This is a genomic window from Acrocarpospora pleiomorpha, assembly GCF_009687885.1.
GTDB classification, from domain to species: domain Bacteria; phylum Actinomycetota; class Actinomycetes; order Streptosporangiales; family Streptosporangiaceae; genus Acrocarpospora; species Acrocarpospora pleiomorpha.
The window spans coordinates 2,565-98,216 of the sequence record NZ_BLAF01000047.1; the positions used below are offsets into that span (position 1 = coordinate 2,565).

99 protein-coding genes and 4 pseudogenes are annotated in these 95,652 nt (G+C 71.0%); 29 read left to right on the forward strand and 74 right to left on the reverse strand.

The window, feature by feature from the left end; translation table 11 throughout:
- The coding region (locus Aple_RS53720; RefSeq protein ID WP_218038629.1) for a hypothetical protein at positions 1-240 on the reverse strand (240 nt) is incomplete at its 3' end.
- Positions 241-282: 42 nt separating this feature from the next.
- Here Aple_RS53720 and Aple_RS33935 point away from each other — a divergent pair.
- Complete coding sequence (locus Aple_RS33935; RefSeq protein WP_155348827.1) at positions 283-513, forward strand: hypothetical protein; 231 nt, start codon at positions 283-285, stop codon at positions 511-513.
- A gap of 12 nt (positions 514-525) precedes the next feature.
- Entirely contained in the window at positions 526-1,443 is a 918-nt protein-coding gene (locus Aple_RS33940) for a hypothetical protein (protein WP_155348828.1), read from the forward strand.
- Positions 1,444-1,477: 34 nt separating this feature from the next.
- On the opposite strand, the gene Aple_RS33945 is transcribed toward Aple_RS33940, so the two are convergent.
- Together Aple_RS33945 and Aple_RS33950 are read right to left on the reverse strand one after the other, a co-directional pair.
- A complete protein-coding gene (locus Aple_RS33945; RefSeq protein ID WP_155348829.1) occupies positions 1,478-1,747 on the reverse strand; it encodes a hypothetical protein in 270 nt (89 codons plus the stop codon).
- Positions 1,747-2,172, reverse strand: a complete 426-nt coding sequence (locus tag Aple_RS33950) for a MarR family winged helix-turn-helix transcriptional regulator (RefSeq protein WP_218038630.1) — start codon at positions 2,170-2,172, stop codon at positions 1,747-1,749. Before Aple_RS33950 ends, Aple_RS33945 begins: the two co-directional genes overlap by 1 nt.
- A gap of 60 nt (positions 2,173-2,232) precedes the next feature.
- Between Aple_RS33950 and Aple_RS33955 the strand changes: the two genes are divergently transcribed.
- Complete coding sequence (locus Aple_RS33955) at positions 2,233-2,868, forward strand: maleylpyruvate isomerase family mycothiol-dependent enzyme (protein ID WP_155348830.1); 636 nt, start codon at positions 2,233-2,235, stop codon at positions 2,866-2,868.
- Between the two features lie 2 nt (positions 2,869-2,870).
- Here the strand turns inward: Aple_RS33955 and Aple_RS33960 are convergent, their stop codons facing one another.
- Together Aple_RS33960 and Aple_RS33965 are read right to left on the reverse strand one after the other, a co-directional pair.
- The gene (locus Aple_RS33960) at positions 2,871-3,686 is read right to left on the reverse strand and encodes an ion transporter (protein WP_155348831.1); all 816 of its coding nucleotides are present in this window, start codon (positions 3,684-3,686) and stop codon (positions 2,871-2,873) included.
- Between the two features lie 96 nt (positions 3,687-3,782).
- Complete coding sequence (locus Aple_RS33965; protein WP_155348832.1) at positions 3,783-5,192, reverse strand: hypothetical protein; 1,410 nt, start codon at positions 5,190-5,192, stop codon at positions 3,783-3,785.
- 175 nt (positions 5,193-5,367) lie between these two features.
- Here Aple_RS33965 and Aple_RS33970 point away from each other — a divergent pair, with 175 nt between their 5' ends.
- Positions 5,368-6,492 carry a glycerophosphodiester phosphodiesterase gene (locus Aple_RS33970; protein WP_155348833.1) on the forward strand — a complete coding sequence of 375 codons (1,125 nt, stop codon included), beginning with the start codon at positions 5,368-5,370 and terminating at the stop codon, positions 6,490-6,492.
- 37 nt (positions 6,493-6,529) lie between these two features.
- Here Aple_RS33970 and Aple_RS33975 read toward each other — a convergent pair whose 3' ends face one another.
- Positions 6,530-7,309 carry an alpha/beta fold hydrolase gene (locus tag Aple_RS33975; protein WP_155348834.1) on the reverse strand — a complete coding sequence of 260 codons (780 nt, stop codon included), beginning with the start codon at positions 7,307-7,309 and terminating at the stop codon, positions 6,530-6,532.
- Positions 7,310-7,414: 105 nt separating this feature from the next.
- On the opposite strand from Aple_RS33975, the gene Aple_RS53015 reads away from it, so the two are divergent.
- A complete protein-coding gene (locus Aple_RS53015) occupies positions 7,415-8,017 on the forward strand; it encodes a collagen-like protein (protein ID WP_155348835.1) in 603 nt (200 codons plus the stop codon).
- A gap of 96 nt (positions 8,018-8,113) precedes the next feature.
- Here the strand turns inward: Aple_RS53015 and Aple_RS33985 are convergent, their stop codons facing one another.
- The 5 genes and pseudogenes from Aple_RS33985 to Aple_RS33995 all read right to left on the reverse strand — a co-directional run bounded on the left by Aple_RS33985 (position 8,114) and on the right by Aple_RS33995 (position 10,409).
- Entirely contained in the window at positions 8,114-9,025 is a 912-nt protein-coding gene (locus Aple_RS33985; protein WP_155348906.1) for an NADP-dependent oxidoreductase, read from the reverse strand.
- A gap of 110 nt (positions 9,026-9,135) precedes the next feature.
- Entirely contained in the window at positions 9,136-9,372 is a 237-nt protein-coding gene (locus tag Aple_RS52365; protein WP_170321788.1) for a hypothetical protein, read from the reverse strand.
- A pseudogene (locus tag Aple_RS56070) lies at positions 9,371-9,577 on the reverse strand (RNA polymerase sigma factor); the annotation flags it as partial. The gene Aple_RS52365 and the pseudogene Aple_RS56070, both read right to left, overlap by 2 nt.
- Positions 9,578-9,657: 80 nt before the next feature.
- Positions 9,658-9,822 (reverse strand): RNA polymerase sigma factor, encoded by a 165-nt coding sequence (locus Aple_RS56075; protein WP_308805530.1) that lies wholly within the window; start codon positions 9,820-9,822, stop codon positions 9,658-9,660.
- Between the two features lie 80 nt (positions 9,823-9,902).
- A complete protein-coding gene (locus Aple_RS33995; protein ID WP_218038631.1) occupies positions 9,903-10,409 on the reverse strand; it encodes an NUDIX hydrolase in 507 nt (168 codons plus the stop codon).
- 120 nt (positions 10,410-10,529) lie between these two features.
- Between Aple_RS33995 and Aple_RS34000 the strand changes: the two genes are divergently transcribed.
- Positions 10,530-11,849: a phytase gene (locus Aple_RS34000; RefSeq protein ID WP_155348836.1), complete on the forward strand. Its 1,320-nt coding sequence runs from the start codon at positions 10,530-10,532 to the stop codon at positions 11,847-11,849.
- Between the two features lie 39 nt (positions 11,850-11,888).
- On the opposite strand, the gene Aple_RS34005 is transcribed toward Aple_RS34000, so the two are convergent.
- Positions 11,889-12,716, reverse strand: a complete 828-nt coding sequence (locus tag Aple_RS34005) for an SAM-dependent methyltransferase (RefSeq protein ID WP_174889914.1) — start codon at positions 12,714-12,716, stop codon at positions 11,889-11,891.
- Positions 12,717-12,823: 107 nt separating this feature from the next.
- Between Aple_RS34005 and Aple_RS34010 the strand changes: the two genes are divergently transcribed.
- Positions 12,824-13,192, forward strand: a complete 369-nt coding sequence (locus Aple_RS34010) for a DUF1761 domain-containing protein (protein WP_155348837.1) — start codon at positions 12,824-12,826, stop codon at positions 13,190-13,192.
- 5 nt (positions 13,193-13,197) lie between these two features.
- On the opposite strand, the gene Aple_RS34015 is transcribed toward Aple_RS34010, so the two are convergent.
- Together Aple_RS34015 and Aple_RS34020 are read right to left on the reverse strand one after the other, a co-directional pair.
- Entirely contained in the window at positions 13,198-14,145 is a 948-nt protein-coding gene (locus Aple_RS34015) for a hypothetical protein (RefSeq protein ID WP_155348838.1), read from the reverse strand.
- A complete protein-coding gene (locus Aple_RS34020; protein WP_155348839.1) occupies positions 14,135-14,485 on the reverse strand; it encodes a PadR family transcriptional regulator in 351 nt (116 codons plus the stop codon). Before Aple_RS34020 ends, Aple_RS34015 begins: the two co-directional genes overlap by 11 nt.
- A gap of 117 nt (positions 14,486-14,602) precedes the next feature.
- Between Aple_RS34020 and Aple_RS34025 the strand changes: the two genes are divergently transcribed.
- Positions 14,603-15,118 (forward strand): SigE family RNA polymerase sigma factor, encoded by a 516-nt coding sequence (locus Aple_RS34025; protein WP_155348840.1) that lies wholly within the window; start codon positions 14,603-14,605, stop codon positions 15,116-15,118.
- Entirely contained in the window at positions 15,115-16,083 is a 969-nt protein-coding gene (locus Aple_RS34030) for a hypothetical protein (protein WP_155348841.1), read from the forward strand. Before Aple_RS34025 ends, Aple_RS34030 begins: the two co-directional genes overlap by 4 nt.
- Before the next feature lies 1 nt (position 16,084).
- Here Aple_RS34030 and Aple_RS34035 read toward each other — a convergent pair whose 3' ends face one another.
- A complete protein-coding gene (locus Aple_RS34035) occupies positions 16,085-16,729 on the reverse strand; it encodes a hypothetical protein (protein WP_155348842.1) in 645 nt (214 codons plus the stop codon).
- 348 nt (positions 16,730-17,077) lie between these two features.
- Between Aple_RS34035 and aspS the strand changes: the two genes are divergently transcribed.
- Positions 17,078-18,382, forward strand: coding sequence for an aspartate--tRNA(Asn) ligase (gene aspS, locus Aple_RS34040; RefSeq protein WP_155348843.1), 1,305 nt, complete (start codon positions 17,078-17,080; stop codon positions 18,380-18,382).
- A gap of 3 nt (positions 18,383-18,385) precedes the next feature.
- Here the strand turns inward: aspS and Aple_RS34045 are convergent, their stop codons facing one another.
- Positions 18,386-19,189, reverse strand: coding sequence for an SDR family oxidoreductase (locus Aple_RS34045; RefSeq protein ID WP_155348844.1), 804 nt, complete (start codon positions 19,187-19,189; stop codon positions 18,386-18,388).
- A gap of 145 nt (positions 19,190-19,334) precedes the next feature.
- On the opposite strand from Aple_RS34045, the gene Aple_RS34050 reads away from it, so the two are divergent.
- Positions 19,335-19,628 carry a sigma-70 family RNA polymerase sigma factor family protein gene (locus tag Aple_RS34050; RefSeq protein ID WP_174889915.1) on the forward strand — a complete coding sequence of 98 codons (294 nt, stop codon included), beginning with the start codon at positions 19,335-19,337 and terminating at the stop codon, positions 19,626-19,628.
- Between the two features lie 14 nt (positions 19,629-19,642).
- Here Aple_RS34050 and Aple_RS34055 read toward each other — a convergent pair whose 3' ends face one another.
- On the reverse strand, positions 19,643-20,446 hold the full coding sequence (locus tag Aple_RS34055; protein ID WP_155348845.1) for an NAD(P)H-binding protein: 804 nt from the start codon (positions 20,444-20,446) through the stop codon (positions 19,643-19,645).
- Between the two features lie 72 nt (positions 20,447-20,518).
- On the opposite strand from Aple_RS34055, the gene Aple_RS34060 reads away from it, so the two are divergent.
- Complete coding sequence (locus Aple_RS34060; RefSeq protein ID WP_155348846.1) at positions 20,519-21,442, forward strand: AraC family transcriptional regulator; 924 nt, start codon at positions 20,519-20,521, stop codon at positions 21,440-21,442.
- Positions 21,443-21,618: 176 nt separating this feature from the next.
- The gene (locus tag Aple_RS34065; RefSeq protein ID WP_155348847.1) at positions 21,619-22,929 is read left to right on the forward strand and encodes a sensor histidine kinase; all 1,311 of its coding nucleotides are present in this window, start codon (positions 21,619-21,621) and stop codon (positions 22,927-22,929) included.
- Between the two features lies 1 nt (position 22,930).
- On the opposite strand, the gene Aple_RS34070 is transcribed toward Aple_RS34065, so the two are convergent.
- Both Aple_RS34070 and Aple_RS34075 read right to left on the reverse strand, forming a co-directional pair.
- On the reverse strand, positions 22,931-23,566 hold the full coding sequence (locus Aple_RS34070; protein ID WP_155348848.1) for a class I SAM-dependent methyltransferase: 636 nt from the start codon (positions 23,564-23,566) through the stop codon (positions 22,931-22,933).
- Positions 23,567-23,606: 40 nt separating this feature from the next.
- Entirely contained in the window at positions 23,607-23,951 is a 345-nt protein-coding gene (locus Aple_RS34075; RefSeq protein WP_155348849.1) for a winged helix-turn-helix transcriptional regulator, read from the reverse strand.
- Between the two features lie 92 nt (positions 23,952-24,043).
- Here Aple_RS34075 and Aple_RS34080 point away from each other — a divergent pair, with 92 nt between their 5' ends.
- Entirely contained in the window at positions 24,044-25,138 is a 1,095-nt protein-coding gene (locus Aple_RS34080) for an NAD(P)/FAD-dependent oxidoreductase (protein WP_155348850.1), read from the forward strand.
- Here Aple_RS34080 and Aple_RS34085 read toward each other — a convergent pair.
- The 6 genes from Aple_RS34085 to Aple_RS34110 all read right to left on the reverse strand — a co-directional run bounded on the left by Aple_RS34085 (position 25,039) and on the right by Aple_RS34110 (position 29,396).
- Positions 25,039-25,638 (reverse strand): creatininase family protein, encoded by a 600-nt coding sequence (locus Aple_RS34085; protein ID WP_155348851.1) that lies wholly within the window; start codon positions 25,636-25,638, stop codon positions 25,039-25,041. The two genes, Aple_RS34080 and Aple_RS34085, sit on opposite strands and share 100 nt — an antisense overlap.
- Positions 25,639-25,912: 274 nt before the next feature.
- Positions 25,913-26,581, reverse strand: a complete 669-nt coding sequence (locus Aple_RS34090) for a TetR/AcrR family transcriptional regulator (RefSeq protein WP_155348852.1) — start codon at positions 26,579-26,581, stop codon at positions 25,913-25,915.
- Positions 26,578-27,018, reverse strand: coding sequence for an ester cyclase (locus tag Aple_RS34095; RefSeq protein WP_155348853.1), 441 nt, complete (start codon positions 27,016-27,018; stop codon positions 26,578-26,580). The genes Aple_RS34090 and Aple_RS34095 overlap by 4 nt, the downstream gene beginning before the upstream one ends.
- A gap of 128 nt (positions 27,019-27,146) precedes the next feature.
- Complete coding sequence (locus Aple_RS34100; RefSeq protein WP_155348854.1) at positions 27,147-27,578, reverse strand: SRPBCC family protein; 432 nt, start codon at positions 27,576-27,578, stop codon at positions 27,147-27,149.
- A 45-nt stretch (positions 27,579-27,623) separates the two neighbouring features.
- Positions 27,624-28,451, reverse strand: a complete 828-nt coding sequence (locus Aple_RS34105; RefSeq protein ID WP_155348855.1) for a helix-turn-helix domain-containing protein — start codon at positions 28,449-28,451, stop codon at positions 27,624-27,626.
- Between the two features lie 105 nt (positions 28,452-28,556).
- Entirely contained in the window at positions 28,557-29,396 is an 840-nt protein-coding gene (locus Aple_RS34110; RefSeq protein WP_155348856.1) for a TIGR02452 family protein, read from the reverse strand.
- A 144-nt stretch (positions 29,397-29,540) separates the two neighbouring features.
- Here Aple_RS34110 and Aple_RS34115 point away from each other — a divergent pair, with 144 nt between their 5' ends.
- A complete protein-coding gene (locus Aple_RS34115) occupies positions 29,541-30,797 on the forward strand; it encodes an MFS transporter (RefSeq protein WP_218038632.1) in 1,257 nt (418 codons plus the stop codon).
- Positions 30,798-30,810: 13 nt separating this feature from the next.
- Here Aple_RS34115 and Aple_RS34120 read toward each other — a convergent pair whose 3' ends face one another.
- Genes Aple_RS34120 through glnT form a run of 6 tightly spaced genes read right to left on the reverse strand, consistent with a single transcriptional unit; the run spans position 30,811 to position 36,406 of the window.
- Entirely contained in the window at positions 30,811-31,380 is a 570-nt protein-coding gene (locus Aple_RS34120; RefSeq protein ID WP_155348857.1) for a helix-turn-helix domain-containing protein, read from the reverse strand.
- Positions 31,377-32,525, reverse strand: coding sequence for an NAD(P)/FAD-dependent oxidoreductase (locus tag Aple_RS34125; protein WP_218038633.1), 1,149 nt, complete (start codon positions 32,523-32,525; stop codon positions 31,377-31,379). Before Aple_RS34125 ends, Aple_RS34120 begins: the two co-directional genes overlap by 4 nt.
- On the reverse strand, positions 32,522-33,787 hold the full coding sequence (locus tag Aple_RS34130) for an FMN-binding glutamate synthase family protein (protein WP_155348859.1): 1,266 nt from the start codon (positions 33,785-33,787) through the stop codon (positions 32,522-32,524). The genes Aple_RS34125 and Aple_RS34130 overlap by 4 nt, the downstream gene beginning before the upstream one ends.
- A complete protein-coding gene (locus Aple_RS34135) occupies positions 33,784-34,443 on the reverse strand; it encodes a GltB/FmdC/FwdC-like GXGXG domain-containing protein (protein ID WP_218038634.1) in 660 nt (219 codons plus the stop codon). Before Aple_RS34135 ends, Aple_RS34130 begins: the two co-directional genes overlap by 4 nt.
- Positions 34,428-35,138, reverse strand: a complete 711-nt coding sequence (locus Aple_RS34140) for a class II glutamine amidotransferase domain-containing protein (protein ID WP_218038635.1) — start codon at positions 35,136-35,138, stop codon at positions 34,428-34,430. Before Aple_RS34140 ends, Aple_RS34135 begins: the two co-directional genes overlap by 16 nt.
- Complete coding sequence (gene glnT / locus Aple_RS34145) at positions 35,105-36,406, reverse strand: type III glutamate--ammonia ligase (protein WP_155348861.1); 1,302 nt, start codon at positions 36,404-36,406, stop codon at positions 35,105-35,107. Before glnT ends, Aple_RS34140 begins: the two co-directional genes overlap by 34 nt.
- Before the next feature lie 137 nt (positions 36,407-36,543).
- Here glnT and Aple_RS34150 point away from each other — a divergent pair, with 137 nt between their 5' ends.
- Genes Aple_RS34150 through Aple_RS34160 form a run of 3 tightly spaced genes read left to right on the forward strand, consistent with a single transcriptional unit; the run spans position 36,544 to position 38,622 of the window.
- On the forward strand, positions 36,544-37,152 hold the full coding sequence (locus Aple_RS34150; protein WP_155348862.1) for a TetR family transcriptional regulator: 609 nt from the start codon (positions 36,544-36,546) through the stop codon (positions 37,150-37,152).
- Complete coding sequence (locus Aple_RS34155; protein ID WP_155348863.1) at positions 37,149-37,349, forward strand: ferredoxin; 201 nt, start codon at positions 37,149-37,151, stop codon at positions 37,347-37,349. Before Aple_RS34150 ends, Aple_RS34155 begins: the two co-directional genes overlap by 4 nt.
- A gap of 1 nt (position 37,350) precedes the next feature.
- Positions 37,351-38,622, forward strand: a complete 1,272-nt coding sequence (locus tag Aple_RS34160; RefSeq protein WP_155348864.1) for a cytochrome P450 — start codon at positions 37,351-37,353, stop codon at positions 38,620-38,622.
- A gap of 6 nt (positions 38,623-38,628) precedes the next feature.
- Here Aple_RS34160 and Aple_RS34165 read toward each other — a convergent pair whose 3' ends face one another.
- Positions 38,629-40,005: an aldehyde dehydrogenase family protein gene (locus Aple_RS34165; protein ID WP_155348865.1), complete on the reverse strand. Its 1,377-nt coding sequence runs from the start codon at positions 40,003-40,005 to the stop codon at positions 38,629-38,631.
- Positions 40,006-40,184: 179 nt separating this feature from the next.
- On the opposite strand from Aple_RS34165, the gene Aple_RS34170 reads away from it, so the two are divergent.
- A complete protein-coding gene (locus Aple_RS34170; RefSeq protein WP_170321789.1) occupies positions 40,185-41,006 on the forward strand; it encodes a helix-turn-helix transcriptional regulator in 822 nt (273 codons plus the stop codon).
- 5 nt (positions 41,007-41,011) lie between these two features.
- Here Aple_RS34170 and Aple_RS34175 read toward each other — a convergent pair whose 3' ends face one another.
- From Aple_RS34175 to Aple_RS34205, 7 genes are all read right to left on the reverse strand, one after another.
- Positions 41,012-44,707, reverse strand: a complete 3,696-nt coding sequence (locus Aple_RS34175; RefSeq protein WP_170321790.1) for a CHAT domain-containing protein — start codon at positions 44,705-44,707, stop codon at positions 41,012-41,014.
- Between the two features lie 67 nt (positions 44,708-44,774).
- A complete protein-coding gene (locus tag Aple_RS34180) occupies positions 44,775-45,038 on the reverse strand; it encodes a MarR family winged helix-turn-helix transcriptional regulator (RefSeq protein WP_155348868.1) in 264 nt (87 codons plus the stop codon).
- A 76-nt stretch (positions 45,039-45,114) separates the two neighbouring features.
- Positions 45,115-46,572: an MFS transporter gene (locus Aple_RS34185; RefSeq protein ID WP_155348869.1), complete on the reverse strand. Its 1,458-nt coding sequence runs from the start codon at positions 46,570-46,572 to the stop codon at positions 45,115-45,117.
- Positions 46,573-46,646: 74 nt separating this feature from the next.
- A complete protein-coding gene (locus tag Aple_RS34190; RefSeq protein WP_155348870.1) occupies positions 46,647-47,135 on the reverse strand; it encodes a MarR family winged helix-turn-helix transcriptional regulator in 489 nt (162 codons plus the stop codon).
- A 16-nt stretch (positions 47,136-47,151) separates the two neighbouring features.
- A complete protein-coding gene (locus Aple_RS34195; RefSeq protein WP_155348871.1) occupies positions 47,152-47,958 on the reverse strand; it encodes an SGNH/GDSL hydrolase family protein in 807 nt (268 codons plus the stop codon).
- Positions 47,959-48,032: 74 nt separating this feature from the next.
- Positions 48,033-48,692 carry a response regulator transcription factor gene (locus Aple_RS34200; protein WP_155348872.1) on the reverse strand — a complete coding sequence of 220 codons (660 nt, stop codon included), beginning with the start codon at positions 48,690-48,692 and terminating at the stop codon, positions 48,033-48,035.
- On the reverse strand, positions 48,671-49,927 hold the full coding sequence (locus Aple_RS34205; protein WP_218038636.1) for a sensor histidine kinase: 1,257 nt from the start codon (positions 49,925-49,927) through the stop codon (positions 48,671-48,673). The genes Aple_RS34200 and Aple_RS34205 overlap by 22 nt, the downstream gene beginning before the upstream one ends.
- A 110-nt stretch (positions 49,928-50,037) precedes the next feature.
- On the opposite strand from Aple_RS34205, the gene Aple_RS34210 reads away from it, so the two are divergent.
- From Aple_RS34210 to Aple_RS34220, 3 genes and pseudogenes are all read left to right on the forward strand, one after another.
- Entirely contained in the window at positions 50,038-50,784 is a 747-nt protein-coding gene (locus tag Aple_RS34210) for an ABC transporter ATP-binding protein (RefSeq protein WP_218038637.1), read from the forward strand.
- 200 nt (positions 50,785-50,984) lie between these two features.
- Positions 50,985-51,305 (forward strand): annotated as a pseudogene (locus tag Aple_RS56430) (FtsX-like permease family protein); the annotation flags it as partial.
- Between the two features lie 691 nt (positions 51,306-51,996).
- Positions 51,997-52,752 (forward strand): FtsX-like permease family protein, encoded by a 756-nt coding sequence (locus Aple_RS34220; protein ID WP_155348874.1) that lies wholly within the window; start codon positions 51,997-51,999, stop codon positions 52,750-52,752.
- On the opposite strand, the pseudogene Aple_RS34225 reads toward Aple_RS34220, so the two are convergent.
- From Aple_RS34225 to Aple_RS34240, 4 genes and pseudogenes are all read right to left on the reverse strand, one after another.
- A pseudogene (locus Aple_RS34225) lies at positions 52,728-53,349 on the reverse strand (response regulator). The gene Aple_RS34220 and the pseudogene Aple_RS34225 sit on opposite strands and share 25 nt — an antisense overlap.
- Positions 53,342-53,653 (reverse strand): ATP-binding protein, encoded by a 312-nt coding sequence (locus tag Aple_RS53725; RefSeq protein ID WP_308805531.1) that lies wholly within the window; start codon positions 53,651-53,653, stop codon positions 53,342-53,344. Before Aple_RS53725 ends, Aple_RS34225 begins: the two are co-directional and overlap by 8 nt.
- Positions 53,654-53,694: 41 nt before the next feature.
- A pseudogene (locus Aple_RS53730) lies at positions 53,695-53,906 on the reverse strand (ATP-binding cassette domain-containing protein); the annotation flags it as partial.
- 93 nt (positions 53,907-53,999) lie between these two features.
- Complete coding sequence (locus Aple_RS34240; protein ID WP_246264975.1) at positions 54,000-55,394, reverse strand: SGNH/GDSL hydrolase family protein; 1,395 nt, start codon at positions 55,392-55,394, stop codon at positions 54,000-54,002.
- Positions 55,395-55,787: 393 nt separating this feature from the next.
- Between Aple_RS34240 and Aple_RS34245 the strand changes: the two genes are divergently transcribed.
- The gene (locus Aple_RS34245; protein ID WP_155348875.1) at positions 55,788-57,980 is read left to right on the forward strand and encodes a catalase; all 2,193 of its coding nucleotides are present in this window, start codon (positions 55,788-55,790) and stop codon (positions 57,978-57,980) included.
- Positions 57,981-57,983: 3 nt separating this feature from the next.
- Here Aple_RS34245 and Aple_RS34250 read toward each other — a convergent pair whose 3' ends face one another.
- From Aple_RS34250 to Aple_RS34260, 3 genes are read right to left on the reverse strand one after another with little or no spacing between them, the layout of a single operon-like run.
- Entirely contained in the window at positions 57,984-58,706 is a 723-nt protein-coding gene (locus tag Aple_RS34250; protein ID WP_155348876.1) for an SRPBCC family protein, read from the reverse strand.
- Positions 58,703-59,290, reverse strand: coding sequence for an ArsR/SmtB family transcription factor (locus tag Aple_RS34255; protein WP_174889916.1), 588 nt, complete (start codon positions 59,288-59,290; stop codon positions 58,703-58,705). Before Aple_RS34255 ends, Aple_RS34250 begins: the two co-directional genes overlap by 4 nt.
- A gap of 42 nt (positions 59,291-59,332) precedes the next feature.
- Complete coding sequence (locus Aple_RS34260; protein WP_218038639.1) at positions 59,333-60,001, reverse strand: TetR/AcrR family transcriptional regulator; 669 nt, start codon at positions 59,999-60,001, stop codon at positions 59,333-59,335.
- An 87-nt stretch (positions 60,002-60,088) separates the two neighbouring features.
- Between Aple_RS34260 and Aple_RS34265 the strand changes: the two genes are divergently transcribed.
- Together Aple_RS34265 and Aple_RS34270 are read left to right on the forward strand one after the other, a co-directional pair.
- A complete protein-coding gene (locus Aple_RS34265) occupies positions 60,089-61,015 on the forward strand; it encodes an NADP-dependent oxidoreductase (protein WP_155348877.1) in 927 nt (308 codons plus the stop codon).
- A gap of 40 nt (positions 61,016-61,055) precedes the next feature.
- Positions 61,056-63,635 (forward strand): helix-turn-helix transcriptional regulator, encoded by a 2,580-nt coding sequence (locus Aple_RS34270; RefSeq protein ID WP_155348878.1) that lies wholly within the window; start codon positions 61,056-61,058, stop codon positions 63,633-63,635.
- A 20-nt stretch (positions 63,636-63,655) separates the two neighbouring features.
- Here Aple_RS34270 and Aple_RS34275 read toward each other — a convergent pair whose 3' ends face one another.
- From Aple_RS34275 to Aple_RS34320, 10 genes are read right to left on the reverse strand one after another with little or no spacing between them, the layout of a single operon-like run.
- Entirely contained in the window at positions 63,656-64,585 is a 930-nt protein-coding gene (locus Aple_RS34275) for an ACP S-malonyltransferase (RefSeq protein WP_170321791.1), read from the reverse strand.
- Entirely contained in the window at positions 64,570-65,157 is a 588-nt protein-coding gene (locus tag Aple_RS34280; protein ID WP_155348880.1) for a malonate decarboxylase holo-ACP synthase, read from the reverse strand. The genes Aple_RS34275 and Aple_RS34280 overlap by 16 nt, the downstream gene beginning before the upstream one ends.
- The gene (mdcE, locus tag Aple_RS34285; protein ID WP_155348881.1) at positions 65,148-65,942 is read right to left on the reverse strand and encodes a biotin-independent malonate decarboxylase subunit gamma; all 795 of its coding nucleotides are present in this window, start codon (positions 65,940-65,942) and stop codon (positions 65,148-65,150) included. Before mdcE ends, Aple_RS34280 begins: the two co-directional genes overlap by 10 nt.
- Entirely contained in the window at positions 65,939-66,760 is an 822-nt protein-coding gene (mdcD, locus tag Aple_RS34290) for a biotin-independent malonate decarboxylase subunit beta (protein WP_155348882.1), read from the reverse strand. Before mdcD ends, mdcE begins: the two co-directional genes overlap by 4 nt.
- On the reverse strand, positions 66,757-67,062 hold the full coding sequence (locus Aple_RS34295; RefSeq protein WP_155348883.1) for a malonate decarboxylase subunit delta: 306 nt from the start codon (positions 67,060-67,062) through the stop codon (positions 66,757-66,759). The genes mdcD and Aple_RS34295 overlap by 4 nt, the downstream gene beginning before the upstream one ends.
- Entirely contained in the window at positions 67,050-67,922 is an 873-nt protein-coding gene (locus Aple_RS34300) for a triphosphoribosyl-dephospho-CoA synthase (protein ID WP_155348884.1), read from the reverse strand. Before Aple_RS34300 ends, Aple_RS34295 begins: the two co-directional genes overlap by 13 nt.
- Positions 67,891-69,546, reverse strand: a complete 1,656-nt coding sequence (mdcA, locus tag Aple_RS34305; protein ID WP_155348885.1) for a malonate decarboxylase subunit alpha — start codon at positions 69,544-69,546, stop codon at positions 67,891-67,893. Before mdcA ends, Aple_RS34300 begins: the two co-directional genes overlap by 32 nt.
- Positions 69,547-69,591: 45 nt before the next feature.
- Entirely contained in the window at positions 69,592-70,347 is a 756-nt protein-coding gene (locus tag Aple_RS34310) for a GNAT family N-acetyltransferase (RefSeq protein ID WP_155348886.1), read from the reverse strand.
- 22 nt (positions 70,348-70,369) lie between these two features.
- On the reverse strand, positions 70,370-72,142 hold the full coding sequence (locus tag Aple_RS34315) for an acetyl/propionyl/methylcrotonyl-CoA carboxylase subunit alpha (protein ID WP_155348915.1): 1,773 nt from the start codon (positions 72,140-72,142) through the stop codon (positions 70,370-70,372).
- A 26-nt stretch (positions 72,143-72,168) separates the two neighbouring features.
- A complete protein-coding gene (locus tag Aple_RS34320; protein ID WP_155348887.1) occupies positions 72,169-73,698 on the reverse strand; it encodes an acyl-CoA carboxylase subunit beta in 1,530 nt (509 codons plus the stop codon).
- 92 nt (positions 73,699-73,790) lie between these two features.
- Between Aple_RS34320 and Aple_RS34325 the strand changes: the two genes are divergently transcribed.
- The gene (locus tag Aple_RS34325; protein ID WP_218038640.1) at positions 73,791-74,459 is read left to right on the forward strand and encodes a TetR family transcriptional regulator; all 669 of its coding nucleotides are present in this window, start codon (positions 73,791-73,793) and stop codon (positions 74,457-74,459) included.
- On the opposite strand, the gene Aple_RS34330 is transcribed toward Aple_RS34325, so the two are convergent.
- The 15 genes from Aple_RS34330 to Aple_RS34400 all read right to left on the reverse strand — a co-directional run bounded on the left by Aple_RS34330 (position 74,437) and on the right by Aple_RS34400 (position 91,813).
- The gene (locus Aple_RS34330; protein WP_155348889.1) at positions 74,437-75,435 is read right to left on the reverse strand and encodes a zinc-dependent alcohol dehydrogenase; all 999 of its coding nucleotides are present in this window, start codon (positions 75,433-75,435) and stop codon (positions 74,437-74,439) included. The genes Aple_RS34325 and Aple_RS34330 overlap by 23 nt on opposite strands.
- A complete protein-coding gene (locus Aple_RS34335; RefSeq protein WP_155348890.1) occupies positions 75,432-75,779 on the reverse strand; it encodes a hypothetical protein in 348 nt (115 codons plus the stop codon). Before Aple_RS34335 ends, Aple_RS34330 begins: the two co-directional genes overlap by 4 nt.
- Positions 75,776-76,792 (reverse strand): phosphotransferase family protein, encoded by a 1,017-nt coding sequence (locus Aple_RS34340; protein WP_155348891.1) that lies wholly within the window; start codon positions 76,790-76,792, stop codon positions 75,776-75,778. Before Aple_RS34340 ends, Aple_RS34335 begins: the two co-directional genes overlap by 4 nt.
- 14 nt (positions 76,793-76,806) lie before the next feature.
- Entirely contained in the window at positions 76,807-78,759 is a 1,953-nt protein-coding gene (locus Aple_RS34345) for an alpha-ketoacid dehydrogenase subunit alpha/beta (protein ID WP_218038641.1), read from the reverse strand.
- Positions 78,756-79,925, reverse strand: a complete 1,170-nt coding sequence (locus tag Aple_RS34350; protein ID WP_155348917.1) for a CaiB/BaiF CoA transferase family protein — start codon at positions 79,923-79,925, stop codon at positions 78,756-78,758. The genes Aple_RS34345 and Aple_RS34350 overlap by 4 nt, the downstream gene beginning before the upstream one ends.
- An 8-nt stretch (positions 79,926-79,933) precedes the next feature.
- The gene (locus tag Aple_RS34355; protein ID WP_218038642.1) at positions 79,934-80,614 is read right to left on the reverse strand and encodes an SDR family NAD(P)-dependent oxidoreductase; all 681 of its coding nucleotides are present in this window, start codon (positions 80,612-80,614) and stop codon (positions 79,934-79,936) included.
- Positions 80,615-80,640: 26 nt separating this feature from the next.
- Positions 80,641-81,225: a TetR/AcrR family transcriptional regulator gene (locus Aple_RS34360; protein ID WP_170321792.1), complete on the reverse strand. Its 585-nt coding sequence runs from the start codon at positions 81,223-81,225 to the stop codon at positions 80,641-80,643.
- A 32-nt stretch (positions 81,226-81,257) separates the two neighbouring features.
- Entirely contained in the window at positions 81,258-82,454 is a 1,197-nt protein-coding gene (locus Aple_RS34365; protein ID WP_155348894.1) for an acyl-CoA dehydrogenase family protein, read from the reverse strand.
- A complete protein-coding gene (locus tag Aple_RS34370) occupies positions 82,441-83,967 on the reverse strand; it encodes a class I adenylate-forming enzyme family protein (protein WP_155348895.1) in 1,527 nt (508 codons plus the stop codon). Before Aple_RS34370 ends, Aple_RS34365 begins: the two co-directional genes overlap by 14 nt.
- Positions 83,968-83,977: 10 nt before the next feature.
- Positions 83,978-85,465: a sugar ABC transporter ATP-binding protein gene (locus tag Aple_RS34375; protein WP_155348896.1), complete on the reverse strand. Its 1,488-nt coding sequence runs from the start codon at positions 85,463-85,465 to the stop codon at positions 83,978-83,980.
- Positions 85,462-86,562 carry an SMP-30/gluconolactonase/LRE family protein gene (locus tag Aple_RS34380; RefSeq protein ID WP_155348897.1) on the reverse strand — a complete coding sequence of 367 codons (1,101 nt, stop codon included), beginning with the start codon at positions 86,560-86,562 and terminating at the stop codon, positions 85,462-85,464. The genes Aple_RS34375 and Aple_RS34380 overlap by 4 nt, the downstream gene beginning before the upstream one ends.
- Complete coding sequence (locus tag Aple_RS34385) at positions 86,559-88,685, reverse strand: ABC transporter permease (RefSeq protein WP_155348898.1); 2,127 nt, start codon at positions 88,683-88,685, stop codon at positions 86,559-86,561. The genes Aple_RS34380 and Aple_RS34385 overlap by 4 nt, the downstream gene beginning before the upstream one ends.
- A 15-nt stretch (positions 88,686-88,700) precedes the next feature.
- Entirely contained in the window at positions 88,701-89,771 is a 1,071-nt protein-coding gene (locus Aple_RS34390) for a sugar ABC transporter substrate-binding protein (protein ID WP_170321793.1), read from the reverse strand.
- A gap of 31 nt (positions 89,772-89,802) precedes the next feature.
- Complete coding sequence (locus Aple_RS34395) at positions 89,803-90,822, reverse strand: ABC transporter permease (protein WP_170321794.1); 1,020 nt, start codon at positions 90,820-90,822, stop codon at positions 89,803-89,805.
- A gap of 163 nt (positions 90,823-90,985) precedes the next feature.
- On the reverse strand, positions 90,986-91,813 hold the full coding sequence (locus tag Aple_RS34400; RefSeq protein ID WP_155348901.1) for an SDR family NAD(P)-dependent oxidoreductase: 828 nt from the start codon (positions 91,811-91,813) through the stop codon (positions 90,986-90,988).
- A gap of 95 nt (positions 91,814-91,908) precedes the next feature.
- Between Aple_RS34400 and Aple_RS34405 the strand changes: the two genes are divergently transcribed.
- Positions 91,909-92,517 carry a TetR/AcrR family transcriptional regulator gene (locus Aple_RS34405; protein WP_246264980.1) on the forward strand — a complete coding sequence of 203 codons (609 nt, stop codon included), beginning with the start codon at positions 91,909-91,911 and terminating at the stop codon, positions 92,515-92,517.
- 54 nt (positions 92,518-92,571) lie between these two features.
- On the opposite strand, the gene Aple_RS34410 is transcribed toward Aple_RS34405, so the two are convergent.
- A complete protein-coding gene (locus tag Aple_RS34410; RefSeq protein WP_155348902.1) occupies positions 92,572-93,150 on the reverse strand; it encodes an RICIN domain-containing protein in 579 nt (192 codons plus the stop codon).
- A gap of 167 nt (positions 93,151-93,317) precedes the next feature.
- Positions 93,318-93,953 carry an HD domain-containing protein gene (locus Aple_RS34415; protein ID WP_155348903.1) on the reverse strand — a complete coding sequence of 212 codons (636 nt, stop codon included), beginning with the start codon at positions 93,951-93,953 and terminating at the stop codon, positions 93,318-93,320.
- A gap of 161 nt (positions 93,954-94,114) precedes the next feature.
- Between Aple_RS34415 and Aple_RS34420 the strand changes: the two genes are divergently transcribed.
- Positions 94,115-94,306, forward strand: a complete 192-nt coding sequence (locus tag Aple_RS34420) for a GNAT family N-acetyltransferase (protein ID WP_246264976.1) — start codon at positions 94,115-94,117, stop codon at positions 94,304-94,306.
- Between the two features lie 3 nt (positions 94,307-94,309).
- Here Aple_RS34420 and Aple_RS34425 read toward each other — a convergent pair whose 3' ends face one another.
- Positions 94,310-94,894 carry a TetR/AcrR family transcriptional regulator gene (locus Aple_RS34425; protein WP_155348904.1) on the reverse strand — a complete coding sequence of 195 codons (585 nt, stop codon included), beginning with the start codon at positions 94,892-94,894 and terminating at the stop codon, positions 94,310-94,312.
- Positions 94,895-95,089: 195 nt separating this feature from the next.
- On the opposite strand from Aple_RS34425, the gene Aple_RS34430 reads away from it, so the two are divergent.
- Positions 95,090-95,652 (forward strand): TCP-1/cpn60 chaperonin family protein (locus tag Aple_RS34430; protein WP_281361635.1); only part of this gene is annotated, 563 nt, incomplete at its 3' end.

Here is a 95,652-nt window from a genome sequence, read left to right on the forward strand (position 1 = left end):
CAACACCATCGCATCCCGAAACCGCCCCGCCTGCACCCCCAACCGCGCCAGCCTCGCCCGATAAGGCTCCACCCCGGCATCGACCCAAGCCCCCGCGGTCACCTCCCGCCACCGCCGCCGCAACCCCACAAACGACCTATCCGGCGTATACGCGGGCTCGGCCGGAACCACCGCCCCCAGTACCCCCGCAGCGGCAACAACCCCGCCCTGCAAGAACACCCGCCTGGAATACCCCTTCACGCCAGAATTATCGCCCCCGCCTCGAACCAGGGTCGCGCGTTCATGCACGGCCGCTGGTGGGCGAACGACGCCGACTGCCTGATCGTTGGCCCGGATGTCGAGCGGCGCAAGGAGTGGGCGACGCACGTCCGGGCGTATACGGGCCTCAGAGGATCGAGCGATCGACTCCTCGGTCTCGACGACTGGGGTGTGGAGACCACGCGTCAGCTGCTGAGCCATCCGGCGCCGGCCGTGCTCGTCAACGGTGTCGGCGAACCGATCGGGCGGGAGTGACGTCTTAACGGTGTGAAGCGCTCCCTGATGGCCGGGCTCACGTTGACGGCGGTCGCGTTGTGTTCCGTGGCGGTGCTGAGTTCGGCGTCGGTGTCCGAATCGCCGACCGTGCGGTCGGCGTGTCCGCAGGAGTACGGCGGGGGTGGGGCCGGGGGATGGGTTCCGGCGGCGGCGGACATCGACGGGGCCGATGATGTGCTGGTGCCGGGGCAGCCGGTCTCCGCGACGATCTGCGCCTACCCGGGGACCAATATGAAGATGGGCCGGGAACGGCTGGCCGGATCCCGGGTCGTGACGGATGACGTGCTGCCTATGGCCCGGGACTTGTCGTATCTCCCCGTTACTGGGGTCGATAGTTGGTCGTGCACGCAAATGGGTGGAAAGATGATCAACTATCTCATTCGGTTTGACTATCCCGGTGGTGAGGCCTTGTGGGTGGGCAGCGCTGAGGAAGTCAATTCCTGCGTGGTGACGACCAATGGCACCGTGAGTTCACGATCGTATGTCGGAAAGGCCATCACCGCCGCCCATCGCACGGGGAAATGGAAGGTGGAACCGCCGGAGGATCCCTGCCTGGGGGAAGGCGGGCGCCGAGGTCAAGATCAGTTGATGGTTCCCGAAGCGCCTGTCTCGGTGCTGGTATGCAGGAGGGCCCTGGGCGACAGGAGACACGCCCGCGCGCAGCATGGCCCGCAGGAGGCGCGCTCCCTGGCGGCTGCCTTGAATTCCCTCGACCACTGGGCGACTGATGGCACCTGCCGGGGAGGCTCAGGCGTCTCCTTACGCCTCATGTTCGGCTACTCCGAAGGTCCGCGCGCGAGCGTTCACATCACGGAACGATGCGACCCGCCGGTCTCCAGCCCCGAACTCCAGGCAAACCTCGACGACTCCGTCAACGACCTGCTGGCACGGCTCGCGCCGACGAACTAGAAGGTGTTTCCCAGCGGCATTCTCACGATGGGGATCAGTCGTCTGGGCTGATGATGCGGAAGTTGGGGATTTCCGCGGCGGACACGACGGTCGCGTTCTCGGGCATCGTGAAACCGCAGAAGAAAATGCCGGTCAGGCAGCTCCCGCACCAGAAGCGGGGAACGCCCCTCTCCGGGTTCCAGGTGTCCTGGACGAATGCCAGGCGCAGTTCCCGGGCGCCGCAGTCGGGGCATTCCGCGATGTTCGTGGACGGTGGATCCTCGTATGACCGGTCGTATATGGCCAGCCAGTCCGCGTACGCCATCAGAATTCGGTCCGGATGCGGTTCAGGGCGGTTCGCAGGGCTTCGAAACCGTCGTCGCCGAGGAGGGCCGCGAGGCGGTGTTCGACGGCGTCGATGGCGGAGTAGCCGATCAGGAGGGCCTTGTCGCCGAGTTCGGTGAAGACGATGAGCTTGGCGCGGCGGTCGGCGGGGTCGGGGATGCGGCGCAGGCAGCCCATCTCCTCGAGCTGGTCGACGAGTTCGCCCATCGCCTGCGGGGTCATCTGCGCCTTCTCGGCGAGCCTGCTCAACCGGATGCCCTCGTGCTCCATGTGGAAGAACACCGCCGAGTGAGCGGGCCGGAGGCGGACGTCGAACCTCTTGCCGGCTTCGAAGACGACGTCGGAGAGGCGGAGGTAGGCCTCGTACAGCTGGGCGACGACGTGCGGCGGATGGGTCTCGGCCAAAAGGGCTTCTCCAATTGCTAAGGAAGCATTATATTCAGGCTACCTTACTAAGGGGGAGTGATGGACCAGCGAGAGATCTGGGCGGCCATCGAGGCCGAGCGGCACAGCCTAGCCGACATGCTCGACGCGCTGCCCCAGGGCGGCGACTGGGATCAGCCGTCGTTGTGCGAGGGATGGCGTATCCGGGACGTGGCCGCGCACCTCGCGGTCGCCACCCAGCTCGGCAACGCGGCGGCACTGATCGAATTCATCAGGGCGCGCGGCAGCTTCAACCGGATGATCCGCGATTCCGCCATCCGGTATGCCGAACGGCCGATCGGCGGAATCATCGAGCAGATCCGCGAGTCGGCGTATTCGCGCCGCCTCGCGCCTACCACGAAACCGCTCGACCCGCTCTTCGACGCCCTGGTGCACGGCCAGGACATCGCCGTGCCCCTGGGCATCGAGCGCCCCATGCCGCTGGAACCGGCACGCGCCGCCGCGACCCACATCTGGGAGCGCGGTTTCCCCTTCTACCCACAGCGCAAGTTCCGGGGGCTGCGACTGGTCGCCACCGACGTCGACTGGACGGTCGGCGAGGGAGAAGTGGTGGAGGGCCCCATCCAAGCGCTGCTGTTGCTGATCAGCGGCCGCCCCGCCGCGCTTCCGAGCCTGACCGGGGTGGGTACGGCAGTGCTCGGCTCGCGGTTGGGGTGAGCCTAGTCCGCGTGGGAGCGGCCGTTGACACGGACCTGCGTGGTGTGGGAAAGGAGCTGGTCGAGTTTGGCGTTCATGGCCGCCAGATCCTGTTTGAGAGCTTCGATGTCCTGCTGTGCCCGGGTTTCCGCGGGGGAGGGCTCGGCATCGTTCATGGCGTTGACCACGACGGCGATGAACAGGTTCAGGGCGACGAAGGTGGAGATCAGGATATAGGCGATGAAGAAGATCCACGCCCATGGCTTCTGCTCCATCACCTCCTGGGCGACGTTCCCCCAGTCGTCACCGGTCATGATCTGGAACAAGGTGAACAGTGAGCTGGGGAGGGCGTCGAATCGTTCAGGGACGATGTCGCCGAACAGCTTGGTCGCGATCACCGCCGCGATGTAGATCATGAGCACGAGCAGGCCGATGATGGAGGCCATGCCGGGCACCGCGGTCAGCAGCGCGCCGACCACACGCCGCATGCTCGGCACCGCCGAGACCAGGCGAAGGGCCCGCAGGATGCGCAGCGCCCGCAGCACCGAGGCGGGTCCTGACGCGGGAACCAGCGCGATGCCCACGATGATCGCGTCGAACCAGTTCCACGGGTCGGACCAGAAGGCCCGCCCGTACGCGTAGAGGCGGGCGCCTAATTCGGCGATGAAGACGCCCAGCGCGATCCGGTCGATGGCGTGCAGCACGCCCCCGGCCCGATCCATCAGATAGGTGCTGGTCTCGCACCCGATGGTGATCGCGTTGATCACGATGACGGCGATGATGGCCCGCTGCGCGAGCCGGTGTTCCAGGACCTGACGAACACGCTGCCTAGTCGGCACGCAACCGCTCCCCGGGGGTGAAGGGACACCAATCTCTTGATCATCTTACGCGTTGTCCACCCGGCAGTGTGGACCATGACGATGACCTGCGTCATCTCACTTTAAGTGGATGTTTCCGTACTCAAAGTGAAACACTGTGAGAAGGCCCGCGGCGGCTGTGGCGCACCCCAGGACGACCGACCAGCCGACCGCCACGCCGTGGCGGTCGAAAAAGCCCGTGCTCCACAGGTAGATCGGCGTCATGGCCGCGAAGTAGGTGACGGCGGTGGTCGCCGCGCCGATCGCCCAGACGCGGAACGGGATTCTGCCCTGCATGCCGGTTACGATCATGCTGCCGATTCCGGCGGGCACCATGCCCAGGCCCAGGAGCAGTGGGAACACGTGGGACAGCGGGTCTGTCCGCGCCGAGAGCAACAGCCAGATCCCCACCCACGTCAGCGACGAGGCCGCGCCGAAGTCGAGCCGCCGCGCCCCGAAGACGAGCGCCGCCATCCCCGCCGCCAGAGCCACCAGGAGCGCCATCGTCGAAACGGAGTCGTCATATTTTCCCGGCGCGGACTGGGCCACCGCCGCCGCGGCGTCGAAGCCGTGCGCCGTCCAGCCCAGCCGGCGCCAGGCGCCGGAGACGTCCCGCAGGGCGATCCCGTCCGCGCCGTTGGCGACGACCACGACGTGCCCGTTCGCACGCTGCTGGACCGCGATCGCCAGGGACTCGGCCACCTCGGGGGAGCCGGGTGCGTAGGCGCGTGCCAGCCGGTCCTGGTCGCCGGGAGAGATCTCCCACGAGGTCACCCACCGGCCGTCCGCGGACTCCTCGACCTTGAGCCTGCCGGGCACGATCCGGTAGCAGCGCTCCGCGACGCAGGCCGACGTCTGGGGATTGAGCGTCAGCGGCGTGGACTGGCCGTACCACGTTCTCCCGCCGTCGCCGGAGACGTAGCCCGCCTTGGGATACGCGTCGGACGAGCTGTAGCCGCGGATCGCGACCACGATCTTGTCGCCCGTCACCTCGACCGCATAGGCGCTGTACGGCCGGTAGCGCTCCGACTGGCCGGTCGAGTGCTCCGACTGGCCGGTCGCCGACACGGCCAGTACGGCGACGGGAATCACGACCACCGCCCTGGCCAGCCGCTCCGCCCCGGGGTCGGGGTGGTTCCAGATCCACCAGGCGGCGTACAGGGCGGGCAGGGCGAACAGGTCGGTGGGATCGGCCAGGACCACGGACGGACCCCACCCGAGAGTCCACGCCTGGGAAGCGAGGTACGCCCCCGTGGCGGTGGTCTTGACCAGCGTGAACACCGCGCCGGTAAGGACGACGGACAGCCACGGGCGGCGGATGAGCAGGTTGACCAGCGCCGGAGCGGCGATCAACCCCACGAGGTCGCTGAGCTTCCCGGTCACCACGCCGGGCCACAGCCCTTTGAAAAGGTGATCGTTGAGCAGCAGGACCACAACGGCGGCGACGGTCAGCGGGTGACCGATCCAGGCCAGGGCCGATTTCCTCATGCCTGGAGAGATGCGCACGCGTCACGCGGAGTTCGCGCCGATCCGCATTCGTGATCGACCCGCCGCCGGGCGTACATCTGACCGCGCGTGCCCACTGATCGTTAACTGCCTCGACATTCCCGGGACAGGTGGCGTCGCTAGCGTGCCCGCGAGTTCTACAGACAAGGGATGTGTCATGGTGAAAAGCAGATTGCTGGCCGGTGCGCTGGCTGTTCTCGCGGGAGGGGCGCTGGTGTCGGTTCTGGCGCCGGGCAACGCCACCGCGGACCGTTTCGGAGCCGAACGCCACGGTGACGACAAGCCGCTCATCATCGGGCATCGCGGCGCTCCCGCTTTCCGGCCCGAGCACACGCTGCTGTCGTACGAGGCGGCCGCGAAGATGGGGGCCGACTACATCGAACCCGATCTGGTCTCCACGAAGGACCACATCCTGGTGGCCCGGCACGAGAACGAGATTTCCGGCACCACGGACGTGGAGAACCATCCCGAGTTCGCCACCCGCCGCGTCACCAAGACGATCGACGGCCTGCAGATCACCGGCTGGTTCACCGAGGACTTCACCCTGGCCGAGCTGCGCACCCTCAGGGCCGAGGAGCGCATCCCCGACCTGCGGCCGGACAACACCGCCTACAACGGGCTCGCGCAGATCCCGACCTTCGACGAGGTCATCCAGCTGGCCAAGCGGTACGGCGTGGGCGTCTACCCCGAGACCAAGCACCCGACGTACTTCGACTCGATCGGCCTGTCCCTGGAGGAGCCGCTGCTGGAGGTGCTCAACCGGCACGGCTGGCGTGACAAGCGCTCGCCGGTGTTCATCCAGTCCTTCGAGACCACCAACCTGAAGGAGCTGCGCGCCAAGACGCGGCTGCCCATCGTCCAGCTCATCAACGGCTCGGGCGCGCCGTACGACCTGGTGGCCGCCGGCGACCCGCGCACCTATGACAACCTGATCACCCCCGACGGCCTGCGCGACATCGCCAAGTACGCCGACGGCATCGGCCCCGCGACGACCAGGATCGTCCCCGTCGACGCCACCGGCAAGCTGGGCCAGCCGACCAGCCTCATCCGCGACGCGCACCGCAAGGGCCTGAAGGTCCACCCGTTCACTATCCGCGACGAGAACGCGCAGCTCCCGCTGGACTACCGGCTCGGCAACCCGGCCAGCCCGGCGTTCCCGCGCGCGACCGGCGACGTGATGGGCTGGGTCGAGCGCCTCTTCGAACTGGGCGTCGATGGCGTCTTCGCCGACGACCCGGGCCTCGCCCGCGCCACCCGCGACCGCCTCTTCGACCGGTCCTGAACGACGGGCGCCCGGGCGGTCTCCCCGCCCGGGCCGCTCATGCCGCCAGGAAGAAACGGGCGAGCACGGGCGCGAGGATCGTCGGATCGGGCACGTGCCCTGGCACGTCGACGGTCCCGCGTTCTGCGCCGGGGACACACGCGGCCACCGCGTCGGCGGCCTCGACGAAGAACGGGGGAGCGTGCGCGCCGGTGGTCACCAGGACCGGCCGCGTGATGGTGGCCAGCCGCGCGGCCGGCGGGGGGCCGTCGCCCAGGCAGGCGGCGTCGTAGCCGAGGGTGTGGGCCAGTTCCAGCAGGCCGGGCCACAGCGGCGAGCCCACGGCACCCGCGATGTCCTGCTCGGAGGAACCGGCGAGGCGCATGAACATCCGGAGCGCCTCATCGCGCCGGCCCTCGGCGAGTACGGCGGTCAGTCGTGTCACGTACTCCCGCCAGGCGGGAACCCCGTCCCCGATGATGTACGGAACCTCGTACACCGCGATCCCGCCGACCGGCAGACCGGCCGCCGAGGCCTCCAGGGCGAGCGCGCCCCCCGACGACGCGCCGAACAGGTGGGCAGGACCACCGGCCACCGCGATCAACGCGGCCAGATCCTCGATCTCACGCTCCAGCGCGTACGGCAGGGTGTCGCCGCTGCGACCACGGCCGCGGCGGCTGTAGTTGACGACGGTGAACTGCCCGGCCAGCGCGTCAGCGAGCGGAGCGTTCTCCGCTCCGTCGTCCAGCCCGCCGCCCACCAGGATCACGACCGGCCCGTCGCCCACCTTGTCGTACGCGATCGAGGTCCCGTCACGCGAAACCACTCGTCCCGTCATGTTTCCACCCTACGGTGACGACGATCTTGCGGTGAATGAGTAGGAGGGTACTCATGTGCCGTACCAGCGGGAGATCGATCCTCTAGGGGACTCCTGGGAGGACAAATGGCACGGAAGACAAGTTTGGGTGTGCTGGCGGCCGCGGGCATCCTCATCCTCGGCGGCGGGGCCGCGTACGCGGCGGTTCCGGCCGAGGAGTTCCACGGCTGCGTCGGCAAGCTGACCGGAAGCCTGCGGATGATCGACCCCGCCAAGAATCAGCGCTGCCTGGCCTTAGAGACCCCGATCACCTGGAACCAGACCGGCCCAGCGGGTGCGACGGGTCCCGCCGGGCCAGCAGGACCTGTCGGTCCGGCAGGCGACCCGGGCCCGGCCGGTCCCGCCGGGCCGCAGGGTCCCGCCGGGGTGGCGGGCGTGCCTATCGTCCGGAAGGGCGAGACCGTGCGGATCTACCCGAGCGACGTGGGCACGACCGGAGACGTGGTCGCCCGCTGCGAACCCGGTGAGGTCGCGACCGGCGGGGGTTTCAACGGGATCGTCGCCACGGAGTGGGTCTTCAACATGTCGTCACCCGCCGTCGCTCACGAAGGCGGCCAGCGCGTCGCCGCCGAAGGGGAGCAGGCCGACGCGTGGTGGATCACCGCGAGACCGCTGGGAGACACCTGGTCGGAGATGCACGCCTATGTCATCTGCGTGAAGGTCAGCTGAGTTCGCCCGACGCCGGGCGGGTCCCCATCTCCCCGCCCAGCGTCGGCTCACGAGTTCGGCTTGGACGGAATGGGGACGGCCGCCCAGCGCCGCCGATCAGAAGGTGATGGCGATCTTGCCGAGGGTGCCCGCGCCGAAGTCGGCAAGCGCCTGGCCGGTGTCCTCCAGCGGGTGGCTGCGGGTGCTCGGCACGCTGATCCGGCCGGCGGCGGCGTCATCGGCCAGGCGCCGCAACTTGTCCACGGTGGCGTCGGCCACCACCGAGAGCAACGCCGGGTGCGCGCCGGGCAGGTAGCCGAGGGTGGAGGCGAGCCGCCCGCCCTCGGCCAGCAGGCCGGCCAGGACGGCGGTGTCGCCCGCCAGGTGCAGCGCCGCCGGCACGCCGGCGGGGGCGATGGCGCGGACCTGGGCGGCCAGGTCGCCGGTGTAGTCGACCACGTGCGCCGCGCCCAGGCCGGTCATCAGGTCGGCCTCCGCCCCCGGCCGCGCGGTGGCGATCACGTGGACGCCCGCCAAGGCCGCGTACTGGGTCGCGAGCGCGCCCACCCCGCCGGTCGCGCCGGAGATCAACAGGAACGTTCCCGGTTCCGGCTTGACCGCGGCCAGCGAGTCGAGGGCGGCCGTCCCGGCCCAGCCGAGCGCTCCGGCGGCGGCCACCGGAAGCCCGTCCGGCACGGAGGCGATGGTGTCCGCCTCGCCGATCGTCAGGTAGTCGCGAAGCGCGCCGTCACCCAGGTCCTTGACGACCCCGAACACCGTCTCGCCGACCGCGAAGCGGGAGACTCCCTCGCCGAGCGCCTCGACGGTCCCGGCGAAGTCCTTGCCGACCACGACCGGGAACCGGTACTCCATGTAGTCGCGCATCGCGCCGTAGACCACGGCCAGATCGATTCCGTTGATCGAGGACGCCTGGACGCGGACCAGGACCTCGCCGGGCCCGGGCTGGGGGACCGGCAGATCGACTAACGCGGGGGAGTCGTCGAAGCCGGGCAGAGCGAAGGCACGCATCAAGGGGATCCCTTCCAGCACGAAGAATGGAGATATACCTCCATTTGCTATGGAGAATAGCGCCGCGCCTGGCGGCCGGACCTGATCGCGCGCGCCACAGATTTCGTGACTTATGAGAGGGCGGGGGGACCGTCGGCGATGGAGACCTTCAGCAGGGCCGACGAGGTCAGGACCGTGCCCACGGGGGCTCCGCCTGCGGCCGCGGCCGTGACGACGCGGCGTTCCCCGAGGTACCGGTAGGTCTCGCGGTCGAAGATCAGCTCGTTGCGGGTGCCCGTGCCCGGTTCGGCGCGCGCGGGACCGCACGGTTCCGAGGCGTACGCCCAGGGCTTGCGCGGTCTCCACATAGGTGAGGTCGGCCCAGGCGATCAGGAGTAGCGCGTCCCGGTGGCCCTTGGGCAGCGAGGCCAGCGCCCCCGCCAGTCCCCGGCCGGCGGCTTCGGCGCTGACCCGCTCGTCGCTGCGGTCGGTAAAGGGCGCGGTGATCGGGTCGGTGCCGGTGCGTTCGAGGACGCGCAGCTGGCGTACCTCGGCGCGGATGTGGCGGCCCATCAGGTTGGTGGCGATGCCGTACAGCCAGGGGCGGGCGCTGGGGCGGGTCGGGTCGTAGCCGTGGCGTTGCCGGAAGGCGGTCAGGAAGTCTCCGCGACCACGTCGTCGGCCGCGTCGCGGCCCAGACGGCGGGTGACGTAGCGGGTGATGTCGGGCGCGTGCCGCCGGAAGACCTCGGCGAACGCCTCCGGATCACGCCGAGACCTCTCGATGCACACCGCGTCGTCGCGGTCCGGTTCACTCATGGTGTCTCACGCTGCGGCCTCTCGGCTCTGGACTCTGGACACCCGTTGTTGCCGAACCGGCGGCGAACGGTTCCCCATGCTCAGTCGGGGATGGCGCCCCAGGGGATGAGCACGGGCTGGGCCGGGATGTCGCCCTTCAGGAGGCGCTCCAGCAGGTCGGCCAGCTGGAGAGGGGCGAGGCGGTCGGTGGTGGCGCGCAGTTCGGCGAGGGTCCACCAGCGGAAGGAGTCGAACATCGTGCTCTCGAACTCCTCCATCCCGGACAGGTCCACGTCGAATTCGGGCACCCGCAGGAAGAAGAAGGAGTCCTCGGCGTGGTAGAGGGTGCCGTCGTTGGCCACCCAGTGGCCCGACGTGAAGGCCACGACCGGGCCCATCGCTTCGGGAGCCACGCGGTAACCGGTCTCCTCGCGCAACTCGCGGACGGCGGCCGCGGTCAGATCCTCACCCGGATGGGCGCCACCACCAGGCGTGAACCAGGCGTAATCCGGATTTTTCGTCGACCCCAACCCGCGGAACAGCAGGAGCCGATCGTTTCCATCCACGATCAGGATGCGGGCGGTCGGACGAGGGATCGCAGCAGGCACGAGGGCGAGGATATCGGGCCCATCCGGCGGGATTCGACTGACAGCACATCGGTGTTCCCCCGGCGTTCTTCTCGGCGCGGCAAGATCGGGCGGCTGAATCACCGAGAGCAAGGAAGCACCATGCGCCCTCTGTCCCCGCCGTCGCTCGCCGGCCTGGCCCTGTCGCTGGTCGCGGCATTGGCCCCGGTAGCGGCCACCTCGCCTGCCCAGGCAGATGCGGTGCCCACTGTCACCGCCAAGTTCGAGACCCCCGCGCTGTTCGACGACGGCGACGGCGGCAACGCCAACGGTGACGACCCGGCGATCTGGGTGCACCCGGCCAAGCCCGGCAAGAGCCTGGTCGTCGCCACCGCCAAGGAGGGCGGCCTCTACGTCTACGACCTGAAGGGCGCGCAGGTCCAGCACATCGCCGCGCCGCCCGCCCCCGGCGAGGACGACGAGCCCGGCCGGTTCAACAACGTCGATTTGGTATACGGCTTCGGCGGCCGCGACCTCGCCGTCGTCTCCGACCGCGGCCGCGACCAGCTCAGGATCTACGCCGTCGACCCCGCCGCGCCCGGCGCGCCGCTGACCGACGTGACCGCCCCGAACGCGCCCTTCGTCTTCAACGACGACCAGGAGCAGGTGAACGAGGCCCAGACCGTCTACGGCCTGGCCACCTGGCAGGACAAGACCGGCGTGTACGCGCTGGTCAGCCGCCGCCACCAGACCGGCATCGGCCTGCTCAAGCTCACGCCCGCCCCCGGCGGCAAGGTCGGCTACCAGCTGATCCGCACCCTCACCCTGCCCTCCTCCTTCCGCCTCCCCGACGGCACCACGTGGACCCCCTGCCTGGAGCCCGGCGAACTGCCCCAGGTCGAGGGCATGGTCGTCGACGGCGGCCGGGACGTCCTCTACGCCGCCCAGGAGGACGTCGGCATCTGGCGCATGCCCGCCGACCTGTCCGGCACGCCGGTCCTGTTCGACAAGGTCCGCGAGTACGGCGTGCCCGGCGTCTACGACCCCGACACTGAGGAATGCGACCCGGGCCTCGACCGCGGCTTCGGCGGGAAGCACCTCTCGGCCGACGCCGAAGGCCTCACGATCTACTACCGGGACGGCGGCGCGGGCTACCTGCTGGCCTCCAGCCAGGGCGACGACACCTTCGCCGTCTACCGGCGCGAGGGCGGCAACGCGTACATCGGGCAGTTCCAGGTCGGGGCGCGGCGGGTCGACGGCGCGCAGACCAGCGACGGCGCGATGGCCATGAACGTGCCGCTAGGCGACACGTTCAGCGGTGGCCTGTTCGTCACGCACGACGGGGTCAACACGCCGGAGGCGAAGGACGCCGACGGCGAGGTCCGCGAGAACACCAATTTCAAGTTTGTGAAGTGGGAGGACATCGCCCGCAAGGTCGGTCTGCGGGTGGAGCCCCGCGGCTGGGATCCTCGTACGCGCTAGAACGACGCCCGGGCCGTCCTCGGCGGCCCGGGCACCCGTTCAGGCTTTGCGGGCCAGGCCACCCCAGCAGGCCACCTCGGGCGCCGTTCCCCACGGGTTGGGCTCCGGGCGCCACGCCGTCACCGGCACGACTCCCGGCTCCAGGAGTTCCAGGCCGTCGAAGAAGCGCGAGATCTTCTCGGGGCTGCGCGGCGTGTAGGGGATCGCGCCGCTGCCGCGGTTGTAGCCGCCCAGGGCCTGGACGTAGGCCGGGTCGGTGTCGGTGCCGTCGTACAGGGCCAGGTAGCTGCCGGGGGGCAGGGCGGCGAGCAGGCGGTCCACGATGGTCCGCGCCTCGTCGTAGTCGGCGACCAGTCCCATGATGCCCATCAGCATGAGCGCCGTCGGCCGGCTGAAGTCCAGCGTCTCCGCCGCCTTGCCGAGGATGAAGTCCGGGTCGCGCACGTCCGCCTGGATGTAGTCGGTGGCGCCTTCCGGCGCGCTGGTGAGCAGCGCGGCGGCGTGCACCAGCACGAGCGGGTCGTTGTCCACGTAGACGATCCGGGACTCCGGCGCGTTCCGCTGGGCGACCTCGTGGGTGTTGTCGACCGTCGGCAGTCCCGTGCCGATGTCCAGGAACTGCCGGATGCCCGCCTCGGCGGCCAGGTGCTGGACGACGCGCACCAGCATGTACCGCGACTGGCGGGCGATGTCGACCATGCCGGGAAACACCTGCCGGATCCGGTCACCCGCCTGGCGGTCGACCGGATAGTTGTCCTTCCCGCCCAGCATGTAGTTCCAGACCCGGGCCGAATGCGGCACCGTGGAGTCGATCTTCACCGCGCCCCGCCCCGCCTCAGGCGATTCGCTGGGGTTGTCATCAGTCACGGAGATCTCCTACCTCGCACGGAATCAGCTAGATCATATCGCTCTGAACCGTGTCGAAATCGGCGAATCGGCTGCGACGTCTCCGGCAAAGAACAAAGGAGAAGCAGATGCCGGAACTCAACTTCTGGGCGATCGCCGTCTCGGTGGCGGCCGGGTTCGTGATCAGCTCGGTCTGGTACGCCCTGGTCCCGTCCCAGTCCACGGCCCCGCCTCCCAAGCCGTGGAAAATCCTCTTCGAACCGGTACGGACACTCGTCCTCGCCCTGGTCCTCGCCGGCCTCGCGGCGAAGATCGGAATCGACTCCTGGAGCGGCGGGCTGCTGCTCGGTCTGGTCGTCTGGGCCGGATTCCCGCTCGTGCTGCTGTCCGGCTCGGTCCTCTGGGAGGCCGTGCCCTGGCGGTCGGCGGCGGCCCACGCCGGTGACTGGCTGATAAAACTCCTGGTCATCTGCGTGATCGTCGGCGTCTGGCGCTGACCGGATCAGGTGGAGGGCAGGTATGTCGCGTGCCGGAGCTCGCGGCGGAGCTTCACGCCCGCGTCGACCAGGGAACCGAGGACGATCAACACGATCAGCGCCTTCACCAGCTGATCGGTCGGACGTGCCGTGTAGATGTCGCCCGCCAGCAGAACCCAGGTGAGGGCGCCGCAGACCACCACCGTCAGGCCGATGTCGATCCGCCGCGTCAGCGGCTGCCAGCGTCCCCGCACGATCAGGACCGCGTACAGGGCCAGGTGCAGGATTATCAGCGCCAGCAGCCACGGCGCGCGTTGGCGGAAGAAGTCCTCATCGAAGGCGAACGCCTGGTAGGCGCTGGCCGCCGCCCGGCCGTCGTACACGTAGTCGAGCAGCGTTCCCGGGTTGAGCAGTACGAGCAGTCCGCACACGGCGGCGGCGATCCCGGCGGCGAAGCCGATCCGGTTTATGCCATCGCGATCCTGCCGCCGGGGCTTCCATACCGGCATCTCCGGTCGCCGCCGCCGCTGCCAGGCGACCAGGGCGAAGCACACCACGAGCAGCCCCGGCCACCACAGGGCTGGCACCCCGATGCCGGTCCACCACGCCCCGAGCACGCTGAGCACGTCCCAGGCCGAGCGGACCGGCTGTGCCACCAGGGCATCCACCAGCCCGAGCAGCCAGATGACGGCCACCCCGACCACCGCCAGCCGGATGAACCTGCGGGTGTCCGCCGGGTCGATGAGGGTCAGGGCAGGCCGGTATCGGGCGGCGACCTCGGCCGGGCGGCCGAAACCGAGGACCAGGTCGCGCGCCATCTCCTCGTCGGCGTCGCGTCCCGCGTCGGCGGCCCTGGCCGCGAGCTCGTCCGCCAGCAGCGTGCGCAGCTCGAACGCGACGTCGCGCCGCTGGCCGCGTGGCAGCAGCCGGGCGACGTCGTCCACATAGTTCGTGATGAGATCGTCAGGGTGCATGGCGCTCTCCGCCTTTCAGGAGATGATCCATGGTGTCGTTGAGGCCGCGCCAGGCGGCCGTGAGCCGTTCACACAGCTCGCGGCCGTCGGCGCTGAGCACGTAGTAGCGGCGCGGCGGGCCGCCGTCGGTGCGCCATTCGCTGGTCAGCGCACCCTGGGATTCCAGCCGCCGGAGCAGGGGATAGAGCGTCCCCTCCTCGATCGGCATGCCGCTCTCGGACAACGACTGGCGCAGCTCGTAGCCATACCGGGCCGTGTGCAACTGGGACAGCGTGGCGAGCACGACCACACCGCGTCGCAGCTCCAGTTCGAGCTTGTCGTACGCGTCACCGGAAGCCATGCGCCACACAGTACTATGCGCCACACAGCTCGTCCAGCCGTGGATCGATTTCGGATCGGCATGCAACCTCCAAGCGCGCGCGAGCATCAGAGGGGGGACGGAGGAGGCAATACGCGAATGACCGGTGTTTCCGCGCGTGACGCCGAGTTCACCGACTATGTGTCGGGCAAGGCGTTGTGGCTGAGGAAGGTCGCCTACCTGCTCTGCGGGGACTGGCACCACGCGGACGACCTGGTGCAGACCACGATCACCAGGCTCTATGTCAACTGGCCCCGTGTTCGTGCGGCCGAGAACATGGATGGATATGTCCGGACGGTCCTGGTCAACGTGTATCTGGCCGAGCGGCGGTCGCCGTGGGGCAGGTGGCTGCCCCTGTTCGACGGTGACGAGGAGTCGCCCGGCGCCGATCTGGACAGCGTGCTCGACTTGCGCACGGCACTGGCGGCGCTGCCGCCGCGGCAGCGCGCCACCCTGGTGCTCCGCTACTACTGCGATCTGACGGTCCAGGAGACCGCCCGGACGCTCGGATGCTCGCAGGGCAACGTCAAGAGCCAGACCGCCCGTGGGATCGACCACCTCCGCCGTCTGCTGCACGGATATGCCGTTTCGTTCTCCGAGGAGGTCCAGCCATGACGACGAACGGAAACGGGCTGGGCGCCGAGTTGCGCGAGCTCACGCGGTCGCCCGCGCCGCCGATGCGGCTGGACATCGACCGCGCGCGGGAGGTGGGGCGGCGGCGGTTGTGGCGGCGCAAGATCGGAAGGCTGCTCGGCGTGCTGGTGGTGTCCGGGACGCTGGCGGGCGGGTGGATGGTGGTGTCCGGCGGCGGGGCGGAGCGGGTGACCGTCGCGACCGTATCCGAGGGAACCGACCCGCTGGTGGCGTATGCCTCGTTCGGGTGGTTGCCGGATACGGTGGCCGGGGTCAGCTACGAGGTAGGGGCACACGGCGACCAAGTCGTGGCGCGCGGCCTCGGCAAGTACCCCATGAGCCTCATCCTCAGCATGTACGCCCCCGACGACGACCCGCCCGTCGAGAGCGGGCGTACGGCCATGCCCGCCCAGCCGGTGAACGGCCGGCGCGCGTACTGGATCACCAAGTACCCGGGCGACCCGCTCAGCGGGGGCGACGCCTACCTGCGCTGGCAGGTTCCGGATGGGCGGTGGGCGGAACTGCACGCGTACTACATGCCGGAAGCCGATCCACGGTCCACCTTGCTGCGCATCGCGGCGGATGTGACCGTGGGGACGAAACCGGTGCCGTTGCCGCTTCACCTCAGTAGCGTGCCGGCCGACTTCGAAATCACCGAGGTGCACTTCGTGCGGCCAGCGCTGCTGGGCGACGGCGCCTGGGAGCTGATGATCTTCTACGTCGCGGCGGATGGCGGACGGGTCACCCTCCTGGTCAGCCCTGAGGGCAGCCAGACGATGTCACCGCGCGGATCCTGTAAGGCTGAGGCCGGCCTGGAGCTGTGCGTCACGGTCGAGGGGAAGATGCCGGCGTCGCTCGCGGCGATCGGGGGTCCCGAGGCGTTGTTGAGGCGCGCCACCCTGCTGGGCATGGACGAGCGCGAGTGGACCACGCAGGTGATCGGCTGAGTCAGGAGTGCGGGCGACGGCGGAGGAGCAGCCAGGCGGCGGCGCCTAGGGGGAGCAGGGCGAGTAGCCACCAGGATGACGGCCGGACGGTTTCGCGGGTGGGGGCCGCCGCTGGGCTGGTGGAGATCGTGGTGGTCTTCGCCGGTGTGGACGGGGTTCCCAGCGCGGAGATGAGCTCGCTTGCCGGGCGTGTGTCCATTCCCGGGCCGATGTTCTCCGGGACCAATGCGGCGTCTGGTGCGCCCATGATTAGCCGGTTTCCTGCGCATAAATGCGTGTAAAGCGGCACATTCTCGATGGGCGGGATCCAATCGGTTGAGCCTGAGAGCGCGAATACCAGGTACTGCTTGCCGACTTCGAAATCCGCGCCGCAGGTGGCCGACTGCGGGTGGGACCTGACCTCGAGCCGCTCTGTGGCCTCGCCCTTGTAGACCGCCCCCACGGAGAAGGTGAAGGTCACGGGCTGGTTGTCGGACGGATCCCCGCTGGACGTGCGCGTGCTGATCACGCCACGGAACACCGAGTCGGCTGAGTTCATCCGTTCCGTTGGGGGAGGGGCGGCACATGAGCAGGCGAAAGCCGTACCAGGCTCGAAGACGAGCACTCCCGTGAGCAGGGCGAACACGATCGCCAGGCGTCGCAGCATGCCCTTGAAACGAATTCCGGGCTTAGAAGGTTCGGTCCCGCGCACCCGTGCGGGTAAAGTGGCGGGCAACAGCGACGACGGAGCCGAGTAGCGCTTCGATAACCGGAGTTGGAGAGAGCCGCCGGCAGCTGCGAAGGCGGACTCCGGCCGGGGTGCGAAGACCCTCCTGAGCTGCGAGGAAGAACGGCCTGCTGGCCTAGTAGAGCCTCGCCGAATCGCCCACGTCACGGGTTTGGTCGAGGCCGCGCCGCCCGATTCGGCGGCGTGGCGAAGGTGTGGTGGCACCGCGAGGATCCCGCTCGCCCACGCCTCTCAGGGGACGCGTTGCGAACCAGAGGAGGCCACACCATGCAACGCATCCTGTCCAGCCGGCTGTCCGCGCACGTCGGTGAGACCGTGCGTGTCGCGGGCTGGATTCATCGTCGGAGGCTGCTGAAGTCGGTCGCCTTCCTGATCCTGCGAGATGCCGCGGGTCTGACCCAGATTGTCGTGTCGGAGGAATCCGTCCGCGCTCAGCTGGAGACCCTGCTGGAAGAGACGGCGGTCGCCGTCATCGGCACGGTCATAGAAGAGCCGTCCGCGCCGGGCGGCGTCGAGATCACCTCGCCGGTGATCGAGCCGCTGACCGACCCCGCCGAGCCGGTCCCGTTCGATCTCTACCGGCCCGACCTGCGCGCGAGCCTGCCCACGATGCTCGACCACGCGCCGGTCGCGCTGCGCCACCCGAAGCTCGCCGCCGTGCACCGGATCGGCGCGGCCGCGGTCGGCGGCTTCCGTACGGCGCTCGAAGCGATGTCCTTCGTCGAGATCCACACCCCGAAGATCGTGGGTACGGCGACCGAGAGCGGCGCCAACGTCTTCAAGCTCGACTACTTCGGCCGTCCGGCGTACCTGGCGCAGTCCCCCCAGCTGTACAAGCAGATCATGGTGGGCGTCTTCGAGCGGGTCTACGAGGTCGGTCCTGTCTTCCGGGCGGAGCCGAGCGACACCGCGCGCCACCTCGCGTCCTACACCTCCCTCGACGCCGAGATGGGGTTCATCGAGGACCACCGCGACGTCATCGCCGCCTGCCACGCGACGGTCGCGGGCATGCTGGCCGACATCCAGGCGAAGGCGGGCCCTTCGCTGGAGCTTCTGGATGTGGCCATGCCCGCGCTGACGGAGAAACCCGTGGTGGTGCACTTCGCCGACGTGCTCGAAATGATCAGCAAGGCGACCGGCGAGGACGTGACCGCCGAGCCCGACCTCGCCCCCGCCCATGAACGGTGGATCGGCGAATGGGCCCTGCGCGAGCACGGCTCGGACTTCGTGTTCGTCGAGGGTTACCCGACCGCGCACCGCGCGTTCTACACCCACCCGGACCCGGCGCGGCCCGGCTACTCCCGCGCCATCGACCTGATCTTCCGGGGCCTCGAACTGGTCAGCGGCGGCCAGCGCCTGCACCGCCACGCCGACTACGTGCGCACCCTGACCGAACGCGGCGAAACCGACCTGTCCGCATACGCCGGATACCTCGACGCGATGCGGTACGGCATGCCCCCGCACGGCGGCTTCGCCTTCGGCCTGGAACGTTTCCTGGCCCGCCTCCTCGACGTGCCGAACATCCGCCAGGTCACCCTGTTCCCCCGCGACCTGCACCGGCTCGCGCCGTAATTCCTATCTGGACACCTGATCCGCGCCGACCCGCTCGGCCAGGAAGTCCTCCCAGGTCCGATGCCCCGCGGCCGGGCCGGACGCCAGGATGGCGCCCGCCCGGACCGCGCGGGCGGCCTCGCCGGGCAGCGGGAGCGGCACGATGGGGCGGCGCCGGTGCGTGGCCCGCAGGTATCCCCGGAGCAGGTCGGCCATGGGATACACGCGCGGTCCGCCCAGGTCCGGCACCAGGCCGGCCGGCTCGCCGAGGGCGAGTTCGGTGAGCCTGGCCGCCACCTCGGCGGTGTCGACCGGCTGGAACCGGAAACCGGCCGGGGCCGGGATCACGGGCAGCTTCGCCAGCTGCTGGGCCACCACCAGGATCAGGTCGTGGAACTGGGTGGCGCGCAGCGTCGTGAACGGCAGGCCGGAGTCGGCCACGACCCGTTCGGCGGCCAGCTTGGACCCGAAATAGCCGAACATGGCGCGGTCGGCCCGGCCTGCCATCGGGACGCGGTCCGCGCCGACGACCGAGATGTAGACCAGGTGTTCCGCCCCGGCGCGCGCCGCGGCCCGTACCAGGTTGCGGGCCTTGTCCTCGTCGCCCTTGGCGCTGCCCGCGCAGTGCACGATGGTCGCGGATCCGGCCACCGCGGCTTCGATCCCCTCGCCGGTGGCCAGGTCGCCGGCGACGAACTCGACGCCGTCGGCGGCTTCGTGGTGGCTGCGGCTGAGCACGCGTACGTCGCGGCCGGCGTCCCGCAGGCGCGCGACGACCAGCCGCCCGAGCGTGCCGGTGCCGCCGGTGACCAGAATAGGTGCAGTCATGGCTCGACCTCATGTTCGTCCGATGTCGGGTAACTGCTGATATGACCCGTCGCGGCGGGAGAATGTGACCGATGGACGAACTGGCCAAGCGGTTTGAGGAGCATCGGCCGCCTCCCGCGGCGGGGACTTCGCCGCGCTGGTCGCGGTGCTCGACCCGGACGTCGTGCTGCGCTCCGACGGCGGGCTCGCGCGACCGGCCGTGTCGGTGGTCATCCACGGCGGTCCGGACGTGGCCGGACAAGCGGTCACCTTCGGACGGCTCGGCCCATCCGTACGGCCGGTGCTCGTCAACGGGGCCGCCGGCGTCATCGTGGTGCCACGCGAACGGCCGGTCTCGGTCATGGGCTTCACCGTCAGGAACGGGCGGATCGCCGTCATCGACGTGCTCGCCGACCCCGCCCGCCTCCTGCGGCTCGATCCGGCACTCTGGGCCTCCTGAATCTCCCTGGAGACTCAGGAGGAGAAGGCCTCGCGGGCGAAAGTGGTGAAGTCGCGGGCCGGGCGGCCCAGGAGGTCCTGGACGGTGGTCGTGGGGCGGGCGTTGCGGCCGTCGAGGATCTTGGTGAAGAGGGCGGTGAGCAGCACGGCCTCCTCCTTGGGCATGCCGTACCCGATCAGCGTGGCGGAGTATTCCTCGGGGGAGACCGGGATGTAGCGGATCTCGCGGCCGGCGGCCTGGGAGATCTCGGCGGCGACGTCGGCGATGCTGAGCGGGCGCGGCCCGGTCAGGTCGTAGGCGCGCCCGTGGTGGCCGTCCTCGGTGAGGACCTTGACGACCACGTCGGCGATGTCCTCGGCGTCCAGGAACGGTTCGACCTGGTCACCGGCCGGAAGGGCGATCACTCCGGCCAGGACGGGCTCGGCCAGCGCGCCCTCGCTGAAGTTCTGGTTGAACCAGCTGCCCCGCACGACGGTCCATTCGGCCCCCGACTCGATCACGCCCTGCTCGGAGACGACGGCCTCCTCCTCGCCGCGCCCGGAGAGCAGCACCAGGCGGCGTACCCCTTCGGCGACGGCGACGTCGGCGACGCCGCGGATGGCCTCGGCGGCGCCGGGGAAGGCCAGGTCGGGGTGGTAGGTGAGGTAAAGGGCGTCGCTGCCGCGCACCGCCGGAGCCCAGGTGGCGGGGGTGGCCCAGTCGAAGGGCACCGGGCTGGTCCTGGAGACGGAGCGGACTCCGATGGCGCGGGCGGTGAGTCGCTGGATCACTCTGCGGCCGGTCTTGCCGTTGCCGCCGATCACGGTGAGGTTTCTCATGCCTTCATTGAAGTGCTCAAAGCATGAGACAGAAAATGGTCACAACGCTCAGTCTCATGTTTAATCGTCTCCATGGATGCGCTTCATGGTCTGCTCGATGGTCCACGCGCCCGCGACGCCTTCGTGCTGCGGGCGGTGATGCGCCCGCCGTGGGCGGTGCGGGTGCGGGACGAGGCCCCGCTGGCGCTGGTCGCCATCGTCCGCGGCGACGCGTGGGTGCTGCGCGACGGCGCCCGGCCCGTACGGCTCAGCGCGGGCGATGTCGTCATCACCCGGGGGCCGGAGCCGTACACGTTCGCCGACGATCCGGCCACGCAGCCCCAGGTCGTGGTGAACCCCGGCAACCGCTGCGAGACCCCGGACGGCGCCGATCTCTCGCAGGAGATGGGGCTGGGCGTGCGGAGCTGGGGAAACGCCGTGGACGGCCCGTTCATGATGCTGATCGGCAGCTACGAGCCGCGGTCGGAGGTGAGCGGCCGGTTGCTGCGGGCGCTGCCGCCCATGCTGGTGGCCTCCGACGGCGACACCGCCCTGGTGCGCCTGCTGGAACGGGAGATCGTCAAGGACGGCCCCGGCCAGGAGGCGGTCCTGGACCGCCTGCTCGACCTGCTGCTCATCACGACCCTGCGCGGCTGGTTCGCCCGCTCCGACGCGCCCCTGTGGTTCCAGGCGATGAGCGATCCGGTGGTGGGCCGGGCCCTGCGCCTGCTGCACGCCGAACCGGCCCGCCCGTGGACGGTGGCCTCCCTGGCCGCCGCGGTGGGCGTCTCCCGGGCCGCGCTGGCCCGGTCGTTCACGCCGCTGGTGGGCCAGTCGCCCATGGCGTACCTGGCGGAATGGCGCTTGACCCTCGCCGCCGACCTGCTCAGGGAAGGCGAGGCCACGGTCGGCGCGGTGGCCGCGAAAGTCGGGTACGGCAGCGCGTTCGCGCTGAGCACCGCCTTCAAACGAGTCCGCGGAGTCAGCCCCCAGGAGCACCGGATCCTCGCCCGATGAGACCCCGGGGAACATTCCTGGCAGTCCCTTTGTTGTCGCTTTGTTACCTTATGTCCGAATTCTAAGTCGAGGAGATGGATCTCAGGCATCCTCCTGGGAAGACGAACGCGATGCCCAACCTGCAATCGATCCGCACTCGGACGACCTTGGCCGCATCCATGCTGAGCCTGCTCGTCTTGACCTTGCTAGGAATCACCACTTCCGTGGCGATCCGCAGCACCAGCGAGAATTGGGTGCTTGACCGGGCGGAGGAGGTGGCCGGGCAGTGGGCGGCGGCGGCGCGCACGAACCGCTTGCCCGACCCGATCCCCACCTCCGGCAAGATCGATCTCATTCAGGCGGTGGATGCGGACGGGCGGGTTCTGGCCGCCAGCACGGCGGCGCGAGACCGGCCCGCGCTGGCCCAGGTACGTCCCTCGGCGGAGGACCGCCTCGAGCGGGTCCGCGACGCGAGCGTCGCCCTGGTGGCGATCCGCACCACCCCGGAACCGGACGCCCAGGTCGTGCTCGCGGGCCTGGAATGGCCTTCCTACCTGCGCGGATACCTCCTGGAGTACGTCCTCGGCGCGGCCGGGATCCTCCTGGTGGGCCTGATCGGCTGGACGTCCTGGACCAGGATGGGGCAGACGCTGCGACCGGTCGCGGCGGTCAGGACCCAGCTCGCGCAGATCACCGTCAGCGACCTGAGCCTGCGGGTCCCGGTGCCGGACGGCCACGACGAGATCGCGATGCTCGTCCGCACCGCCAACCAGACCCTGGACCGGCTGGACGAGGCGGTCACCCAGCAGCGGCGTTTCGCCTCCACGACCGCGCACGAGCTGCGCAATCCGATCGCCGCCCTGCGCGCCGAGCTGGAGGACACCCTGGCCCACCCCGACGAGGTGGACCAGCTCGGCACCGTACGCTCGGCGCTGTCGGTGACCGACCGCCTGGAGGCCATCGTCGGCGACCTGCTGGTCCTGGCCCACCTGCAGGCCGACGACCCGGCCCCCCGCGAGCGGCTTGACCTGGGCGCCCTGGTGACCCAGGAGGCGACCCACACCGAGGGCATGCCGGTCACCGTACGGGCCGAACCCGGCGTCTGGGCCTGCGGGTCGCGGATCCAGCTCATCCGGGTGCTCGGCAACCTCGTCGCCAACGCCCGCCGCCACGCCGAGACCGGCGTCGAGGTGTCCGTGACGTCGGCCGGCGGCCGGGCCGTCGTGGCGGTGTGCGACGACGGCGCCGGAATCGCCCCCGCCGACCGCGCCCGGGTCTTCGAGCGCTTCGTCCGCCTCGCCGACGGCCGCCGCCGCGACTCCTGCGGCAGCGGCCTCGGCCTGTCCATCTCCCGCGACATCGCCCACAACCACGGCGGAACCCTGGAAATCGAGGACTCCCCACGCGGCGCCCGCTTCGTCCTCCGCCTCCCACACTCGGACCGCCAGCCACCCGACTGCGGAACTCCCGCCTCCCCAGGCGGAGCCTCGGCGCGTTCGGGTCCCTGAATCAGACGGTGACGATGACGGCATAGCGTTCGTCGTCGATCGTCCGGCCCCAGAGAGTGGGATCGGTGAGTGGTTCGACGCATGACTCGGAGGCGAGTGGCCGCAGGGTGGCCGAAAGGGTGTCGGCGCTGACACCGCCCGTCCAGGGCAGGCCGTCCGCGTAGGCGGTGCCGTCGCCGGGAGTGTTCCAGCGGCCTTCGACGAGCACGAGGCGCCCGCCCGGGCGGGTCATGGAGATCCAGTGGCGCAGGGTGGCGGGCGGGTCGGGCAGTGTCCAGAGCAGGTGCCTGGAGAGGACGACGTCGAAGTCCTGCTCCAGGGGCGGGTCGCCGGCGTCTCCGACCAGGATCCGGGCGTCGAATCCGGCCGCGGCGAGCTTCCGGCGGGCGTGTCCGGCCATGTTCGGTGACAGGTCGACGCCGACCACGCGGTGTCCCTGTTCGGCGAGCAGCAGCGACAGGGAGCCGGTTCCGCAGCCGGCGTCGAGGACGTCCACCGGTGCGGCGGGCATCCAGGAGGAGAGCCGTTCCGCCCACGCGGCCCGCACCTGTGGGTCCCGCAACCCGTGGTCGGCCTCCTGATCGAAACCGGCCGCGGCGGCGTCCCAGTACTCGGCGATGGAAGGCGGTGCTGCCATGCGCCCATCGTCGATCAGCCCGCGCGGCGCGTCCAGGTGGCTAGGCCGGGAGGTGTTCCTGGGCCCAGTGGGAGATCTGGTCGAGGGCGGGCATGAGGGCCAGGCCGCTCGTGGTCAGCGCGTACGAGACCGTGACCGGGGGGCCCTCGTCCACGGTGCGGGTGATGAGACCGGCCTCGGTCAGTTCGGAGAGGCGGTCGGAGAGCACTGAATCGCTCACGCCGACGATCGCGCGGGAGAGTTCCCGGAATCCGGCGGGGCCGCTGCGCAGGCAGCCGAGCACGATGCCGCTCCACCGCTTCCCGAGCAGGGTGAACGCACGCGTCAGGGCGGCGTCGCCACGAACACACTCGCTGGCCGCGAGGTTCGAAGGCAGCTTGGGCATGGGTCCATGCTAGCCCACCTAGATGTTGCTAGCTTTTTGCTAGTTGCTAGTATCCTCATCGCCACATCTCAATTGCGAGTGAGGATGGTTAGATGATCGACAACTCTGAGACCCGCCCGAGCGTCGTCGTGCTCGGTGGTGGATATGCCGGATTCAAGCTCGCCAAGGCGCTGGACGACATCGCCGACGTGACGCTCGTCGACCCCTCCGACACGTTCATGCACAACGCCGCGTCCTGGCGCACCCTGGTCGAGCCGGACTGGCTGGACCGGATCTTCCTGCCCCTGGACCGGCTGCTGACACACGGGCGCTTCGTCCGGGACCAGGCCGTGGCGGTGGACGGGAGGCAGGTGACGCTCGCCTCGGGCGGGCGGCTCGAACCCGACTACCTGGTCCTGGCGACCGGCTCGGCCTACCCGTTCCCGGCCAAGAGCGACGTGCCGGACGCCGAGAAGACCCGGGCCAGGATCAGGGAGGCGCACGAGGCCCTGCGCGGCGCCGAGCGGGTGCTCGTGGTCGGCGCGGGACCCGCCGGTCTCGAACTCGCCGGCGAGATCAAGGCGTTCTTCCCCGCCAAGCGCGTCACCATCGCCGACGTCGCCCCCGACGTCCTGCCGGGCCCGTTCGAGCAGGAGCTCCGCGACGAGCTGCGCGCCCAGCTCGACCAGCTGGGCATCGAGCTCAAGCTCGGCAGCCCGCTGACCGAGCTGCCGGCCGCGGCGCCCGCCACCCCCGCCTCGATCGCGGTCACCACCCAGGCGGGCGACAAGCTCACCGCCGACATCTGGTTCCGCTGTTTCGGCGTCGTCCCGCGGACCGGCTACCTGACCGGCGCGCTGGCCGGGGCGCGGAACGGGCGCGGCTACGTCCGCGTCGACAAGTTCCTGCGGGCCGGCGGCCTGGACCGGGTGTACGCCATCGGCGACATCGCCGACGCCGACCGCGACACCGTGGGCTCGGCCAACGCGCAGGCCGACCTGGTGGCGGGCAACATCCGCAGCGAGATCACCGGAGCGGGCGAGCAGGCCGCCTACCAGCAGGTGCCGCCCATGGTCATCGTGCCGCTGGGCCCCGAGGGCGGCGCCGGTCAGCTCCCCGGCCAGGGCGTCTTCGGCGCCGAGACGGCCGCCGGCATCAAGGGCAGGGAGCTGTTCGTGGACGTGTACGCCGGGATGTTCGACGCCTGATCCTCGCTGAGGAGCGTCATCACGGCTCGGAACCTGCCGACGAGGGAACCGAGCGCCTTCTCGGTGGACGAATGGTGGGCGGCGGCCCAGTCCTCGCCGGTGGGGAAGAGCGCCAGGCGCATGCCCCGCTCGTTCGCCTCCTGGACGACGTCGGCCAGCGTGCGCTGGTCGACGTCGGCGCTCACCATCACCAGCGCGGTGATCTCGCCTCGCGCCACCGACGAGTAGATGCCGCTGAGCAGCGCGGAGAGGGTTCGCGAGATCGTCCCCGGCCCGTCGTTCGCGCCGAAGATGGTCACAGGCGGAAGCACCACGAGCGGGAAGTTGCGGGACAGCTCCGCGGCGATCGCGCACGCCATCGGGGTGTCACTGGTCTCCGCCTGGTCGCCGTCCTGACCGACCCGGCCCACGGGTAAGACCGCGACGGTGGCGGTCCCGGCATGTCCGTCGAGGCGATTCACGAGGGTTACGACCTCCCAGGTGGTCTTCCGCCCGCTCATTTTGATGACATGGCACGAAATATGTCAACGATATTCAGAAATATTTCGTGCCAATTAACCGCTTAAGTCGGCATTTGCCAGGCTTAACGTGGCCAAACTCATCCTGAAATGTTTCGTGTTCATCAAGTTCGCTCGTGATCAGGACTAGAACGGGCGTGGCCAAGGGCGCTCGCTCGGCTTCGTGACATGCCCGCTGTTCGCCGACGCCGAAACTGTGGTACGCGCACACGGATCCACACCGATGAGCACGGCTGGCGGCTGGTCGCCGCGCACGTCAGCCCTGGGTGAGGGGCTGGCCGAGCAGGGTGTCGGCCATGGTCTCGGCCAGCCAGGCCTCCCATCGGTCGACGCTCCAGCCGCGCCGTCGTACCAGCCGGTTGACCAGGTCGGGCGCGGTGAACGTCCATAGGATGTCGGCGGCCTCCTCGGGCGAGAGGCCGGGCTTGAGGCCGAACTTCTCCGCGATGTGGCGGGCGACGCCGCCGGTGCCGATGGCCCGTTCCTGTTCCATGGTGTCCACGATCCGGCGCACCTCGCGGTCACCGGCGGCGCCCTCGGAGATCAGGATCGGCAGCAGCGATCCCACCCGGTCGTAGATCTCGCGGCTCATCCGGGCGTACAGGGCCAGGCAGGTCCGCCCGTCCGGCGCCGATCGCATGGCCTGCGCCGTGGGCCGGTCGATCATCGGCAGCGGGTCGGTGTCGCCGGCCAGCATCATGTCGTAGACGGCCTTCAGCACCGCCGCCTTGCCGCCGACGGTGTTGTAGACCGTCTGCACGCTCACGGCGGCCCGGGCGGCGATCGCGTCCACCGTCGTGCCCGTGTAGCCGCGGCGCAGGAACAGCGCCCGCGCCGCGTCCAGGACCCGCTGGCGGGTGGCGCGGCTCTGCTCCGCGCGCACGGCGCTGGAATAGGGTCCCCGGCCACCCGCCGATCCGCTCACGCCGTCAGGATGCCATCGATCGCGGGCGGCGCGGGCGGGGTCAGCGCGCCGACCTGCCAGAGCACGCTGAGCTCGTCGCGCACGCCCCAGTGCTCGACGAGCAGCCCGTCCCGCTCCCGGTAGAGATGCATGGTGGGCATGGCGTACGGCTTGCCGGTGGCCGGGAAGCCGAGATGGTCGGTGTCGTGCACCCCGTGCGCGGTGGCGCGGATCGCCACCATGTCCTCCTTGGCGACGATCTCGTGCACCTCGTACCGGATCTTCAGCGTGTCGTGCAGCCAGCGCAGCGTGGCCCCGTACGCGGCCCGCCCCCTCGGCACCCACGGCGGCGCGCCGTGATCGGCGAAGTCCTCGCTGACGAGCGCGTCCAGCCGCGCGATCTCCCCGGTGTGCAGCACATCGAGCACATCCCAGGCGAGCCTCTCGACGTTGATCATGGTGATTCCCCATCCGCTGAATGAATTCGGTAGAACCACGTTCCAGCGATCCACTCGCGAACGGCAAGGAAATTGGAACGATCGGCGATGCCGTTCCAGCCAACGGCCCGCTTCGCGATCCCCTAGGTTCAGGGGAGCCGCTCGCGGCTTATGACCGTCCGGAAATCGGCCAACTGCCGGCTGTCGGTGCGGCGCATGGCGGTGCGGATCAACGGCCCGAGCAGCGTCCAGGGGAACCCCCTGACCTCGACGTCCGCGGTCAGGCGGGCACGTGTCCGATCCCCAGCCGCCTCCAGCAGGTACGAATACCGTGCCGTCACGCTGCCCTGCTCGGAGATGAGCGTCAGGGAACGGCCGGGCTCCAGAGCGGATATGTGGCTCTCGCGGGTTTTGCCACGGGCTCGGAAGGCGAGGGTGGCGCCCACCTCCGTGCCCGGGTCGGCGTGCATGGACTCCACGCCCTTCATCCAGCGCGGCGCCCGCTCCCAGTCGGTGAGCTCGCGCCACACCTCGGCGATGGGACGATCGATGACGGTGCTGACCTCGAAAGCGCGCTTCATGCGGCCAGCATCCCCGCGCGGGCGGCGCCCCCACTTGTACGGAATTCACATCTCAGGCACGAAACCCGGTTCATGCTGGGCGAACACGGCACGCTGGGCGGCCACGTAACCGGACGGGGTGACACCCGTGTGACGCTTGAAATCCCGGATGAAATGGCTCTGGTCGAACCACCCCCAAGCCGTGGCGAGGTCGGCCCAGTTCAGTTCGGCATGGATGTCGACGCTTTCGAGGAGCCTGCGAAGGCGCAGAATCCGGCTGAGCGCACGCGGCGTCAGGCCGACCGTCCGCACGAATTCGCGGTCGAGATGCGCGTGCGTGACCCCCAGTTCGTACGCCAGTTCCGAAATCCGCCGCAAAGGATTCTCCTCCAGCGCGGCCACGGCGGCGGCGCACCGCTGCCATCCGTTCTCCGCCGGCCCCAACCCGAGAACCAGCGTCTCCTCGGTCATGTCCAGGCACGCGAACGGGTCGCTCTCACCGAGCAGCGCCGCGCGCAGCGGCTCCGCGGCGGCCCAGTTCTCGATCAGGTCGACCACCCGCCCTCGCAGCGGGGCGGGCTCCACGCCGAAGAGCGCCCGGCAGCCGACCGCCGAGGAGACGATCCCCACCGCCAGGGTCTCCGCCGTCGGCGCGTTGATCACCGGACCGACATGGGGTCCGGCCAGCCAGCCGCGCTCGGCGAGAAAGGGCACGCCCGCCCCGTTACGCGGCACCTGCAGAATGGCCGGACCCAGCACGAGCACCGCCACGGTGGACCCCGTCGGAGCGATGCGTTCCCGCGCGTACGTGATCCGCCCCCGAGCGAACCAGATCGACTCGGTGAACGGTTCGAGCGGCGGACCGGGTTTCCTTATCTCGAACTCGAACTCCACCACGACTCCCGTACCGATAGGCGACCACCGTGACGGGCCGGAGCCCCGTCATATTCAAGCGGCTCGCGGGGGGATCGTGTGGCGCCGGTAGGCGTACGACACGACTTATCTCGAACTCGAACTCCACGACGTGAAACGGTCGGCGAACGCGGCTCGGTTGGTGGATTCGGGTGAACGGTCCCAGACCGCGAACACCACCCGTTCGAACACGGTTGAGAATGCGCCGGTGAGGTGGGTGTGGAATGCGTCGGCGACCTCGCGCGGGTCGTTGCGGAACACCCCGCAGCCCCAGGCACCGAGGACCAGCTGGCGCGCGCCGTGGTGGGCGGCCACCGCCAGTACGCGTTCCGCGCGCTGGTAGAGCGCGCGCTGGATCGCATTCCGCGCGTTCGGGTCACGGCGCAGCGCTTCTCCGGCGTTGGGAGCGGGAGAGGTCAGCAAGGAGACGCGATACGGATCGGCCAGCAATCGGCCGTTGTCGTCGCGGTGCACCGGGACGTCGGGAGACCAGATGACGCGGTGGCTGTAGAGCAGGTCAGGGGAGGCCCGGTGGGCGGCGTAGTAGTCGGGAGCCTGGAGCAGGCAGGGATACAACAGGGCGTTGCGGCAGAGGTCCTCTTCCTGGGCCTTCGCGCCGCCCAGATAGCCGCCTCCGGGGTTCCGGGCCGAGGCGAAGTTCAAAACGGCGATCCGTTCGGCCTTGGCGACGTGGAGCCGCCGTGCGGCCTGGAGGCTGCTTTCGGCGGTCACCTCGAAAGACGTCCGGTGAGCGGTCACCGTGTGGGGCAGGTCGATGCGCTCGTCCGGCGGATGGCTCACCGTGCCGGAGATCGCCGCCTCCAGGGCCGGGCCCACGACGACGACGGTGCCATCGTCGGTCGTGTACTCGCCCTCGGCGATGATCTGCGCGTTGACACCCGCGATTCCCCGCAGTCTTCCACTCACGCAACCGCATGGTAGGCCGTGATCGTCTCACCGGCCGAATGGTTTACCGGCTACCGGGCCGCGCGGCCGGTTGTCGGACCAACGTTTGGACGACGTCGCCGCTGGCCGTTAAGGTGTCCGGCGGGAGCTGGTGGAGGTGACACCGTGACAGCGCGACCACCGGCACCGCCGCAGGTCATGAGCCGTCGGCTGACCTTCCTGTTCGCCGTGGCAGCGGGTGCCGCGGTCGGCAACCTGTACTGGGCGCAGCCGCTGCTCGACTTCATCGCGGATGATCTGGGCGCCTCCACCGCGATCGCGGGCTGGCTGGTCACCGCGAGCCAGCTCGGATACGCGGCCGGGATCCTGCTGCTCGTGCCGCTCGGCGACGTGCTCAACCGGCGCAAGCTCATCCCGATCATGATGCTGTGTTCCGCGGTCGCGCTCGTCCTGTGTGCCGTGGCGCCGTCGTTCGGCGTTCTTCTTCTCGCGATCACGGTGCTGGGGGTGACGACCGTTTCCGGGCAGATCCTCACTCCGCTCGCCGGGGATCTAGCCGATGAGGCTCATCGTGGCCGCGTGGTCGGGACCGTTGTGTCGGGCATTCTCACCGGCATCCTGACCTCCCGTACGATCAGCGGACTCGTCGCCGACACCGCCGGGTGGCGCACGATCTTCGTCCTCGCCGCAGCCGTCGCCGTCATTCTCGCGTTCCTGCTCTACTGGGCGATTCCGCCGCTGGCGCCGAAGACACGCGTGGCCTATCCCGCGTTGATCGCCTCCGTCGCGGCGGTCGTCCTGCGGGAACGGAGCGTGCGATGGACGCTGGTCCTCGCCGCCACCGGGTTCGCCGCCTTCACCATGTTCTGGACGGCGCTGACGTTCCTGCTCAGCGGGCCGCCGTTCCACTATCCGGTGTCCGTGATCGGGCTGTTCGGGCTGGGCGGGCTCGCCGGCGCGCTCGCCGCTCAACGCGCCGGGCGCCTGCATGACCGAGGCTGGTCGCTTCCGGCCACCGGCGCGACATGGGGGCTGACCCTCATTGCCTTCCTCGTCGCGGCGTTCGCCAGCCGCTCCGTCGTCCTCATCCTCGTCGTGGTCGTCGTTCTCGACGCCGCCCTGCAGGCGCACGGCATCCTCAGCCAGACCCGGGTCTTCGCCGTCTCGGGCGATGCTCGCAGCAGGCTCAACACCGCCTACGTCACCTGCAACTTCATCGGCGGCGCCATCGGCTCCGCCGCCGCGGCAGTCCTCTGGTCCGCCGGTGGGTGGACGGCCGTCGCGATCGCGGGCGTGGCGCTCAGCTGCTTCGCGCTCACCGTGTGGGCGGCCGGGCGTCGAGGCCCGCTTGTCGTGGGCGGGGGCGCCACCGTCGACCTGGCCAGCCCCACCCCATCGGCGGACACCACAAGCCGCGCTTAGCCCAAGCCGACAGTCAGCCGGGCCAGGCGGTGACCGACAGGAAGCGGATCGGTAGTTCGATCAGGCGTTGGGGGCCGTGGGGGCCGGCGCCGTCGAACTGGAGGCAGTCGCCTGGGGTGAGGGTGTAGCTGGACATTCCGTGGCCGTAGACCATCACGCCTTCCAGCATGTAAAGGCATTCGGTGCCGGGGTGCTGGAAGAGGGGGAAGACCTCGCTGGACTCGGTGAGGGTGACCAGGACCGGTTCCAGGCGGCGGTGCACGCCGCGCAGGGCGCCGAGCAGCTGGTAGCGGTGGCCGATCCGGGTGCCGCGCCGGACGATCTCGGCGCCGTGGCCGGCGGGGGTGAAGACCGCCTCGCTCTCCACGTCGACGCCGCGGAACAGGGCGGTCACCGGGATCTCCAGGCCCTCGGCCAGGCGGGCCAGGGTGGTCAGGCTGCACGAGGTCTGGGCGTTCTCGATCTTGGACAGCATGGCCTTGGAGAGGCCGGCCCGGCGGGCGAGGACGGTCGCGGACAGGCCGGCGGCCTGGCGGTACTCCTTGGTGCGCTGGGCGATGATCTCCTCAAGCGTGCCGCTCACCGCATCTCACCCGCGCCCGCGTACGGATGCGCGCTGGTCAGCGGCCGCCCCTCGGCGAAACGGCTGAGCCGGAAGTCGGGCAGCGCGGCGCCGGTGATCATCTCGGCGGCCATCCGGCCGACCGCCGGGGAGATCTTGAAACCGTGGCCGCTGAACCCGGCCGCGACGAAGAGCCCGTCCGGTCCGGCCGGGCCGATGATCGGGTTGAAGTCGGGGGTGACGTCGTAGCAGCCCGCGTACGAGGTGACGAACGACACGTCCGGCAGGCCGGGGAACCGGCTGCCGAAGCGGCCGGCCGCGCGTTCCAGGTGAGGGCCGTCGGCCCGGTTGAGGTAACGGTCGGGGTCGGCCGGTTCCGGGTCGGTCAGGTCGCTGTTGCCGATCAGGAGGCGGCCGCCGGGCTCGGTGCGTACATATTGCAGGCTGACCAGGTCGGAGAAGACCGGCACCTCCCCGAGGGCCCGGCCGGGGTCGGCGATCACGATGGGCTCGCGGATGGCGCGGACCGGCAGGTCCACCCCGGCGGGGGAGACCAGCGCGGTGGACCAGGCGCCGGCGGCGACGACCACGGTGCCGGCGCCGACCCGGCGGCCGTCGGCCAGCCGCACCCCGATGACCCGGTCGCCGCCGGTGACCAGGGCGGCCACCGGGGTGTGCTGGAGGATGCGGGCGCCGCCGCGCCTGGCCGCCTCGGCGAAGTGCTGGCAGGTCCGGTACGCGTCGCCGTGACCACCGCGCGGCTCGTACGCGAAGGCGGCGAAGTCCTTGGTCTCCAGGCCCGGCCACATGGCGTGGACGTCGTCGTGGCCGATCAGCGACACCTCGACGCCGAGGACGGCCTGGGCGGCGACGTTGGCGCGCAGCGCGGCCTCGTTCTCGGGGCCGACCCCGACCACGTAGCCGGTGCGCCGGAACCCGAGCCCGGGCGTGTCCTCGAAGAACCGCACGCCCTCCCAGGCCATCGCGGCCAGCAGCGGCACCCCGTAGTGGCAGCGCACGATGCCGCTGGACTTGCCGGTGCCGCCGGACCCGATCGTGCGGCGTTCCAGCACGAGCACGTCGCGGACGCCGCGCCGGGTCAGGGCGGCGGCGATGGACATGCCCTCCAGGCCGCCGCCGACGATGACCACCTCGTGCGCGCTCACCGGCCCGGGATCCATTCGGTTCCGGCCAGCGGCACCCGGGCCATCGCCGCCGCCTCGACGGTGAGCGCGACCAGGTCCTCCGGTTCCAGGTGGTGCACGTCGGCCTTGCCGCAGGCGCGGGCGAGCATGGTGGTCTCCATGGTGATCGCGCGCAGGTAGTTGGCCACCCGTTCGGCGCCGCGGACCGGATCGAGCCTGGCCTGCAGCTCGGGGGACTGGGTGGCGATCCCGACCGGGCAGCCGCCGGTGTGGCAGGCGGTGCAGTTCCCGGCCGTGGTGCCGAGATCGGCGTAGGAGGCGGGGCCGAAGTCGTGCACGGTGTCGTTGCAGCCGAGGGCGACCAGGGCGGCCATGCCGATGGAGACCGCGTCCGCGCCGAGGGCGAGCGCCTTGGCCACGTCCGCGCCGCTCCGGATGCCGCCGGAGACGATCAGCGCGACGTCGGGGAAGTCGGCCAGCGCGTCGGCGGCCAGCCGGACCGCGGCGAGGGTGGGGATGCCGGTGTGCTCGATGAAGACGTCCTGGGTGGCGCCGGTGCCGCCCTGCATGCCGTCCACCACGACCACGTCCGCGCCCGCCGTGGCGGCCAGACGGACGTCGTGGTAGACGCGGGTGGCGCCGATCTTGACGAAGACCGGGACCCGCCAGTCCGTCGCCTCGCGCAGCTCCTCGATCTTGATGCGCAGGTCGTCCGGGCCGGTCCAGTCGGGGTGGCGGCAGGCTGAGCGCTGGTCGATACCCTCCGGCAGGGTGCGCATCGCGGCCACCCGGGGGCCCAGCTTCTGGCCCATCAGCATGCCGCCGCCGCCCGGTTTGGCGCCTTGGCCGAGCACCACCTCGATCGCGTCCGCCGCCCGCAGGTCGTCGGGGTTGAACCCGTAGCGGGACGGCAGGCACTGGTAGACCAGCGTCTTGGAGCTCATCCGCTCCTCCGGCGTCATGCCGCCGTCGCCGGTCGTGGTCGCGGTGCCGACCTCGCTCGCGCCCCGGCCGAGCGCCTCCTTGGCCGGGGCGGACAGCGCGCCGAACGACATTCCGGCGATGGTGATCGGGATCTCCAGCACGACCGGATCGCGCGCGTTCGCGGCCCCCAGGACCGTCCGCGTCGCGCAGTGCTCCCGGTAGCCCTCCAGGGGGTAGCGGGACGCGCTCGCGGTGAGGAACGTCAGGTCGTCGAAGGTGGGTACGGCCCTGCGCGCACCCCCACCGCGGATCGGGTACCGGCCGAGCCTGGCTCGCTCCCTGATCTCGTCGAAGCTCATGGGGTTCCCCAGTGGTAGAGCTGTCTGGCGGAGGCCACCCGGGTGACGTTCTCCGGGTCGATGTGGTCGAATCCATGCTGTTTGGCCAGGCGGGCGACCAGGTCGACATCGGATTCGGCGAGTTCCTCGATCCGGGCGTCGGCGCCGAGGTCCTTGATCCTCCCGGCCACGTAGATGACCGCTTCGTAGAGCGAGTCGCCCAGGCCGCGCCCGGCGTCGCCGCCGATCAGGATGGTTCCGGCCTGGGCCATGAAGCCGCAGTGGTCGCCGACGTTGCCGGCGACCAGCACGGTCGCGCCCTTCAGGGAGATGCCCGCGCGGAGCGAGGCGTCGCCGCGCACGACGATCGTGCCGCCGTGCGCGCTGGCGGCCAGGCTCTGCGAGGCGTCACCGTCCACCCGGACCAGGCCGGACATCAGGTTCTCCCCGGCGCCCCACCCGGCCGTGCCGCGCACCAGCACGGTGGCGTTCTTGCTGAGACCGCCCGCGTAGTAGCCCGCCACACCGTCGATCTCGACGGTGATCTCCTCGGCCAGGCCGACCGCCAGGTTGTGCCGTCCGGCCGGGTTGGTGAGGCGGGCCGTGGAACCCGGGGGGAGGGCGCGGAGGGTGGCGTTCGCGGTCCGGACGGTCGTCGTGCTCAGGTCGATGTCCACAGATAGACCTCCTCCGGCTCGGGTTCGTACACGCGGGCGGCCTCGATGCCGGGGAGCACGGCGAGCGCCCGGTACTCCGAGGCCATGGCCACCCAGCCGGGGGTCTCGGCGATGATCGCGGGCTTGCAGGCGATGACGTCCCGGACCACGGCGAAGGCGTCCGGTGTCTGCACGGCCAGGGTGTAGAAGCCGTCGAAGCGCTCGCAGAGCAGCCGCAGCGCCTTCTCCAGGTCGTCGCCGCTGTCCATCCGGTACGCGAGGAATCTGGCCGCCACCTCGGAATCGTTGTCGCTGTCGAAGGCGACGCCCCGGGCGAGAAGCTCGCGGCGGATCGTGGCGTGGTTGGCGAAGGAGCCGTTGTGGACCAGGCTGAGGCCGTCGCCGACCACGAACGGGTGGCAGTGCGCGGCGGTGATCGCCGACTCGGTGGCCATCCGGGTGTGCGCCACCGCCTGCGTGCCGGATATTTCATTCAATCGCCACTCGGCAGCCAGTACCGCCGGATGCCCAACCCCCTTAAGCACCGTTATTTCCGGATAAATCGTGATCCCGGCGGAGTCGGGGCCGCGTTCGGCGACCTGGGCCATCATGGCGGCCATCAGGGCGCCGAGCCGGGGCCGCAGGCCGGGGTCCCGGAGCTGGAGGGCGGTGATGCCGCACATCAGAAGGCCGTCAGGTAGGTGTCGAGCTCCCACGGGGTCACCGTGTTGTGCCAGGAGAAGAACTCCTCCCGCTTGCGCCCCGCGTAGTACGCCGCCACCTCCGCGCCGAGCACCTCGCGCACCACCGCGTCCCGCTCCAGCGCCTCCACCGCGTGCAGCAACGTCACCGGCAGCTCGGCCGCCGAGTCCGCGAACCGCCCGGGCCCGCTGGGATCCCCCGGATCCAGATCCCGCTCGATCCCGTCAAGCCCGGCCGCCAGCACCGCCGCGATCGCCAGGTACGGATTGGCGGACCCGTCACCCCCGCGCAGCTCCACCCGGTCACCCTCCGGCACCCGGAGCAGGTGGGTCCGGTCGTTGCCGCCGTAACTGGCCCGCTTGGGCGACCAGGTGGCCCCCGAACTGGTCGTCGCCGCGCCGCGCCGCTTGTAGGAGTTGACCGTCGGCGCGATCACCCCGTGCAGCCCGGCCGCGTGGTCGAGCACTCCGGCCACGAAGGCGTACGCCAGCTTGGAGAGCCCGAGCCCGCGCGGATCGTCCTCGCCGGGGAAGAGCGGGGTCTCGCCGTCCCAGAGGGAGACGTGCAGGTGCAGGCCGCTGCCGGTGCGGTCGGTGAACGGTTTGGGCATGAAGGTGGCGATCATGTCCCGGCGTTCGGCCAGCATGTGCAGCACATACCTGAGGGTGATCACGCGGTCCGCGGTGGTGAGCGCGTCGGCGAACCGGAAGTTCTGCTCGAACTGCCCGTTGGCGTCCTCATGGTCGTTGGCGTAGTTACCCCAGCCGAGGGAGTTCATCGCCGTGGAGACGGTGGTCAGATGCTCGTACATGCGGGTCACCCCGCGAGCGTCGTAACACGGCTGCGCGGCCTCATCCCGCCCATCCGCCACCACCACATTCCCCGAAATATCCCGCTTGAGCAGGAAATATTCGACTTCAGCGCCGACAAACGGGGTGTACGGCATCCGCGCCAGCAACCGCCGCAGGATCACCCGCGGCGCGTACGGCCAGGGCTCCCCGTTCACATGCGGATCGCAGTGCACCAGCGCCAGCCCCTCCCGCAGGAACGGCAACGGCGTATACGACCCCACATCCGGAATCGCCATGATGTCCGGATCGTACGGCTGCTGCCCCAGCGCGCCCGCCGCGTACCCCGCGAAGCCGACCCCGTCTGCCTCCAGGTCGTCCACCGCCTCCACCGGCACCAGCTTGGCGCACGGTTTCCCGGCCAGATCGACGAACGTGGCCAGGATGAACCGCACACCATCGGCTCTGGTCAGCTCTGCGAGCGAGGTCGCCATCGGAGGCTCCGTCCACTGTCGGTCACCAGCGTTGAACCGAAGTGAACAACCGCGCTGTTGCCGCCGAATAGCCGCCCGGTTTCGACCCTGTTTCCCCGGTCATTGACATATCAAATGAACGCTTTTTTAATTTGTCCATGGGCCGGATCGCGGGCGTCACCGCCGCCGAGACGCGCGAGCGGCTGCTGCGCGCGGCGGCCGAGGTGTTCGCCGAGCGCGGCTACGACGGCACCCGGGTCGCCGACATCGCCGCGGCCGCGGGGGTCAGCAACGGCGCGCTGTACGCGCACTACGGGTCGAAGGCCGAGCTGCTGGTGGCCGCGCTGCGCGTGCACGGGCGGCGGCTGCTGGCCGGCCTGTTCGCCGACGACCCGGATCGCTCGATCACGGATCTGCTCCTCGCCATCGGCCGCTGGCTGCCCCGCCGCCGCGACCCCAGCCGCTTCCTCATCGTGGAGGCGCTGGTCGCGGCCCGCCGGGACACGGACGTCGCCGGGCCGACCCGCGCCTACGTCGGCGAGCGCGCCGACTGGCTCGCCGAGCTCGTCCGCCTCGGCCAGGCCGAGGGCGAGCTCGACCCCGCCCTGTCGCCGGACGCGCTCGCGCACTTCTGCCTGCTGCTCGCGATGGGCAGCGCGCTGATCACGCCCGATTTGCACGCGGTGGACGACGCGGAGTGGACCGCCCTGCTCACCCGGCTGGCCACCGCGCTCGCCCCCGCCGCACCGAAGGGAACACCGCGGTGAAAGTGAAGATCGACTCCGAGCGTTGCCAGGGGCACGGCCGCTGCTACGACCTCGCCCCTGACCTGTTCGGCGCGGACGACGAAGGATACGGGCTGGTCACCGGCGACGGCACGGTGCCGGAGGACCACGAGCGCGTCACCGAGCTGGCGGCGTCGAACTGTCCGGAACGAGCGATCGAGATCCTGCGGGAGGCCTGACATGACCGTCGACGACCGATTCAGCCGGGACTTCCAGGAGATGCGGGCGGACCGGCCCGTCGGCGCCCGCAACGAGATCGTCACCGGCCCGGTCTCGGACTGGGCGACCGACTTCTCCCACACGGAGGCCGAGTGGGCGGCCGACCCGTACGCCATCCAGGACGAGCTGCGGGAGCGCTGCCCGATCGCGCGCACCGAGCGCTTCGGCGGCGGGTGGCTGCCGACCCGCTACGAGGACGTCGCGTCCATCGCGTACGACACCGAGCGGTTCTCGTCCCGGGCGATCATCATGGGCAACTTCCGGCCGCCCCCCGAGCTGGCCCCGATCGGCGGCTCGCCGCCGATCTCCTCTGACCCGCCGTTCCATCACCACGCGCGCAAGCTCCTGCTCCCGGCGTTCACCAAGAACGCGGTGGCCAGGCGGGAGGCCGCGACCAGGGCGTTCTGCCACTCCCTCATCGACGCGCTGGAGGGGGCGGACGTCGTCGACGCCGCCCACGACTACGCGCAGCACATCCCGATGCGGGTCATCGCCGACATGCTCGGCTTCCCGCCCGAGGACGGGCCGCGCTTCCGCGCCTTCATCGAGGGCGTGCTCGAAGGCGTCAACCTCCCGCCGGACGAACGCCTCGCCCGGATGGACAACCTGTTCGACTACCTGCTCGCGCAGATCCACGACCACGTCGAGAATCCGCGCGACGACCTCACCACCTACCTGATCAACGTCGAGTTCGGCGGGCAGAAGCTCCAGTCGTCCCACGTGGCGGGCACGATGGCGCTGCTGCTCATCGCCGGCATCGACACCACCTGGAGCGCGATCGGCGCGTCGCTGTGGCACCTGGCGAAGACTCCGGCCGACCGCGAGCGCCTGGTCGCCGACCCCGGCCTGCTGCCGACCGCGATGGAGGAACTCCTCCGGGCGTACGCACCCGTGACGATGGCCAGGCTGGTCAAGGAGGACATGAGCTGGAACGGCGTGGACATGAAGGCCGACGACTGGATCCTGCTGTCGTTCCCGGCGGCCAACCGCGACCCGGCGCAGTTCGACCGGGCGGGCGAGGTCGTCATCGACCGCGAGGTCAACCGGCACGCCGCGTTCGGGCTGGGCATCCACCGCTGCGTGGGCTCGCATCTGGCGCGGATGGAGCTGCGGGTCGCCTTGGAGGTCTGGCTGGAGCGGGTCCCGGACTTCAGCCTCGCCGACCCGGCCGCGGTGACCTGGGCCTCCGGTCAGGTCCGCGGCCCGCGCACGCTTCCGCTCCGGATCGGCTGACTCAGGTCAGCGCTGGATGGACTTGGTCTCGAGGAACTCCTCGAGGCCGTAGCGGCCGAACTCCCGGCCGTTGCCGGACTGCTTGTAGCCGCCGAACGGGGCGAGCGGGTTCCATGGGGCGCCGTTGATGTCGACCTGGCCCGTGCGCAGCCGCCGGGCGATCGCGAGCGCGCGTTCCTCGCCGCCGAACACGGCGCCGGTGAGGCCGTACGTCGTGTTGTTGGCGATCTCGACGGCCTGGTCGTCGCCGTCGTACGGGATGATCGTCAGGACGGGGCCGAAGATCTCCTCCTGGGCGATCACGGCGTCCGGGGCGACGTTGGCGAAGATCGTGGGCCGGGCGTACGCGCCCGTGGGCAGCCCGTCGGGCCTGCCGGGCCCGCCGAACGCGAGGGTGGCGCCGTCGGCGATGCCCCGCTCGATGTAGCCGTCGACCCGGCGGCGCTGCGCCTCCGAGGCCATGGGCCCGATGCGGGTGGCCTCGTCGGCCGGGTCGCCGACGGTGTACCCGGCTGCGGCCGCCACGGCCAGTTCGACGATCTCGTCGTGCCGCGACGCGGGCACGAGCATCCGCGGCCAGGCGCCGCACACCTGGCCGCCGTTGGTGAATGCCATGGCCACCCCGAGCGGTACGGCCTGGGCGAGGTCGGCGTCGTCGAGGATCACATTGGCGGATTTGCCGCCCAGCTCCAGCGCGACCCGCTTGACGGTCTCCGCCGCGACGGCCGAGATCCTCTTGCCCACCCTGGTGGAGCCGGTGAAGGACACCATGTCGATACCGGGGTGTGCCGCGATCGCCTCGCCGACGACCGGTCCCGTCCCGTGGACGACGTTGAAGACGCCCGCGGGCAGTCCCGCCTCGGCGGCGACCTCGGCCAGGATCCCCGCCGTCAAGGGCGCGATCTCCGACGGCTTGAGGACCATGGTGTTGCCCGCCAGCAGAGCGGGCGCCAGCTTTGAGACGATCTGCTGCAGGGGGAAGTTCCACGGCGTGATGGCGCCGACGACGCCGATCGGCTCGCGTACGACCAGGGAGTTGCCGATCTGCTCGGTCCAGGGGAAATCGGCGGCGAGCGCCGCGATGGAGGCGGCCACCTCGACCGGAAAGACGGCCTGCGCGTGGCGGGAGAGGGTGATCGGCGCGCCCATCTCGGCGGTGATCGTGGTGGCGATCTCCTCGGCCCGGTTCTGCAGGCCCTCGGAGATCCGGCGGACGACCGCGGCGCGTTCCTCGACGCCGGTCGCGGCCCAGTGGGGGAGGGCGGCCGTCGCGGCGGCGACGGCCCGGTCGACGTCGGCGGCGGTGCCCGACGGCACCCGGGCGACGATCTCGCCGGTCGCCGGGTTCACCACGTCGATCGTGTTCAGCGTTGATGTGCTCATGGGACCGATCGTGGCAATGCCCGTACGGCCGGATCCATGTACTCCTGATCCGTGGATCGACCCGCTGTGACCTGGATCACGGCATCGGCAGTGCATGGATCCGGCCGGGCCGTCGGCGTGACACTGGACCTGGCCAGGGGATTTATTGTGAAGGCGGCCGCACGAGAGGAGAACGGAAAGTGGACCGGGCTCGGCTCGCCGACTTCCTGCGGACCCGCCGGGAGGCGCTGCAACCCGAGGACGTGGGGCTCCCGCGCGGCAGGCGGCGGCGTACGAGCGGGCTGCGCCGCGAGGAGGTCGCCGTGCTGTCCGACATGTCGATCGACTACTACAGCAGGCTGGAACAGGTACGCGGGCCGCATCCGTCGGAGCAGATGCTCGCCTCGCTCGCCCGCGGCCTGCGCCTCTCCCTTGAGGAACGCGACCACATGTTCCGCCTCGCCGGCTACGCCACCCCGCGCCGGGCCCTGCGCACGGACCACATCAACCCCGGGATGATGCGCGTCTTCGACGGACTCGAGGACGCCGCCGCCCAGATCGTGACCTACCTGGGGGAGACGCTGAAGCAGACCCGGCTGTCGGCGGCGCTGATCGGCGACGAGAGCGCGCACACCGGACTGGCGCGCAGCCTGCACTACCGATGGTTCACCGACCCGGCCGCCCGGCTGGTCTACCCCGCCGACGATCACCCGGCGCACACCAGGCTGATCGCGGCGAACCTGCACCGCGTCTACACCCGTGACGGCAAGGACTCCCGCGCGGCGGCGATCGTCGACGCCCTGCTCGCCAAGAGCCCCGAATTCGCCCAGGTCTGGGGCGAACACCCGGTCACGGGACCGTACTGCCCGCCCAAACGCGTCCAGCACCCGCAACTCGGACTGCTCGAACTGCACTGCCAGACCCTGCTCGACCCCGACCAGTCCCAGCTCCTGGTCGTCTACACCGCCTCACCGGGCACCGAGAGCCACGAAAAACTCCAACTGCTGTCCGTCATCGGCTGACCAGGTCAGGCTCCGGCGTGGAGGTAGGCGCCCCACAGGGATGGTGACTGGGGGAAACGGGCCCGCAGGGCGCGTACGGCGTGGTGCAGGGCGTGGGCGGCGCGGGAGTAGTCAGGTGCCCCTGTCGCGGTGAGATGGGTGTAGAAGTTGTCGGCGAGTTCGGCGGCGACGGCGTCGTTGATCTGCCACTGGGTGCCGATGACGTGGGGGAATCCGGCCAGCTGGAAGGCCGAGGTCAGGTGGATGGCCTCGTCGAGCAGCTCGGTGCCGGCGGTCATGGCCGTGTGGCAGGCCGAGAGGTAGGCCAGCCGGGCGTGGTCCAGGTCGATCGGAGCCAGACCGGCGATCGTCAGCGGGTCGTCGGCGTGGTCGTGCAGGAACAGCAGGCTGCGGGACGGGTCGGCGGGGTCGCTGGCGCCGTGGCAGGCGAAGTGGGCGACGGTGAAGGTGGGCAGGTGTGCCAGGACGTTGGCTTTGGTGGGGAGCGGGCCGGGGGCGGCGGTGTCGAAGAGGGGGTGGGGTTCGGTGAGCTGGATGGAGCCGGGGATGCGGGCGGCGACGCGGGCGGCTTCGGTGGCGGCGTGGGGGAGGCGGCCGCGGTTGCGCAGGCCTGGAGTGGTGGGCATGGCGACGATCAGCGCCCGTTCGGGTCCGCCCGGCCGGCTGATCCGCTGGCGGGCATGGCGCAGGGCGCCGATGGTGGGGGTGTAAGAGGAGACGACCCGGTCCAGGACGCTTCGGCCTTGTTCGTCGTGATGACCGGAGGCGTGGAGGGGCAGCAGGCCGAGCGCGCCGCCGGGGGACCACCAGACGCGGGGCCAGAGGTCGCCTGCGGGCGCGCCATGGAAGCCGAGGGCGTCGAGAACAGGGCCGGTCGCGTTGTCCCACAGCCAGCCGAGGATCTCCCGTAGCGTCCCCTGCGCGGCCAGGCGCTCCGTCACCGTCGCGTGCGGGTCGCTCGTCCGGAACAGCGCATTGTGAAATATCTGGATATGTTCGGCCAGGGTGTCGAGAGTCAGGCCGGGGAGGGGCAGCGTGGTGATGCCGTCCCGGGTGAGCAGGAGCGCGTCGCAGCGGTGACCGCTGACGCTGAACACCACGACCGGGCCGTGGACAGCTTCGGCGAGGAGTTCCTCGACACTGGGCGGCAGCCCGAACGAGGCGAACCCGTCCCGCTCCCTGATCGTCTCCAGCAGCCTGGCGAACTCCTGCGCCAGCCGGTGCCGGTCCGCCGTCGCGTCGTCGGGCCGGCCGAACCTCGGCGGGACCAGACCCCCGTCCTCGGGGCTCGCGTCCAGCAGGTCGCGCAGCTCGGTGAAACGGCCGGCCAGGGCGGGATGCCGGTCGCGGAGCTCGGACAGGTCTCCCCGGGTGGCCAGGCTCTGGCTGAGCAGGACCGCGCGCCCGGCTTCCAGCAGCCGCAGTGCTCGGGCTTCCCGGCTCGGCCCTCGCCCGGCCAGCACGAGCGCGGCCGCACCCCCGGCGATCCCCGACAGGCCGGTCAGGGCGCGCTGCCGGTCGCCGCGGCCGATCCGGCGTGGCGTCACCTCCGGCAACAGCAGGATGGCCTGTTCCAGCAGGTCGGCGGCCCGCGCGGGCGCGTCGTCCAGGAACTGGGCGGCGACCCTGGCGGCGTTGATGCGCACCGAAGGGGCGGCGCTCTCCTGGGACGCGGCTTCTTCGAGGACGGTGATCAGGGCGTCGAGGTCGGCGGGGTCGCCGGATCGTTCGAACCGGCTGCGCAGGGAGACGCTGTGGTTGCTCAGCCGCTCGGCCCGGCTGGGGTGGTCCGGCGGGAGCACGTCCAGCGAGGCCTGACCGGCCTCGATCGATGCGTCCAGGTCGGCGAGGTCGCCGGTCCGCGCGAAGCGCAGGTGCAGCGCGTTGGCGAGGTTGGACAGCCGCATCGATCTGCTCGGGTCCTCGGGTGAGGTCGCCTCGACCGCCGTACGGCAGATGTCGACGGCGGCCTCGATGTCGGGCGCGGCACCGGTGAGCTCGGCCTTGGAGCGCAGCGGGAGCGCCAGATTGTTCAGGAACATCGGCAGCTGCGGATGGCCCGCGGGGACGGCCGTTACGGCTGTCCTGCAGGCGGCGATGGACTCCTCCAGATCGGCCTCCGACCTGGCGCGGATGAATCGCTCCCACAGGCTGTAGCCGAGGTTGGAGGCGAACATGGGCAGGTAGAAATGCCCATCGGGGACGGCCTCCAGCACGGCGTGCTCGAGTTCGATCGCCAGGTCCAGGTCGGCGGGTGCGCCCGTCCGCCGGGACCTGGCCGCGTACGAACCGGCGAGGTTGGACATGCGGATGGCGCGTTCGCCGAAGTCCTCCGCCGTGGCGGCGACCGCTTCCCGGCCGACCTGGATGGCCGTGTCCAGGTCGGCGAGCTCGCCGGTGCGCTCGAACCGGGCGCGCAGCGCCGCTCCCAGGTTGGACGACCATTCGGCCCGGTCCTGGCTTTCCTCGGGAGCGGCCGAGATGGCGACCTGCATGGACTCGATCCCTTGTCGCATGTCGTCGGGATCCCCGTACAGTTCGAATCTGATCATGTGTACGGCGCCGAGGTTGGCGTGGTGACGCGCCCAGTCGGGGTCGCCGGTGGAGAGGATCTGCACGATCCGCTGGAACAGGGCCAGCGCGGTGTCGAGGTCGCGGGGCGAGCCGAAGCGCGTGTGGCGCAGGTGCGCCGCGTTCGCCAGCGCGGCGAGGCGGTCGGTGTGGTCGGGGTGATCGGGCGGGGTGGCCGCGACGGCCTCCTCGACGACCAGGATGCCCCGATCCAGGTCCGCCTCGTCGCCGATCCGCTCGAACCTGGCCAGCAGGGTGTCGCCGAGGCCGGCGAGGTAGCGCGCGCGGTTCGGGTCGGCGGGATCGACGGTGGACCTGGCGGTCTCAAGCGCCTGGAGCGAGGCGTCCAGGTCGGCGAGGTCGCCGAACCTGTTGAAGCGCTTGCGCAGGGAATTGCCCAGATTGTAGAGGTACATGACCCGGTCGGGATCGTTCGCGGGCGTCGCCTCGACGACGTCGCGGAGCGTGGCGATGGCGGAGTTCAGGTCCGGGTCGGACTCGGTGAGATTCAGCCGCGCCATCCGCATGCTGGAGATGTTGTTCAGGAATCCGAGCTGGTCCTCGTGCTCGGGCGGCGTCAGGGCGATGGCCTCTTCCAGTACGGCTATCGCCCGGTCGAGATCCTGGACAGAGCGGGTGAGGCTCGCGCGGATCGCGAGGGCGCCGCTGAGATTGGCGAGCCCGTAGGTACGGCCGGAGTCGTCGGGCGCGGCCGTCTCCACGATGCGCTCCCACAACATCACGACCGCCGACAGGAACCGGGCGTCCGCCGAGTGCATCGCCCGTTCGAGCAGCTCGGCGGCCGGTCGCGCGGCTCTGCGCGCGAGCAGCGGCAACACGATCTCCGGAAGCTGGATCTGGCCCGCCGCCGCGACGAAGCACTCGGCGAACATGTCGATCGCGAGCGTGAAGTCGTCCTGGCCCTCTTCCGGGGGCAGGGACTGGAAGCGGTACCAGTGCAACCACCCGAGCACGAGCCACGCGTCCGGGTCGTTCCCGCCCATCGCGTCGGCCAACGCACCGCCGGCGGCGAGCGCGTCGGGGTGGAGCACCAGGGCCATGTCACGCTCGGCGGCCACCCGGCCGAGCCAGCCCTCGACCTCCGCGAGGAGACGATCGCGCTCGGTCACGCGGCCTTCCGCGAAGTCATCTCGACGTCGTTCACGACCATGAATCGCCGACGAAGAAGAGGACGTTTCACCATCCATGCGCAGTGGCCGCACCCCCTGGCCTCCGAAGGGGCCTCGATTCGCGAGCAGCGTTGATGGCCAGGCGCTGGAGGGTTTCGGTCATCGCGTCGATCTCGGCTTCTGGGATGCCCGAGCGGAGTCGTTCGTCGAAGGCCATCGCGGCGGCGCGCATGCGGTGGAACGCGGCCTCGCCGTCCTCGGTGAGGGTGAGCTGGTGGACCCACCGGTTGGCCGGGTCGCGGCGTCTGGTGACCAGGCCTGCCTTCTCCATGCCGTTGAGGTGATGGGTGAGGGTGGCCTCCCGGATGCCGACATTGTCGGCGACCTTGAGACCGTCTTGATCCTTGTCAGGCTTTCTCGTACGGGCGGGACACGGGCACGGCCCGGGCGGTGCGCGGTTCGGGCTGGCGCAGCACGAGGAACGTGACCGTGAGCGCGGCCACGAGCAGGGCGGCGGCGATGGTGAAGGCCAGGCGGTAACCGCCGGTCAGCGCGGCCGCCTCGCTCGCCCCGCCGGACAGCAGCCCTGCGGTACGCGAGGCCGCCAGCGTGGACAGCACCGCGACTCCGGCCGCCATGCCGATCTGCTGGGTGGTGTTGAACAGCCCGGAGGCGAGCCCCGCGTCGTCGGCCTTCGCGCCGGACATGCCGAGCGTGGTCAGCGCCGGGAGCACCAGGCCGCCGCCCGCGATGAGCAGCATCACCGGGAGCAGGTCGGTGACATAGGCGGCGTACACCGGGACGCGGATGAGCCAGCCCATCGCCCCGAGCAGGAGCGCCAGCCCCGCCAGCAGGACGGCGCGCGCCCCGAAGCGGGTGTTGAGCCGGGCGGAGACGAACAGGGACACCCCGCCGATGGCCGCCGCCGCGGGAAGCATCGCCAGGCCGGTGTCGAGCGCGCCGTAGCCGAGGACCTTCTGCATGTAGAGCGCGACGATGATCTGGAAGGCGAACATGGCCGACAGCGTCAGGATTTGGGCCAGGTTGGCGCCCCAGACGTTGCGCGGGCGGAGGATCCGCAGGGGCATCAGCGGGGTCTTGGCGGTCGCCTGCCGGGCGACGAACGCGGCCAGCAGGGCGAGCGCGAGGGCGCCGAGTCCGAGGGTGTGCGCCGCGAGCCAGCCGTACTGCTCGATCTTGACCACGGTGTAGATGCCCAGCATCAACCCGCTGGTGACCAGCACCGCGCCGGTGACATCGGCCCCGGCGGCGAGCCCGATCCCGCGCTCGCCCGGCAGCGCCTTGATCGCCAGCGCGATGGTGGCCAGCCCGATGGGCAGGTTGATGAAGAAGATCCAGTGCCAGTTGAGCGCGTCGGTGAGGACCCCGCCCAGCACCTGGCCGATCGAGGCTCCGGCGGCGCCGGTGGAACTGAAGACGCCGATCGCCATGGCGCGCTCCCGGGTCTCGGTGAACAGCGTCACCAGGATGCCCAGCACGACCGCGGAGGCCATCGCGCTGCCGACCCCCTGCAGGAACCGGGCGGCGATCAGCATGCCCGGCCCGCTGGCCGCCCCCGCCAGCACCGACGCCGCCGTGAACACCGCGTTCCCCGCCAGGAACATGGCCTTGCGCCCGATGAGATCGCCCAGCCGACCGGCCAGCAACAACAGCCCGCCGAACGCGATCAGGTACGCGTTGACGGTCCAGCTGAGCCCCGCCGGCGAAAAGCCCAGATCCCGCTGGATGGCCGGCAGCGCCACGGTCACGATGCTGCCGTCCACCACCGTCATCAGCATCGTGGCGGACAACACGGCGAGCGCCGGCCACCGTGATCGGTTCAGTCGAGGGAAAGGTCGCGCCATTAGCCGTCTCCTGTTCAAGAGGGAACAGAAGCGACCGTAGCAGATAGTTCCGTAATGGACGATCCCTTGCGGATCTATTTCGTCCGCTGACGCGCCCTCCGCGCCGCCTGCGGCGCCTCAGCGGGAGTGGCCAGATACCCCTCCACCAGGCGACTCATAGCCCGCAAGAGCACCTCCCCCTCACCTTCAGGCAACGCCTCCAGAACCGCCCGATGCACCCCATCGACGATCTCCTGGCTCCGCCTCGCCACCTCGGCCCCCTTCTCGGTGACCGCGATGATCCGGGCCCGCCGATCCGCACTGGACGGCCGCCGCTCAGCAAGCCCCGCCTCCTCCAAGGCGTCAACAGTGACCACCATCGTGGTCTTGTCCATGTCCCCCAACTCGGCAAGCTGGATCTGCGTCCGCTCCTCCTCCAGCGCATGAACCAGCACACAGTGCATCCGCGCCGTCAGCCCGATCTCAGCAAGCGCCACCGCCATCCGCGTCCGCAGCACATGACTGGTGTGATCCAGCAAAAACGACAAATCCGGCTCAGTACGAGCGGGCGCCATAGCGATCATGCCACCAGCATACCAACTAGTCCCGTTCCGGATTATCTACAAGCACACCGGTCATGGGGAGCAGGTGAGGGCGTTTGGCGGTGCGGCCGTCACCCGAGGAACGACCTCGCAGGCGTCTGGCAAGCCAAGGGCCGAGGAAGTTAGCGATCCAGCGCAGTTCGACGGCCGCACTGTGCCAGCCGGTCGGGGTGGCCTCCGGTGGAGGCAGGGGGTGGGTCCAGGAGTCGTCGCTGCCGGGGAGCTGCAGCGCGTGGGCGACGGCCGCCGCGATTCGCTGGTGCCCGAGAGGACTGGCGTGAAGGCGGTCCAGAGTCCACAGTCGCGGGTCGGTGACGACCGGGTAGTGAGAGGTTTCGGCGACGGCGACCCCGTGACGGCCGGCCGCGGCGCGGATGCGCTGGTTGAGGGCGATGACGCGGGAGCTGATCGGGCGGGCGATCGGAGTGATCCTCGCGATGTCGGGAAAGGTGACAGTGGCCACGCGAGCACCCTGGGCGGTGAGCGCGCCGAACATCGCCTCCAGATGGCCCCCCACCTCATCGGCGTCGAACCTGCGCCGGAGCAGATCGTTGACCCCCGCGACGACGGTGGCCAGATCAGGACGTAAAGCGAGAGCGGGGCCCAACTGCTCGCCGTGAACTTCGGCAGCCACTCGCCCCCGTACGGCCAGATTGGCGTAGCGAAGCCCAGGGTTGCGCACTGCGAGCTGCTCGGCGAGCCGATCCGCCCATCCACGCAGGCCCCTGATGTCGTCGCCGTCTCCGAGCCCCTCGGTCTGGCTGTCGCCCAGGGCGACATAACGCAGGTACACATCGTCGGACATGTGCCATCCGCCTTCCCGCGAGGTCGCCTGATAGTCAATTATATGACTAATCACTTCCTTGACTATAGGCGGGGTCACGCACGGAGGTAGGCCAGGACGGCGAGCACGCGGCGGTGGTCGTCGCCGCCCGGCGTGAGGTCGAGTTTGAGGAAGATGCTGCCGATGTGCTTGGCCACCGCGGCTTCGGTGACGAAGAGGCCGCGGGAGATGGCGGCGTTGGTCTTACCCTGGGCCATCAGTTCGAGCACCTCGCGTTCGCGCTGGGTGAGGCGTTGAAGCGGGTTCTCGCGACGGCGCAGCAGTTGCCGTACGACCTCCGGATCGACGACCGTGCCGCCGCCGGCGACCCGGACCAGCGCCTCGGCGAACTCGCGGGCGTTTCCGACGCGGTCCTTGAGCAGGTAGCCGACCGCTAGTCCGTCGCCGGAGTTGAGCAGCTCGGCGGCGTAGGTGTGCTGCACGTACTGGCTGAGCACGAGCACGGGCAGTCCGGGGTGCTCGGCGCGGAGTTCGACGGCGGCGCGCAGCCCATCGTCGGTCATGTCCGGCGGCATCCGTACATCGGTGACCAGGGCGTCGGGAGTGAGATCGCGCACGGCCGCCCGCAGCGCGGGGGCGTCGCGGACCGCCGCGGCCACCCGGTGGCCGAAGCGTTCGAGCAGGGTGACCAGGCCCTCGCGCAGTAGGGCGTCGTCCTCGGCGAGGACGACGGTCAGGGGCCGGTCGAGGCGCATGGGATCTCCACGGTGAGCGCGGTGGGTCCGCCGGGCGGGCTGAAGAGTTCCAGTGTCCCTTCCAGTACGGCGATGCGGTCGGCGAGTCCGGTCAGCCCGGTGCCGGCGGCCAGGTCGGCGCCGCCCGTCCCGTCGTCGCGGACCCGCAGGGTGAGAACTCCCGCCTCGTGCCGTGCGCGCAGGGAGCCACGGGAGGCGTTGCTGTGTTTGACGACGTTCGCCAGCGCCTCGCTCACCACGAAGTACGCGGCGGTCTCCACCGGCTGGGGGAGCCTTCCTGGCAGGCAGATGTCCACGTCGACGGGGATCGGGGAGCGTGCGGCCAGATCCTCCACGGCGGCGGCCAGGCCCCGGTCGGTGAGCACCTGGGGGTGGATGCCGTGGATCAGTCCCCGGATCTCGGTCATGGCGAGGCCGGCCAGCTCCTGCGCCTTGGCGACCTGGGCGGCGGCCGGGCTGCCGGTGGGCAGGTCGAGCTGGGCGAGGCCCAGTGACATGGTGAGGGCGGTGATCCGCTGCTGCGCCCCGTCGTGCAGGTCACGTTCGATGCGGCGGCGCTCGGCTTCGAAGGCCGCGACGAGCCGGGCGCGGGAGCTGGTCAGCTCCTGGACGCGGCGCTGCAGCCCGCTCGGCTGGGGAGCGATAAGGGCCCGCGTGATCGTTGTCCTGGCGCCGGCGTACGCGCAGGTCATGAGCCCGCCCGCGCCCAGCAGGACGACGCCGACCGGGAAGAGCAGCAGCGCGAGCAGCCACGTCTCGTCCGTGAACCACACCCACACCACGGAGGTCAGGCACAGCACCGGCAGCCCCGCCAGGATGAGCCCCGCCACGAGGTCCACGCCCCACAGAGCCGAGCCGAACAGCACCGCGTAGGCAAGCTCGCGCCAGGTCGCCGGGTCGGTGAACCGCGCGGCGAGCCGGGCGGTGAGCGAGTCCGCGTCCGCGCGGCGGTAGTCGGCCTGGGCCGGTTCGAAGTCCACCAGGCGCAACCTGCGCCGCTCGAACCTGGCCACCGGCCGGCTCACATACACGAAGAACAGCACAAGCATGACGATCAAGTACGGCGCCGTGGTCGTCACGGCGACCACCACCAGCGTCAGCACCCCCAGGAGGAGGGCGCCGATGAGCGCCCCGGACATCGCGTAGCCGAACGAGCGCCAGGGCCACGACGAGCGGAGCAGCCGCAGCGGGGGCTGGCTCATCGCCTCCCAGGCGTTACCAGGGCTGACGTCCATGCGACCGAACCTAACTCGCGCCGCGCCGCCGCGGCGGTAGAGAAATCTCTACCTTCCCCCTCACTCCAGCACCAATGACCGGGTTCCCCGCCGGCGCCCATCGTGAAGGCATGACCGCTATCCCCGACACCGCGACCGCCCTGCGCCTGCGCGACCTGCGCAAGGAATACCGGGTGGGCCAGCAGACCGTGATCGCCCTCGACGGCGTCACCCTCGATCTTCCCCGCGGCAGCTTCACCGCGGTGATGGGCCCGTCCGGCTCCGGCAAGTCCACGCTGCTGCACTGCGCGGCCGGGCTCGACCGGCCGGATTCGGGCACCGTGGAGCTCGCCGGCGCGCCGCTGGGCGGACTGAGCGAGCGGGCGCTGACCAAGCTGCGCCGGGACCGTGCCGGCTTCGTCTTCCAGGCCTTTAACCTCATGCCCTCACTCACCGCCGCGCAGAACGTCTCGCTGCCGCTCCGGCTGGCCCACCGACGGCCGGCGCTCACCCAGGTGGAGGGGGCCCTGGCCGCCGTGGGGCTGGCCGAGCGGGCCGGGCATCGGCCCGCCGAGCTGTCCGGTGGGCAGCAGCAGCGCGTCGCCGTCGCCCGGGCGCTGGTCACCTCACCCGACGTGCTCTTCGCCGATGAGCCGACCGGCGCCCTCGACACCAAGAGCTCTCACCAGGTCATGGGGCTGCTGCGGCAGCTGGTCGACGAGCACGGCCAGACCGTCGTCATGGTCACCCACGATCCGGTGGTGGCGGCGTGGGCGGACCGCGTGGTCTTCCTGTGCGACGGCCGCATCGCCGGTCAGCTGTACCACCCCACCCCCGAAACCGTAGCCAACCGCCTCGCCCACCTGGAAGACGCCTGATGCGAACCCAGACCCGGATGATCGCCCCGACCTCGGCGAACCCGCTGCCGGGGCTACGCTCGCGCGCCGCCACCCTCGCCGGCACCGCGCTCGCCCTCGTGCTGGGCAGCGCCCTCACCTCCGGCACGCTGCTGGTGGTCGCCGCCGCCGCGCAGGCGTCGGAGGCCGACGAGGACGCGCGGTACTGGGCGACCGTCGTGATGGTCCTACTGGGTACGGCGACGACCGTGGCGTGCTTCGTCTCGGTCTTCGTCGTCGCCTCGACCTTCGCGCTCAACGTGGCCCTTCGGCGGCGCGAGCTGGCGCTGCTGCGGTTGAGCGGCGCGACACCCGGCCAGGTGCGGCGCTCGGTGATGGCCGAGGCCCTCGTCACGGGGGCGCTCGCCGCCGGGCTCGGCGCGGCGCTCGGGCCGATCACCGCACCCGTGCTCACCGGGCTGATCGACCGGAGCGGGCTGGTGGCAGGCGGCTTCCCCGTCCCGTACGCCGTCTGGCCGCAGGCCGCATCCTTCGGTCTCGGGCTGGCGGTGGCGCTGATCGGCGCGTGGGCCGCGAGCCGGCGCGCCGGGAGGATCAGCCCGCTGGAGGCCCTGCGCGAGGCGTCGATCGACAGGAAGCCGATGACGAGAAGCCGCTGGATCGGCGGTCTCGGGTTCCTGGCCATCGGCCTGTGGCAGGTGGCCGACGCCCCGTCCACCAGCTCCGACAGCGCGCTCACCGACACCACGCTCGTCGCCGCGTGCCTCATCACCGCCGTCGCGCTCCTGGCACCCGTCATCGTCCCGCCGCTGCTGCGCATGGCCTTCCTCCCGCTTGCGCGTGGCCGGGGCGCGGAGGGGATGCTGGCCCGTGAGAACGCCGTGGCCGCGGTCCGGCGCACCGCGGCCACTGCCGCCCCGGCTCTCGTCACCGTCGGGCTGGCCGCGGCGCTGACGGGCGCGCTGGGCACGGTGAGCGCCGCCCAGCTGGGCGATGTCCGGCAGCTGGTGCGTGCGGACGCGGTCGTGACGGCGGACCGCGCGCCAGGCGACGGCTCCGTGCCCGAAGCCGCGGTGGACGCCGCGGCGGCGATCACCGGAGCGACGGTGAGCGCGCAATCCCGCGGAGAGGTTTACCTGTCCCAGCCTGACGGCGACGAACGGCGGGCCGCCATCGGAATAGACGCGCGCACCTGGCCCCGGGCGATCACGGTGAACATCACCCAGGGCGACCTTGGCCGGCTCTCCCGGGCCGGACACCATGGTCGTCGCCCAGCAGGAGGGCGAGGACCCCGCCATGTCCATGGGCAAGGCCATCCCCGTACGATTCCCGGACGGCACGACGCGGCGGCTCGAAGTCGTGGCCGTCGTGCGCCAAGCCTCGGAAGCCCTGCCGATCCCGTCGGTGCTGCTGGACCGCGACCTCCTGCGCGCCCACGATCCGCGAGCCCGCACCGAGGTGGCGTACGTCAGCGGCGCCGGCGTCCCGGCGGTACGGGCCGCCGTCGCTGCGGCCGGAACCAGAGCCCGTACGGGGAATGCCGCGGACTATGCCGAGGCCCTGTACGGCACCGCCCGGGACAGCAACAACCTGCTCCTGGCCCTCGTCGGCGGCATGTCGCTGGCCTACACCTTCATCGCCCTCGCGAACACCCTGGTCATGACCACGGCGGACCGCAGGAGGGAATTCGCCATGCTGCGGATGGCGGGGGCCACCCGGGGCCAGATCGTGCGACTCGCGGCGTACGAGGCCGCAGCGGCAGTCCTGGCCGGCGCTGTCCTGGGCGTCACCGTGGCGCTGCTCACCTTACGAAGTCTGGTTTCGGGCCTGTCGGAGAACTTCGTCACGATCTCTCCGGTCATGCCATGGGCGCTGACCGCCGCGGCGACGGGCACCTGCCTTGCGGCGGCCGCCACCACAGCGGCACTCACCGCGACGTACACGCTTGGCCGGCAGTCCAGGCGTCAGCCGAGGATGCCGCGGTCGTAGGCGGTGGCGACGGCGACGGCGCGGTCGTTGACGCCGAGTTTGGCGTAGATGTGGGTGAGGTGGCTTTTGACGGTGGCTTCGCTGATGAACAGGATGGCGGCGACCTCGCGGTTGGGGGTGCCCTTGGCGACCAGGATTTCGCGTTCGCGGCCGGTCAGGGTGGTGGGGGCGGGAGCGTACCCGGGAGACCAGGCGGGCGGCGATGGCGGGGGACAGGACGGTGCGGCCCGCGGTGGCGGCGCGGACGGCGGTGAACAGTTCGTCGCGGGGGGCGTCCTTGAGGAGGTAGCCGGTGGCGCCGGCTTCGATCGCGGGGATGGTGTCGGAGTCGGTGTCGTAGGTGGTGAGCACGAGCACCTTGCAGCGGGGGTTGCGGTGCGACAGTTCTTTGATGGCCTCGACCCCGCCGCCGGGCATGCGCAGGTCCATCAGGACCACGTCGGGGTCGAGCCGCGCGGCCAGGGCGACCGCGGTGACGCCGTCGGCGGCCTCGGCGAGGACCTCGAAGCCGGCGGCGGAGGCGAAGATGCCGTGCAGGCCGTGCCGCACGACCGGGTGGTCGTCGACGATCAGCAGGGTGATGGGGGGTTCAGTCATGGCGGACCAACGGTACGCGGGCCGAGACGGCGGTGCCGCCGCCGGGCTCGGACTCGATCTCGACGGAGCCCGCCACGCGCTCGGCCCTGGCGCGCATGCCGCCGAGCCCGAAACCTCCGCGCGCGGGCAGGGACGGCGGGTCGAAGCCGCGGCCGTCGTCGCGGACGTCCAGGCTCACCTCGTCGTCGAAGTAGGACAGGGTGACGCCGATCCTGGTGGCGTGGGCATGCCGGCCGGCGTTGGCGAGCGCCTCCTGGGCGATGCGGAGCAGGGCGGCCTCGATCTCCTCGTGCAGGGGTTCCACGATCCCGGTGACGGTGAACTCGGCCCGTACGCCCGTCGAATCCGACCGGCGAGCGGGTCGAGCCCGGCCACCCGGACCCGCCCGGCGTCGGGCGCCCGCAGCCCTTCGACGCACTCGACCGTGGTGGTCTTGCCCGCGCCGTTCGGGCCGAGCACGCCGAAGATCTCCCCCTCCTCGACGCGAAGGAGACATCGTCGACCACGGGCCGGCCCCCGTAGGACTTGCGCAGTCCGGTGACTTCGATGATGGGCATGCCCCGATCGTCGCGGGCGAGGCGGCCGCCGGGCATCGCCCGTCGCGCTACGCCCGGATCATCCGATCGGATGATCCGGGCGTACGACCCGGCCTAGTCGAAGCCGAAGCCCCAGGGGAGCGGTTCGCGGTGGAAGAGCCGGCTCGGGACGGCGTCGGCGATCGCCTTGTAGCCGGTCGGGTTCAGGTGCAGGTGGTCGCCGACGTCGTAGGCCGGGAGGAGCTGCCGGCGGTTGGCGGGATCGCGCGTGGCCCGGTCGAGGTCGATCACGGCGTCGAACCTGCGGCTGGTGCGGATCCAGTCGTTGACCGTCTGCCGGGCCGCCTCCCGGAATCCCTGCGCGTCGTCGTAGGCGGTGTTGGCGCCGAACGGCGTCAGCGTCGCGCCGTACACCCGGATCCCGTGGGCGTGGGCCCGGACGATCATCTGGTCGTAGGCCGTGATCAGGTCGGCGGCGACCTGCTGCTGGGCGGCCTGGGAGGCCTCGGCCGTGCCGATGTCGTTGACGCCCTCGAACAGGATCAGCCAGTCGACCCCGCTCTGCGCCAGCACGTCGCGGTCCAGCCGGCCCAGCGCGTTGGGCCCGAGCCCGTCGTTCAGGACCCGGTTGCCGCCGGCCGCCTGGTTGAGCACCGCCACGTTCGCCGTGTCGTGGCGGGACTGCAGGCGGTCGAGCAGCTGGTCCGGCCAGCGGTCGTTCATGTTCGTGGTCGAGCCGCGCCCGTCGGTGAGCGAGTCGCCCACGATGGCGACCGCCGCGGTCGCGCTCTTCGACCACACCTCCACGCCGCTGAGGAAGTACCAGTGGTCGGTACGGGTCGCCCCCGCCAGATCCGCCGCCCCGACGTGATCACCCGCCAGCAGGTACGACGTGGTCCTCGACCCGGGATGCGAGGTGATGTTGTTGGAGTTCTGCCCCTGGGCCAGGTACGTCGTCACGGTGAGGTTGGAGCGCGGGGCCACGGTGAAGTTGAGCGGGTCGGAGACCACCTGCGCGCCGACCGGAACGACCACCGAGGACCGGCCGCTGAACGTGACCGGGCGGATGGTCGCCGGCAGGACCGCGCTGACCCCGGCCTGCCCTCCGGCCGGCAGTGCGATGGTCACCTTGGTGATGGGCAGCGCCGTACCTCCGAAGGCGTTGGAGAAGCGCAGCCGCATCTGCTGCCCGCCGACCGAGGTGTGCACGGTCTGCCGCAGCGTGGCGTCGGCGAGCACCAGGTTGTCCTGCGTGAACGGCGCCGGGGGCATGTTGCCAGGCTCGGTCAGCTGGGGCATCGACACCCAGGTGTTGACCCAGTGCCCCGCCATCTTGGGCGAGACCCGCGCCGGATCCTGCGCGCGGCCCTGCTCGCCCAGGGCGCTGAAGGCCGGCGCCGCCACGACGACGGCCACCGCGATGACCGCGGCGATCACGACCCGGACGAGCTGCGACATCCGTTCGGCCGGCTGGGCGAGCACGGCCGGGTACGGCCGGGCCCGCCTCACCGGCCGACTCCACGGCGCCCGGGGGAGTGCAAAGGTGAAGCGCTCATCGCTGACCCTCCATCAACTCTGTTCCTGACGACGATCGGCCCCGAAAGTTTCTAACTTATTCGGAAATATTTCGGAGGCAACGTACGACGCCCGGATCACCCGGTCAATGGGCTCCCCACCACCAAGCGCCTCACCCACGGGCCCTCGTGGGGCGGCCACCACGCACAGCCTCGTCAGGCCCACCGTGACGCGGACGCGCCGTCCCGTGAAACGTTCACCCGCTGCTCATCGGACGATGCGATCTTCGCATGGGCTGGCCAATTCCGGCGTAGCAGCGCTCCCACCCCGGTTCAAAGCGACACTTATGGGCATTCGTGACTCCCAGCCATAAACGGAAGAGGAGTCATGAAGAAGCCGATCATTCCTGGCCGGCCGGGTGGGGAAGCGCCCCAGGTTGAGGAGCCTGTGGAGCCGCGGGAGCCGCTGCCGCCCAAACCCGACCAGCGGGGCCCGGACTCCTACAGCCCGACCGGGCAGGCCACCGGCGTGCCCGCCGAGTTCCGGGCCCAGCGCGGCGCGTACCTGACGACCGCGCAGGGCCTGCGGCTGCCCGACACCGACCATTCGCTCAAGGCGGGCCCGCGCGGCCCGGTGCTCCTGCGCGACCACCACCTGCGCGAGAAGATCACCCACTTCGACCACGAACGCATCCCGGAGCGCGTCGTGCACGCCCGCGGCGCCGCCGCGCACGGCGTCTTCCGCGGGTACGGCAACGCCGCCGCCATCACCAAAGCGGCGTTCCTGGCCAAGGGCGAGGAGACCCCGGTCTTCGTCCGCTTCTCCACCGTGCTGGGCTCGCGCGGCTCGGCCGACACCGTGCGCGACACCCGCGGCTTCGCGACCAAGTTCTACACCAGCGAGGGCGTCTTCGACCTGGTCGGCAACAACATCCCGGTGTTCTTCATCCAGGACGCGATCAAGTTCCCGGACGTGATCCACGCCGCCAAACCGCAGCCCGACCGGGAGATCCCGCAGGCGGCCAGCGCGCACGACACGTTCTGGGACTTCGTCTCCCTGCACACCGAGGCGACCCATCACACCCTGTGGAACATGTCCGACCGGGGCATCCCGCGCTCGTTCCGGACCATGGAGGGGTTCGGGGTGCACACCTTCCGCCTGGTCAACGCCGACGGCGAGACGTCGCTGGTCAAGTTCCACTGGAAGCCGAGGGCGGGCGTGCACTCGCTGGTGTGGGAGGAGGCGCAGCTGATCAACGGCATGGACCCGGACTTCCACCGCCGCGACCTCGCCGACGCGATCGAGGCGGGGGCCTTCCCGGAATGGGAGTTCGGCGTGCAGGTCTTCCCCGACACGCCGGAGCAGACCTTCGAGGGCATCGACCTGCTGGACCCGACCAAGATCGTCCCCGAGGAGCTGGCGCCGGTCCAGCCGATCGGGCTGCTGACCCTCAACGCCAACCCGGTGAACTTCTTCGCCGAGACCGAGCAGGTGGCCTTCCACGTCGGCCATCTGGTGCCGGGGATCGACGTCACCGACGATCCGCTGCTGGCCGGGCGGCTCTTCTCCTACCTGGACACCCAGATCACCCGCCTGGGCGGGCCCAACTTCGCGCAGCTGCCGATCAACCGGACCCACGCCCAGGTCAACGACCTGCTGCGGGACGGCATGCACCAGAGCGCCGTGCACGCGGGGGTGGCGCCGTACCGGCCGAACTCGCTGGACGGCGGGTGCCCTTTCCAGGCGGCGGGCGGGTATGTCGAGGCGCCGGTTCAGGTGGCCGCGGCGCCGCGGGTGCGGGCGGCTCCGGCGTCGTTCGACGATCATTTCAGCCAGCCGAGGATGTTCTGGCTGAGCCTGTCGCCGGTGGAGCGGGAGCACGTGATCGCCGCCTACACCTTCGAGCTGAGCAAGGTCTACGAGCCGGCGATCAGGGAACGCGTGGTGCGGGTGCTGGCCGGGATCGATCCGCGGCTGAGCGCCCAGGTGGCCGAAGGGCTCGGGCTGCCCACGCCGGAGCATCCGGGCAAGCCCGCGTCGGTGTCGGCCAGCCCGGCGCTGTCCCAGATGGGCGGGACCTGGCCGAACGCGGGGCGGGTGATCGGCATCGTGACCGGCGACGACGATCTCGACGCCGTACGCCGGGTGCGGCGGGAGGTGTTCGAGGCCGGCATGGTGCCGCTGGTCGTCGCGGCCAGCGGAGGCGTGCTCCCCGGCGGGGGCGATCCGGTCCCGGTGCAGCGGACGTTCGCGGGGGCCCGGTCGGTGGAGTTCGACGCTCTGCTGATGGCCGGCGCGCCCGGTCCCGGCAAGGACGCGCGGGGTGTCCGGGACGCGAAGGCGGCCAACGGCAAGGCCGCCATGGTGATCGATCCGCGGATCCTGCTGATGCTGCACGAGGCGTACCGGCATGCCAAACCGCTGGGCGGCTGGGGCGACGCGGCGACCGCGTTCGACGTGGCGGGCATCGCCACCGACGCTCCCGGGATCGTCATCGGATCCGACCCGGCCGCCGTGCTGGGCGAGGTGGCCGAACTGCTCACCCGGCACCGCGTCTGGGACCGGTTCCCGGCGGCCTGACCGTCAGCCGAAGCGCTCGGCCATCCAGGCGTCCCACGCGGCCTGCTCGTCGCGGCCCGCGAAGTTCTGGTGGCCGAGCACGAGGGCGTCGCCGCGGTCGGTCCCGGAGTGGATGAACCGGTAGAGGCCCCCGCCGGTCCGCACGCCCAGGTTGACGGGCAGGTTCGCGTAGAAGACGACCCCGGCGGAGCCGTCAGGAAGCCGGACGGCCTCGCCGCCGGCGACCTCGGGCGTGACGCCCAGCGCCTCGGTGACGACCTTCCAGACGGCGTCCGGGCCGCCCGCTCCGGGCCGGAAGACCGTGGTGACCGACGGGACGCGGCCCGCGAAGTGCCCGAGATACTGGCTGAGGGTCTCCAGGTAGATGGGCCAGCCGGCCTTCATCGCCTCGAACTCGGTCTCCCAGTCGTCGCCGAGCATGCCGCTGTGCACCAGCCGCAGCACGGTCGTGCCGCCGCCACGCCCCTCGATGAGGTACTCCATCGCCATGAACCGGCCGTCGGCGGCCTCCTCGCTCCGGGTCGCGAAGCGGCTGCCCGGCTCGTAGGCGGTGATCGTGGACTGCTCGGTGTGGCCCAGCATCGTGAACTCGGCCCGCTCGCCGGCGAACTGGGTGCGTCCCATGAACCAGGAGTCGACGCCGGGACCGGTCGCGATCGCCTCCCAGACCTGCTCGGGCGTGGCGGCGAGCTCGATCTCCAGGCTCACCTCGAACGGGTGCGTCATCGGGCGTCCTTCACGCTCGGGTGGACGGCGACGACGATCCGGTGATCGCGGCCGTGCTCGGCGGATTCGTCATGATACTTGGACACCAGGGCCGCGACGGCCCCCGCGAGTTCCTCGGCGAACGCCGCCCGGTCGGCGGCCGAGGCGAAGCGCACCTCGCCGTCGATCGCGAAGGTCGCGACCCGCTTACGCGCCCGGGCGGCGCCGGTGATGAGCGCCCCGACATCGCGGACCAGCCGGGCCGCGACGGCCAGCAGCCAGCTAGCCGACAGCCGGTCGGGCGAGCGGGCCGGATCCGGCTCCAGCGACCCCAGCGCGGTCGGCGAGATCACGTAGGAGGCCGCGGTCGCCCGCATGATGCGCTCATGCACATTGCCCTTCCGCCGCTCCTCGATCATCTCGACGAGCCCATGCGCCTCCAGCGCCTTCAGGTGATAGTTGACCTTCTGCCGAGGCAGCCCGACCTTGGCGGCCAGCATGGTCGCGGACCCGGGCTCGCTCAACTCGGCCAGCAGCCGCGCCCGGATGGGCGCCAGCGACACCTCGGCGGCAGCCGGGTCCTCGATCACGGCGATGTCCTGCATACCCGCAGGCTACATCCGACAAATTATCCTGTCGAGAAAACCCTATTCACCGGTCAGACTCGCGGCCGTCGCCGCGCGGTGCAGGCTCAGGGCGGCGGGCGGGGGCAGGGGTTCGGGCGGGTCGACCGGATGGGCGCGGAGGGACTGGAGGAGCAGGGCCACGAGGCGGCGGGACGCGGCTGCGGTCGCGTCGGGGGACGCGGCGCTGATGCCGCCGTTGGCCATGATCAGAAGCTTGAGGTCGTCGTGCGTGAAGTCGGCCCGCAGCTGCCCGCTCTCCTTGGCGCGCCGGGTCAGCTCGGCGAAACCGCGCACGTTGTGGTCGAGCTCCCGCCCGAAGTCGATCGCGTCGGGGAACGCCCCCAGGAACGCCGCGGTGAAACCCCTGTCGACGGCCTGCATGGCGCACGCCTTCTCGATGACCGCGCAGAATCCGCGCCAGGGGTCCGGGTCGGCGAGGGCGTCGTCGACGGCCGACACGCAGGCCGCGACCTGCTCGGCGAACACCTCGGTGATCAGCGATTCCTTCGTGGGGAAGTGGCGGTAGAGCGTCGCGGGCCCGATGCCGGCGCGCCGCGCGATCGCGCGCATCGGCACATCCAGCCCGAGCGCCGCGAAGGTCTCGCGGGCGACCTCGACGATGCGGTCGCGGTTACGTTGCGCGTCGACGCGCAACGCGGCGCTCGGCATCCGAGAAGCATCGGCGGTCATATCTCTCACTTTACTGCAAACGGACGGGGTGTTCCGATTTCTTGCTAGCGTCCAGGAGACGGGAACACCTCCTCGGAAGGCATCGGCATGTTCGCTCTTCAGTACTCGCGGTTCGGCCCTTCCGACGTGCTCACCGTCGGCGAAGCGGCCGAGCCGCACGCCGGTCGCGGCGAGATCCGCATCGCCGTACGGGCCGCCGGCGTCGCGCCCGCCGACTGGAAACTGCGCGCCGGCAGGCCCCCGGGCCGCGCGCCGCTCAACTGGCCGCACATCCCCGGTGTGGACGCCGCGGGCATTGTCGACCAGATCGGCGACGGCGTCACCGGTGTCGCGATCGGCGAGGCCGTCTTCGGGCTGGTCGACATCGCCAAGCTCGGCGGCGCGTCCGCCGAGTTCGCCGTGCTCAAAGCGTGGGCCGCCAAGCCGGACGCGCTCAGCTGGGAGCAGGCCGGCGGCGCGGCGACCAGCGTCGAGACCGCCACCCGCGCCTTGACCGTGCTGGGCGTCACGGCGGGCACGACGCTGCTGATCGAGGGCGCGGGCGGAGGCGTCGGCACCGGGACCGTGCAGCTCGCGGTCGCCCGCGGGGCCACCGTCATCGGCACAGCGAGCCCGCGCAACCACGAGTTCCTGGCCGGCCTCGGCGCCACGCCCACCACCTACGGTTCCGGTCTCGTCGAGCGGGTCGCGGCACTGGCGCCCCACGGCGTCGACGCGGTGCTCGACGCCGCGGGCTCCGGCTCGCTGCCCGACCTGGTCGCCGTAGCGGGTGACGCCGCCCGGGTCCTGTCCGTCGCCGATCTGAACGCCCACCAGCACGGCGTACGGCTCTCCTACACCGGCAGCGGCGACGAGCCCGGTTACGCGGGCCTGGCCGTGGCGGCCGCACTCGCCGCCGAGGGCCGGTTCACCGTGCCGCTGCACGCGGTCTTCCCGCTCAAGGACGGCGCGAAGGCCCACGACCTGAGCGCCACCGGCCACGCTCGCGGAAAGGTCGTTCTGACTGTGCCGTGATGAGCGGTCGTTCCGGCCGTAGTATCGGCGGGAGGGCGCCGTGGACGTATGGCCGTTCGTGGGCAGGCGGGTCGAGCGGGAGTGGGCCGTGGCGACGCTGCGGCGTGGGAACGTGGTGATCGCCGGGGCCGCGGGGGTGGGGAAGAGCCGGCTGGCGAGTGAGGTCGCTGCGGCGTTCGACGCCACTGTGCATGTGCGCGGGACTCGGGCGGCCCGGGTGTTGCCGCTGGGGGCGTTCGCGCCGCTGCTTCCCGAAGGGGAGCCGGGGTTCAATCCGCTCCGGTGGGCGGCGGACGCGATCTTATCCCGCGCGCCGTCGTTGCTGGTGGTGGATGACGCGCATCTGCTGGACGCCTCGTCGGCCGCGCTCACGCATCAGCTGGCGGATGCCGTCCGGGTGCTGGCGACCGTACGGGCGGGTGAGGAATGCCCGGATTCGGTGACCGCGCTCTGGGAGGACGATCTGGGCAGCCGCCTCGATCTGGCCCCCCTCACGGACGCGGAGACGGCGGCGGTTCTCGCCTCCGTCCTGGGCGGTCAGGTGGATCCGCCCGCGGCCGCGCGGCTGCACACGCTCAGCCAGGGCAACGTGCTGCTGCTGCGCGAACTGGTCACCGCGGCTCTGGAGGGCCAGGTTCTGGTACGGCCCGACGGTCTGACCTGGCGGCTGGAGGGCGAGGTGCCCCGCGCGCCGCGCCTGATGGAGATGATCGAACGCCGAATGGGCCGGTTCGGCGACGCCGTCACCTCGGTCCTGGAGCTGGTCGCCCTGGCCGAACCCATCGGCCTGGCCCCGCTGGCCGCGCTGACCGGCGGCGACGCGATCGAGGAGGCGGAGTCCCGCGGCCTGGTCGACGTCGTCTCCGACGGCCGCCGCGCCGCCGTCCGCCTGGCCCACCCCCTGTACGGCGAGGCGCTGCGGCTTCCCGTCACGCGCCGCAGGCGCCGCTTCGGGGAGCTGGCCGACACGCTCCAGGCGACCGGCGCCCGCCGCCGCGAGGACGTGCTGCGGATCGCGGTCTGGCGGCTGGAGAGCGGCACCACCCCCGACCCGGTCCCGCTGGTGCGCGCCTGCCGCCTGGCCTGGGCCTCCCATGACTTCCCGCTGGCGATCCGGCTGGCCAGGGCGGCGCTGGCCGGTGCGGGAACCGACGAGGACCGGGTGGACGCCGCCATCATGCTCGGCACCCTGCTCAACTACTCGGCCCAGCCCGCCGAAGCGGAGACCTTGATCGCCCAGCTGCCCGCCGGGCCCCTCGACGAGCGGCGGCGCACCGAGCTCGCCCTCACCCGGGCGTGGAGCCTCGCGCTGGGGTTGGGCCGCGTCGAGGAGGGCATGGAGCTGCTGGCCCGGACCAGGGAACAGATCACGCAGGTCGCCTACCGGCAGGATCTGTCCACGCTGCTGATCATCATCATGTCCGCGCACACCGGGATGGAGGACCTGCTGGGGCACATCAACGCGTTGCTGGCGGAACCGCCGGTCACCGCCGCCGTCCGGGCGCAGGCGCTGAACAGCCGGGCCGCCACCCTCTCCACGATCGGCCGCTACCACGAGGCGGAGGCCGACATCGCGGCGGCCATCGGCGATCACGCGAACTGGGTGGACGCCGTGCCCGTGATCCTGCTGCCCTTGCACGCGAACTGGTCGCTGAACCGGATGATGCTGGGCGACGTCGACGGCATGGAAGCGGCCATGGACCACCTGGCGGAGCTGGTCGGGTCAGGCCACGGGTTCTCGTACGCGGCCCAGGCCATGGCCCTGCACCGCGCGATGGCGGCCCGGCTGCGGGGCGGGTTCACCCAGGCCGCCAGGCTGCTCCAGGACGCCCGGCGGCACCAGGGCGACGACGCGCTCACCGGCCTCCTCATGATCGAACACGCCTACGTGCTGGCTTTGCGGGGCGACGGGCGCGCCGCGAGGACGGCCTTCGACGAGGGCGTCACCGCGTACACCCGGCTCGGCGCCCTGACCGACATGTTCCGCTACCTGGCCGAACCCTGGATCATCGCCGCCTCCGGCGAGCTGCGCAAAGGCGTGGAATTCGCCCTGTCCACCGCGGACGTGGGCCGGCACATGGGCATTGTGGCCTTCGAAACCCACGCCCTGCACACCGTGGCACGCCTCGGTTTCGCCGAACGCGCCGCCGACCGTCTCGCCGAGCTCGCCTCAGTCCAGGACGGCGACCTGGCCTCCCTCTTCGCCGTGCAGGCCCGCGCGTCCGCCGTCCAGGACGCGCCCGCGCTGGAGCGGGTGACGTCCGAGTTCACCGGGCTCGGCCTCCTCCCGTACGCGGCCGAGGCCTGCGCCCAGGCCGCCCAAGCGTGGGACCATGTCGGCCGCCCCGCCTCCGGGCGCGCCGCCGCCAGCCGCGCCTGGCTGCTGGCCGCCCGCTGCGACGGCCTCCGCACCCCGGCCGTGGCCCACCTCACCGCTCCCGGCCTGACCCGCCGCGAGGCGGAGATCGCCCGGCTGGCCTGCACCGGCCTGCCCAGCAAGCAGATCGCCGAACGCCTGTTCCTGTCCCCCCGCACGGTCGACAACCACCTGCAGAACGTGTACGCCAAACTCGGCGTCTCCAACCGCTCCGACCTCAGGCGAGTGCTGCGCTCGGACTGATCCCGCCGCCGGCGGCAGGGCTAGCGGACCCGCGCGAGGGCCGCCGCGTCGGTGACGCGGGTGTCGGCCAGGGTGATGACACGGGTACGGGGGTGGGTGACCTGGGCGGTTCGGGCCAGGACGCGGCCCGGCGGGGTTTGGATGAACAGGGTCGTGCCGAGTTCGCCGAGCAGGGCGATGCCGTCGCGCCACCGGACCGTGGTGGCGACGCCGCGGGCGAGATCGTCCAGGACGGCGCCGGAGTCGTGGAGGAGGCGGCCCGTGGCGCCCCCTAGGCAGGGGCGGAGGAGAGGGCGGCGGGGGAGCGTGGCGAGGTGGTCGGCCATGGCGTCGGCGACCTGGGTGAGCAGCGGGCAGTGGGAGGGCACGCTGACGTTCAGGCGCTGTACGCGACGGGCGCCGGCCTGGGCCGCCGCGGTGGTGAGGCGTGCCAGGGCGGTGGCGCTGCCGGAGACCACGGCTTGGTGGTCGGTGTTGACGATGGACAGATAGGCCGGCTCGTCGCGGGTGATCACCGACTCGACCAGCCGCCGGACCTGGGGGACGCTCAATCCCAGAACGGCCGCCATGCCGTAGCCCGATGGGTAGGCGTCGCGCATGAGCTCGCCGCGGTGGCGTACGGCCTGGAGGGCTTCGGCGAACGTCAGCGCCCCGGCGGTGACGGCGGCGGGAAAGGCTCCGGAGGAGTGGCCCGCCACCGCGCCGGGAGTGACGCCTTCGGCGAGCAGGGCGTTGGCCGAGGCGACTCCGGCGACGCAGAGCGCCACCTGGGCGGTGACAGTGGACGTCAGCGCGTCCGCGCCATCCTGGTGGGCCGAACCGGGCAGGATGCGCTCGGCCTCGGCGAGGGTCGCCGCGACGGCGGGGTGATCAGGCAGGTCATGGAGCATTCCGGCGTGCTGCGAGCCCTGGCCCGGGTAGAGGAACACGACCCCTATTCGGGAGCCCATGGGTCTTTCACCAGTTGAGGGCCGTGTTCGGTGCGGGCCATGGCGAGACCGCCGGCGCGGGCCCATTCGGTCAGGCTGACCCCGCCACGGGGAGTCTCCAGCTGGCAGTCGACGGTGACTCCCGCGAAAGCCGCCACCAGACGCGCGGCCTGGGCCCGCTCCAGCCTGCGTGGCACCCGGAGCAGCAGGTCCAGATCGCTGCCGGGATGGGTGACCGGCCGCCCGGTGGCCAGTTCGAAGCCGACGCTGCCGACCGGCCCCCAGACGGTGTCGTCCCCGAGTTCGGCCGCGACGACGGAGAGCGCGGCGGCGAGCCGGGGGAGGCGGGGCCGCCGTTCCCGCAGATCCTCCGGCCGCACCACGCGAGTGATCGAGTCCGGCGGGACGAGGGCGGCGTGCCGCTGCCATCGCTCGGCCCCGCGCACCCCGATGGGGATCAAGCCCGAGGTGCGCGGCGCCCGCCGGACGACTCCCCAAGGGCAAGCGGCGAGGGACTCGCGGGCCCAGCCGGGCAGCCCGTCGACGGCGGCCTCCAGCCGGAGCAGGTCGTGCGGGCGCGCGATCACCGCCATTGGGCCGTCATCGCCTCGCGAACGCGCAGGGACGCGGCCCGGGTTCGCCGTGCTCCGGGGGAGGCGAGACGGTTGCTCAGATCGCGCGGACCGCGGCGGGCCCGCGCCACGGCGGCGGCGAGCGCGTCCTTCACCTTCCGGACATCCGCGCCGCCCGGCTCGTCGGCGTTCCCGACCTCCAGCAGGTCGTCGCACAGGCCGAGCTTCGCCCAGCCGGCGACGCCGTAGGAGAGCGGAGGCACCCGCCGGGCCAGCTCGTCGAGCTCCGCCACGCTCCGCAGGGTCACCCTCGCCGCGGCTTCCCTGTGCATGGCGTGAACCACCACACCCGGATCGTCGAGCGCCAGGATCTGGTTCGCCTGGAAACCATGCGCGAGGAACCCGCCCGACAGCGCCGTACCGACAATGAGCGCGACCACTGGATGCCCGGCGGTGCGAGCACGCGCGTACGCGTCGACGGCGACGGCCAGCGCGTGATGCAGCCCGAGCAGCTCCTCTACACGCCCATACGCCTGACTGGGCAGATCGACGACGGCGACGACCGGACGGCGCCGATCCACGTCCTCGTCGGCGACCCCGGCCACCGCCTCGGCGAGCGCGTACGCCTCACGGAGGCCGACCTCCCCCTTCCGCGCCCGGTGGTACGGACTCCCCGGGTCAGGCACGACGGCGATCAGGCGAGCGACGTCCTCACCCAGCCTGGCGTCCGCCGTGATCACCGACGGGACCACCGGGCTCACCTCGCCATCGGCCAGTGCCCGAATCCAGTTCCCGCCCCGGCTCATCCCCGGCCCCACACAGCCGCCAGATCGTCCGGCTTCGGCGGATCAGCCGGGTCGACCGCGGCAAGGAGCGCCCCCAGCTCGCCGATCCGCTGCGAGCGATGCCCGGCGGGCACGCCACGTCCCACGGCCTCGATCACGGCCGAGCGGATCGCGGCCACGTCGTCGGGAACCAGCACGTCCGCCAGGCCGGTCCGGGTGCGTTGCGTGCCGCCGTCGATCGACCAGATCATCGGGTGATCGGAGGCGTCGAACTCGGCGACACCGGCCTCGGACTCGATCACCTGGGGACCGTCCAGCCCGAGACGGCCCTCCCTGGTCATGATCAACTCGGTGCACAGCCCGGCCGCGATGCTCATCCCGCCGAAACAGCCCAGCATCCCGGCGATGACCCCGACGACAGGCTGGAGCGCACGTAACTCCAGCAGCGCCGAGCACACCTCCGCGACCGTGGCCAACCCCAGATTGGCCTCCTGCAGGCGCACCCCGCCGGTCTCCAGCAGCAGAACCGCGGCCGTGGGGACACCCGCGCGGCTGTCCCTGGCGGCCAGCGACAGCGCGGTGGAGAGCTTCACGCCGGAGACCTCGCCGATGCCGCCGCCCTGGAAGGCCTGCTCGATGCCGATCACGACCGCGGCTCGCCCGTCCAGCTCGCCCCGCACCACGACCACACCGTCATCGGACTGCGGGACGACGCCCTGAGGTTCCAGCCACGGTGACTCGATACGGTCGAAGGGACCGCACAACTCACCGGCGGTGCCGTCGTCGAGCAGCGCGAACGCGCGCGCCCGGGCGTCCAGTTCGATGAAACTTTGCTTCACGCGCCGCCCTCTTCCATGCTTTCCTCGACCGCTTGCCGGAGCCGCAGCGTGACCACACCGGGAGTCGCCCCGGAGTCGTTGAGCTCGAACGCCGCGGCCACCCGATGACGGGCGAAGAAGCGCTCCAGCACGACCCGCCACACCGCGTCGAACCCATCCACGCTGGTACGCACGCGCACCCGCGCGACACCGGCCGGCCCCGGCGTCATCAGCACCTCCAGGTCCCCCGAACCGGCCACCCCGACGTGCGCCCGCCGTACCGGCGGCCGGTCGGCGGGAAACTCGAAGTTCAGCGTCTGCACGAGACCACCCCCGGATCGGCTCCGGCGACGGACCCAGGCCACGGCACCAGGTCAAGGAAGAGCCCTGCGGCCAGCAGGTCACCGCTCCCGCCCGGCGAAAGCCGGGCCGCCCGCAACCGCCCGTCCAGCTCAAGGAGGGCGGCCCGGCCGCGGTCCGTCCCCGCGCCTCCCTCGGCCAGGACGCGGGCGGCGCCGCGCCGTACCACGCGCAGCCCTTCGAGGCCGCCACGATGCAGCACGCAGGTGTCGTCCAGGAGGCTCATCACCGCCAGCAGCGCGTCCAGCCGGGCCACGTCCTCGGCGAGCCCGGCCGCCCGGCCCGCCCGCAGTCGCGGCAACGCGACCTCGACCACGTGCGGGAAACCGGCCGCCGCCTCGGCGCGAGCACCGCCCACCCGGAATCGCCGCCGTACCCGCTCGCCGTGGGAGACGGGGATGTCCCCGTCCGGGATGGCGGCCAGCCGGGCCGCACGGCCTACGGCCTCCCGCTCCGCACCGGCGGTGGCGGCGCCCGCGACCAGCAGCCCGAGCGCCCACAGGGCTCCCCTGTGGGTGTTCACCCCACGGGTGACTTTCAGCATGACCTGCTCACCCGCCCGGCCCAGCCGCCCCAGCTCCACGCGAAGCGCGACCCCGACAGGCATCCGCCGCGCCGCCAGCGCGAGCGACCGGAAGACGGGCCGCAGCGCCTCGGCGGAGGCCAGCATGAGCGCCAGATCCATGTCGTCGTGCGCGCCGCGGCCCCGATGGTCGACCAGGCCCGGCTTGGGACCCAGCCGGGCCTCCGCGCACAGGGCCCGGACCGCGAGATCGGCCGGCATCGCCGGATCACCAGGTCCTGAACCGGGCAGGCGGATCATAGAGACCTCCCGACCAGTCGACCAGATCCTCGATGCTGCGGGCCGCCAGCAGGGAGCGCTTCGCCTTCCGCACATCCACCTTCAGGTCCTCGGGCAGCGCCACCAGACCGTCGCGGCGCAGCGCCTCGACGCGCCGCTCGTCCAGGTCTCGGCCGACCGGGGTGGCGCCCGCGATCGCGGCCAGCGCCTCGCGCCGCTCGGCCAGGCCGGAGGCCTTGTACAGGTACGCCACGCCCTCCTCGGTCACCACGTGACTGACGTCCGCGCCGTAGATCATGACCGGGGGGATAGGCATGCCGATGTCCACGCCCACCTGGATCGCGTCCAGGGACTCCACGAACGCCGGAATGCCGCCGGAGCGGAACGTCTGGGTGATCTGCACGACGAGCTTGCGCCCCCGCGGCGCGGGAGGCTCGCCGGCCGGCAGGCTCAGCCACGCGGGGGAGGAGTGCCTGCGCCCGTGCGGATCATGCCCCATGTTGGGAGCCCCGCCGAACCCGGTAAGACGGCCCTCGGTGACCGTCGAGGAGTTCGCGCAGGCGTCGATCTGCAGCGAGGAGCCGATGAACATGTCCACCGCGTACTGCCCGGCGAGCTGGCACAGCACCCGGTTCGAGCGAAGCGACCCGTCGCGGCCGGTGAAGAACACGTCCGGCCGCGCGGCGACGTAACGCTCGGTGCCCGGCTCCCCGCCGAAGCAGTGCACCGACTCCACCCAGCCGCTCTCGATCGCCGGGATGAGTGTCGGGTGCGGGTTGAGCGCCCAGTGCTTGCAGATCTTCCCGCGCAGGCCCAGCTCCTCGCCGTAGGTGGGCAGGATGAGCTCGATCGCCGCGGTGTCGAAGCCGATCCCGTGATTCAGCGCCGTCACCCCGTGCCGCTCGTAGACGCCGCGCAGCGCCAGCATGGCCATCAGGATGTCCACCTGGCCGATCTGGCGGGGGTCCCGCGTGAACAGCGGCTCCAGCGCGTACGGCCGGGGGCTTTCCACGATCAGATCCACCCAGTCGCCGGGAATGTCCACCCGGGGAACCCGGTCCACCAGCTCGTTGACCTGGACCAGCACGACACCGTCGCGGAACGCCGCCGCCTCGGCGATGGTCGGGGTGTCCTCGGTTCCCGGGCCGGTGAACAGGTTTCCCTCCCGGTCGGCCTGCTCGGCGCAGAGCAGCACGACATCGGGGGCGAGGTCGATGAACATCCGCGCGTACAGCTCGACATAGGTGTGGATCGCCCCGACCTCGATCTTGCCGTCGGCCAGCAGCTGCGCCACGCGCACGCTCTGCGGTCCCGCGTACGCGAAATCCAGGCGGCGGGCCACGCCACGCTCGAAGACGTCCAGATGCTCGGGCAGGCTGATCGAGGAGATCAGCAGATGCAGGTCGTGCACCACGTCCGGATCGCAGCCCGCCAGCGCCTCGGCGAGGAAGTCGGCCTGTTTCTGGTTGTCGCCTTCCAGCGCGACACGGTCACCGGGCCGCAGCAGCGCCTGCAGCGCCTCCCGCGTCCGCCCGGCGTCCAGCACCCGGCCCGACGCGAAGGCTCCGACGGCCTCCATCCGTTCCCGCTTCGCCGCCCGCCGCCGGGTCCAGCTCCGCGTGCGGGCGGCAGTCCGTGCCGACATAGGCTTGTGATGCCTCCAGCGGCGACACGGTTAACTCAACGGGGGTTAAATGTGTTCTCGCGTGCGGTAGTGGAAGCGGCACAGTTCGGTGAAGCCCGCGCGCTCGTACAGCCGTAGAGCCGGGGTGTTGTTGCCCTCGACCTGGAGATACATCTGGCCGGCGTCCTGGGTGGCGGCCCAGCCCGCGAGGGCGGCCAGCACGCTCGCGGCGGCGCCCTGTCCGCGCGCCTCGGGAAGGGTGGCCATGCCGAACACGCCTGCCCAGCCACTGTCGACGACCGCGCGGCCCACGGCGACGACGCGGTTCCCGGTGACCGCGCCGGCGTAGACGCTCGGTTGTGGCACCCTGCTGAGCATGTCCCACTCGGGACCGGGATCGCCGCCGTGCACGGCATGCCAGGTCTCGAACCACGCGTCCGCCGGGTGCTCGTCCAACCGGCCGCGCACCGGCCCCGCGGTCCGTTCCACGACGGAGGAGGTCACAGCCGACTGAAGCGATATCGAGTACTCGCGGCGATAACCGCGCTCCGCCAAGGCGGCGTCGAGCCCGGCCGGGGAAGCACCCGGGGTGACCTGAAAACGCGTGGCGGCCCCGTGAGCGCTGTAGAACTCCTCAGCGAAACCGATCCTGCGCGCCAGATCCGCGGGCGTGGCCTCGCCGTGCGCCAGCACCGTCCCCGCCCACCACGCCCCGAAGTCCACGCGGCGCAGCCACCAACCGTCGAGATGATCGACAGAAACCGGAGGAATGGCCCGGGCCGCCCGTTCCTGCAGACCTTTCACCAGTAGTGGTACGGACATGGCATCCACTCATATCACGAGATCATGAACCCTCGCCCGCGGAAGACGGCGGGTCCTTGATCTCGCAGATGACCGCGCCCGCGGCCACCGTGGCGCCCACCTGGGCGGACATGCCGACCACGGTTCCGGTCTTGTGGGCGGTGAGGGGCTGTTCCATCTTCATGGCCTCCAGGACGACGATGACGTCCCCGGCGGCCACCTCGTCGCCTTCGGCGGCCAGCACCTTGACGATGGTGCCCTGCATGGGGCTGACCAGGGAGTCCCCGCTCGCCGCGGCTTTCGCCGGGCCGCGCCTGCGAGCGGGCGTGGTCCGGTTCGCGCTGGCGGTTCGCGGGCCGCCGAAGCCGGCGGGGAGCACCACCTCCAGGCGTTTGCCCGCCACCTCGACGGTGATCCGCTCACGTTCTGCGGGCTCCTCGGCGGCGGACGCGGGCGGGCCGTCGTAGGGGGCGAGCCGGTTGTCGAACTCGGTCTCGATCCAGCGGGTGTGGACGGTGAAGGGCTCGCCGGTGAAGGCCGGATCCGCCACCACGGCCCGGTGGAACGGCAGCACGGTCGGCATGCCGTCGATCTCGAACTCGGCCAGCGCCCGGCGGGAGCGTTCGAGCGCCTGAGCGCGGGTGGCGCCGGTCACGACCAGCTTGGCGACCAGCGAGTCGAACGAGCCCGGCACGGTTTCGCCCTGCTCGTAGCCGGAGTCCAGGCGGACGCCCGGGCCGGAGGGGGCCCGCCAGCGGGTGATGGTGCCGGGGGCGGGCAGGAAGCCGCGGCCGGCGTCCTCGGCGTTGACGCGGAACTCGATGGAGTGGCCGCGCGGCTCCGGGTCGCCGTAGCCGAGCTCCTCCCCGGCCGCGACGCGGAACATCTCGCGCACCAGATCGACGCCGGTGACCTCCTCGGTGACCGGGTGCTCCACCTGCAGGCGGGTGTTCACCTCCAGGAAGGAGATCGTGCCGTCCTGGCCGACCAGGAACTCGCACGTCCCGGCCCCGACGTAACCGGCCTCGCGCAGGATCGCCTTGGAGCTGTCCCGGAGCAGGGCTTCCTGCTCGGCGGTGAGGAACGGCGCGGGCGCCTCCTCGACCAGCTTCTGGTGGCGGCGCTGGAGCGAGCAGTCGCGGGTGGAGACCACGACCACGTTGCCGTGCGCGTCGGCCAGGCACTGGGTCTCCACGTGCCGGGGCCGGTCCAGGTAGCGCTCCACGAAGCACTCGCCCCGGCCGAACGCGGTCACCGCCTCGCGCACGGCGCTGTCGTACAGGTCGGGGATCTCCTCGGCGGTGCGCGCCACCTTCAGGCCGCGCCCGCCGCCGCCGAAGGCCGCTTTGATCGCGATGGGCAGGCCGTGCTCGGCGGCGAAGGCGACCACCTCGGCCACCCCGGAGACGGGATCGGGAGTGCCCGCCACGAGCGGGGCGCCGACGCGCTGGGCGATATGCCTGGCCTGAACCTTGTCGCCGAGCGCGGTGATGGCCGCGGGCGGCGGGCCGATCCAGATCAGCCCGGCGTCGATGACCGCCTGGGCGAAGCCGGCGTTCTCCGCCAGGAAGCCGTACCCGGGGTGCACCGCGTCGGCGCCGGACCGCGCCGCCACTTCGATGATCTTGTCGATGGCGAGGTAGGTCTCGCCCGGCGTGGCGCCGCCGAGCGCGTACGCCTCGTCGGCCATGCGGGCGAACAGCGCGTCGCGGTCCTGGTCGGCGTAGACGGCCACGCACGCGAGGCCGGCGTCCCGGCAGGCGCGAATGACCCGGACGGCGATCTCGCCGCGGTTGGCGACGAGTACCTTGCGCATGGTCGTGCTCACAGGGGGTTCTCCGTTCACAGCGGGATGTTCCCGTGCTTCTTGGGCGGCAGGGTGTCCCGCTTGCCGCGCAGCAGCCGCAGCGCGCGGGTGACCTCGCGGCGGGTCTCACTCGGCGCGATCACCGCGTCCACGTAACCCCGCTCGGCCGCCAGGTACGGCGTGGCGAGGGTGTCCTCGTACTCGCGGACCAACTCGGCCCGCAGCGCGTCGGGGTGGTCGACCGCGGCCAGCCGCTTGCGGTGCAGCAGGTTGACCGCGCCCTGGGCGCCCATCACCGCGATTTGCGCGGTGGACCAGGCCAGGTTGACGTCGGCGCCCAGATGTTTGGAGCCCATCACGTCGTACGCCCCGCCGTACGCCTTGCGCGTGATCACCGTGACGAGCGGGACCGTGGCCTCGCCGTAGGCGTACAGCAGCTTGGCGCCGCGCCGGATGATGCCGTTCCACTCCTGCTCGGTGCCGGGCAGGAAACCGGGCACGTCCACGAGCGTGAGCACGGGGATGTTGAAAGCGTCGCAGGTGCGTACGAACCGGGCCGCCTTCTCCGAGGCGTCGATGTCCAGCGTGCCGGCCAGCCGCAGCGGCTGGTTGGCCACCACGCCGACCGGCTGGTCCTCGACGCGTCCGAAGCCGACCACGATGTTGGGCGCGAACAGCGCCTGCACCTCCAGGAACTCGCCGCCGTCCAGCAGGGCGGCGATGACGGTGTGCATGTCGTACGGCTGGTTCGGGGAGCCGGGGAGCAGCGTGTCCAGGGCCAGGTCACCGGCGGAGAGCTCCAGGTCCGCCTCCAACCCGGAGTACGGCGGCTCGTCCAGGTTGTTCCGCGGCAGGTAGGACAGCAGGGCCCTGGCGTAGTCGAGCGCGTCGTCCTCGTCGTGCGCCAGGTAGTGGGCGTTGCCGCTGCGGCTGTTGTGCACGCGGGCGCCGCCCAGGTCCTCGAAGGTGACGTCCTCGCCGGTGACCGTCTTGATGACGTCCGGCCCTGTCACGAACATGTGGGACGCCTCGTCCACCATGATCGTGAAGTCGGTGAGGGCCGGGGAGTAGACGTGACCGCCCGCGCACGCGCCCATGATCAGGGAGATCTGCGGGATCACGCCGGAGGCGCGGATGTTGCGGCGGAAGATCTCGCCGTACAGGCCGAGGGAGACCACGCCCTCCTGGATGCGGGCGCCCGCGCCCTCGTTGATGCCGATGATCGGCGACCCGGTCCGCATGGCCAGGTCCATGACCTTGCAGATCTTCTGGCCGTACACCTCGCCCAGGCTGCCGCCGGACACGGTGAAGTCCTGGGAGAAGACGCAGACCGGGCGGCCGTCGATCGTCCCGTGACCGGTGACCACGCCGTCGCCGTAGCCGAGGGTGCCCCGGGCCAGGGCGTCCAGTTCGGCGAACGAGCCGGGATCCAGGAGGCGCCCGATCCGCTCCCGGGCCGTCAGCTTGCCCTTGGCGTGCTGCTTGGCGGCCGCCCGGGCTTCGCCGTCGTGGACCGCCTCGTCCAGGCGCTCCCTGAGGCGGGTGAGGGTGCCATGCGGTTCCATTGATCACCATATCTGCGTTGATACTCAGTTCCACAATGACGATACTTAGTCCTCTGTGCGGGGACAACCCCGGGGTCCGCGAGAATGGCCGCGTGCCCAAACCGCCTATCAACCAGCGCCTCGCCGAAGCCGCCGTGGCGCTCTTCGACGAGAACGGCTACGACGAGACCACCGTCGACGACATCGCGGCCCGAGCGGGGGTGAGCCGCAGCACGTTCTTCCGCTATTACCGGTCCAAGGAAGACGCGATCTTCCCCGACCACGACACCCTGCTCGCCACGGTCGACGCCCGCCTGCGCTCCTCGACCGCCGACACGGCGATCGTCGCCATCATCGACGCGGTCCGCATCGTGCTGGCGCACTACGTGGACGACGCGGAGGTGTCGCTGCGCCGCTACCGCCTAGTCGGCCGGGTGCCGGCGCTACGCGCCAGGGAGATCGCCAGCGTGGCCCGCTACCAGCGGTTGTTCCGCGAGTTCGCCGGTGAGTGGCTGGCCGGGACGCCCGACGCCGACCTGCGCGCCGAACTCGTGGCCGCCTCGGTCGTGGCCGCGCACAACCAGGTCCTGCGCGGGTGGCTGCGCGGCGGCGGCACGTACGACCCCTTCGGCGCCCTCGACCACGCCCTGCGTTATGTGACCGCCACCTTCCGCCACCTGGAGCAGCCGCGCGAGGAGGCCGACGAGGTCGTCGTGGCGACATTCCGGCGCTCGGCCTCTCCGCAGGCCGTCATGACGGCTATCCAGCAGCACCTGGAGTGACGGCCACCTTGACCGCGTCCCCGTCTTCAAGGGCGTACGCGAACGCGGCGTTGATGTCTGTGAGCGGGAAGGTTCGGGTGACCGCGGCGCCGAGGCGTACCGCGTGGGTGTTGATGAGAGCCGTGGCTTGGCGGAACTCGTCGGTCCGGTAGCCGAAGGAGCCGTGGATCTCGATCGGGTTGGGGAGGGGCGGCAAGGGGACGGGGCCGAGAGCGGCGACGGCGATGTGGCCGTGCGGGGCGGTGGCGTCGACGGCCAGGCGGAGCGCCGCCGGGGTGCCCGCCGCGACGATGGTCCACGGGAACGCGCCGATCGGGTGGCCGGGGATGTGGACGGCCTGGGCGCCCGCGGCCAGGGCGGTCGCGTGGCGCGCGGGGCGGGGTTCGACGGCGGTCACCTTCAGGTGGCGGGCGTGCGCGGCCGCGATCACACACAGGCCGAGCGGGCCCGCGCCGACCACCAGCACCGCGTCGCCGGGCCGGGTGTCGCCGAGGGCGGCCACGCAGTGCAGGGCGACCGCGAGAGGCTCGGCCCAGATCGCGTCGAGGTCCGGGACGTCGGCGGCCAGCGGGGTCACGTCGCCGGGTTCCAGATCGCGCAGGACGAGCTCCTCGGCGTACCCGCCAGGGCGCTGGAACGACAGGGTGAGCTCGCGGGACCGATCGCACAGCTGGGTGCTGCCCTGCGCGCAGTACCAGCAGCGTCCGCACGAGCGCATCGGCCGCACCATGACCCTGGCGCCGACGGGCAAGGTCGCCCGCTCGCCCGCCTCGGATACGCGGGCCACGATCTCGTGGCCGAGCACCTGGTCGGGGGCGGCGTCGCCGGCGCGGAAGGTCGCCAGGTCCGAGCCGCAGATCCCGACGGCGAGCACGTCCATGCGCACGTCGGCGGGGCCAAGAGAACTCTCCGGCCCCGGTGCGACCTCGAATCGCCGGGGCGCGGTCAGCAGCGCGCGCTTCGGTCCCTCACTCATCCCGGCCGTCCGATGACGGTCACTTCTCGGGCGACCAGCGTGTCCAGGCTGGGCATGACGGTCTCGGCCGCGAGGGACGCCACCCGGCCGCCGCGCCGCACCCAGCGGGCGGCCAGATCCAGCCGCCCCCGCACCGACACCACGACGTCGGCGCGCCCGCTGCCGCCGCGCGCCTCCAGCGCCGCGCGCGCCGCCGCGAGGGTCGGGCCCTCGCCGTCGAGCAGCTCGTCCGCGCCGTACGCCGAGGTGAATCCGGCCGCCGCGAGCCCGGCCAGCAGCCCCGGCAGTTCCCCCGCAGGACCCAGCACCAGCAGCACGTCCTCGACGCGCGCGAACTCCTTCATCGACCCTCCCCGCCCAGCAGTTCCCCGGCCCGATCCAGCATGTACGGCGAGGCGTCGGCCAGCACCTCCCAGGCCGGATCGGGCCGCCGTCCGGTCCGATGCAGGCGCAGGCTCATCGCGGTGATACAGCTGAGCCGGAATCCGGCCAATGCCCGGAACCAGTCCAGATCCGGCACCTCCAGGCCACCCGCCGCGCGATACGCCCCCAGCAGGAACTCCGGCGAGGGCGACCACCGCGACCACTGGTGCCGGGCCGGACCCCAGCTGCGCGGGTCGTACATCATGCAGATCCACCCGATGTCCACCCCCGCGCACCCGATCGAGGCGATCTCCCAGTCCAGGACCGCGGTCAGCCGCCCCTCGGCGAACAGCCAGTTGTTGGAGTAGAAGTCGCCGTGCACCACGCTCGTCTCGGCCACCTCCGGCATGCTCGCCACCAGCCGGTCCCTCAGTCGTAACCCGCGCTCGATCCAGCGCGGGTCGTCGGACTTCAGCAGGCTCGGCGTCCAGGAGTCGATCTCGCCGGCCAGATCCCGCGGGGTGCTCCAGCCGGCCAGCTCGCGCCGCCAGTCCACCCGGTGGATCGCCGCCAGCACGCCCATCGCCTCCGCGAACACCGGCTCGAGCCCCGAGCCGTCGACCAGCTCGGCCGCCCCGGCGTCGAACAGGTGCGTCGACTGCCCGCGCACGTGCTCCACCATGTGGTACGGCACGCCGAACCACGACTCGTCCGCGTCGAACCAGCGCACGCCGGGCACCGGCAACCCGGCCCGTTTCATCGCGCGCAGCAGCGGCACCTGCCGCATCACGTCGGCGTTGCCCTGCCGCGCGACCCCGGGCGGGGCCAGCCGCACGACCAGCGCCTCACGCTCACCCCGGTGCTCGACGTCGAAGCCGTAGCTGATCCCGGAGTTGCCCGGCATCCGGCGCACGCCGCCCACCACCGCCCCGGGACCGTAGTGCGCACGCGCCCACGCCTCCAGCCGCCCGGCGAAAACAGCATGATCGCTCACAGTGGTTCCTTCATCTAGTACGCAACCAGTTGCTCGACGGCCCTGACCACGGCGGCCTGGTCCGGCAGCCAGAGCCGTTCCAGGTTCGGCGCGTACGGCGGGGGCATCCTGGCCGCGCCCACCCGCGTGATCGGGGCGTCCAGCAGCTCGAACGCGTGCTCCCCGACGTGGGCGCTGATCTCCGCGCCGACCCCGAAGTCGGTGATCGCCTCGTGCGCGATGAGCAGGCGCGAGGTCTTGGCCAGCGAGGCGATGATCGTCTGGTAGTCCAGCGGCGCGATGGTGCGCAGGTCGACGACCTCGCACTCGATGCCGCGCCCGGCCAGGTCCCGCGCGGCGGCCAGGCAGACCTGCGCCATCCGCGAGTAGCTGACGACAGTGACGTCGGAGCCTTCCCTGACGACGTGCGCGCGGCCGAGTTCGAGGGACTCGCTCCGGTCGGGCGCGTCCCCGGAGACCTCGTAGAGCAGCCGGTTCTCGATGACGATGACCGGGTTGGGGTCGCGCACCGCCGCCCGCAGCAGGCCGTACGCGTCGGCGGGGGTGGACGGCATGACCACCTTGAGCCCGGGAATGGCGGCCAGCAGCACCTCGAGGCTCTGCGAGTGCTGGCTGCCGGAGGAGCGGCCCGCGCCGAACTGGGTGCGCACGGTCAGCGGCACCTGGACGGCGCCGCCGGTCATGAACCGCATCTTGGCCGCCTGGTTCATGAGCTGGTCCAGGCAGACCCCGATGAAGTCGATGTACATGAGCTCCACCACCGGCCGCAGCCCGGACATGGCCGCGCCCACGCCGAGGCCCATGATGGCGGTCTCGGAGATCGGCGTGTCGATGAGCCGCCCGGGGAAACGCTCGTGCAGCCCCCGGGTGAGGCCGAAGACGTTGCCGCCCGCCGCCACGTCGATGCCGGCCAGGAAGACCGAGGGGTCGGTGGCCAGCTCGTCCTCCAGCGCGGCGCGGATGGCCCGGCTGGTCTTGATGGCGGGGGTGGCCTGGACGTCCGCGGGGACGGGCAGCGGCGGCCGGTGCCCGACCGGCGAGTAGACGTACTCCTGGAGGGTTTCCGCGCCGGGTTCCGGCGCGGCCCTGGCGAACGCGATGGCCGCCTCGACCTCGCGCCCGACCTCGTCGGCGATCTTGGCGAGCAGGTCGCCGTCGCCGTCGGCGCGGATCCGCGCGGCCAGGATGGCGAGCGGGTCGTTGCCCTCCCGGGCGGCCAGGTCCTCGGGCGTGCGGTAGCGCTGCTGGTCGCCCTCGTAGTGGCCGCGCGCCCGGTAGGTCTCGGCCTCCACCAGGACGGGCCCCGCGCCCGACCTGACCCGGGCGACCTGGCCGGCCATCACCCGGGCGACGGCCTCGACGTCGTTGCCGTCCGCGTGGGCGTAGGCGATGCCGTAGCCGCGCGCGCGTTCGGCCAGCGGGAGTTCGCGGATGACCGTCGCGTCGGAGAACTCGGCGAAGTGGTTGTTCTCGCAGAGGAACACGATCGGCAGGTCCTTCACGGCGGCCAGGTTGACCGCCTCGTGGAAGGCCCCCTGGGACACCGCGCCGTCCCCGAAGAAGGCCACCGCGACATCGGAGGTCCCGCGCAGCCGCATCGCCATGGCCGCGCCGGTGGCGATCGGCAGGCCCGCGCCGACGATGCCGTTCGCGCCGAAGACCCCGGCGTCCAGGTCGGCGATGTGCATCGAGCCTCCCCGGCCCCGGCAGCTGCCGTCGGCCCGGCCGAGCAGTTCGGCGAACATGCGGCCCATGTCGCCGCCCTTGGCCAGCACGTGCCCGTGGCCCCGGTGCGTGGAGGTGATGATGTCGCTTCCGGTCAGCACCGAGCACGCGCCGACGGCGACCGCCTCCTGGCCGATCGACACGTGCACGAAACCGGGGATCTCGCCGTCCCGGTAGAGCTGCGCGGTGCGCTCCTCGAACCGCCGGATCCGCGCCATCCGCCGATACAGCTCGACCCTCACCACTGGGCGCCGTCCTGGACCACGGTGCCGTCGCCGATCAGGTCGTCGACCTCCGCCGCCGGCAGCCCCCAGGAGGTCAGCGCCGCCACCGTGTGCTCCCCCGGCGAGGGCGGCGGCGACGGCACTCCGGGGGCGGTACGGCTGAAGCGCGGCGCGGGCGCGGGCTGCACCGTCGAGCCGACCCGCACGAAGGCGTCCCGCTCGACGTTCAGGGGATGCCCGGCCGCCTCCCCCAACGGCACCACCTCGGTCAGGCAGGCGTCGGTCCCCTCGAACTCGGCCAGCCACTCGGCCTGGGTACGGCTCCGGAACACCTCCGCCATACGCTTCTTGAGCACCGGCCACGAGTCCGGCCTGGCCTGCCCGTCCAGGAAGTCCCGGTCCTGGTCGAGCCCGAGACCTTCCAGCAGCCGCCGGTAGAACTGCGGCTCGATCGCGCCCGCCGCGACGTGCCGGCCGTCGGCGCACTCGTACACGTTGTAGTAGTGCGAGCCGCCGTCCAGCAGGTTGACCCCACGCGCGGGCGACCAGAACCCCTCGCCGGCGAACGCGTGGAACATCGTCATGAGCAGCGAGGCGCCGTCCACGATGGAGGCGTCCACCACCTGCCCGCGACCGGAGGCGCGGGCCTCGTGCAGGGCGCACACCAGGCCGAACGCCAGCAGCATGCCGCCGCCGCCGAAATCGCCCACCACGTTGAGCGGCGGCAGCGGCGACTCGGGCGTGCCGATCGCCGCCAGCACGCCGGTCAGCCCGATGTAGTTGATGTCGTGCCCGGCCCGCCCGGCCAGCGACCCCTGCTGGCCCCAGCCGGTCATCCGCCCGAAGACGATGCGCGGGTTACGTTCCGCGCAGGCCTCGGGGCCGATGCCGAGCCGTTCGGCCACGCCGGGCCGGAAACCCTCGAAGATGATGTCCGCGGACTCCACCAGCCGCAGCACCGTCTCCGCGCCGCGCGGGGACTTCAGGTCGATCGCCACCGAACGCCGCCCCCGGTTCATCAGGTCGGCGTGCGGCGGCAGCGGGTTGGCCGGGCTGCGGTAGCCGGGCCGGTCCACCCGCAGCACCTCCGCGCCCATGTCGGCGAGCATCATGCCGCAGAAGGGGCCGGGGCCGATCCCGCCGATCTCGATGACCCGCACACCACTCAGCGGTCCTGTGCTCACAATTGGGCTCACAATGTCCACCCGCCATCCACGGTCAGCACCGCGCCGGTGCAGAAGGTCGCGTCCTCGGCCAGGAAGACCGCGGCTTTGGCGATCTCCTCGGCCGTGCCGAACCGGCCGAGCACCGTGCGGTCCACGATGCGCTGCCTGGCTCGTTCGCCGAGTCCGGTGGTCATGTCGGTGTCCACGAATCCGGGGGCCAGCACGTTGACCCGGACACCGCTTTCCCGTCCGTTTTCCTTGGCCAGCGCCCGTGCGAATCCGGTCATGGCGGACTTGGCGCTGGCGTAGGCGGTGTCGCCGGGGAAACCGGCCTGGCCTATCACCGAGGAGACCAGCAGGAGCGAGCCCGCGCCGGACGCGCGGAGCGCGGGCAGCGCGGCGCGGGCCAGCAGGTGGTTGCCGCGCAGGTTCGTCTCGACAACCCGCCACCAGTCCTGCGGCGGCAGCTTCTCGATCCGCCCGCCCGCCCACTCCCCGGCGTTGAGGATCACGGTGTCAAGACCGCCCAGCCGCCGCACGCACCGGTCGATGAGCTCCTCGGCATCGCCGTCCAGCAGGTCGTACGGCTCCGCGGCCATCTCGGGCTGTTCCTTCAGCGGCTGCCGCGAGGTGAACACGACATCCACCCCGCGATCGGACAGCGCGGCCACGATCGCCCTGCCGATGCCGCGAGCGCCGCCGGTCACCAGCGCCCGCCTGCGCGCCGCGCCCACTAGTGCGCCGCCATGCCGTCGACGATCAGCACCACCAGCCGCTCGGCGATCTCGTCCACCGAGGTCGGGCCCTTCGGGTCCAGCCACACGTAGGTGTAGTTGAGCAGGCCGAGCACCCCCATCACGTCGATCGGATGCGCGGTACGGAAGACCCCGGCGGCCACGCCGCGCTCGAAGACCTCCTCGAACAGGCTCTGGTACTCCCGCCGCAAAGCCCGCAGCCGCACCGACCGGTCGCCGGTCAGCGAGCGCATCTCGTGCTCGGCCACGATGACGTCGCTGCGGCGCTCGGCCAGCGTGTTGAGGTGGGCGTGCACCAGCAGCCGCAGCTGCTCCCGGGGGTCGGCGGTGCTGGCCACCGCGGCCCTGCCCCGGGTCAGGGCCTCGTCCACGTGCCGTTTGCACAGGTCGAACAGCAGATCCTCCTTGGACCCGATGTGGTAGTACAGCGCGCCGCGCTGCAGGCCCGCCGCCTCGCCCAGCTCGGACACGCCGGCGCCGTGGTAGCCCTTCACGGCGAATATCTGGGACGCGACCTGCAGGATGCGGTCACGGGTGGAGTCCGCTGGCTGCTCGCCGGACACGGGGTCCTCCGTCTCTTGGGGGATGGTTGGGGTCATCGGGCTTTGTGGGTTTTCAGGACGTTGCGGGCCACCGTCTGCCGGTGCACCTCGTCAGGGCCGTCGTAGATCCGGGCAGACCGGGCGCGGCGGTACATGTCCTGCAGCGGCAGGTCGGTGGTGAGGCCGAGCGCGCCGTGCACCTGGATGGCCCGGTCGATGACGTCGTGCAGCATCTGCGCGCCGCGGAACTTGATCGCGCTGATCTCGGTCCTGGCCGCCCTGACGCCGTAACGGTCGATCGTCCAGGCCGCGTGCAGGGTCATCAGCCGGGCGGCGTGCAGGTCCGCCCAGGATTCGGCGATCCAGTTCTGCACGCTCTGCTTGTCGGCCAGCAGCGAGCCGTGGCTGTAGCGCGACAGCGCCCGCTCGCAGAGCAGGTCCAGGGCGCGCGAGGCCTGGCCGATCCACCGCATGCAGTGGTGGATGCGGCCGGGCCCGAGCCGCTCCTGGGCGATGCGGAAGCCCTGGCCGCGCTCGCCCAGCATCGCGTCCGCCCCGACCAGCACGCCGTCCAGGACGACCTCGGCGTGGTTCTCCAGGCGTCCCCACTCGGGCCGGGAGTCCTCCAGCGTGCCGATCTCCCGGACCACCCGCAGCCCGGGTGCGCCGGTGGGCACGATGAACTGGCTGGCCCGCTCGTGCGGCCCGGCGTCCGGATCGCTCACCGCCATGACGATCATGAAGTCGGCCGCCGAGGCGTTGGTGATGAACCACTTGTGGCCGTCAAGACGCCAGCCGCCGGAAACTTCGGTAGCCCTGGTGGCCAGCAGCGTCGGGTCGGCTCCCGCGCCGGGCTCGGTCATCGCGTAGCTGGAGCGCACCCGCCCTTCCAGCAGTGGGACCAGCCAGCGTTCGCGCTGCTCGGCGGTGGCGTGCCGGGCCAGGATCTCGCTGTTGCCCGCGTCGGGCGCCTGGTTGCCGAACACGTACGGCGCGACCGCGCAGCGGCCGATGATCTCGTGCATGAGGCCCAGCTTGAGCTGCCCGAACCCGGCCCCGCCCAGGTCGGGCGCGAGGTGGGCGGCCCAGAGACCGCGCTCCTTGACCACCTCCTGGAGGGGCACGATGAGCGCGGCGAACTCCTCCCGATCCGGCCGGAGCGCCTCGATCGGCACGACGCGCTCGTCGACGAAGGTCCGCATCCAGTCGAGCTGGGACTGGAACTCCGGGTCGGTCTCAAAGCTCCACATCTGATGTTCCCTTCGGCAGCTCACGCAACTTGGACTTCAGCACCTTGCCGGAGGTCGTCCGGGGCAGCGGCTCGGCCCCGAGCACCCACACCCGGGGCACCTTGTAGCCGGCCAGGCTCTCCCGCGCGTGCCGCGCCAGCTCCGGCGGGGTGACCCCCGCCTCCGGCGCCACGACCACGTGCGCCCGGCCGACCTCGCCGTACGTCTCGTGCGGGACGCCCACGACGGCGACCTCCCGCACGGCGGGGTGCCGGAGCAGGACGCGCTCGATCTCCGCCGGGTAGACGTTGAGGCCGCCGGAGATCATCATGTCCTTGGCCCGCCCGGCCACGTAGAGGTAGCCCTCCTCGTCCAGCCAGCCGTTGTCGCCTGTGCGCAGCCAGCCGTCGCGCAGCGCCAGCGCGGTCTGCTCCGGCGCGCGGTGGTAGCCGATCATCGAGGCGGGGGAGCGGACCACGATCTCGCCCACCTCGCCGGGATCGGCCACGGCGCCGTCGGATCGCCTGATCTCGATGACGGTCATCGACATCGCCTTCCCGGCCGAGCCGCGCTTGCGCACGGCGCTGTCCCGATCGAGGTACGTCATGATCATCGGCCCCTCGGTCATGCCGTAGCACTGCATCACCCAGACGCCGGGCAGCGCGGCCTCGAACTCCTCGATGAGCTCCACCGGCAGCGCCTCGCCGCCGCAGGCGAGCAGCCGGATCGAATCCCAGGCCGCGGCCGGCACCAGCCCCGAGCGCAGGATGATCCTGAGTACCGAGGGCACCAGCACCACGATGCTGACCCGGTGGCGGACCAGCAGGTCACCGAAGCGCGCGGGGTCGAACGAGCGGCTCGGCAGCAGCGTCACCCGGCCGCCGGTCCAGAACGCCGCGAGGGTGAAGTCGTGGAACCCGGCCGCCCAGCACAGCGCCGGCACGCAGAGGTAGGAATCCCGCTGGGTCACCCCGAAGTCGACGACCTGCTGGACCGTGTTCCACATCAGCGTGTGATGGGTGTGCACGGCGGCTTTGGCCACGCCGGTGGTGCCCGAGGTGTACTGCAGGAGCACCACGTCGTCCGGCGCGACCTGCGGCCTGGTGGTGAGCACGCCCTGCTCGCGCAGCGCCTGGTAGTCGTCGCCGCGCTGGATGACCCGGGTCCCGGACAGGTCGATCCCGCTCAGCAGGCCGGTCATCGAGCCGTCCACGACGATCCAGGCGGCTCCGGAGTCCACCTTGATGTGGCGGACCTCCTCGGGGCTGAGCAGGTAGTTCACCGGGACGATGATCCCGCCCAGGGTGGCGACGGCGTAGAAGAGCTCGACGTACTCGACGCAGTTGGGCAGCACCGCCAGCAGCGCGTCGCCCGCGCCGAAGCCGAGCCGGTCCAGGCCGGCGGCGACCTCGTCCACCCGGCGGCCGAGCTCGGCGTAGGTCAGCTCGGTCTCCTCGAACACCAGGGCCACCGTCCCGGGCGAGCGGGCGGCGCCCACGTCGAGCGTGGTGCGGAGCGTGAATCCGGTCATCATCGCCTCCCCATCAGTGCACGGCCGCGAACATGACGGACTCCTCGGTGGCCGAGTCCGGCGCGAACTCCGCCACGATCCGGCCGCCTCTGGCGACCAGGATCCGGTCCGACAGCGAGAAGATCTCCGGCAGGTACGACGAGATCAGCACCACCGCGACCCCCTGATCGGCGATCTGGCGGATCAGCTGGTGGATCTCCTCGATCGACCCCACGTCTACGCCCCGGGTGGGTTCGTCGAAGATGACCACCCGGGGGTCGCCGGTGAGCGACTTGGCCAGCACGACCTTCTGCTGGTTGCCCCCGGACAGCTCGACCACGCGCGCGTTCGGGGTGATCGTGCGGATCTGGAACCGCTGGATGAACCTGGCGGCCACCGCCTTGACCCGGCGGGAACCCCGCAGCAGCGCCAGCCTGCGCCCGGCGGCCGCCTCCCCGATCGCGATGTTCTCGGCGATGGACATGGTCTCGAAGAAGCCGTTGACCTTACGATCCTCGGTGACGTAGACGATCCCGTCCCGCACGGCCTGGCGCGGCACCCGGTAGCGCACCGGCCGCCCGTCCAGCAGCACCCGCCCGCCGTTGACCCGGTTACGCTTGAGCGCGCCGGTCACCACCAGGCACGCCTCGGTGCGGCCCGAGCCCACCAGACCGGCGATGCCGACGATCTCCCCGGCGAAGGCCGAGAAGGTCATGTTCCTGACCACCGTGCCCATGGTCAGGTTCTCCACGCTCAGCACCTTCGGGCCGCGCACCAGGCCCGGCTTCGGCGGGCGGCGGGCGTACTCGACCGAACGGCCGACCATGAGCCGGATCACCTCGTCCCTGCCGATGTCGGCGGCCTTGGTGGTCAGCTGCCGCCGCCCGTCCCGCAGGATCGTGACCCGGTCGGCGATGCGCAGCGACTGCTCGATGGCGTGCGAGACGAAGATGACGCCCGCGCCCGACCGGGTCAGCTGGCCGATGGCGCCGAACAGCTGCTCGGTCTCCTCCGGGGTGAGGGTCGCCGTCGGCTCGTCGAAGATCACGACCTTGGCGTGCCTGCGGATCGCCCGGGCGATCTCCACCATCTGCTTCTGGGCGCTGCCCAGCGCGGACACCAGCGAGGTCACCTGCACCGGGAAGTTCATCGACCGCAGCAGCTGGCGGCCCTCGATGTTGAGCGAGCGGAACCGCGACAGCAGCGCCTCGTCGCCGAGGCGCAGGTTCTGGGCCACGGTCATGGTCGGGACCAGGCTGGTCTCCTGGTAGACCATGGCCACGCCGTCGCGGAGCGCCTGGCTGGGGTGGGTGTACTCGCGCGGCTTGCCGCCCATGGTGAGCCGGCCGGCGTCCAGCCGTACCGCGCCTGAGATGACCTTGCACAGGGTGGACTTGCCCGCGCCGTTCTCGCCGAGCAGCGCGTGCACCTCGCCCGGGTGCAGAGTGAAGTCGATGTCCTGGATCGCCCGTACCCCGGCGTAGCTCTTGGATCCGGCGACGATCTCCAGCAACGGCGTCATGCCGCCTCCTCTTCCGCGGCGAGCAGCATCCGGCCGCCCTTGCTGACCATGACGATGTCCGCGCCCGCCCGCCGTCCCGCGGTGATCCCGGTACGGGCCGAGCCCGCCCGCGCGTGCCATCCCCGCAGGAACGTGCCGTCGGCGGCCATCCGCGCGAGCAGCCCGTAGGAACGCGACGGCGCCCACGGTTTGGTCTGGTTGAGATGCTTCATGGAGCCGATCTGCAGCGGCTCCCACCGCTCCCCGGTCGAGCGCAGCGCGGGCGAGATCCAGAACTCCGGCGGCACGGTGCGGATCATCTCGGCCCGGAAGTAGTCCTCCCGGAGCACGAAGTCCACCAGATGCGTCCGCAGCGCCACGAAGGCGAGCAGGTAGTCGCCGTTCCCCTCGGGAGTCAGCCGCCAGGGGTAGCCGGGCAGGTTGGCCAGCAGCGGGCGGGCGGCCCGGCGGGCGACGTCGAACTCCAGCACCCGGTGCCGCCAGGCCTCGGTGACCAGGAGTGCCGACGGCCCGTCCGGGCCGATGGCGACCCCTGCCGGCCAGGCCAGACCGTCGGCCAGCGTCTCGGCCCGCCCGGAGGCGAGATCGACCCGCATCAGGCGGCCCGACGCGCCCTTGCCCATGAGGTCGTGCGTCCACTTGTCGGCGGCGAACTCGGCGCTGCCCAGGGTGAGGTACGCCTGCCCGTCGGCCTGTACGAGGCTGGTCGGGCAGGTGAACGAGGTGTCGCCGACGCGCTCGGCGGCGCCGCCGGACAGCCGGTAGAGGCCGCCCCCGTCCACCGCGGCGAGACCGCCGTCCGGGGAGAGGGCCGACACCCGGCCCGGCAGCGACGCGACCGTGTTCGTGCGCCCGGTCCGCCGGTCCAGGCCGAGCACGTCCCGGCCGGCCGTGAACAGCAGCGTGTGCTCGTCGGCGACCGCGAGGTCGTCCGGTTCGGCGTCGGCGCTTGACCAGAGCACCCGGCAGGCGTCCACGAGGTCGTTGGCGGCCAGGCCGCCGTCCAGCGACGGGATCGCGCGGTTCTCCGACCGGGAGGGCAGCAGGAACTCGGCGGCCAGGCCCAAGCTCCGGCGGAGTTCGGAGGTGAGGCTCACGACGTGCTCACCACCCGCTCGGATCCGGCCCGCGCCGGGATCCCGTGCTGGGGGAGGGCGATCCGGCCGAGCCGGTCGTTGGTCAGCCCGCCCAGGTACAGGTAGCCGTCGTGCTCGCGCATCGAGGTGATCACCGCATGGTCCTTCTGCTGTCCGTCCCACAGGGACTCGACCACCTGGCCGTCCTCAGTGATCTTGATGACGCACGAGGTGTTCAGGTTGGGCACGAGCCATTCGTCGAAGGGGAGTTCCTTCACCATCCGGCGGCGGAACTTCGGCATCGAGATGGCGAGGTCCCACACCGGCGTGCGCATGCCCGCGAAGGCGACCCAGTAGCCGCCGTCCGAGGCGCGATTGATGTTGTCCGGAATGCCGGGCAGGTTCTCGGCGAAGGGTTCCAGCTGCCCGGCCTTCGGCCCGGCGAGGTGGAACCGGTCGATCCGGTAGAGGTTGGAGGAGTTGATCAGCACGGACGCGCCGTCGTGCGACACGCAGATCCCGTTGGGGAAGGCGTAGTTGCGCAGCACGACCGTGGTCTGCCCGGTGTCCGGGTCGTAGCGGAGCAACCGGCCGTTGGGGCGCGACTCGATCAGATCGAGGAAGTACTCGTCGCCGTCGAACCGGGTGCTGGCGTCGCTGAAGTAGATCTTCCCGTCCGCGGCGACGTCCAGGTCGTCGGCGAGGCGGATGGCCGAGTCGTCGTTGATCCGGTACCAGGTGCGTTTGACGTCGGTGGCCAGCGGCGTGACCTGGCCCTCGGGGGTGATGCCGTACAGGCCCATCCCGGCCACGCACATGGCGATATTTCCGTCTTTGTCGATGACCAGGCCGAGGGGGTGGCCGCCGACCCTGGCCACCAGCTCCGCCGGGGCGTCCGGGCCGTCGAAGCGCCACAACCAGCCGCGGCGGTCGCCGCAGTACAGCCGCCCCCGCTCGTCGAGCACCACGTCCTCGGGCCCGTCCAGCTCGCCGAGCCCGATCGCCTGCGCGCCGGTGAGCCGGTCGTTCAGCTCCCAGACACCGCCCGGCTGGTAGATGTCCGGCGACGCGCGCAGGCGGAACCTGCCGGGCGCCATGTAGATCTTCTGGATCGCCTTGCCCCGGTTCTTGCCCCACTTCAGGTCGGCCGCGGCGAACACGAGCAGGATCACCGCGAGCACCATCGAGTACAGATGCCGCGGCTGGGCCTGCAGGGTGAGACCCTGCGAGATCGCGGCCACGGCGAGCGCGCCGATGAGCGCGCGCATGGCCGTGCCCCGGCCCCCGGCCAGGCTCACCCCGCCGAGCACCACCGCCGTCAGCACCGCGAACTCCATGCCCAGGCCGGTGGAGGCCGAGCTCTGCTCCAACCGGCTGGCCGTCAGCAGCCCCGCCGCGCCGGCCAGCGCGCCCGCGACGGCATAGGTGCTGAAGGTGATCCCGGGCAGGTTCATCCCGGCCCGGCGGGCCGAGGTGCGGGAGGAGCCGATGGCCGTGATCCGCCACCCCCACCGGCTCCGGCTGAGCAGCACGTGCACCACCAGCGCCACCACGACCAGCAGCACGAACTGGGTGGTCAGCCCGGCCAGGCGGCCCGCGCCCAGCAGGTCCCAGAGGGGATCGATCCGCGTGGTCGTGGCCATGCGCGGGCTGTACATCGTGTCGATGTACTCGGCCACCGTGCGGTAGGCCAGCAGGGTCACCAGGGTGGTGATGAACGGCCGCGTTTTCGCGTACGCGATGAGCACGCCGTTCACCGAGCCGAGCAGCGCGCCCAGCGCGACGGCCGCCACCACCACCAGCGGGACCGGCCAGCCCAGCAGCCGGAACGCGATCAGCGCGAAGCCGTTGACCACCCCGAAGACCGCGCCGACGCTCAGGTCGATGCCGCCGCCGATCAGGACGATCGTCATGCCGAGCGCGACCAGGCCGAGCTCGGCGAAGTTCTGGGACAGCGTCGAGGCGTTGTCCAGGGTGAGAAAGCCGTCCGCCGTGACGCCGAAATAGGCCAGCACGCCGACCAGCAGCAGGCACGGGACCACCGCCTCCATCCAGCGCTTGCCGAGCAGCTCGGCCAGGGACCGCTGGAAGGAGAACCGGTGGCGCCAGGACATACCGGTGAGAGCGAAAGCATCCTTGGGCACGTGACCTCGATCCGATTACTGCGCGGCCGAGGCGTAGCAGGAGCCGGCCAGCTGGTAGTTGGACTTGTCGATGATCTGGGTCGGCGTGAACAGGGCGGTCCTGCTGGCCCCGGGGGTGACCCCGCTCTGGAGCAGGTACTGGGTGACCGCGACCGCGTTGTCGCCCATCGTCGTGCCGCCGCCGTAGTTGACGGCCGCCACCACCGTGCCCTTGGCGATGCCGTCGCAGGCGACGTCGCTGGAGTCGGTGGTGTAGACGCCGACCTGGCCGATCTTGCCGGCCTGGGCCACCGCGTTGGCGGCGCCGGACATCATGCCGTCCCAGTTGCCGATGAGCGCGCACAGGCCGGGGTGCTGCTGCATCAGCGTGCGGGTGATCTCGTTGGCCTTGGTGGGGTCGTACTGGCCGGGCTGGCTGGCCACCAGGTTCATGCCCTGCTCCTTGAACACCTGGGTGGCCGACTCCACGGTGAGCAGCGAGCCGGTGTCGGAACCGAAGCCGCTGATGATGGCGACGTCCTTCTTGTTCATCGCCTTGCAGTCGGCGGCGGCCCGCTCGGCCAGCTTGCCGACCATCGCGGTCCAGTTCGGGCCGATGTAGGCGTCGCTCTGGGCGTTCGAGCCGAGGTTCAGCACGATCACGTAGATGCCCGCGCTCTGGGCCTGCTGGATGAGCTTGGCCAGACCGCTGAGGTCGGCGTTGTGCAGGATCAGCGCGTCCGGTTTCTGGTCGATCGCCGTCTGCACCTGCTGGGCCAGGACCTGGGTGTCGAAGTTGGCGTTGATGGCGGTGAAGTCCACCCCGACCTCACCGAAGCCAAGCACGGTGCGCTCCTTCCAGGCCCGGGTCAGCGCCGCGCCGTCGCCGCTGATGGTGATCATCTGCACCTTCTTCCCGCGCATCGCGCCCAGCGACTTCGAGATGACCTCCTGCGGGGAGGCGATCGCCGGCAGGCCGCCGGATCCGGCCGGCTGCGTCGCGGCGCCCGTCTCGGCCACGCCTTCGTTCCTCGTGCTGGTGCAGCCGGTCAGGACGAGGGTGATGGCCACCCCCGCGGCCACGATCACCTGCTTGTATGTGCCCATTGGTGCCTCTTTCGATGAGCGGGGGGTTGTGCTACATATCGCCGGCACGTGCGGTCTCCTCATCACGGGGATGCAGGAGGCTGTCCAGCACGATCGCCAGCAGGACGATGAACGCCTTCGACAGGGACTGTTCGATGACGCTCATGTTCAGCAGGGTCATCGCGTTGCCGATGACGCCGAGGAGGAGGGCGGCGCTGACGACGCCGCCGATGCTGCCCCGCGCTCCCGCGAGGCTCACGCCGCCGATCACGACGACCGCGATGACGTCGTACAGCTGGGTTCCGGTGACCGCGGCCCGCAGGTCGTACGAGCCGGCCACCGAGACGCCCACGACGCCGGCCACGAAGGCGGCGGTCGCGGACACCAGGTAGGTGGAGACCAGCAGCGGCCGGGTGGGCAGGCCCACCAGCGCGGCCGCGGCCGGGTTGTCGCCCTGCGCCCGGACGAACCTGCCGTAGTTGCGGGACATGAACCAGGTGGCCAGGGCCGCCGCCGCGGCCAGGACCAGAACGGGGCTGGGCACCCCGAGCACCGAGCCGCGCCCGAGCCAGGTCATCAGGCTCGCCCCGGCGGGCACGGCCTGCTGGTCCTTGGGCAGCAGCACGAGCCGGAAGAACCCGAGGTAGAGCAGGCTGGTCGCCAGCGTCACGAACAGCGGCGGCACCTCGACGTAGGCCACCAGCAGGCCGTTGACCAGGCCCAGGCCGAGCGCGATCAGCAGGCCGGCGCCCAGCGCGGCCGCCTCGCCGTGACCGGCGAGCATCAGCTCGACGGCCGTCGCGCAGCTGACGCTCATGATGATCACGACCGACAGGTCGAGCCCGCGGGCGATGACCACCACGGCCATGCCGATGGCCAGCAGGCCCAGGACCGAGGCGCTTCTGGCGGCGTTGAGCAGGTTGGCGGTGGAGAAGAAGCCCGGCAACGTCGCCGAGAACACCACCACCAGGGCGAGCAGCACGCCCGCGACGATGTAGCCCTGATCCATCGCGGCGAGCCGGTGGCGAATACCGCCGACCGGGGTTTCCGAGGCCACTGAGCTTGTCACCATGGCTCCCTCTGTACTGACTGATCGGTACATAATGGGTCGGTCCTAACAAGTGCCGCAATACCGGAGAAATGGGTGTTACGGGCTTGTTACAGAGGGTGAGAAATCCGGGCACGCCAAATCCACGAGGGCGCGTGCGCCTCCCGTGGATCTGGTCGTTATGGGGTCAGAAGTGGTAGCCGCCGCCGCAGACGACGGTCTCCCCGCTGATGTAGTCGGATTCCGGCGCGCAGAACAGGTACACCGCTCCGGCCGCCTCCTCCGGGGTGCCGGCCCGGCCCAGCGGGATGGCGGCCTCCAGTTCCGACACCCGCTCGTCCGGCATGCCGACCCTGACCTCGTGCCCCGCCACGGTGATGTGGCCGTCGTCGACCGACCTGGCCTGGGTCAGCCGGGTCTGGATGAAGCCGAACGCGACCGCGTTGACGGTCACCTGGTAGCGGCCCCACTCCTTGGACAGGGTCTTGGTCAGCCCGACCACGGCGGCCTTGGCGCTGGAATAGTTGACCTGGCCGGGATTGCCGTCCAAGCCGGAGATCGAGGAGATGTTGACCACCTTGCGGGTGCGCGTGACACCGGCCTCCCGCTCCGCCCGGTGCAGGCCGCTGATCACCGGCTGAGCCGCGCGCAGGATCCGGAACGGCGCGGTCACGTGCACGGCCAGCATGGCCTCCCACTGCTCGTCGGTCATCCGCTGGATCACCCCGTCCCAGGTGTAACCGGCGTTGTTGACGATGATGTCCAGCGCGCCGAACCGGTCCACCGCGGTGCGCACGAACCGGGGCGCGAACTCCTCGTCGGTGACGCTGCCCACCACCGCGACCCCGCTCGCGCCGGCCTTGCCGATCGTCTCCAGCGTGTCGTGGGCCGCGTCGGCGTCGATGTCGTTCACCACGACCCGGGCGCCCTCGGCGGCCAGCTTGAGGGCGATCGCCCGCCCGATTCCCTGCCCCGCCCCGGTGACCAGGGCCACCCTGCCGTCGATGGAGCCCATCGGCCTCAATCCTCTGTCTGTTGACTTAACGGTCGCTAAAGTAACTCGGGCCGCGTCGACGCACAAGACCGGTTAGCCTTCAACCCTTGAGAGGAGTGACGACCCGGATGGCGCACTGGCGGCACTACCCCCCGCTGGACCTGCCGCCCATCCTCCGCGGCGCGCTGGAGGTCTTCACCGCCCGCGGCTACCACGGCAGCTCGGTCCGCGAACTCGCGACCCACGCCGGGGTCACCGTGCCGGGCCTGTACTACCACTACCCCAGCAAGCAGGCGATCCTGGTCGCCCTCCTGGACGCCTGCGTCGGCGAGCTGCTGTCCCGCGCCAGCACCGCCCACGACGAAGCCGACCCCACCCCCCGGGCCCGCTTCGCCGACATCGTCGAGAGCATCGTCCTCACGGTCACCCACCGCTCATCCCTGACCGTGCTCGACTCCGAACTCCGCTACCTGGAACCCGAAAGCCGCCGCCACTACGCCGCGGCCCGCAAACAACTGGAGAACCTGCTCCTCGGCGTGGTCCGCGCGGGCCACCAGTCCCGGGCCTTCGACGTCTCCTCCCCGGAAGACACCACCCGCGCCCTGCTCGGCATGTTCCAGGCCATCGTCACCTGGTACGACCCGGCGGGCCCGCTCACCCCACCCGAAATCGCCGCCCGCTACCGCACGATCGCCCTGCGCACCGTCGGCGCCCAGGACCGCTGACGATCGGGGCGCCGACCGGGCCACGAGTACGCGTTCCGGTCGGCGCCTTGGAACCTAGAACTGCGGCATGTCGAAGTACAGCTCCTGCTCGACGCCGTCGAACTGCTGGGTCAGCACGCGGCCGTCGGCGATCGGCAGCTTGGCGCTGGCGTACAGCTTGCTCCACTCGTTCTTCAGGGCCCATCTGCCGTTCTTGGGTGGCGTGAACCACTGCTGACTCGGGCTGCCGTCGCACTGGCGGATCGCCAGGTCGGCTCCAATGGCCTTGGAGTCGTTGAGGACGTCGAGGCAGCCCCCGTTGTGGCTTTCCACGAAGTACGCGCCCGGGTTGCTCGGCACCGGCGTGAAGTGCCAGAGCACGTGCACGTAGAACGGGTTGATCGTCGTCGGCATGTTCCAGAGTTTGGTCCGGATGGCGTCCGTGCCGAACTTCGCCGTCACGGTCAGCCCGCTGTTCTTGATCCACCAAAGCGCCGGATCCGTGGGCGGCAGTGCCGCGGCGGCGGCCGGTTCCGGAGCCCCGGCCTGGGCGGCCTGGGCGGTCCCCGTCGCCGCCAGGCACAGCCCGGCGGCCAGCAGAGCGGCCGAAGCCATCCCGCCGACACGCCCGAACGCGTAGTGCTTGCGCTTCATTTCTCTCCCCGTGACGAGGCCGGAGCCTTGTGCCCCGGCGACGGCACTGAGTAGACCGGTAGTTTGCGCCGCGTAGTACGCAGAATTACCGGGAAGCGGTAGAGGAATTGGCCGTGGTGTTCTGGAGATTCACCGGTGGGACCCGCACGCGGTCCGCGGGTGAGGTCCTATTCGGGCCAGTCGGAATCGCGGATCACTTCGACGAAGTCGGTGTGCTTGAATCCGGGGACGAAGTGTTCGAGGACGTCGGCGTTCATCGTGCCGAACGTGGTGTCGGGCCTATCCTTGAATCCGTCGGTGAAGGCCTGGAGAATGCGATTCTTGAAGTCCGGCCGTGGATGCGCCGCGACGACCGCGTCGATGTCCTCCTTGGCCAGTTCGCCGTAGCCGAAGCCGAGCACGTCGGTCTCGACACCGGCGGTCACCAGCGCCACCTCGGGCTCCAGCCGGTACGGCACTTCCGGCGTCGTGTGCAGCGCGATGGCCTCCCACACCTTGCGCACGTCGATTTCCGGCACATTGCGCGAGGCGAGAAAGCGACGTGCCGCGTCAGCGCCGTCAAGCTCAAAACGCTGGTCACTGCGGTGGCCCTCGGCCAGGCCGAGATCGTGGAACATCGCACCGACGTACAACAGCTCAGCGTCGGGTTTGAGACCAAGCCGTTTCCCCTGCAAGGACCCGAAGAAATACACCCGCCGGGAGTGGTCGTACAGCAGCGGAGGTTCCGCTTCCCGGATGAACTCGGTGGCCTCTCGCGCCAGCATCGAATCGGGAACGGCTACACCCGCGATCTTCTCGGTCATGAACGCCCCTCTCGGGATCATGTCAGAGACACTTTCACCCTCTCAAACGTGGATGAGGATGTCCCGCCGCATGGCACACAATTTCCACAGCCGTGTAGATGGCATGGGACGCGTGCAAAGGAAATGGGCGAGATCACAGGTTCCAGATTCCTTTGCCCAGCGTGGTGAGCCCGAGAACCGCCTCCCTGGGCAGGCTGCGCGAGGACGGCTTCGGCGGGGTGCGCCTGTGGACGCTGCGCGACACACCCCAGTCGCGCCGCTTCTACGCCAAGAGTGGCTTCACCGAGTCGGGTGTGGTTCGCGGGCACGGCAACCCGATCGAGCAGGTTGAGTACGAGATCATCGCTCGCTGATATTCACCGGAAGACGCAGGTCAGGGCGCGGTGCAGGGTGGTGGCGAAGGGTTCGGGGTTGCCGGGCTGGAGCCAGTGGCGTCCTGCGACGCGGATGGCGCCGGCGATCGCGGCGGCTGTGACGGCGGGGAACATGTCGTGGGCGGGGTCGGTGCCGGTGCGTGTGGCGATCGCCTCGGCGAGTGGGGACTCGGCCATGCTGAACGCCTTCAGGGCCTCGCCCTCCAGTTCGGGGGTCGACATGATCATGGACAGGCCGGCTCTGTCGGGTTCGGGGTTGGTGTAGAGCTCGATCACGGCCGCGATGACGGCCTGGTCGAGTGGCTCGTCGGCGGGGCGGGAGCGCAGTGCCTGGCCCACGCGCCTGGACTGGTCGGCCTGGAAGGCGCAGATCGCCTCCGCCCTGCTGGAGAAGTAGTTGTTGTAGGTCCGGGGTGAGACTCCCGCGGCCGTGGCGATGTCATGGACGCGGACCAGGGCCAGCCCGTGGGGGCCTTGCTCGATGGCCAGACGCAGGGCGGCATGGCTGATCGCCTCCCTGGTGGCCTGGCTGTTGCGTGCCCGGAGGTCCATGGCGTCGTCGTTCATGAGGGCAATCCTACCGATATTGCGTGGCGCGCACTATATGCGTGACGCGCAAGTTGTGAGTAGAGTGCGGGGAGCGCCTGGCACTCGTGCCTGGAGAGTGCCAACCACTAGGCGTGCCGGGACGGCGAGGTCCGTCAGTGGGCCGTCCGTCGCGGGCGCCGTCCCGGAGACCCCCGATCACGAGCAGGAGCAGGAATGACTTCGAAAATGATCGCTTTCGACGAGGAAGCCCGGCGCGGTCTTGAGCGCGGTATGAACCAGCTGGCCGACGCCGTCAAGGTGACCTTGGGCCCGAAGGGCCGCAACGTCGTGCTGGAGAAGAAGTGGGGCGCCCCCACGATCACCAACGATGGTGTCTCCATCGCCAAGGAAATCGAGCTTGAGGACCCGTGGGAGAAGATCGGGGCCGAGCTGGTCAAGGAAGTCGCCAAGAAGACCGATGACGTCGCGGGTGACGGCACCACCACCGCCACCGTGCTGGCTCAGGCCCTGGTTCGTGAGGGTCTGCGCAACGTCGCGGCGGGCGCGAACCCGATGGCCCTGAAGAAGGGCATCGAGGCGGCCGTCGAGCGGGTCAGCGAGGAGCTCTCCAAGCTGGCCAAGGATGTGGAGACCAAGGAGCAGATCGCCTCCACCGCCTCCATCTCCGCCGGTGACACCGAGATCGGCGAGCTCATCGCCGAGGCGATGGACAAGGTCGGCAAGGAAGGCGTCATCACGGTCGAGGAGAGCAACGCCTTCGGGCTGGAGCTCGAGCT

Excerpts from the sequence above, each read along its gene's own strand:
- Aple_RS33935 (WP_155348827.1), top strand. The coding sequence starts at position 283 with ATGCACGGCCGCTGGTGGGCGAACGACGCCGACTGCCTGATCGTTGGC.
- Aple_RS33945 (WP_155348829.1), bottom strand. The coding sequence starts at position 1,747 with ATGGCGTACGCGGACTGGCTGGCCATATACGACCGGTCATACGAGGAT.
- Aple_RS33955 (WP_155348830.1), top strand. The coding sequence starts at position 2,233 with ATGGACCAGCGAGAGATCTGGGCGGCCATCGAGGCCGAGCGGCACAGC.
- Aple_RS33965 (WP_155348832.1), bottom strand. The coding sequence starts at position 5,192 with ATGAGGAAATCGGCCCTGGCCTGGATCGGTCACCCGCTGACCGTCGCC.
- Aple_RS33970 (WP_155348833.1), top strand. The coding sequence starts at position 5,368 with ATGGTGAAAAGCAGATTGCTGGCCGGTGCGCTGGCTGTTCTCGCGGGA.
- Aple_RS33975 (WP_155348834.1), bottom strand. The coding sequence starts at position 7,309 with ATGACGGGACGAGTGGTTTCGCGTGACGGGACCTCGATCGCGTACGAC.
- Aple_RS53015 (WP_155348835.1), top strand. The coding sequence starts at position 7,415 with ATGGCACGGAAGACAAGTTTGGGTGTGCTGGCGGCCGCGGGCATCCTC.
- Aple_RS33985 (WP_155348906.1), bottom strand. The coding sequence starts at position 9,025 with ATGCGTGCCTTCGCTCTGCCCGGCTTCGACGACTCCCCCGCGTTAGTC.
- Aple_RS52365 (WP_170321788.1), bottom strand. The coding sequence starts at position 9,372 with ATGTGGAGACCGCGCAAGCCCTGGGCGTACGCCTCGGAACCGTGCGGT.
- Aple_RS56075 (WP_308805530.1), bottom strand. The coding sequence starts at position 9,822 with ATGAGTGAACCGGACCGCGACGACGCGGTGTGCATCGAGAGGTCTCGG.
- Aple_RS34000 (WP_155348836.1), top strand. The coding sequence starts at position 10,530 with ATGCGCCCTCTGTCCCCGCCGTCGCTCGCCGGCCTGGCCCTGTCGCTG.
- Aple_RS34010 (WP_155348837.1), top strand. The coding sequence starts at position 12,824 with ATGCCGGAACTCAACTTCTGGGCGATCGCCGTCTCGGTGGCGGCCGGG.
- Aple_RS34015 (WP_155348838.1), bottom strand. The coding sequence starts at position 14,145 with ATGCACCCTGACGATCTCATCACGAACTATGTGGACGACGTCGCCCGG.
- Aple_RS34020 (WP_155348839.1), bottom strand. The coding sequence starts at position 14,485 with ATGGCTTCCGGTGACGCGTACGACAAGCTCGAACTGGAGCTGCGACGC.
- Aple_RS34025 (WP_155348840.1), top strand. The coding sequence starts at position 14,603 with ATGACCGGTGTTTCCGCGCGTGACGCCGAGTTCACCGACTATGTGTCG.
- Aple_RS34030 (WP_155348841.1), top strand. The coding sequence starts at position 15,115 with ATGACGACGAACGGAAACGGGCTGGGCGCCGAGTTGCGCGAGCTCACG.
- Aple_RS34035 (WP_155348842.1), bottom strand. The coding sequence starts at position 16,729 with ATGCTGCGACGCCTGGCGATCGTGTTCGCCCTGCTCACGGGAGTGCTC.
- aspS (WP_155348843.1), top strand. The coding sequence starts at position 17,078 with ATGCAACGCATCCTGTCCAGCCGGCTGTCCGCGCACGTCGGTGAGACC.
- Aple_RS34045 (WP_155348844.1), bottom strand. The coding sequence starts at position 19,189 with ATGACTGCACCTATTCTGGTCACCGGCGGCACCGGCACGCTCGGGCGG.
- Aple_RS34055 (WP_155348845.1), bottom strand. The coding sequence starts at position 20,446 with ATGAGAAACCTCACCGTGATCGGCGGCAACGGCAAGACCGGCCGCAGA.
- Aple_RS34060 (WP_155348846.1), top strand. The coding sequence starts at position 20,519 with ATGGATGCGCTTCATGGTCTGCTCGATGGTCCACGCGCCCGCGACGCC.
- Aple_RS34070 (WP_155348848.1), bottom strand. The coding sequence starts at position 23,566 with ATGGCAGCACCGCCTTCCATCGCCGAGTACTGGGACGCCGCCGCGGCC.
- Aple_RS34075 (WP_155348849.1), bottom strand. The coding sequence starts at position 23,951 with ATGCCCAAGCTGCCTTCGAACCTCGCGGCCAGCGAGTGTGTTCGTGGC.
- Aple_RS34080 (WP_155348850.1), top strand. The coding sequence starts at position 24,044 with ATGATCGACAACTCTGAGACCCGCCCGAGCGTCGTCGTGCTCGGTGGT.
- Aple_RS34085 (WP_155348851.1), bottom strand. The coding sequence starts at position 25,638 with ATGAGCGGGCGGAAGACCACCTGGGAGGTCGTAACCCTCGTGAATCGC.
- Aple_RS34095 (WP_155348853.1), bottom strand. The coding sequence starts at position 27,018 with ATGATCAACGTCGAGAGGCTCGCCTGGGATGTGCTCGATGTGCTGCAC.
- Aple_RS34100 (WP_155348854.1), bottom strand. The coding sequence starts at position 27,578 with ATGAAGCGCGCTTTCGAGGTCAGCACCGTCATCGATCGTCCCATCGCC.
- Aple_RS34130 (WP_155348859.1), bottom strand. The coding sequence starts at position 33,787 with ATGAGCTTCGACGAGATCAGGGAGCGAGCCAGGCTCGGCCGGTACCCG.
- glnT (WP_155348861.1), bottom strand. The coding sequence starts at position 36,406 with ATGGCGACCTCGCTCGCAGAGCTGACCAGAGCCGATGGTGTGCGGTTC.
- Aple_RS34150 (WP_155348862.1), top strand. The coding sequence starts at position 36,544 with ATGGGCCGGATCGCGGGCGTCACCGCCGCCGAGACGCGCGAGCGGCTG.
- Aple_RS34160 (WP_155348864.1), top strand. The coding sequence starts at position 37,351 with ATGACCGTCGACGACCGATTCAGCCGGGACTTCCAGGAGATGCGGGCG.
- Aple_RS34165 (WP_155348865.1), bottom strand. The coding sequence starts at position 40,005 with ATGAGCACATCAACGCTGAACACGATCGACGTGGTGAACCCGGCGACC.
- Aple_RS34180 (WP_155348868.1), bottom strand. The coding sequence starts at position 45,038 with ATGGAGAAGGCAGGCCTGGTCACCAGACGCCGCGACCCGGCCAACCGG.
- Aple_RS34185 (WP_155348869.1), bottom strand. The coding sequence starts at position 46,572 with ATGGCGCGACCTTTCCCTCGACTGAACCGATCACGGTGGCCGGCGCTC.
- Aple_RS34190 (WP_155348870.1), bottom strand. The coding sequence starts at position 47,135 with ATGATCGCTATGGCGCCCGCTCGTACTGAGCCGGATTTGTCGTTTTTG.
- Aple_RS34195 (WP_155348871.1), bottom strand. The coding sequence starts at position 47,958 with ATGTCCGACGATGTGTACCTGCGTTATGTCGCCCTGGGCGACAGCCAG.
- Aple_RS34200 (WP_155348872.1), bottom strand. The coding sequence starts at position 48,692 with ATGCGCCTCGACCGGCCCCTGACCGTCGTCCTCGCCGAGGACGACGCC.
- Aple_RS34205 (WP_218038636.1), bottom strand. The coding sequence starts at position 49,927 with ATGGACGTCAGCCCTGGTAACGCCTGGGAGGCGATGAGCCAGCCCCCG.
- Aple_RS34210 (WP_218038637.1), top strand. The coding sequence starts at position 50,038 with ATGACCGCTATCCCCGACACCGCGACCGCCCTGCGCCTGCGCGACCTG.
- Aple_RS34245 (WP_155348875.1), top strand. The coding sequence starts at position 55,788 with ATGAAGAAGCCGATCATTCCTGGCCGGCCGGGTGGGGAAGCGCCCCAG.
- Aple_RS34250 (WP_155348876.1), bottom strand. The coding sequence starts at position 58,706 with ATGACGCACCCGTTCGAGGTGAGCCTGGAGATCGAGCTCGCCGCCACG.
- Aple_RS34255 (WP_174889916.1), bottom strand. The coding sequence starts at position 59,290 with ATGCAGGACATCGCCGTGATCGAGGACCCGGCTGCCGCCGAGGTGTCG.
- Aple_RS34260 (WP_218038639.1), bottom strand. The coding sequence starts at position 60,001 with ATGACCGCCGATGCTTCTCGGATGCCGAGCGCCGCGTTGCGCGTCGAC.
- Aple_RS34265 (WP_155348877.1), top strand. The coding sequence starts at position 60,089 with ATGTTCGCTCTTCAGTACTCGCGGTTCGGCCCTTCCGACGTGCTCACC.
- Aple_RS34275 (WP_170321791.1), bottom strand. The coding sequence starts at position 64,585 with ATGGGCTCCCGAATAGGGGTCGTGTTCCTCTACCCGGGCCAGGGCTCG.
- Aple_RS34280 (WP_155348880.1), bottom strand. The coding sequence starts at position 65,157 with ATGGCGGTGATCGCGCGCCCGCACGACCTGCTCCGGCTGGAGGCCGCC.
- mdcE (WP_155348881.1), bottom strand. The coding sequence starts at position 65,942 with ATGAGCCGGGGCGGGAACTGGATTCGGGCACTGGCCGATGGCGAGGTG.
- Aple_RS34300 (WP_155348884.1), bottom strand. The coding sequence starts at position 67,922 with ATGATCCGCCTGCCCGGTTCAGGACCTGGTGATCCGGCGATGCCGGCC.
- mdcA (WP_155348885.1), bottom strand. The coding sequence starts at position 69,546 with ATGTCGGCACGGACTGCCGCCCGCACGCGGAGCTGGACCCGGCGGCGG.
- Aple_RS34310 (WP_155348886.1), bottom strand. The coding sequence starts at position 70,347 with ATGTCCGTACCACTACTGGTGAAAGGTCTGCAGGAACGGGCGGCCCGG.
- Aple_RS34315 (WP_155348915.1), bottom strand. The coding sequence starts at position 72,142 with ATGCGCAAGGTACTCGTCGCCAACCGCGGCGAGATCGCCGTCCGGGTC.
- Aple_RS34320 (WP_155348887.1), bottom strand. The coding sequence starts at position 73,698 with ATGGAACCGCATGGCACCCTCACCCGCCTCAGGGAGCGCCTGGACGAG.
- Aple_RS34330 (WP_155348889.1), bottom strand. The coding sequence starts at position 75,435 with ATGAGTGAGGGACCGAAGCGCGCGCTGCTGACCGCGCCCCGGCGATTC.
- Aple_RS34335 (WP_155348890.1), bottom strand. The coding sequence starts at position 75,779 with ATGAAGGAGTTCGCGCGCGTCGAGGACGTGCTGCTGGTGCTGGGTCCT.
- Aple_RS34365 (WP_155348894.1), bottom strand. The coding sequence starts at position 82,454 with ATGTGGAGCTTTGAGACCGACCCGGAGTTCCAGTCCCAGCTCGACTGG.
- Aple_RS34370 (WP_155348895.1), bottom strand. The coding sequence starts at position 83,967 with ATGATGACCGGATTCACGCTCCGCACCACGCTCGACGTGGGCGCCGCC.
- Aple_RS34375 (WP_155348896.1), bottom strand. The coding sequence starts at position 85,465 with ATGACGCCGTTGCTGGAGATCGTCGCCGGATCCAAGAGCTACGCCGGG.
- Aple_RS34390 (WP_170321793.1), bottom strand. The coding sequence starts at position 89,771 with ATGGGCACATACAAGCAGGTGATCGTGGCCGCGGGGGTGGCCATCACC.
- Aple_RS34395 (WP_170321794.1), bottom strand. The coding sequence starts at position 90,822 with ATGGTGACAAGCTCAGTGGCCTCGGAAACCCCGGTCGGCGGTATTCGC.
- Aple_RS34400 (WP_155348901.1), bottom strand. The coding sequence starts at position 91,813 with ATGGGCTCCATCGACGGCAGGGTGGCCCTGGTCACCGGGGCGGGGCAG.
- Aple_RS34410 (WP_155348902.1), bottom strand. The coding sequence starts at position 93,150 with ATGAAGCGCAAGCACTACGCGTTCGGGCGTGTCGGCGGGATGGCTTCG.
- Aple_RS34415 (WP_155348903.1), bottom strand. The coding sequence starts at position 93,953 with ATGACCGAGAAGATCGCGGGTGTAGCCGTTCCCGATTCGATGCTGGCG.
- Aple_RS34425 (WP_155348904.1), bottom strand. The coding sequence starts at position 94,894 with ATGAACGACGACGCCATGGACCTCCGGGCACGCAACAGCCAGGCCACC.